The organism is Citrobacter freundii complex sp. 2024EL-00216, assembly GCF_043945515.1.
GTDB lineage: Bacteria > Pseudomonadota > Gammaproteobacteria > Enterobacterales > Enterobacteriaceae > Citrobacter > Citrobacter portucalensis.
This window is the reverse complement of the sequence record NZ_JBIMRA010000008.1, coordinates 1-113,244: the sequence shown is the minus strand read 5'-3', so window position 1 is coordinate 113,244 and position 113,244 is coordinate 1. Positions and strand designations below refer to the sequence as shown.

Annotated in this window: 115 protein-coding genes and 1 tRNA gene (1 of these 116 only partly in view); 48 read left to right on the top strand and 68 right to left on the bottom strand. The window is 51.2% G+C overall.

Annotation, left to right across the window (positions count from 1 at the left end; all coding sequences use genetic code 11):
- From ACHHZ7_RS12865 to ACHHZ7_RS12855, 3 genes are all read right to left on the bottom strand, one after another.
- Positions 1-1,179 carry the 5' portion of a C69 family dipeptidase gene (locus tag ACHHZ7_RS12865; RefSeq protein ID WP_060682984.1) on the bottom strand. Its footprint begins 318 nt before the window's first position, so 1,179 of the gene's 1,497 nt are visible here — the first part of the coding sequence; it begins with the start codon at positions 1,177-1,179; its stop codon lies off the left edge, out of view.
- Positions 1,180-1,521: 342 nt separating this feature from the next.
- Positions 1,522-1,986: a hypothetical protein gene (locus tag ACHHZ7_RS12860; protein ID WP_032945411.1), complete on the bottom strand. Its 465-nt coding sequence runs from the start codon at positions 1,984-1,986 to the stop codon at positions 1,522-1,524.
- Positions 1,983-2,756 carry a transcriptional regulator gene (locus ACHHZ7_RS12855; protein WP_060682983.1) on the bottom strand — a complete coding sequence of 258 codons (774 nt, stop codon included), beginning with the start codon at positions 2,754-2,756 and terminating at the stop codon, positions 1,983-1,985. The genes ACHHZ7_RS12860 and ACHHZ7_RS12855 overlap by 4 nt, the downstream gene beginning before the upstream one ends.
- Before the next feature lie 577 nt (positions 2,757-3,333).
- Between ACHHZ7_RS12855 and ACHHZ7_RS12850 the strand changes: the two genes are divergently transcribed.
- Both ACHHZ7_RS12850 and misL read left to right on the top strand, forming a co-directional pair.
- Positions 3,334-3,951: a helix-turn-helix transcriptional regulator gene (locus tag ACHHZ7_RS12850; RefSeq protein WP_032945410.1), complete on the top strand. Its 618-nt coding sequence runs from the start codon at positions 3,334-3,336 to the stop codon at positions 3,949-3,951.
- 74 nt (positions 3,952-4,025) lie between these two features.
- Positions 4,026-6,830, top strand: a complete 2,805-nt coding sequence (gene misL / locus ACHHZ7_RS12845; protein WP_060682982.1) for an intestinal colonization autotransporter adhesin MisL — start codon at positions 4,026-4,028, stop codon at positions 6,828-6,830.
- Positions 6,831-6,938: 108 nt separating this feature from the next.
- Here the strand turns inward: misL and ACHHZ7_RS12840 are convergent, their stop codons facing one another.
- The 3 genes from ACHHZ7_RS12840 to ACHHZ7_RS12830 form a co-directional block, all read right to left on the bottom strand.
- On the bottom strand, positions 6,939-7,241 hold the full coding sequence (locus tag ACHHZ7_RS12840) for a type II toxin-antitoxin system RelE/ParE family toxin (RefSeq protein ID WP_071845242.1): 303 nt from the start codon (positions 7,239-7,241) through the stop codon (positions 6,939-6,941).
- 3 nt (positions 7,242-7,244) lie between these two features.
- Positions 7,245-7,505 carry a type II toxin-antitoxin system Phd/YefM family antitoxin gene (locus ACHHZ7_RS12835; RefSeq protein WP_008786497.1) on the bottom strand — a complete coding sequence of 87 codons (261 nt, stop codon included), beginning with the start codon at positions 7,503-7,505 and terminating at the stop codon, positions 7,245-7,247.
- A gap of 338 nt (positions 7,506-7,843) precedes the next feature.
- Entirely contained in the window at positions 7,844-8,134 is a 291-nt protein-coding gene (locus tag ACHHZ7_RS12830; protein WP_060682981.1) for a SymE family type I addiction module toxin, read from the bottom strand.
- Positions 8,135-8,270: 136 nt separating this feature from the next.
- Between ACHHZ7_RS12830 and ACHHZ7_RS12825 the strand changes: the two genes are divergently transcribed.
- Positions 8,271-8,465 (top strand): toxin-antitoxin system HicB family antitoxin, encoded by a 195-nt coding sequence (locus ACHHZ7_RS12825; protein WP_008786495.1) that lies wholly within the window; start codon positions 8,271-8,273, stop codon positions 8,463-8,465.
- Positions 8,466-8,473: 8 nt separating this feature from the next.
- Here the strand turns inward: ACHHZ7_RS12825 and ACHHZ7_RS12820 are convergent, their stop codons facing one another.
- From ACHHZ7_RS12820 to ACHHZ7_RS12795, 6 genes are all read right to left on the bottom strand, one after another.
- Positions 8,474-9,040, bottom strand: coding sequence for a DUF6680 family protein (locus ACHHZ7_RS12820; RefSeq protein ID WP_060682980.1), 567 nt, complete (start codon positions 9,038-9,040; stop codon positions 8,474-8,476).
- A gap of 425 nt (positions 9,041-9,465) precedes the next feature.
- Entirely contained in the window at positions 9,466-11,799 is a 2,334-nt protein-coding gene (locus tag ACHHZ7_RS12815) for a primase-helicase zinc-binding domain-containing protein (RefSeq protein WP_060682979.1), read from the bottom strand.
- Positions 11,800-11,813: 14 nt separating this feature from the next.
- On the bottom strand, positions 11,814-12,134 hold the full coding sequence (locus tag ACHHZ7_RS12810; RefSeq protein ID WP_021563885.1) for a DUF5375 domain-containing protein: 321 nt from the start codon (positions 12,132-12,134) through the stop codon (positions 11,814-11,816).
- Positions 12,131-12,358: a hypothetical protein gene (locus tag ACHHZ7_RS12805; RefSeq protein ID WP_003827205.1), complete on the bottom strand. Its 228-nt coding sequence runs from the start codon at positions 12,356-12,358 to the stop codon at positions 12,131-12,133. Before ACHHZ7_RS12805 ends, ACHHZ7_RS12810 begins: the two co-directional genes overlap by 4 nt.
- Complete coding sequence (locus tag ACHHZ7_RS12800; protein ID WP_024228213.1) at positions 12,355-12,906, bottom strand: host cell division inhibitor Icd-like protein; 552 nt, start codon at positions 12,904-12,906, stop codon at positions 12,355-12,357. Before ACHHZ7_RS12800 ends, ACHHZ7_RS12805 begins: the two co-directional genes overlap by 4 nt.
- Positions 12,903-13,169 (bottom strand): AlpA family transcriptional regulator, encoded by a 267-nt coding sequence (locus ACHHZ7_RS12795; protein ID WP_003827209.1) that lies wholly within the window; start codon positions 13,167-13,169, stop codon positions 12,903-12,905. The genes ACHHZ7_RS12800 and ACHHZ7_RS12795 overlap by 4 nt, the downstream gene beginning before the upstream one ends.
- Positions 13,170-13,709: 540 nt before the next feature.
- Here ACHHZ7_RS12795 and ACHHZ7_RS12790 point away from each other — a divergent pair.
- Genes ACHHZ7_RS12790 through ACHHZ7_RS12780 form a run of 3 tightly spaced genes read left to right on the top strand, consistent with a single transcriptional unit; the run spans position 13,710 to position 15,272 of the window.
- A complete protein-coding gene (locus ACHHZ7_RS12790; protein ID WP_060682977.1) occupies positions 13,710-14,447 on the top strand; it encodes a hypothetical protein in 738 nt (245 codons plus the stop codon).
- Complete coding sequence (locus ACHHZ7_RS12785) at positions 14,444-14,689, top strand: ogr/Delta-like zinc finger family protein (protein WP_003827212.1); 246 nt, start codon at positions 14,444-14,446, stop codon at positions 14,687-14,689. Before ACHHZ7_RS12790 ends, ACHHZ7_RS12785 begins: the two co-directional genes overlap by 4 nt.
- 16 nt (positions 14,690-14,705) lie before the next feature.
- The gene (locus ACHHZ7_RS12780; RefSeq protein WP_003827213.1) at positions 14,706-15,272 is read left to right on the top strand and encodes a phage polarity suppression protein; all 567 of its coding nucleotides are present in this window, start codon (positions 14,706-14,708) and stop codon (positions 15,270-15,272) included.
- Between the two features lie 530 nt (positions 15,273-15,802).
- Here the strand turns inward: ACHHZ7_RS12780 and ACHHZ7_RS12775 are convergent.
- From ACHHZ7_RS12775 to ACHHZ7_RS12765, 3 genes are all read right to left on the bottom strand, one after another.
- Positions 15,803-17,806 (bottom strand): AAA-like domain-containing protein, encoded by a 2,004-nt coding sequence (locus ACHHZ7_RS12775; RefSeq protein WP_060682976.1) that lies wholly within the window; start codon positions 17,804-17,806, stop codon positions 15,803-15,805.
- A gap of 14 nt (positions 17,807-17,820) precedes the next feature.
- Entirely contained in the window at positions 17,821-18,984 is a 1,164-nt protein-coding gene (locus ACHHZ7_RS12770; RefSeq protein ID WP_060682975.1) for an integrase arm-type DNA-binding domain-containing protein, read from the bottom strand.
- 162 nt (positions 18,985-19,146) lie between these two features.
- Positions 19,147-19,241 (bottom strand) — tRNA-Sec (locus ACHHZ7_RS12765).
- Between the two features lie 290 nt (positions 19,242-19,531).
- On the opposite strand from ACHHZ7_RS12765, the gene ACHHZ7_RS12760 reads away from it, so the two are divergent.
- From ACHHZ7_RS12760 to ACHHZ7_RS12720, 9 genes are all read left to right on the top strand, one after another.
- Positions 19,532-20,914, top strand: a complete 1,383-nt coding sequence (locus ACHHZ7_RS12760) for a glycoside-pentoside-hexuronide family transporter (protein ID WP_060682974.1) — start codon at positions 19,532-19,534, stop codon at positions 20,912-20,914.
- Positions 20,915-20,924: 10 nt separating this feature from the next.
- The gene (gene yicI / locus ACHHZ7_RS12755; protein WP_060682973.1) at positions 20,925-23,243 is read left to right on the top strand and encodes an alpha-xylosidase; all 2,319 of its coding nucleotides are present in this window, start codon (positions 20,925-20,927) and stop codon (positions 23,241-23,243) included.
- A gap of 456 nt (positions 23,244-23,699) precedes the next feature.
- Entirely contained in the window at positions 23,700-25,253 is a 1,554-nt protein-coding gene (locus ACHHZ7_RS12750) for a transcription antiterminator (RefSeq protein WP_060682972.1), read from the top strand.
- Positions 25,254-25,279: 26 nt separating this feature from the next.
- Complete coding sequence (locus tag ACHHZ7_RS12745) at positions 25,280-25,750, top strand: PTS sugar transporter subunit IIA (RefSeq protein ID WP_008786490.1); 471 nt, start codon at positions 25,280-25,282, stop codon at positions 25,748-25,750.
- A 19-nt stretch (positions 25,751-25,769) separates the two neighbouring features.
- Complete coding sequence (locus tag ACHHZ7_RS12740; protein ID WP_003827230.1) at positions 25,770-26,090, top strand: PTS fructose transporter subunit IIB; 321 nt, start codon at positions 25,770-25,772, stop codon at positions 26,088-26,090.
- 26 nt (positions 26,091-26,116) lie between these two features.
- Positions 26,117-27,208 (top strand): PTS fructose transporter subunit IIC, encoded by a 1,092-nt coding sequence (locus ACHHZ7_RS12735; RefSeq protein WP_003827232.1) that lies wholly within the window; start codon positions 26,117-26,119, stop codon positions 27,206-27,208.
- An 11-nt stretch (positions 27,209-27,219) separates the two neighbouring features.
- Entirely contained in the window at positions 27,220-28,071 is an 852-nt protein-coding gene (locus ACHHZ7_RS12730) for a class II fructose-bisphosphate aldolase (protein ID WP_032945395.1), read from the top strand.
- Between the two features lie 80 nt (positions 28,072-28,151).
- Positions 28,152-29,012, top strand: a complete 861-nt coding sequence (locus ACHHZ7_RS12725; RefSeq protein ID WP_003024018.1) for a ketose-bisphosphate aldolase — start codon at positions 28,152-28,154, stop codon at positions 29,010-29,012.
- Between the two features lie 49 nt (positions 29,013-29,061).
- On the top strand, positions 29,062-29,739 hold the full coding sequence (locus ACHHZ7_RS12720) for a D-lyxose/D-mannose family sugar isomerase (RefSeq protein ID WP_060682971.1): 678 nt from the start codon (positions 29,062-29,064) through the stop codon (positions 29,737-29,739).
- Positions 29,740-29,781: 42 nt separating this feature from the next.
- Here ACHHZ7_RS12720 and ACHHZ7_RS12715 read toward each other — a convergent pair whose 3' ends face one another.
- Together ACHHZ7_RS12715 and xanP are read right to left on the bottom strand one after the other, a co-directional pair.
- The gene (locus ACHHZ7_RS12715) at positions 29,782-31,491 is read right to left on the bottom strand and encodes an AsmA family protein (RefSeq protein WP_048237020.1); all 1,710 of its coding nucleotides are present in this window, start codon (positions 31,489-31,491) and stop codon (positions 29,782-29,784) included.
- Between the two features lie 121 nt (positions 31,492-31,612).
- Complete coding sequence (gene xanP / locus ACHHZ7_RS12710) at positions 31,613-33,004, bottom strand: xanthine/proton symporter XanP (RefSeq protein WP_003024026.1); 1,392 nt, start codon at positions 33,002-33,004, stop codon at positions 31,613-31,615.
- Positions 33,005-33,229: 225 nt separating this feature from the next.
- On the opposite strand from xanP, the gene gltS reads away from it, so the two are divergent.
- A complete protein-coding gene (gltS, locus tag ACHHZ7_RS12705; protein ID WP_003024029.1) occupies positions 33,230-34,435 on the top strand; it encodes a sodium/glutamate symporter in 1,206 nt (401 codons plus the stop codon).
- Positions 34,436-34,477: 42 nt separating this feature from the next.
- On the opposite strand, the gene recG is transcribed toward gltS, so the two are convergent.
- From recG to gmk, 5 genes are read right to left on the bottom strand one after another with little or no spacing between them, the layout of a single operon-like run.
- The gene (recG, locus tag ACHHZ7_RS12700) at positions 34,478-36,559 is read right to left on the bottom strand and encodes an ATP-dependent DNA helicase RecG (protein WP_060682970.1); all 2,082 of its coding nucleotides are present in this window, start codon (positions 36,557-36,559) and stop codon (positions 34,478-34,480) included.
- A gap of 5 nt (positions 36,560-36,564) precedes the next feature.
- Entirely contained in the window at positions 36,565-37,254 is a 690-nt protein-coding gene (trmH, locus tag ACHHZ7_RS12695) for a tRNA (guanosine(18)-2'-O)-methyltransferase TrmH (RefSeq protein WP_048237018.1), read from the bottom strand.
- 4 nt (positions 37,255-37,258) lie between these two features.
- The gene (gene spoT / locus ACHHZ7_RS12690) at positions 37,259-39,373 is read right to left on the bottom strand and encodes a bifunctional GTP diphosphokinase/guanosine-3',5'-bis pyrophosphate 3'-pyrophosphohydrolase (protein WP_003024038.1); all 2,115 of its coding nucleotides are present in this window, start codon (positions 39,371-39,373) and stop codon (positions 37,259-37,261) included.
- 18 nt (positions 39,374-39,391) lie between these two features.
- A complete protein-coding gene (gene rpoZ, locus ACHHZ7_RS12685) occupies positions 39,392-39,667 on the bottom strand; it encodes a DNA-directed RNA polymerase subunit omega (protein ID WP_000135058.1) in 276 nt (91 codons plus the stop codon).
- A gap of 54 nt (positions 39,668-39,721) precedes the next feature.
- Complete coding sequence (gene gmk / locus ACHHZ7_RS12680; RefSeq protein ID WP_003024042.1) at positions 39,722-40,345, bottom strand: guanylate kinase; 624 nt, start codon at positions 40,343-40,345, stop codon at positions 39,722-39,724.
- Between the two features lie 261 nt (positions 40,346-40,606).
- Here gmk and ligB point away from each other — a divergent pair, with 261 nt between their 5' ends.
- Entirely contained in the window at positions 40,607-42,286 is a 1,680-nt protein-coding gene (gene ligB, locus ACHHZ7_RS12675) for an NAD-dependent DNA ligase LigB (RefSeq protein WP_057066882.1), read from the top strand.
- Here ligB and ACHHZ7_RS12670 read toward each other — a convergent pair.
- From ACHHZ7_RS12670 to ACHHZ7_RS12635, 8 genes are all read right to left on the bottom strand, one after another.
- Positions 42,283-42,900, bottom strand: a complete 618-nt coding sequence (locus tag ACHHZ7_RS12670) for a trimeric intracellular cation channel family protein (protein ID WP_003024049.1) — start codon at positions 42,898-42,900, stop codon at positions 42,283-42,285. The two genes, ligB and ACHHZ7_RS12670, sit on opposite strands and share 4 nt — an antisense overlap.
- Before the next feature lie 570 nt (positions 42,901-43,470).
- Complete coding sequence (locus ACHHZ7_RS12665; protein WP_112924558.1) at positions 43,471-44,328, bottom strand: KilA-N domain-containing protein; 858 nt, start codon at positions 44,326-44,328, stop codon at positions 43,471-43,473.
- Between the two features lie 143 nt (positions 44,329-44,471).
- Positions 44,472-44,660, bottom strand: a complete 189-nt coding sequence (locus tag ACHHZ7_RS12660) for a hypothetical protein (protein WP_220402560.1) — start codon at positions 44,658-44,660, stop codon at positions 44,472-44,474.
- A gap of 106 nt (positions 44,661-44,766) precedes the next feature.
- Positions 44,767-45,351, bottom strand: coding sequence for a hypothetical protein (locus ACHHZ7_RS12655; protein WP_126855302.1), 585 nt, complete (start codon positions 45,349-45,351; stop codon positions 44,767-44,769).
- Between the two features lie 254 nt (positions 45,352-45,605).
- Positions 45,606-45,785, bottom strand: a complete 180-nt coding sequence (locus ACHHZ7_RS12650) for a hypothetical protein (RefSeq protein ID WP_136391349.1) — start codon at positions 45,783-45,785, stop codon at positions 45,606-45,608.
- Positions 45,782-46,264, bottom strand: coding sequence for a hypothetical protein (locus ACHHZ7_RS12645; RefSeq protein ID WP_395149117.1), 483 nt, complete (start codon positions 46,262-46,264; stop codon positions 45,782-45,784). Before ACHHZ7_RS12645 ends, ACHHZ7_RS12650 begins: the two co-directional genes overlap by 4 nt.
- A 20-nt stretch (positions 46,265-46,284) precedes the next feature.
- Entirely contained in the window at positions 46,285-47,061 is a 777-nt protein-coding gene (locus ACHHZ7_RS12640; protein ID WP_225383613.1) for a hypothetical protein, read from the bottom strand.
- Positions 47,062-47,087: 26 nt separating this feature from the next.
- A complete protein-coding gene (locus ACHHZ7_RS12635) occupies positions 47,088-47,264 on the bottom strand; it encodes a hypothetical protein (protein ID WP_164881501.1) in 177 nt (58 codons plus the stop codon).
- Positions 47,265-47,489: 225 nt separating this feature from the next.
- On the opposite strand from ACHHZ7_RS12635, the gene ACHHZ7_RS12630 reads away from it, so the two are divergent.
- On the top strand, positions 47,490-47,849 hold the full coding sequence (locus tag ACHHZ7_RS12630) for a hypothetical protein (RefSeq protein ID WP_136391351.1): 360 nt from the start codon (positions 47,490-47,492) through the stop codon (positions 47,847-47,849).
- Here the strand turns inward: ACHHZ7_RS12630 and ACHHZ7_RS12625 are convergent.
- The 15 genes from ACHHZ7_RS12625 to ACHHZ7_RS12555 form a co-directional block, all read right to left on the bottom strand.
- Positions 47,842-48,384, bottom strand: a complete 543-nt coding sequence (locus tag ACHHZ7_RS12625) for a plasmid pRiA4b ORF-3 family protein (protein WP_136391352.1) — start codon at positions 48,382-48,384, stop codon at positions 47,842-47,844. The genes ACHHZ7_RS12630 and ACHHZ7_RS12625 overlap by 8 nt on opposite strands.
- A 568-nt stretch (positions 48,385-48,952) precedes the next feature.
- Entirely contained in the window at positions 48,953-49,330 is a 378-nt protein-coding gene (locus ACHHZ7_RS12620; protein WP_060682968.1) for a hypothetical protein, read from the bottom strand.
- Positions 49,331-49,747: 417 nt separating this feature from the next.
- The gene (locus tag ACHHZ7_RS12615) at positions 49,748-50,059 is read right to left on the bottom strand and encodes a PerC family transcriptional regulator (RefSeq protein WP_060682967.1); all 312 of its coding nucleotides are present in this window, start codon (positions 50,057-50,059) and stop codon (positions 49,748-49,750) included.
- Positions 50,060-50,070: 11 nt separating this feature from the next.
- The gene (locus ACHHZ7_RS12610; RefSeq protein ID WP_060682966.1) at positions 50,071-50,532 is read right to left on the bottom strand and encodes a single-stranded DNA-binding protein; all 462 of its coding nucleotides are present in this window, start codon (positions 50,530-50,532) and stop codon (positions 50,071-50,073) included.
- 379 nt (positions 50,533-50,911) lie between these two features.
- Positions 50,912-53,671, bottom strand: coding sequence for a DUF927 domain-containing protein (locus tag ACHHZ7_RS12605; RefSeq protein WP_196531169.1), 2,760 nt, complete (start codon positions 53,669-53,671; stop codon positions 50,912-50,914).
- Positions 53,664-54,011 carry a hypothetical protein gene (locus ACHHZ7_RS12600; protein ID WP_395149116.1) on the bottom strand — a complete coding sequence of 116 codons (348 nt, stop codon included), beginning with the start codon at positions 54,009-54,011 and terminating at the stop codon, positions 53,664-53,666. The genes ACHHZ7_RS12605 and ACHHZ7_RS12600 overlap by 8 nt, the downstream gene beginning before the upstream one ends.
- Positions 54,008-54,217, bottom strand: coding sequence for a hypothetical protein (locus ACHHZ7_RS12595; RefSeq protein WP_112924549.1), 210 nt, complete (start codon positions 54,215-54,217; stop codon positions 54,008-54,010). The genes ACHHZ7_RS12600 and ACHHZ7_RS12595 overlap by 4 nt, the downstream gene beginning before the upstream one ends.
- Complete coding sequence (locus ACHHZ7_RS12590) at positions 54,214-54,396, bottom strand: hypothetical protein (RefSeq protein WP_112924548.1); 183 nt, start codon at positions 54,394-54,396, stop codon at positions 54,214-54,216. Before ACHHZ7_RS12590 ends, ACHHZ7_RS12595 begins: the two co-directional genes overlap by 4 nt.
- The gene (locus ACHHZ7_RS12585; protein WP_225383624.1) at positions 54,393-55,187 is read right to left on the bottom strand and encodes a host cell division inhibitor Icd-like protein; all 795 of its coding nucleotides are present in this window, start codon (positions 55,185-55,187) and stop codon (positions 54,393-54,395) included. Before ACHHZ7_RS12585 ends, ACHHZ7_RS12590 begins: the two co-directional genes overlap by 4 nt.
- Positions 55,180-56,022: an antA/AntB antirepressor family protein gene (locus tag ACHHZ7_RS12580; RefSeq protein ID WP_063158239.1), complete on the bottom strand. Its 843-nt coding sequence runs from the start codon at positions 56,020-56,022 to the stop codon at positions 55,180-55,182. The genes ACHHZ7_RS12585 and ACHHZ7_RS12580 overlap by 8 nt, the downstream gene beginning before the upstream one ends.
- Positions 56,023-56,035: 13 nt before the next feature.
- On the bottom strand, positions 56,036-56,473 hold the full coding sequence (locus tag ACHHZ7_RS12575; protein ID WP_395149115.1) for a hypothetical protein: 438 nt from the start codon (positions 56,471-56,473) through the stop codon (positions 56,036-56,038).
- Positions 56,473-56,691 carry an AlpA family transcriptional regulator gene (locus tag ACHHZ7_RS12570; protein WP_252991533.1) on the bottom strand — a complete coding sequence of 73 codons (219 nt, stop codon included), beginning with the start codon at positions 56,689-56,691 and terminating at the stop codon, positions 56,473-56,475. Before ACHHZ7_RS12570 ends, ACHHZ7_RS12575 begins: the two co-directional genes overlap by 1 nt.
- Before the next feature lie 552 nt (positions 56,692-57,243).
- Positions 57,244-57,894 (bottom strand): hypothetical protein, encoded by a 651-nt coding sequence (locus ACHHZ7_RS12565; RefSeq protein ID WP_032421644.1) that lies wholly within the window; start codon positions 57,892-57,894, stop codon positions 57,244-57,246.
- Positions 57,891-59,159 carry a tyrosine-type recombinase/integrase gene (locus ACHHZ7_RS12560; protein ID WP_395149114.1) on the bottom strand — a complete coding sequence of 423 codons (1,269 nt, stop codon included), beginning with the start codon at positions 59,157-59,159 and terminating at the stop codon, positions 57,891-57,893. The genes ACHHZ7_RS12565 and ACHHZ7_RS12560 overlap by 4 nt, the downstream gene beginning before the upstream one ends.
- Before the next feature lie 188 nt (positions 59,160-59,347).
- Positions 59,348-60,211, bottom strand: coding sequence for a YicC/YloC family endoribonuclease (locus ACHHZ7_RS12555; protein WP_003024052.1), 864 nt, complete (start codon positions 60,209-60,211; stop codon positions 59,348-59,350).
- A gap of 125 nt (positions 60,212-60,336) precedes the next feature.
- Here ACHHZ7_RS12555 and rph point away from each other — a divergent pair, with 125 nt between their 5' ends.
- Complete coding sequence (gene rph / locus ACHHZ7_RS12550) at positions 60,337-61,053, top strand: ribonuclease PH (RefSeq protein WP_003024054.1); 717 nt, start codon at positions 60,337-60,339, stop codon at positions 61,051-61,053.
- A 65-nt stretch (positions 61,054-61,118) separates the two neighbouring features.
- On the top strand, positions 61,119-61,760 hold the full coding sequence (gene pyrE, locus ACHHZ7_RS12545) for an orotate phosphoribosyltransferase (protein WP_020996052.1): 642 nt from the start codon (positions 61,119-61,121) through the stop codon (positions 61,758-61,760).
- A 66-nt stretch (positions 61,761-61,826) separates the two neighbouring features.
- Here pyrE and slmA read toward each other — a convergent pair whose 3' ends face one another.
- The 3 genes from slmA to coaBC form a co-directional block, all read right to left on the bottom strand.
- Positions 61,827-62,423 carry a nucleoid occlusion factor SlmA gene (slmA, locus tag ACHHZ7_RS12540; RefSeq protein ID WP_003827257.1) on the bottom strand — a complete coding sequence of 199 codons (597 nt, stop codon included), beginning with the start codon at positions 62,421-62,423 and terminating at the stop codon, positions 61,827-61,829.
- 116 nt (positions 62,424-62,539) lie between these two features.
- Positions 62,540-62,998 (bottom strand): dUTP diphosphatase, encoded by a 459-nt coding sequence (gene dut / locus ACHHZ7_RS12535; RefSeq protein ID WP_003827259.1) that lies wholly within the window; start codon positions 62,996-62,998, stop codon positions 62,540-62,542.
- Entirely contained in the window at positions 62,976-64,196 is a 1,221-nt protein-coding gene (gene coaBC / locus ACHHZ7_RS12530) for a bifunctional phosphopantothenoylcysteine decarboxylase/phosphopantothenate--cysteine ligase CoaBC (protein ID WP_123969814.1), read from the bottom strand. The genes dut and coaBC overlap by 23 nt, the downstream gene beginning before the upstream one ends.
- A gap of 171 nt (positions 64,197-64,367) precedes the next feature.
- Here coaBC and radC point away from each other — a divergent pair, with 171 nt between their 5' ends.
- The 4 genes from radC to mutM all read left to right on the top strand — a co-directional run bounded on the left by radC (position 64,368) and on the right by mutM (position 66,642).
- Complete coding sequence (radC, locus tag ACHHZ7_RS12525) at positions 64,368-65,033, top strand: DNA repair protein RadC (protein ID WP_048227329.1); 666 nt, start codon at positions 64,368-64,370, stop codon at positions 65,031-65,033.
- A gap of 276 nt (positions 65,034-65,309) precedes the next feature.
- Positions 65,310-65,546: a 50S ribosomal protein L28 gene (gene rpmB / locus ACHHZ7_RS12520; protein WP_003024071.1), complete on the top strand. Its 237-nt coding sequence runs from the start codon at positions 65,310-65,312 to the stop codon at positions 65,544-65,546.
- Between the two features lie 20 nt (positions 65,547-65,566).
- Complete coding sequence (gene rpmG, locus ACHHZ7_RS12515) at positions 65,567-65,734, top strand: 50S ribosomal protein L33 (protein WP_003024094.1); 168 nt, start codon at positions 65,567-65,569, stop codon at positions 65,732-65,734.
- Between the two features lie 98 nt (positions 65,735-65,832).
- A complete protein-coding gene (gene mutM / locus ACHHZ7_RS12510; protein ID WP_060682956.1) occupies positions 65,833-66,642 on the top strand; it encodes a bifunctional DNA-formamidopyrimidine glycosylase/DNA-(apurinic or apyrimidinic site) lyase in 810 nt (269 codons plus the stop codon).
- A 38-nt stretch (positions 66,643-66,680) separates the two neighbouring features.
- On the opposite strand, the gene coaD is transcribed toward mutM, so the two are convergent.
- Both coaD and waaA read right to left on the bottom strand, forming a co-directional pair.
- Entirely contained in the window at positions 66,681-67,160 is a 480-nt protein-coding gene (gene coaD, locus ACHHZ7_RS12505) for a pantetheine-phosphate adenylyltransferase (protein ID WP_003024099.1), read from the bottom strand.
- Between the two features lie 8 nt (positions 67,161-67,168).
- Positions 67,169-68,446: a lipid IV(A) 3-deoxy-D-manno-octulosonic acid transferase gene (gene waaA, locus ACHHZ7_RS12500; protein ID WP_008786476.1), complete on the bottom strand. Its 1,278-nt coding sequence runs from the start codon at positions 68,444-68,446 to the stop codon at positions 67,169-67,171.
- 409 nt (positions 68,447-68,855) lie between these two features.
- On the opposite strand from waaA, the gene rfaQ reads away from it, so the two are divergent.
- The 6 genes from rfaQ to ACHHZ7_RS12470 all read left to right on the top strand — a co-directional run bounded on the left by rfaQ (position 68,856) and on the right by ACHHZ7_RS12470 (position 75,556).
- A complete protein-coding gene (gene rfaQ / locus ACHHZ7_RS12495; protein WP_071845238.1) occupies positions 68,856-69,923 on the top strand; it encodes a lipopolysaccharide core heptosyltransferase RfaQ in 1,068 nt (355 codons plus the stop codon).
- Positions 69,920-71,044 carry a glycosyltransferase family 4 protein gene (locus tag ACHHZ7_RS12490; protein ID WP_060682954.1) on the top strand — a complete coding sequence of 375 codons (1,125 nt, stop codon included), beginning with the start codon at positions 69,920-69,922 and terminating at the stop codon, positions 71,042-71,044. Before rfaQ ends, ACHHZ7_RS12490 begins: the two co-directional genes overlap by 4 nt.
- Positions 71,037-71,837, top strand: a complete 801-nt coding sequence (rfaP, locus tag ACHHZ7_RS12485) for a lipopolysaccharide core heptose(I) kinase RfaP (protein WP_008786473.1) — start codon at positions 71,037-71,039, stop codon at positions 71,835-71,837. Before ACHHZ7_RS12490 ends, rfaP begins: the two co-directional genes overlap by 8 nt.
- Before the next feature lie 121 nt (positions 71,838-71,958).
- Positions 71,959-73,344, top strand: a complete 1,386-nt coding sequence (locus ACHHZ7_RS12480; RefSeq protein ID WP_100271761.1) for an O-antigen ligase family protein — start codon at positions 71,959-71,961, stop codon at positions 73,342-73,344.
- A complete protein-coding gene (locus ACHHZ7_RS12475) occupies positions 73,341-74,378 on the top strand; it encodes a glycosyltransferase family 9 protein (protein WP_060683762.1) in 1,038 nt (345 codons plus the stop codon). Before ACHHZ7_RS12480 ends, ACHHZ7_RS12475 begins: the two co-directional genes overlap by 4 nt.
- A 71-nt stretch (positions 74,379-74,449) precedes the next feature.
- Positions 74,450-75,556 carry a glycosyltransferase family 9 protein gene (locus ACHHZ7_RS12470; protein WP_060682953.1) on the top strand — a complete coding sequence of 369 codons (1,107 nt, stop codon included), beginning with the start codon at positions 74,450-74,452 and terminating at the stop codon, positions 75,554-75,556.
- A gap of 60 nt (positions 75,557-75,616) precedes the next feature.
- Here the strand turns inward: ACHHZ7_RS12470 and rfaC are convergent, their stop codons facing one another.
- Genes rfaC through rfaD form a run of 3 tightly spaced genes read right to left on the bottom strand, consistent with a single transcriptional unit; the run spans position 75,617 to position 78,564 of the window.
- Positions 75,617-76,579: a lipopolysaccharide heptosyltransferase RfaC gene (gene rfaC / locus ACHHZ7_RS12465; protein WP_060682952.1), complete on the bottom strand. Its 963-nt coding sequence runs from the start codon at positions 76,577-76,579 to the stop codon at positions 75,617-75,619.
- 3 nt (positions 76,580-76,582) lie between these two features.
- On the bottom strand, positions 76,583-77,629 hold the full coding sequence (gene rfaF, locus ACHHZ7_RS12460; protein ID WP_060682951.1) for an ADP-heptose--LPS heptosyltransferase RfaF: 1,047 nt from the start codon (positions 77,627-77,629) through the stop codon (positions 76,583-76,585).
- Positions 77,630-77,631: 2 nt separating this feature from the next.
- Complete coding sequence (gene rfaD, locus ACHHZ7_RS12455) at positions 77,632-78,564, bottom strand: ADP-glyceromanno-heptose 6-epimerase (protein ID WP_060682950.1); 933 nt, start codon at positions 78,562-78,564, stop codon at positions 77,632-77,634.
- Positions 78,565-78,778: 214 nt separating this feature from the next.
- On the opposite strand from rfaD, the gene kbl reads away from it, so the two are divergent.
- Together kbl and tdh are read left to right on the top strand one after the other, a co-directional pair.
- Complete coding sequence (gene kbl, locus ACHHZ7_RS12450) at positions 78,779-79,975, top strand: glycine C-acetyltransferase (protein ID WP_060682949.1); 1,197 nt, start codon at positions 78,779-78,781, stop codon at positions 79,973-79,975.
- A 9-nt stretch (positions 79,976-79,984) separates the two neighbouring features.
- A complete protein-coding gene (gene tdh, locus ACHHZ7_RS12445) occupies positions 79,985-81,010 on the top strand; it encodes an L-threonine 3-dehydrogenase (RefSeq protein WP_003024132.1) in 1,026 nt (341 codons plus the stop codon).
- Positions 81,011-81,062: 52 nt separating this feature from the next.
- On the opposite strand, the gene ACHHZ7_RS12440 is transcribed toward tdh, so the two are convergent.
- Positions 81,063-81,749: a lipopolysaccharide core heptose(II) kinase RfaY gene (locus tag ACHHZ7_RS12440; RefSeq protein ID WP_008786466.1), complete on the bottom strand. Its 687-nt coding sequence runs from the start codon at positions 81,747-81,749 to the stop codon at positions 81,063-81,065.
- A 484-nt stretch (positions 81,750-82,233) separates the two neighbouring features.
- Here ACHHZ7_RS12440 and ACHHZ7_RS12435 point away from each other — a divergent pair, with 484 nt between their 5' ends.
- Positions 82,234-83,268 carry a glycosyltransferase gene (locus ACHHZ7_RS12435; RefSeq protein ID WP_060682948.1) on the top strand — a complete coding sequence of 345 codons (1,035 nt, stop codon included), beginning with the start codon at positions 82,234-82,236 and terminating at the stop codon, positions 83,266-83,268.
- Here ACHHZ7_RS12435 and ACHHZ7_RS12430 read toward each other — a convergent pair whose 3' ends face one another.
- Genes ACHHZ7_RS12430 through gpmM form a run of 3 tightly spaced genes read right to left on the bottom strand, consistent with a single transcriptional unit; the run spans position 83,269 to position 87,045 of the window.
- Entirely contained in the window at positions 83,269-84,204 is a 936-nt protein-coding gene (locus ACHHZ7_RS12430; protein ID WP_060682947.1) for a divergent polysaccharide deacetylase family protein, read from the bottom strand.
- A 3-nt stretch (positions 84,205-84,207) separates the two neighbouring features.
- A complete protein-coding gene (envC, locus tag ACHHZ7_RS12425; RefSeq protein ID WP_238937817.1) occupies positions 84,208-85,467 on the bottom strand; it encodes a murein hydrolase activator EnvC in 1,260 nt (419 codons plus the stop codon).
- A gap of 33 nt (positions 85,468-85,500) precedes the next feature.
- Positions 85,501-87,045: a 2,3-bisphosphoglycerate-independent phosphoglycerate mutase gene (gene gpmM / locus ACHHZ7_RS12420; RefSeq protein WP_003827325.1), complete on the bottom strand. Its 1,545-nt coding sequence runs from the start codon at positions 87,043-87,045 to the stop codon at positions 85,501-85,503.
- A 249-nt stretch (positions 87,046-87,294) separates the two neighbouring features.
- Between gpmM and ACHHZ7_RS12415 the strand changes: the two genes are divergently transcribed.
- The 5 genes from ACHHZ7_RS12415 (at position 87,295) to cysE (ending at position 90,462) form a co-directional block, all read left to right on the top strand.
- Complete coding sequence (locus ACHHZ7_RS12415; protein ID WP_003024148.1) at positions 87,295-87,726, top strand: rhodanese-like domain-containing protein; 432 nt, start codon at positions 87,295-87,297, stop codon at positions 87,724-87,726.
- Between the two features lie 52 nt (positions 87,727-87,778).
- Positions 87,779-88,030, top strand: a complete 252-nt coding sequence (gene grxC / locus ACHHZ7_RS12410) for a glutaredoxin 3 (RefSeq protein ID WP_003024152.1) — start codon at positions 87,779-87,781, stop codon at positions 88,028-88,030.
- A 46-nt stretch (positions 88,031-88,076) separates the two neighbouring features.
- A complete protein-coding gene (gene secB, locus ACHHZ7_RS12405; RefSeq protein WP_003024155.1) occupies positions 88,077-88,544 on the top strand; it encodes a protein-export chaperone SecB in 468 nt (155 codons plus the stop codon).
- Entirely contained in the window at positions 88,544-89,563 is a 1,020-nt protein-coding gene (gene gpsA / locus ACHHZ7_RS12400; RefSeq protein ID WP_008786462.1) for an NAD(P)H-dependent glycerol-3-phosphate dehydrogenase, read from the top strand. Before secB ends, gpsA begins: the two co-directional genes overlap by 1 nt.
- Before the next feature lie 77 nt (positions 89,564-89,640).
- The gene (gene cysE / locus ACHHZ7_RS12395; protein WP_003024160.1) at positions 89,641-90,462 is read left to right on the top strand and encodes a serine O-acetyltransferase; all 822 of its coding nucleotides are present in this window, start codon (positions 89,641-89,643) and stop codon (positions 90,460-90,462) included.
- 181 nt (positions 90,463-90,643) lie between these two features.
- On the opposite strand, the gene trmL is transcribed toward cysE, so the two are convergent.
- The 6 genes from trmL to ACHHZ7_RS12365 all read right to left on the bottom strand — a co-directional run bounded on the left by trmL (position 90,644) and on the right by ACHHZ7_RS12365 (position 96,942).
- Positions 90,644-91,117 (bottom strand): tRNA (uridine(34)/cytosine(34)/5-carboxymethylaminomethyluridine(34)-2'-O)-methyltransferase TrmL, encoded by a 474-nt coding sequence (gene trmL / locus ACHHZ7_RS12390; protein WP_003827329.1) that lies wholly within the window; start codon positions 91,115-91,117, stop codon positions 90,644-90,646.
- Between the two features lie 46 nt (positions 91,118-91,163).
- Complete coding sequence (locus ACHHZ7_RS12385) at positions 91,164-92,504, bottom strand: aromatic acid/H+ symport family MFS transporter (protein WP_060682945.1); 1,341 nt, start codon at positions 92,502-92,504, stop codon at positions 91,164-91,166.
- Positions 92,505-92,701: 197 nt separating this feature from the next.
- Complete coding sequence (gene lldD / locus ACHHZ7_RS12380; RefSeq protein WP_032945351.1) at positions 92,702-93,892, bottom strand: FMN-dependent L-lactate dehydrogenase LldD; 1,191 nt, start codon at positions 93,890-93,892, stop codon at positions 92,702-92,704.
- Positions 93,889-94,665 carry a transcriptional regulator LldR gene (lldR, locus tag ACHHZ7_RS12375; protein ID WP_003024170.1) on the bottom strand — a complete coding sequence of 259 codons (777 nt, stop codon included), beginning with the start codon at positions 94,663-94,665 and terminating at the stop codon, positions 93,889-93,891. Before lldR ends, lldD begins: the two co-directional genes overlap by 4 nt.
- Complete coding sequence (gene lldP / locus ACHHZ7_RS12370) at positions 94,662-96,317, bottom strand: L-lactate permease (protein ID WP_003827332.1); 1,656 nt, start codon at positions 96,315-96,317, stop codon at positions 94,662-94,664. The genes lldR and lldP overlap by 4 nt, the downstream gene beginning before the upstream one ends.
- Before the next feature lie 262 nt (positions 96,318-96,579).
- A complete protein-coding gene (locus ACHHZ7_RS12365; RefSeq protein ID WP_008786458.1) occupies positions 96,580-96,942 on the bottom strand; it encodes a YibL family ribosome-associated protein in 363 nt (120 codons plus the stop codon).
- A 292-nt stretch (positions 96,943-97,234) separates the two neighbouring features.
- On the opposite strand from ACHHZ7_RS12365, the gene ACHHZ7_RS12360 reads away from it, so the two are divergent.
- The gene (locus ACHHZ7_RS12360; protein ID WP_032945348.1) at positions 97,235-97,441 is read left to right on the top strand and encodes a hypothetical protein; all 207 of its coding nucleotides are present in this window, start codon (positions 97,235-97,237) and stop codon (positions 97,439-97,441) included.
- A 12-nt stretch (positions 97,442-97,453) separates the two neighbouring features.
- On the opposite strand, the gene mtlR is transcribed toward ACHHZ7_RS12360, so the two are convergent.
- The 3 genes from mtlR to mtlA form a co-directional block, all read right to left on the bottom strand.
- Positions 97,454-98,041 carry a mannitol operon repressor MtlR gene (mtlR, locus tag ACHHZ7_RS12355; RefSeq protein ID WP_003024179.1) on the bottom strand — a complete coding sequence of 196 codons (588 nt, stop codon included), beginning with the start codon at positions 98,039-98,041 and terminating at the stop codon, positions 97,454-97,456.
- Positions 98,041-99,189, bottom strand: a complete 1,149-nt coding sequence (gene mtlD / locus ACHHZ7_RS12350; RefSeq protein WP_020996057.1) for a mannitol-1-phosphate 5-dehydrogenase — start codon at positions 99,187-99,189, stop codon at positions 98,041-98,043. The genes mtlR and mtlD overlap by 1 nt, the downstream gene beginning before the upstream one ends.
- Positions 99,190-99,317: 128 nt before the next feature.
- Positions 99,318-101,231 (bottom strand): PTS mannitol transporter subunit IICBA, encoded by a 1,914-nt coding sequence (mtlA, locus tag ACHHZ7_RS12345; protein WP_060682944.1) that lies wholly within the window; start codon positions 101,229-101,231, stop codon positions 99,318-99,320.
- Positions 101,232-101,762: 531 nt separating this feature from the next.
- Between mtlA and ACHHZ7_RS12340 the strand changes: the two genes are divergently transcribed.
- From ACHHZ7_RS12340 to ACHHZ7_RS12300, 9 genes are all read left to right on the top strand, one after another.
- On the top strand, positions 101,763-102,125 hold the full coding sequence (locus ACHHZ7_RS12340; protein ID WP_003827338.1) for a DUF3302 domain-containing protein: 363 nt from the start codon (positions 101,763-101,765) through the stop codon (positions 102,123-102,125).
- A 2-nt stretch (positions 102,126-102,127) separates the two neighbouring features.
- Entirely contained in the window at positions 102,128-103,264 is a 1,137-nt protein-coding gene (locus ACHHZ7_RS12335) for an HlyD family secretion protein (RefSeq protein ID WP_003827339.1), read from the top strand.
- A 97-nt stretch (positions 103,265-103,361) separates the two neighbouring features.
- Positions 103,362-103,970: a glutathione S-transferase gene (locus ACHHZ7_RS12330; RefSeq protein WP_008786453.1), complete on the top strand. Its 609-nt coding sequence runs from the start codon at positions 103,362-103,364 to the stop codon at positions 103,968-103,970.
- 98 nt (positions 103,971-104,068) lie between these two features.
- Positions 104,069-105,460, top strand: a complete 1,392-nt coding sequence (gene selA / locus ACHHZ7_RS12325) for an L-seryl-tRNA(Sec) selenium transferase (RefSeq protein ID WP_060682943.1) — start codon at positions 104,069-104,071, stop codon at positions 105,458-105,460.
- Complete coding sequence (gene selB / locus ACHHZ7_RS12320; RefSeq protein ID WP_060682942.1) at positions 105,457-107,301, top strand: selenocysteine-specific translation elongation factor; 1,845 nt, start codon at positions 105,457-105,459, stop codon at positions 107,299-107,301. The genes selA and selB overlap by 4 nt, the downstream gene beginning before the upstream one ends.
- 188 nt (positions 107,302-107,489) lie before the next feature.
- Complete coding sequence (gene yiaY, locus ACHHZ7_RS12315) at positions 107,490-108,641, top strand: L-threonine dehydrogenase (RefSeq protein WP_057066864.1); 1,152 nt, start codon at positions 107,490-107,492, stop codon at positions 108,639-108,641.
- Positions 108,642-108,733: 92 nt separating this feature from the next.
- Positions 108,734-110,272 carry an aldehyde dehydrogenase AldB gene (aldB, locus tag ACHHZ7_RS12310; protein WP_048215318.1) on the top strand — a complete coding sequence of 513 codons (1,539 nt, stop codon included), beginning with the start codon at positions 108,734-108,736 and terminating at the stop codon, positions 110,270-110,272.
- A gap of 250 nt (positions 110,273-110,522) precedes the next feature.
- Positions 110,523-110,846, top strand: a complete 324-nt coding sequence (locus ACHHZ7_RS12305; RefSeq protein ID WP_060682941.1) for a DUF3302 domain-containing protein — start codon at positions 110,523-110,525, stop codon at positions 110,844-110,846.
- A 5-nt stretch (positions 110,847-110,851) separates the two neighbouring features.
- Positions 110,852-111,988 carry an HlyD family secretion protein gene (locus ACHHZ7_RS12300; RefSeq protein WP_003827345.1) on the top strand — a complete coding sequence of 379 codons (1,137 nt, stop codon included), beginning with the start codon at positions 110,852-110,854 and terminating at the stop codon, positions 111,986-111,988.
- Between the two features lie 16 nt (positions 111,989-112,004).
- Here ACHHZ7_RS12300 and ACHHZ7_RS12295 read toward each other — a convergent pair whose 3' ends face one another.
- Both ACHHZ7_RS12295 and ACHHZ7_RS12290 read right to left on the bottom strand, forming a co-directional pair.
- Entirely contained in the window at positions 112,005-112,955 is a 951-nt protein-coding gene (locus tag ACHHZ7_RS12295) for a LysR family transcriptional regulator (RefSeq protein WP_192464012.1), read from the bottom strand.
- A 178-nt stretch (positions 112,956-113,133) separates the two neighbouring features.
- Positions 113,134-113,244 (bottom strand): IS1 family transposase (locus tag ACHHZ7_RS12290; RefSeq protein WP_001691633.1); only part of this gene is annotated, 111 nt, incomplete at its 5' end.

Here is a 113,244-nt window from a genome sequence, read left to right as displayed (position 1 = left end):
ATCGTCCGCTTTATCGGTACCCATCGTGTAGTTAGCCGGATACGCTTTCAGGCCGCTGTAGTACGGAACGAAGGCGGTGAGGTCAGCCATGCCCAGGCCAATGTAGGTCGTTTCACCAATCTCTTTTGGCAACCACGGACGGACCTGCATAACGTGTGCTTCATAGGTACGGAAAACGCTGACCGGGCGCCATGGCTCTTTGCCGTTCAGACCGTTGGTGTACGGGTCATGGCTGGTCCCTTCATAGTGACTACGCAACACGGCCTTCACATCGTCCAGCGTCATTTTCTTCTCTGGCGTCATGAAGACCGGGAATTCGCGCCCTTTGGCCATATCCTGATTTACGGAAGGATTGAACTCTTTCTGGATGGTCCATACACGAGGGTCGTTATACGTGCGGTCACGCTCGTCATCACGGGTATAGGCTTTGGAGAAGTTGAATTTACCGTCTTTCGCAGGATCGTACAGTCCTTTTTCAGTCGCAAATTGAATCAGGTTTTTTGACGCCATCATGTCCGGATTTTTAGGATCGTAATCCTGTAAGCGGCCCTGATTACCGGTGGCAAAATACTGGTTATTCGGCAGACGCTGCGCCATCCACTGGTGGCCGCTACCGGTTTCCAGGTACCAGATCTCGTTATCGTCGATGACGGCAACGCCAAAACCTTCGCCTGCGCCGACGGTCTCAACGATATGGCCCAACAGCGCCACAGCTTCACGTGCGGTTTTACTTTGTGACAGCAGAATATCCGGGATATCGTCTTCGGTGATCCCTTTATCCTCAACGTACGGGTCGGCGGCCAGTGCTTTCGGTGAGGCAAAAATGGATTCTGTACCGCTCACACCGACACCCAGCTCGTTAAATCCGGTCGCGCCGTGCAGTTGGGTTTTCCAGTTTGGGACAGTGGTATAACGCAGAGAGTTTTTCGGCAGTGGCCAGGTAAAATCATTCGCACCATTATGTGCTTTGGTGCTGTATACCCCGGTCTGATTTTGCTTTGCCGGATGAATGACAAAATGCTGTGCTTTCAGAGCATCGCTGTCTGCGCTACGGGCGACCAGCATGGAGCCGTCCGCTGATGCTTCGTTGCCGACCAGCAGGGTCGTACAAGCAAAACCTGATGAAACAACGGCCAAATTTATAGAAAGTGCAATCAGGCACTTTTTAAAAGTAAACATTACGTATCCCTCATATGTACGCCAAAAATACACCGGAAACACACCGTTTCCTGAAATGCGATAACGCCTGAACGCTCAGACATTGCTCGCGAGAGAGATAAACGCCCCTGCCCACGTCTTCTCCAAATATCCATCCGTAGGTTGAAGTCTTCTGGGCAAAATATAACGCCCATTTCGCTTAATTATTACGCAACGGATATTATGATATTCAGGATGTTTCCTGATTCGCGATGAAGAATAGCAATGGGTTATGTGTGGATTCAGTGACCCATGTCGCGTAAGTCAATGATGACAAATGTGAATTTCATTGAGGGGCCGTGCTTTTTGTTTCCGGATATGACGTTACCTTTTGCGGCAATACAGCGAGGGCACATTGGAGCTGGCAAAAATCCATGCACCTTTATACTCCTCCATGACCAGGCTCAGGCTTCGTCCGCTTTGGCGGTAAAATCCAGGTAATGTGTCGTTAATATCCGCTTCATCAGCGGTGTCAGCGAAGGTTTTGACGACCTGCATCGCCTGTAGCACTCGGGCATCGCGCTTTTGGGTGTAGTTAAAATAGATGTTCCTGCTAATGTCTGAGGTATTACGCCCGTACAGTTTGCCGGTAATAGTGGCCAGGCCTTCACTGTTGTACATCCGAAACGATAACGTACCCGTAAAGCGGTTGCTGCCAATATTCCATTCAATGTTACCGATGCAATTCAGCGGTTTGTCGGCATAGCGTGAATGCCATAACCATCCGCCTGAACCGAGCACAGTAACCAGCCCGGCCACGAGCACTATAAGGTGGCGTGTTTTTTTCATTGCCCGCGCATCCAGTAATAATGAGTAGTACAAAATGCGTTAGCATCCACCCGTGCATCTTTATCACAGACAAATGCCACGATCCTTTCCGCTTTGCTGTAACCGGTAAGAAACACGTGCTTGTTGTTTTCACAGAGATAGGGATGTAACTGCATCAGATTGAAATAGCCTTGCTGGTCGTGTTCATTTGGTGAGTAATAGATTTTGCAATTTTGCCGCGATGGCGTCTGCATGGAAGCCTGGACAAATTTACTAAACGGCATAACAGGGCGCGTTTGATACCACACCAGCCAGATGATCAACGTGGCAATCACGACACTGGCGCTAAATAAAACCTCAAACCAGGGTATCTGCGTCGTTTGTTGTGGTGTCGAAGGAATTATCTTTGCGGGGGGGATTTCTTCAATAACCGGCGGCGGGGAAACTTCACTCAGTTGAAGCGTTATTGTCTCTACTTGCGTATTCTCATTTAATCTGAGCCCGCGTCGGGAAATAGTTTTCACCGTATCACGAGGCAACCCCACGTCCGCCAGCGCGTTTCGTAGCGTCAGAATAGCCTGGTAAAATGTGTTGGTGGTGGTCACATTATTTCTTTCACCCCAACCAATTGTCATCAACGTGTTCTGGGAAACAATGTCACTTGCGTGAGTAATTAAATAGAGAAAACAGAGCGAGGCAGGGAGCTGGAGCTGAATTGCTCGCCCGGTATGACGATTGACCAGACTTTTGCTATCAGGATTAAATTCGACCAACTGATTGATAAGGTACAATTGCCCAGCCCTCAGTAACCAAAACGAATCACAGCGTGTGCTAACGCATCCTTTAAATTTTACATCCAAATCGAAAATGCGCCTCACTCTTTGTTCATGAACGAAGATAAGAATTTCACCAATTCATTAAAACCTCTTTAAATACAATATGTTAGCGATCTTATTTCTTAGGTGAGAATTAACTAAGGTTAAATAATGAGAATTCATTACAGTTTTATCTGAATTATCTTTATATTTGTCCACAACATGACAAGGGTGATTGAGTTATCAGAATTACGTAATTAGTAAGTAACTTTTACGCAGGTTATTTTTTAGCAAATAGTGCTTTTTTACTGTTTATCCTGGAATCTGAATTTATGCATAAAATTCCTAATGCATAGGTTGTTATTCTGAGATAAAGCGTAAATAAGCTTAGCGCAATCGTATTACTCACAGACCATACATATTAGTGCATCAGGAGTTTATTACATTTTATTAGCGCCACTGTTATTAGCTGACAAGGAACGTACTACGTGTTGGATTGACACATTTATTTACCAATGAAATATTTATGGAAAAATAACAGGAGTCATTTTTGATGAAGAGATCACCGTCACAGACTGTTCGTTGCATAAGCTGTGAATTATCCTGTCAATTATTTCCGGATACTGCGGTTCGCGCCAGTTACTGCCACCGTGCCGCTTTTGCGATCTGGCCTGAGGGGAATGGTTTTCTGCAAAAAGGAATTATTGAAAAGCTTCTGCTTAATAATCAAAACCATTTGTCGCGTGGGTTTATTTTTGTGGACTTTTCTTTCCCGAATCTGCGCCTGTTTGCCGACCCGCAATGGGTTGACCGGCTTGCCTACAGCGGTATGCATATTGTGTTGATAGCAGACAGGAACCTGGCGCCGTTAGCCAACTACTGGCTGTCCAAAAGCAATAAAATCCAAGGGATTATATATTCTGATGATGATGACGAAGTTCAACATCAGAAAATTAGGCGACTCTTTACGGGTCATCTCGCTAACAGCAAACGTGGACGCTCACTTAACTATACTGAAATGATATTACTGAAGCGTTTTGTGTCAGGGAAAAGTATTCAGCAAATTACCAAAATAGATAATATCGATATTAAGAAAATATATGTCTACAAGCTCAGGCTTGAAGATAAGTTAGGCCATAGTATTCATCAAATATTGTCGAATATTTTATAACGTATTTTTGAATTTTATTATTTCACATCCTTGCGATGTGGTGGACGCTCTACGCCTGAAAGCAGGAGGCTAATATGCCAAATCCCAAATCTTATTCTCGTATTGCCATAGCGGTTTCAGCCGCATTAACCTCTATGGTATTTTCAGCTCAAGCGGCATGGGTTGACGTTGATAGTCTACCCTCCACCGGACTGGTTAGCAGTCTGCCCCCGGAATTGCAGGCAATAATTCCAGCGCAGGCAAATGCCAGTTTCGCTAAAACCAGCGCCATGCCGAATTATGTTTATCAATGGAGTGCGGGCACTATTCCCGTTTATGGCAATGGATTAACGATTAATGGACCCGGCGCTGAAGCTTTTGAGCACTCTGTTACCGTTATTCAGAACAGTACAACGGGTAGTCCGGGCGTTATTTTTGGGGACGACCTGACGATTCGCACGCAGTCGAAGAATGCCGCCAATAATGGTAAAGATGTTGACGGTATCCGCACGCACGGGGCCAATACGCCGGATAACCCGGTCTTTATCATCACCGGGGATCGCACCAGTATTTATGTGGACGGTCAGGATGGTGACGGTATTAACGCCGGTTACAACTCCTATAGCCAGGGTTGGAAGGGCTCGGCCAGCATTTACGTCGGTGACGATCTGTATATTCAGACCACCGGTTCCCAGGGACGTGGTATCACAGCAAACGCGATGAAAGACGCCACGCAGGCCAAAAATACAATTGTCGTTGGCGACCGGGCACACATTGTGACGACAGGTGACAGTTCAGAGGGTCTTCGCACCGGGCAGAACGGTTCCTCGATACTGCTTGGCAATGACGCCACCATTGAGACTTCGGGTGCTTCTTCAACGGGGATTTATGCCGCCTCATCGTCCAAAACGGAACTGGGCAACAACGCGACGATTACGGTCAACGGCGTCAGCGCTCATGCGGTTTATTCCACCAACGCGACCGTGAATCTCGGTGAAAACGCAACGATCAACGTGAACAGTTCGGCGAAAGCGGCGTCATACAGCAAAGCGCCACGCGGCCTGTATGCGACTTCACGCGGGGCGATAAACCTGGCAGGCGGTGCCGCCATTACCATGGCGGGCGATCACAGCAACGAAAGTTATGCCATCAGTACTGAAACGGGCGGCATCGTAGACGGTTCTACTGGCGGGCGTTTTCTTATCGACGGCGATCTTCATGCCGCTGGCGCGACTGCTGCAACCAGCAGCCTGCCGCAGCAAAACAGTACCATTAAGCTCAACATGACCGACAACTCGTTGTGGAGCGGGGCGTCATACATCACCAGCGCCACTGCCGGGACGGGCGTTATCTCGCTGCAAATGAGCGACGCGACCTGGAACATGACTAACAGCTCAACGCTCACCGACCTGACGCTGAACGGCGGGTCAGTGGTGAACTTTGGGCATGCTGACGGCGAACCGTGGCAGACGCTTACCATCAATGAAGATTTTACCGGGAACGGCGGCAAACTGGTTTTCAATACTGTCCTGAATGACGATACCTCCGAAACCGACAAGCTGAAAGTGCTCGGCAACACCGCGGGTAATGCGTTTGTGGCGGTGAATAACATTGGCGGAACTGGGGCGCAGACCATTGAAGGTATTGAGATCATCGAAGTGGCCGGTAATTCTGACGGTACTTTTGAGAAAGCGGGCCGTATTGTTGCCGGAGCGTACGACTATAACGTGGTGCAGAAAGGCAGTAACTGGTATCTGACCAGCTTTATTCCTGCTCCGCCGGATCCGGAAGACCCGGACCCCGTCGATCCGCATGACCCGGACCCTGTTGATCCGGACCCGGTTGACCCTATTGATCCAGACCCGGTCGATCCTGTAGACCCGATTATCCCTGAGCCGGAAGAACCTGTTGCGCCTCCTGTCACTGAGCAGCAATACCGTCCGGAAGCAGGCAGTTATCTGGCGAACAACTATGCGGCTAACACGCTGTTTATGACCCGACTGCACGATCGTCTGGGTGAAACGCAGTACGTCGATATGCTGACAGGCGAGAAGAAAGTTACCAGCCTGTGGATGCGTAACGTTGGGGCGCATACCCGCTTCAAAGACGGTAGCGGGCAGTTGAAAACCCAAAGCAACAGCTATGTAATGCAGCTAGGCGGCGACCTGGCGCAGTGGAGTAGCGACGGTCTTGACCGCTGGCACCTTGGCGCGATGGCAGGTTATGCCAACAGCCAGAACCGCACGCAGTCCAGCCTGACCGGCTACCATTCACGTGGTCAGGTCACCGGTTACAGCGTGGGGCTGTATGGCACATGGTATGCCAATGACGCCGACAAGACCGGCACCTACGTGGATACCTGGGCGCTGTACAACTGGTTTGATAACAAAGTGATGGGCCAGGAGCAGGCAGCAGAGAAATACAAATCCAGCGGGATAACCGCTTCGGTTGAAGCCGGTTACAGCTTCAAACTGGGTGAAAGCGAACGCAACAGCTACTGGCTGCAACCGAAAGCGCAGGTGGTGTGGATGGACGTGCAGGCCGACAGCCATCGCGAAGCGAACGGGACCCGCGTGAAGGATGACAACGATGGCAACCTGATGACTCGCCTGGGCGTGAAAGCCTTTATCAACGGCCATAACGCCATCGATGACGGTAAATCTCGCGAGTTCCAGCCGTTTGTTGAAGCCAACTGGATCCACAACACGCAGACGACCAGTGTGAAGATGGACGATGTGAGCAATGACATGCGCGGCACCAAAAACATCGGCGAGCTGAAAGTCGGCGTTGAAGGTCAAATCACTCCGCGCCTCAATGTGTGGAGCAACGTGGCCCAACAGGTCGGCGATAAAGGTTACAGCGATACCCGCGGTATGCTCGGCGTAAAATATAACTTCTGATGTAATACAGTAATGTAAAAGCCGCTGATTAACCGATCGGCGGCTTTATTTTTTCTGGGAATCGTAGGCCGGATAAGCATAAGCGCCATCCGGCATTAAGGTAGCGGGCTACAAACGTTGTCCCAGAAGTTTTGTTGGTACTCGGCTTTGGTGTAAGACTGCCAGTACAACAATATTTGTGTCTTGTGCACTGTAGTAAATCATATGGCTAACATAAGGAAAGCTGTAAATATCTTCACCAAAATCATCAATTCGATGATGCCCCATGTCTGGCATTTCAGCTAACTGAGAGAGAACGCCCCGTAATTTTCTAAGATAATCCCTGGACTGTTTAGCGCCCCAATTTCTTGATGTGTAATCACGGATTTCAATAATATCGCGCTGTGCTTCTCCAGTAAGTTTGTAACTCACTTTTTATCCTTTGTGTTGATCCATCAACTCATCAAAAAAAGCATCACCATCAACAATATTGCCCAAATGAATATCGTTTTGAGCACGCTGAATTTTGGCCTTCAGTAACTGGAGCTTCATGGCTTCCATTTGTTCATAGTCCTCAATGGAAACGACGACTGCAACAGGTTTACCGTTACGGTTAATTTGCACAGGTTCTCGCTGCGCTTTAAGTAGCATATCGCCAAACTGGGTTTTGGCTTCATTTGCCGTAAGAGTATGCATATTGCCACCATTTCGCATGAATCGTTCGATTCGTTCATTATAGTCGATATCTTTCTGGGGGTCACTATGAGGTGGGTGGTCAGACAAAGGGTATTGTGAAAGTAGGCCGGATAAGCGCAAGTGCCATCCGGCACCAGGTGAGCATGTAAGTGTCACTTACATGATTCTAGAGAGCTATTGATCCGGAAATCTAATCTTTCCCTTCCCAATGAACTATCCGGAATTTCCGGATAGTTCATTTTCTATCAAATCCAGTTCAGTTGAGTAGGCCGGATAAGCGCAAGCGCCATCCGGCACCAAGTAAACCTGTAAGTACCGCTTGCAGGTTCAGCCGTGCTTCACTGGAGAGTCGCCAATGTGCTCTCGATTCTGTTCAGCTTCTGATGTGCCTCATTCAACTCATCCTGCAACCGTTGCTCCTGCTCGCCATAGACCATCAGGACGATACAGCCATTCATCACTTTTACGGTAATCTGTTGCCCGGTATCAAACCCCGCTTCGCGTAGCCACTTGCCGGAAAGAATAATTTTGGGTGTGGATTTGTCGAAAACATTCGGGCGGTATCCCACAATTACCGAACGCTCGGTTCCGGATTGGTCGGTGTCTGGGGTAGAATGCGAATCAGCCATAATCAACTCCTTGATAGTTGATGAGGTTAGCTCTCGTCGGGTACTGCGAATACCAGGCGAGGGCGTTATAAATCAGGTCGTCAGATATAAAAGGTACGTACCTGGTTGGTGGTATACTGCTCTTATAGGTACGTGCATGTCAACAGCTAAACGCGATCCAAATCAGTCTAAATCCGGAAAAGCACCAACTTTCCAGATTCGCATCACACCCGAGTTAAAGGCGCAGTTCGAGGCTGCGGCAAAGGCCGAAGGGATGAGTTTGGGGAATTGGCTCAAAACTTTAGGGAGAAAGGAGTTGGAACGGTTAGGTATTGAGCCACAGGATAAATAGTGAATAGATTAATTGCCCTGTCTTGCGGGAATATTTATAATTTCCATTTTTAGGGCATTTTCTCCTGAGAATATTGCAGCCAATCCCTGTCTAATTTTTAATTTATCGTTTTCTATTGCCCCGTGGGCCATAGGTGAATATATGGCTGTTTGTAATTGAACTCGCTCAAAATCATAGCCAATATCTTTAGCTATCTCTGATAGCAAGTCTAGAAAAAGATTGTTGCTTGTTTGGTTCCATATGGTGCCAGATGCATTATCATTATCAGGGTAAGATGTATTTAAATGTGCAAAGTAAAGTTTCCACGAAGATAATACCTTACTTTCAGAATCGCTTCTCTTGGTTCTTCCTCTTTTTATTTTTCCGTAAAATGCTAAGTCGATCATATTTAATGCGCGAACATGTTCATTAGACAGTCGAGAGTTCTGAGATCGAGTAGCCATAAGTTGTTTGAATATATCAATTTTTAATGATTTTTTCTGAGAATATCTTTCTATAAATTTCTGTGTCTGAATGGCTAATAATGGGCTAATTACAGTAGCAGCAATGGCCATGATCGTAAGGGCTGTGCTCATATGGGATTCTCGTTAATCATAAATGAAAATAGATATTGTGGGCGAGAATTATAAAAGCATGCATATGCTGAGAATATATGGCAAATGGCTGGGATGATATGAGAATTTTGGCGGAAGATCACAGGAGTTCGATATGTAGTTTAATTTCATGTATTTATTGGGATTTTAATATTTACATTCTATTTTTTATACACATCTCTATACACATTTGCTGGACTGACAAACTATCTATTGATAAGTCACCAGTGACAGACCTCAGAAAAAAACTTTTTTTTAGAAAAACTGTTCACACTGTTCACTGTGTATTTTTGTTCGTTGAAATCATTATGTTACACGGTGAATGGTTGGTGAACAGTGAACACTTTACTGTTCACTTTTGCCGTTTTGCAGGTAAAAAAAGACCGGCGATTGCCGGTCAGGGTAGGTTATTTCGTTATGGGGTTATCACATTTCGGCAACCAGTCGGCGTTGCTTTCCTCTCTTAGCGTGAGATTGGTTTGTATGCCCTGATTTTTTCGGCGCTTCTCATAATTTAGCCCGTACTCTTTCAGCATGGCTGGCAACCCCTTACCGAACATAGTCAGGCTCAGGGTATTCCTGTAGCCGTGGGCTTCCATATACGCCAGATAGGCATGATACAGATACAGGCGCGGCTGACGCGGAATGATGTTTGCATTGCCAATATACATACCCTCAGGCTCCGGCAGTGCTTCAAGGTAACCACAAAAATCAAATGTCGGGTCGGCATCACGTTTAATACTGAGCGCCTCGTCGGAGTTCTGCTGTGACTGGAGCAGTGCGCGGGCGGTCATCGGGTCGCTGAACCTCTGCATTAGCTGGCGCACAATCACGGCCAGCTCGCGGGCGATTTTGTTCTTGAGCTGCGGGTCGCGCTCTTCCGGGGCAATCTGCTCCGGGAAATGCAGGATCACCCGGCGACGGGAAACGCCGCCGCTGCGGTCGGTAAAGCGCATCGGGTTATTGTTCACGGCCAGAATCACCGCCGGAATATGAGTGGAATACGCATCCTTGTATTTCGGGTCGACCGATACAGCATCACCGCCAGTGATGGCCTTAAGTCCTGCCCCGTCACCGCTCCATTTTTCCTGGTCAGGCAGACGGATAAGCGAGAAACCAATCAGTGCGGCACGTTCACGCGGTGATTCCAGCGTTTCGATGGTCGCCGACGTGGCGTTATCTTCCCCGGCGAGCATCGTTGCAATTTCGGCCAGAATACTTTTCCCGCTCCCTCCCGGCCCGGTCACCTCAAGAAAGAGCTGCCAGTCGTAGCGGTTCGCCAGCACCATAAACAGCGCGGCCAGAATCACGTCGCGTTTTTCCGGTCTGCCACCGGCGGCGCGGTCGAGCCAGCGCCAGAAATCCGGGGCGTGAGTTTCCAGCGTTTCACCCTCGACCGGCGGGGTAAAATCGACATCACAGAGCGTGCGCAGCCAGTGTGATTTATGGTGAGGGTTGAATGTGCCGGTGGCGGTATCGAGTACGCCGTTGCGAAAGCCAATCAGACGCCGTGCCGGGGCGTCCTGCTGCGGAATAATCAGTTTCAGGGTCTCCACCACTGAGGCAATTTTCCCCGACGAGAACGGGGCGCGCAGTCGCTGGAACAACCCGGCCACGTCGCGGGCAAAATCCGATGGCGGAATGATTTTCCATATCCCGGCCTCATAGCGGGACAGGAGCTGGCCGTTCGCATCCACGGCCAGCGCTTCACCGTAATGTTCATGCACCCGCATTGCCTTTTCACTGGTGCTCATGGCGGTAAATTCCGCCTCACTCATGGTAGTGAAAGGACTGTCAGCCGGTGGCTGGATGGCGTCATAAATCGCTTTCCGCGTGGCCTCCTCTCCTTTCTCTATAAACGCATCATTCCAGTCACCGAACACCGGCGGCAGGGCGACAATGCCTTCACAGGCTTCTGCGGCCGCCGCGGCTTTGTTCTGGCCGTCACCGTTAAGGTCACGGTCGGCGGCGAGCACAATCTGACAGGCCGGGTGTTTCTGACGGGCAAGGCTCGCCAGAGAAAGGAGGTTCACGGACGACAGCGCCACCATAACGGTTTCGCCGGTCAGGTGATGCACGGTGAGCGCGGTCGCATAACCCTCCGCTATCCACAGGCGTTTTCCGGCCTGTTTTTTCCCTTCGATGGTATGGCTCGCTCCTTTTACCGCCCCGCCTTTCAGGGTGCGTTTGAGACCGTCAGAATTAATAAGCTGAACGTTAACCAGTGCCCCGGCATCGTCATACAGCGGGACAACCATATCACCGGCGCGGAACGTCACGCCGCCGGTTTTGTGTGTGGCCGTCAGCATGACACACTCATGACCGGGGAATCCCTTGCGGGTGAGGTAGGCGTTGCCGCTGGCCGTGCGGGTTTTCTCCATGAGCTTAACGGCCAGCCCGGCCGCCGCTTTGCGGTCAGCATCGGTTTCAGCTTCTGCGGCCGCAATCACTTCCGGGGCGACCGGCGACAGATTTCCGGTGACGGCATTCACCTTTTGGGCGGCCTCGGAGGCAGATACATCGAATACCTTCTCAATCAGTTTCAGTCCGTCACCCGCGCCGCACTGGTTACAGAACCACGTCCCGCGCCCCTCTTTGTCATCGAAGCGGAAGCGGTCAGAGCCGCCGCACACCGGGCAGGACTGATGGCGGTTTTTAATCACCTTCACACCCAGCGCCGGGAGGATACGCGGCCAGTGGCCGCACGCCTGTTTTACGGTTTCCGTTACGTTCATTTTCATGGTTATTTTCTCCCTCAGTGCAATACAGGCGATGTGATATGACGGGCGCAAAGTTCATCCATCACCGCGAGCCCGAGAAAGGACAGTGAGGGCGCGGCCTTGAGTGGTCCGGCTTCCATTAAATCTTCCAGCAGTGCGCAGGCAATCTGACGGCCTTTTTCCTCACCGTGCTGACGCAGATAGAAACCCTCCAGCTCGGCGGCAATGGCGCTTTCCAGTGCATCGAGGGTGAGGTAGGGATAGCGGTGCTGACGCTCGCATACCGTCAGCCATGCACAGGCCACGGCGCGACGATACAGCGCGGCGCGTAATACGGGTGGTAATGGCTTTTTCATACGTTACCCTCCCCGGTCAGCCACTGCTGATTGCAGCGTTCGACAACGCCGTCGAGCTGGGCGGTCATGAGGTAAATCACGGAGGTGAGCTGTAAGTGCTGCGCCGGGTCACGACGAACGGTGGCGCAGTCCTGTACCTGCATCAGGTCGCCGACGAGCTGGCCGATGTTGCGCATGTGCTCAAGGCATTCGAGGTCACGGGCGGTAATGGTGGTGTGTTTCATGCGCACACCTCCGCAACCGGCAGACGGCCAGCAAACGAGAGGACGTAATCGCGAACGAGGGAAAGACGTGCGGCGTGTTCATCACCGGCAACGGTGCGAAGCATACAGATACGGGGTTTACGGTCTGCACGACGAACGCCGGCAAACACAAAGACAAACTGCGGGTGTGACGGGGTGAGGGTCGTAGCCATAGCGGCAATCTCCAATAAGTAGCGGTTATCGCCACCACCAGAGCTGCAAATCTCATGGGTGGTAGCCCGGACGGGGTTTGCAGTACCGGCCTTATTGGAAACCGGCCAGCCCGAGGGCTGCCCCGCCCGGACCACCATTATCTGACAGGAGCCACGGTGTAAGCACCACAGCCCGAAAAATAGGTGTGTCTGAGCAACGACATAAAAAAACACGCTCGGCGCGTGTTGTGTCGCCAATAAGTTACACGGGCTGCAAATCCCGGCTGCCGATTTTGCGACAGCGGGAAAACTATACCTGGAAACGACGAAAAGAAGCAAGCCAGAAAAAGGGGCTGTTTGCTGAACGGTCATCATCATGCGTCATAGCCCCGGTTGCGTTCGGCAATGCGGTCAGTCATCCATGCGGTGATTTCAGACTGCGCCCACGCCACGTTTTTTCCGCCCAGGCTGATTTGTTTCGGGAAAGCCTCGCGGCTGATGAGGTCGTAAATGGTTGACCGGGACAGGCCGCACAGATGCATCACTTCAGGCAGGCGGATAAAGCGCTCCTGAACGGCATCAGAGACCGGCATCAGCGGCGCGGCAGGGGCAGAAGACGGGGAAGAAAAAGCAGTGTGCATCGGGCTACCTCACAAAGTCCATACAGTGCCGGTCGTGTCCGTCCGGCTTCGGGTAGCTCTCTATTTTGTGAATATTTTCCTTCAGAGCAACAAGTCATTTTGTAGTGCTTCACCACACAACAGAGCGATTTTTGAACAATGGCAAATGCTGGCAAACAGATGCAAATCAATGCATTACATTGCAGCAACTTTAATTACTTTCACTTATATATTTCCTCATAATTAATCGGAAAAAAGACTAAATCCGACAACCCAGGCAAAAAGCAAAAGGTGAATAGTAGTGAACAGTCGGTGAACAGTTATACCCCCAACTATTCACCCTTTATCTTGCTGTATTACTTATCTTTTTCTTTTCAGTGAACAGTAGTGAATAGTTATAAGTAAAAAAACAAACGGTGAGTAGGGTTTTCCTGAGACCTTTCTCTGGCCAGCCGGGTTTTAAGGTTTGTTTGTACCATTTTTGCCACAACGGCAATGAATCGTGTTGTTGTGTCCGGCGCGGCAGAATCTCCTCAGATTGAAACGAAGAGGAGACCCGACATGACTCATACCGATGTTATTCCCGACTACCTTAAACCTGCAATGGAACGGCTTGAGACGGCCAGAGAGGAACATCTCATTAATGCCCGACACATGGATGAAACCACGGCGGCCATCAGCCAGGTGAAAGCACAAAAAAAGGAACTGGAGCAGGAAAACGGCAATGATTCCGGCGCATGGCGCGCCGCCTTTCGTGCCGGTGGTGCTGTCATTACCGATGAGCTGAAACAACGCCATCTGGCGCGCGTGGCACGGCGGGAACTGGCGCAGGAATGTGACAGCATGAACGAGGTACTATCTTTTGAGCTGGACAGACTCAAAGGAGCCTGTGACCGCACGGCCAGAGCATACCGTCAGGCACATCACGGCGTCCTCAGTCAGTATGCAGAGCATGAACTTGATGCAGCCCTGCGTGAAAGCTGCGGTGCCCTCATCAGAGCAATGAAACTCAACATACTGGTTCTGAATAATCCGCTTGCTAATACGACCGGGCATCAGGGATATATCGAACCGGAAAAAGTTGTGATGCAGCAGGTGAAAGCATGGCTTGAACAGGCCGTAAAGGACTGCAATATCCGTCTGACCGATGAACCGGTGCTGTTTAAAACAGGGCTGTCGGCTTCCACACTGCCGCATATGGAACATGACGTTGCGACCACGCCCGGTCAGCGAAAAGTCTGGCAGGAAAAAATGTGGGAACGTGAAGCTGACCTGAAAGCACGGGGGTTATTGTCATGATGCGCTGCCCTTTCTGCCGCACAGCGGCACACGTTCGCACCAGCCGCTATATGTCTGAGAGCGTCAAAGAGAGTTACCTGCAGTGCCAGAATGTGCACTGCTCGGCGACATTCAAAACGCATGAGTCCATCTTTGAAGTGATACGTTCGCCGGTCGTCGATGAGAAACCCGCGCCGGTGCCGACAGCCCCCATGGCACCCCGTCGGGTAAAAGGCTGCTACAGCTCGCCGTTCCGCCATTAATCAGGAGAGACAACCCGTGACCACTCTGACCTTACAGCAGGCCTATGACGCCTGTCAGACGAACAAAACCGCGTGGCTGAACCGTAAAACCGAACTGGCCGCCGCAATGCAGGAATATCAGGAATTATTGCTGGATGACAATGTATCAGGCTCCCGCAGATTACAGATGCTGCGTGACCTGATTGACGTAAAAAAATGGGAAGTTAATCAGGCCGCCGGTCGCTACATCTTCTCGCATGAGGAGGTGCAGCGCATCAGCATCCGTAACCGGCTGCATGATTTTATGCAGCAGAACGGCGCAGAGCTGGCCGCCGCACTGGCACCGGAGCTGATGGGGATTAAAAACCAGCCCGCGATGATAAAAAATCGCGCGCTTGACCGTTCAGTCTCTTACCTGAGAGAAGCTCTTTCCGTCTGGCTGACCGTTGAAAATGAAATTAATTATTCTGCACAGGATAAAGATATTTTAACGGCCATCGGATACAGGCCTGACGCGCCTTCGCGGGATGATAATCGTGAAAAATTCACCCCTGCACAGAACATGATTTACACCCGTCGACGCGCCGAACTGGCCGCGCAGTAGCCTGTCAAAAAATCCCCGTAAATCCCGCTATTTTTAACGAAATAAGCCATGCATCCATAAGGTGCATGGTTTTGCATGCGTTTTTTCGTTCCGGCATGACAGACCAGCGCCAGTCGTGGCGCGGCCTGAGACCACCTTTGCACCTGCATTAAAAGCGGCCCATTAAGCGGGCAGGCGTGGCGGGGAGAGCATTGCGCGCGAGCACGCTGATTAATTTTTTAATTATCGAAGCACACCACATCGACAGTATATGCTTAAAACAAAAATGTAGGATAAATGGTTTTAGAAAATAAATATTAGATTTTATGGGGGGTAAAAAAAGAGTCTGTTCAATTCTTAATTAATAATCAAGAGGCAAAACTAATTATTTAGTGTTCAACCGATTTAGATTGCTATGTGTTTTTATAAGTAATAATAGGTTCAGCATTTACATGCTAAGATTTGGTTTTGCAAAGTTGTTTTCGTGAAAAAAAACCGCTGTTAAGCGGCTTTCATGGTGTAACTAGTCATGACCTTTATTATAACTGCTCTTACTCTAAATATTTATCAACCTTCTTCTGTAACCAATCAATAGTTATCTCAAACAAACCCATATCGTCATCACTGACATCATTGGCATGAGCGTCACCTCTTGTTGAGTTTATAATGGTCATATATTGAGAGAATTTACTTTTTTCATTGTTGAAAACTTTTTCAAAATCAGACCAGTTTTTTTCAATTACTTTCCTTAAATCCTCGAAATATAGTTTGGATTTGAATATTTCACTGAATTTTAACAATGAAAGGCTCTTTTGCCTATCGGGTGGAGATATAATGGCTAAAAATATCTCTTTGGCCTTCTCGGGGCTGTGTTTATATTTTAATGAATGACTTATAAGCTGCCTTAAGTCAGTTTCAAGTTTATTTCTTCCTTCACAAAGACGATGCCATTTTTCTTCTCTGGTTGTTGGCATCAGTCGGATGCGACTCTGAGTGTTTATATATGACGCAATGGTTTTAATTGTGAAGTGAAAATTTTCAGCATCACGTTTTACAAGGCCATAACCAATTAAATGCTCTACTAGTTTTTCTGACATGCCGAAAAATTCGGTAAATGTTTTTTGGTCTCCTGCTGCCAGATATTCAATGAGTTGGTATTCATCAGGATATCGTTCACGTAAAACAGTTATGATAAGGTCTAGATAATCAACAATGCTATTATTTATCTCTTCTCTTTTTCTCTCATATTCATATTTGGTTATAGAAATGCTTTTTAACCCTTTCTTTTCTTTGAATAAATGGCTGCAAACTTGTCTTATTATAAATGGGTGCCCTCCGAAATCATCTGTTAGATAGGTATAAATTTCGTCATCAAAACTCATCCCCATATAATTTCCGATTGTACTCACCATTTCCTTTACCTCATTTGCGTCAAAAAAAGGAAGATACGAAGGGGAGATAAATCTATATATAGGATTGTCGTAGGTGTTGACTATCGGAGTTTCAATTGAAATCGGATTGACACCTGAAATCATAACGGAAAAAAGATCTTGTCTTTTTTGAAATAATGATCGTAAAGCTTGCCAGAAATAGATAAAATCTAAACTCTCTTTCCAATGAATAGTTGGGGATAATGTGAATGTTATGTTTTCAATTTCATCTAAAGCAATTAACAAACGCTTGCCTTTAAAATGGTTATATATTGATTCAATGTCTCTTTCGAAGCATATAGAGGCATTTTTTTCTGTGTAGTCGTCTTCGCTTGAAAGTTTAAGATGTTTCGGTAGTGAGTATTTTTTTGAAATATCGTTTACGATGAAGAATAAGCATTCATTCCATCTGCGCATGTGAAATGATGTTTCAGAACAATCCAAATAAACATTTGGCTCGTTCCTTACATCCATCATTCTCAATATTGCATAAATAACAGATGTTTTGCCAATTCGCCTTAATCCAAATAAGGAGCTACATTGGCCTGTTTGATATTTTCCGTATAAAGATTGTATTGCTTCATGACGCCCAAAGAAATACGTGTCTGTTTTTAGAGGGGTTTCATAAGAGAAAAGGTCTCGTTCATAAAAACTTTTCTTTAGTCGGTTTACTTGTAATTCACTTGAGTCTGGATTATTAATGAGTTCATCGTAAGTAAAGGGTACTATTATTCTTGACTCTTTGTCCTGTAAAATAATACCTTGTACTTTTTCTGAAACTTGATCATCTTTACTAACGATAAAAACACATAATTTATCTAATCTATTTTGATAATCACCCATTAATTTATCAACAAAATCAAGGCATCTCGGCATAAAATGTGACGAAGGAGTTATTAAAACCAATACCTCACGAGAGAAGTGAAATTGTTCTGAAATTTCCCGGGTAGGTTTTGCAAAGAAAAAATGATACTCACTGTTTTTGAAGTTTGCTGACTTGAAAAAAGTCACAAACCAAATTTGTGAAACAGCTTCAATTATTTTTTTCTCATTCTGGCTTCTAGTTTCAATATTTAGTGTTGATAAAATACCCGGTTTATCGAAACTTTGAGTGCTGTGTTGCATTATTACCCCTTTTATTAATACAAGTAATTAGAGTACCATTCTAACATTTGTCTTCTGCTTTCAAGATACGAGGCATGGTTATATACACCTCTTATGATATTTTTATCAGCATGAGCTAGCTGCATTTCTATCCAGTTACTATCAAAACCTTGTTCATGCAATATTGTCGACATCGTGTGTCGAAAACCGTGACCTGTCGCACGTCCTTTATAGCCCAGCAGTTCAATTACTTGTGACACACTTTCTTTAGAGATCGGTTTGCTACGGTTGTTCCTGCCAATAAAAATATAAGGGTAGTGACCAGTAATAGGCTTGAGTTGCTTGAAGAGGTCGATTACCTGAGTAGACAAAGGAACGATATGAGGCCTACGCATTTTCATCCGTTCAGCAGGGATTTCCCATATACCTTTCTCAAGATCAACCTCATCCCACGTGGCAAAGCGCATCTCCTGCGTTCTTACACCAGTCAGCATGACTATCTTCGTAGCATTTTTGGTGATGATGCTACCGGTATACGCTTCGAGATCTCGAATAAAATGAGGCAATTCTTCGGCAGATAGAAATGGATGATGTTTTTGCTTAGGAACGGCCAGAGCGATGGCTAAATCAGGAGCAGGATTGTATTCAGCGCGACCAGTTATGATTGCGTAGCGATAAACCTCACCGCACCTCTGACGCACCTTACGTGTTTTCTCTAGCGCTCCACGCTTCTCTATCCTCCGTAGCACCTCAAGCAGTTCCAGCGGTTTAATCTCATTTATAGGGCGCTTACCAATGAACGGGAAAACATCTTGCTCAAATGTTTTGATGATTTCTTCGCGGTAGGCCACTGTCCAGCGATCGGCTTTGTTAGTGTGCCATTCTCGACATATGGCTTCGAATGAATTCTCTGTTGAGAGTTGCTGTGCCAGCTTTTGGGCTTTACGTTCTTCTACTGGGTCTATGCCGCTTGCTACCTGCTTACGAGCTGTATCGCGTTTCTCACGTGCTTCTGCGAGGCTCACAAGGTCGTAGCGGCCAAATGACATTAGCCGTGCTTTACCGGCAAAACGAAAGCGGAAGCGCCAGCCCTTTGAGCCGTCTGGATTGATGAGTAATGACAGGCCTTGTCCATCGTTCAATGTGTAGGGCTTGTCTTGGGGCTTTGCTCGTTTGATTTGTATGTCTGTAAGTGCCATGTGTATAAGTCAAAAATGTGTATAAAAAATCTATACATATCACTATACATATTTTTCATGGATTCAGGGAGAAGTTGTCGGACTGTTACGGATGAGTAATTTGATATGTCTATTGAAAATAAAGGATTTTTTAGATGTTCTCGGATGGGTATGGAGGAACTTTGGCGGAAGATCACAGGAGTCGAACCTGCCCGGGACCGCTGGCGGCCCCAACTGGATTTGAAGTCCAGCCACCTCACCGGAGATGACGATCTTCCGCGCCTCGATTGCTACATGGAGGCGGGGCGCATTATAGCTACTTCCAAACGTTTCCACACCCCCTCACTCACTTTTTTAACTTCCGTTTCTCCATACCATGACCAGTTTCAAATAAATCCCCGCAAAATCCATTACTTACACTTAGACACATTTTTTGACGCTACTCTGATCACAGAAAACAAGAATCGTAATTTGATAACGAGATATCGGAATACCCGCGCTCACAGGGATGGTTTACAAGAACTGTAACCGGTATCAGTGCGTGTGAAAGTGCTAACAAGGATGCGTAATGAAAAGTGAGATTTTGTCCGTTAAAGAGAAGATTGGCTACGGCATGGGCGATGCCGCCAGCCACATCATCTTTGATAACGTTATGTTATATATGATGTTCTTCTATACCGATATTTTTGGTATCCCGGCCGGTTTTGTCGGCACGATGTTCTTACTGGCTCGCGCGCTGGATGCTATCTCAGACCCTTGCATGGGACTGCTCGCCGACCGCACCCGTTCACGCTGGGGAAAATTCCGCCCATGGGTGCTGTTTGGCGCTCTGCCATTTGGTCTGGTCTGTGTGCTCGCCTACAGCACGCCGGATCTCAGCCTGCACGGCAAAATGATTTATGCCGCAATCACTTACACGCTGCTGACCCTGCTTTATACCGTGGTAAATATTCCCTACTGCGCGTTGGGCGGAGTGATAACCAATGACCCAACGCAGCGTATCTCCCTGCAGTCATGGCGCTTTGTGCTGGCGACGGCGGGCGGCATGCTCTCCACCGTGCTGATGATGCCGCTAGTGAATCTGATTGGCGGTGAAAATAAAGCGCTGGGCTTCCAGGGCGGGATTGCCGTGCTCTCGGTTGTGGCGTTCCTGATGCTGGCGTTTTGCTTCTTTACTACCAAAGAACGTGTGGAAGCGCCGCCGAGCAGCAACTCAATGCGTGAAGACCTGCGCGACATCTGGCAGAACGACCAATGGCGTATCGTCGGCCTGCTGACCATCCTCAACATCCTTGCCGTCTGCGTTCGCGGCGGGGCGATGATGTATTACGTCACCTGGATTCTGGGTACCCCGGAAGTGTTTGTCGCCTTCCTCACCACCTATTGCGTCGGCAATCTTATCGGCTCTGCGCTGGCAAAACCGCTGACTGACTGGAAATGCAAAGTCAGCATCTTCTGGTGGACGAACGCCCTGCTGGCGGTCGTCAGTCTGGCAATGTTCTTTGTTCCGATGCACGCAAATCTCACCATGTTCGCCTTCATCTTCGTGATTGGCGTACTGCATCAGCTCGTGACGCCAATCCAGTGGGTGATGATGTCTGACACCGTTGATTACGGCGAGTGGTGTAACGGAAAACGTCTGACGGGGATCAGCTTCGCGGGCACGCTGTTCGTGCTCAAGCTGGGTCTGGCGCTCGGCGGGGCGATGATCGGCTGGATGCTGGCGGGCGGCGGTTACGATGCCGCAGCGAAAACCCAGAACAGCGCCACCATTAGCATCATTATCGCATTGTTCACGATTGTCCCGGCTATTTGTTACCTGTTGAGTGCCGTGATTGCCAAACGCTTCTATACCCTGGAAACGCCGTATCTGACGGAAATCATGAGTCAGCTGGCTCAGGGTGCGCACCGCAATCAGCAGGATTTTTCGACGAAAGAATTACAGAACTAAGGAACCAACGATGAAAATTAGCGACGGAAACTGGCTGACGCAGCCTGGCCTGAATTTAACTCACCCGATTCAGGTATTCGAGGTTGAGCAACAGGGTAACGAGATGATTGTCTACGTTGCGCCGCGCGATGTGCGTGAACGTACCTGGCAACTGGATACTCCACTCTTCACCCTGCGCTTTTTCTCGCCGCAGGAAGGCGTGGTGGGCGTGCGTATGGAACATTTCCAGGGCGCGTTGAATAACGGTCCGCACTATTCGCTGAACGTGCTGCAGGACGTCAACGTAGAGATACAAAACACCGCTGAATTTGCCGAACTGAAAAGCGGAAATTTGAGCGTGCGGGTCACTAAAGGTGAGTTCTGGTCGCTGGATTTCCTGCGTAACGGCGAACGTATTACCGGCAGCCAGCTGAAAAATAACGGCTACGTGCAGGACACCAACAGCGGGAAAAACTATATGTTTGAACGCCTGGATCTGGGCGTTGGCGAAACGGTGTACGGTCTGGGCGAGCGCTTTACTGCGCTGGTACGTAACGGCCAGACGGTGGAAACATGGAACCGCGATGGCGGCACCAGTACCGAGCAGTCTTACAAGAACATCCCGTTTTATCTCACCAACCGTGGTTACGGCGTGCTGGTAAACCATCCGCAGTGCGTGTCGTTTGAAATCGGCTCTGAGAAAGTGTCAAAAGTGCAGTTCAGCGTTGAAAGCGAGTATCTGGAATATTTCGTCATCGACGGCCCTACGCCGAAAGCGGTGCTGGATCGCTATACCCGCTTTACCGGCCGTCCGGCACTGCCGCCAGCCTGGTCATTCGGTTTGTGGCTGACTACATCGTTCACCACTAATTACGATGAAGCGACGGTGAACAGTTTTATCGACGGGATGGCCGAGCGCAATCTGCCGCTGCACGTCTTCCATTTCGACTGCTTCTGGATGAAAGCCTTCCAGTGGTGCGACTTTGAGTGGGATCCGGTGACCTTCCCTGACCCGGAAGGTATGATCCGCCGCCTGAAAGAGAAAGGGCTGAAGGTCTGCGTATGGATAAACCCCTATATCGGCCAGAAATCCCCGCTGTTCAATGAACTGAAAGATAAAGGTTATCTGCTCAAGCGCCCGGACGGCTCCCTGTGGCAATGGGATAAATGGCAGCCGGGCCTGGCGATTTATGACTTTACCAATCCTGAAGCCTGCGAGTGGTATGCCAACAAGCTGAAAGGTCTGGTGGATATCGGCGTTGACTGCTTCAAAACTGACTTTGGCGAACGCATTCCTACTGACGTTAAGTGGTTTGACGGTGCCGATCCGCAGAAAATGCACAACCATTATGCGTACATCTACAACGAACTGGTATGGAACGTGCTGAAAGAGACCGTCGGTGAAGAAGAGGCAGTGCTGTTCGCCCGTTCGGCCTCGGTCGGCGCGCAGCAGTTTCCGGTGCACTGGGGCGGCGACTGCTACGCCAACTATGAATCGATGGCCGAAAGCCTGCGTGGTGGGTTGTCCATCGGCCTGTCCGGCTTTGGCTTCTGGAGTCACGATATTGGCGGCTTTGAGAATACCGCCCCGGCGCACGTCTACAAGCGCTGGTGTGCGTTCGGGTTGCTCTCCAGCCACAGCCGCCTGCACGGTAGTAAATCCTACCGTGTGCCATGGGCGTACGATGATGAATCCTGCGACGTGGTACGCTACTTCACTGAGCAGAAATGCCGCATGATGCCATACCTGTATCGCGAAGCGGCGCGCGCCAATGAACTCGGAACGCCGATGATGCGCGCAATGATGCTGGAGTTCCCGGACGATCCGGCATGTGATTATCTCGACCGCCAGTACATGCTGGGCGATAGCGTGATGGTTGCGCCGGTGTTTAGCGAGGCGGGTGATGTGCAGTTCTATCTGCCGGAAGGACGCTGGACGCATCTGTGGCGTAACGACGAGGTGGTGGGCAGCCGTTGGCATAAGCAGCAGCATGACTTCCTGAGTCTGCCGGTTTATGTGCGCGACAATACACTGCTGGCGCTGGGCTGCAATAACCAGAAGCCGGACTACGCCTGGCACGAAGGGACGGCGTTCCAGCTGTTCCATCTGCAGGAGGGTCGGGAGGCGATTTGTGAAGTCCCGGCGGCTGACGGTTCGGTTATCTTCACGCTGAAGGCGACGCGCACGGGTAATACCATCACCGTGCAAGGAAGTGGCGAAGCGCGTAACTGGACGCTGTGTCTGCGTAATATTACGCAGGTTAGCGGCGTGAAGGGCGGCTCATCTGTGGGCAGTGAGTGGGGAACGGTAGTCACGCCGGATGCGGATGTGCTGACGATTATCCTGTAAGTAAATCTCAACGTGGGCTGGATGGCGATGCAATGCGTTTTATCCGGCCCACGCTGCGAGCAGCATTCCAGATCTGAAAATCCAAAACATCCTGAATTAAATTTTTATCTCCCCATATTTGCGAGCGATATCACTCTGAATCCCACGAAAAATGTGATCTGCGCCGTAAATATCTCACTATTTCCCGTTTTTGTCTTATTTCTGTCCGGAATACAGGACACGATTTAGTATTGTTGGCGCATCGTAGTCCTCTTATATTTATCATCACGGATTACACGTGGAGCATCAATGCTTCTTTATAACCTAAATAATTCGAGTTGCAGGAAGGCGGCGACGCAGCGAATCCCCTGAACGTACATAAGTACGTGACTGGGGTGAGCGAGGAAAGCCAACGCACATGCAGCTTGAAGTATGACGGGTATAGATATTTAATCTGGTATGTAATAAGGGTAAATAATGCAAATGATTACCTCGCGACAAAACAGATTATTAAAATTTCTTCTGCCTAAGAAGGAATATGTCACGCTGCTGAAAATTGCCGAGTATTTATCTGTTTCAGAGAAAACTGTGCAGCGCGATCTGCGCTTACTGGAACCATGGTTATCAGAATGGAAAATAGCCATCGATAAACGTGCTGGTGCTGGGGTGATATTAAGTGCCGATAATATTACCGACCTTTTATATATGGACCAGTTATTAGGAACTGAGGGTGATGATGTTGACGGCATGATGAATAATTCACGGCGAGTCAAGATAGCTTCACAATTATTAAGCGAAACGCCGCATGAAACGTCGATCAGTAAATTATCCGAACGTTATTTCATTAGTAGCGCATCGATTGTTAACGATCTGAAAGTAATTGAATCCTGGATTACCCCGTTGGGCCTGTTGTTGATTCGTAGTCAGAGCGGCACGCACATTGAAGGCAGCGAGAGCGGTGTGCGCCAGGCGATGGCATCGCTGATTAACGGTGTGATTAACCATAATGAACCCGGCAGCGTGATTTATTCACGCCTGGATCCGGGCAGTTATAAAGCGTTAGTGCATTACTTTGGCGAAGAAGACGTTTTATTTGTCCAGACGTTATTGCAGGAAATGGAGAACGACCTGTGCTGGTCGCTCGGCGAGCCTTATTACGTCAATATCTTTACCCATATTCTGATCATGATGTACCGCATCACGCGGGGCAATGCGCTTCCGAGAAAAGAAGAGAGCATCACTACCTGTGATGAGAACATATTTTCCATTGCCAGTCGCATGATTCAGCATATCGAAAAACGCATTGCCCACCCGCTGCCGGAAGACGAAGTCTGGTTTATATATCAATACATTATCTCCTCGGGTGTGGTGATTGAAGAGCATAATGACGTGAGTGTGATTGGCCATATGCACTCCAGCGACGAAGCGCGTTTGATTACCCATCGGTTGATTGCCACCTTCGCCGAGATGGTCGACAGCGATCTTAGCCAGGACACGGCGCTGTATGACGGATTGCTGATCCACATTAAGCCGCTGATTAACCGACTGAACTACCAGATCCGCATTCGTAATCCGCTGCTGGAGGATATCAAAGGCGAGTTGCAGGACGTGTGGCGTCTGACCCAGTGTGCGGTGAATCGGGTGTTTAGCGGTTGGGGCGAGCGGGCCGTGTCGGAAGATGAAGTGGGATATTTAACCGTGCATTTTCAGGCCGCAATGGAGCGTCAGATAGCGCGTAAACGCGTACTACTGGTCTGTTCAACGGGTATCGGCACTTCTCACTTACTCAAAAGCCGTATTCTGCGCGCCTTTCCGGACTGGACTATCGTCGGCGTGGTGTCGGCAGGCAGCCTGCCCTCTGTACTGACGGACGATATTGAACTGGTGGTATCGACGATTAATTTACCCGCGGTTGCCATGCCGGTCGTGTATGTCACTGCCTTCTTCAATGATGCGGATATTAAGCGGGTAACAGAAATGGTTATTACGGAAAAATTACATCGGGCGACGTCGCTTGTCGTTGAAAATTAATGTCTGAACTCCATGAGGTATGATTGATGGACATCACGAAAATACTCAATACAAATCGCGTTATTTTGGACATGAAGGCTACAAGCAAAACGGAGGCTATTGAGGAACTGACGGATATTCTGCAAAAAGATGGAGCAATTAGCTGTCGTGAAACGTTTATTCAGGATGTCTGGCAACGTGAGTCAGAAGGTTCGACCGGCTTCGAAAACCATATTGCGATCCCGCACGGGAAATCCTCGGCGGTGGTCAATACCACGCTGGCGATTGGGCGTACCCGCCAGGATATTCCCTGGGAAACCCTGGATGGCAGTAACGTGCGCTGCATTATTCTGTTTGCCGTACGTCTTGAAGATCAAAACACCACCCATATTCGTCTGCTTTCGCAGGTTGCTGGCGCGTTGGCAGATGACGACATTATTGAACAACTATTAGTTGAAAGTAGTCCACAGAAAATTATTGAGCTTTTTAGCCAATATGCTGAATCCAATGTCTGCTAAATAAAATGTGGAGCATGTTATGAATATTGTTTGTGTTGCCGCCTGTACGGCGGGTATTGCGCACACCTATATTGCCCGTGAGAAGTTAATTAAAGGTGCTAAAGCGCTTGGTCATAATATAAAGGTTGAAACCCAGGGCACCATTGGCACAGAAAACGAACTGCTGACAGAGGATATTTCTGCGGCTGATGTCGTGATTCTTGCCGTCGATGTAAAAATAAAAGGGGAGGAGCGATTTTCAAACAAACGCATTGTGCGAGTAAAAACTGAAATCGTCATAAAATCGCCCATTCAGTTTCTTGAAAAGGTCGAAAAATCATTAGTTAATAATAACCAGTAGCGATCCTCATTCTGGAGGGGTTTCACATGAGTGAAAATAAAATTCCGCTATCTCAGGAAATAAAAAAACATTTATTAACGGGAATTTCGTGGATGATCCCGTTAATTGTCGCCGCCGGGATCTGTATTGCTCTCGGGCAAATACTTGGCGGCACTAACGTCGGTGAAAAAACAGGAACCATTCCCTGGATGCTCAACCAGATTGGCGGCTGGGGGATGGGGTTAATCGTACCGCTGATTAGTGCGGCGATTGCGTACTCCATTGCTGACCGTCCGGGATTCGCGCCGGGCCTGATTGTCGGCTTCGTCTGCGGAGAAATTCATACCGGTTTTATCGGTGGGATGCTGGGCGGATTTCTGGTCGGTTATACCGTCCTGTTGCTCAAGCGCTATATCCGTTTGCCGCAGTCGATGCAGGGGTTGATGCCCATTATGGTGCTGCCGGTACTGAGTACCGTCATTGGCGGCCTGTTGATGATGACGCTGATTGGCAAGCCGATTGCCTGGCTGCAGGACGCGTTGATTCATCTGCTGGAGTCCATGCAGGGCGGATCCCGCTTTCTGATGGGCGCTATCCTCGGTGCGATGGCGACATTCGACTTCGGTGGGCCGGTGAATAAAACCATGTCGCTGTTTGCTGACGGCATGCTGGTCAGCGGCGTGTACGGTCCGGAAGCGGTGAAGTTTGTTGGTTCGATGATCCCTCCATTTGGCATTACGCTCTCTTTCCTGCTGACGCGTCACAAGTACACCCGTGCGGAACGTGAGGCGCTGAAGGCCGCATTCCCGATGGGGATCTGCATGATTACCGAAGGGGTTATTCCGATTGCGGCGCGCGACCTGCTGCGCGTGGTGGGCTCCTGCGTGGTGGCCTCGGCGATTGCGGGTGGCCTGATTATGGTGTGGGGTGTCGAAAGCCCGGTACCGCACGGCGGCATGTTTGTGGTTCCGCTCTTTACGCATCCGCTGCTGTTTTGCCTGGCGCTGGGGATCGGTACGGTGATTTGTGGCGTCATGCTGTCGCTGTGGAAGAAACCGGTAACCGAGCGTGATGAAGAGTTTGACGAACTCAGCGATCAAAAGCTGAAAGACGAAGAAATCACCTTCACCCTGGAATAACCGGAGGCCGTATGTTTGCCGATATGAAAAGCATGGTGACCAAAGCCTGGCGCGAGCAGTACGCGCTGCTGGCCATCAACTGTATGAACCTGGAAAGCGCCCGCGCAGCGGTGCGAGTGGCGGAGAAACACCGTGCGCCCATCATTCTGAATTTGTATCAGGGGCATCTGGAGCATTTTCCGGCCCCGATAGCGGCAGCGGTGGTCAAAACGCTGGCAGAGGAAGCCTCGGTTCCGGTCGCGCTGGCGCTGGATCATGGAAAGGATCCTGTACGCATTCGCCAGGCTTTTCGCGCCGGATTCAGCGGCTTAATGATCGACGCCTCCGCCTTTGCGCTGGAGGAGAACATTCGCCAGACCCGGGCGGTGGTTGAGCTTGCCGCCAGCGTTTCTCTGTGCGTGGAAGGCGAGCTGGGCCATCTGGCCGATGCTCCGTGCTATGACCACGCCGCTAACGCTGATTTGATGACCCAGGCCGCCGACGTGGAACCCTTTATCCAACAGACCGGGATCGATTTGCTGGCGGTGTCGGTGGGTACGGCACACGGCATGTACGCGCCGGGTATCACTCCTGCTATTGATTTCCAGCGGCTGGAGGAAATAGCCCGGTTATCAACGGTGCCGCTGGCGCTGCATGGCGGCAGCGGGACGCCGTTTGACCAGCTACAGCGCTGTCCGACGTTTGGTGTCGCCAAGATAAACGTTGGTGCGGCGGTTTTCGAAGCCGGAAAGGCTGCGCTATTGCATACCCTGTGTCGCGACACATCCGGTGAACTCGTTGATGCCCTGGCCCTGATGGAACAGGCCTGCGAGGAAGCCATTATTCCGTACCTGCAGGCCAGCGGCGCTATCGGCAAAGCCTGATTCATTTTCTGTAACGCCTTCTATGCCTCTGCGATGACGCACTGGCAGGGCTTTCTACACCCTGAAACTGGAGAATTAACATGTTAGTTTCGATGAAAGAATTACTGCAACCTACCCGTCAGCACGGTTTTGCCATCGGCGCATTCAACGTGGCGGACAGCTGCTTTGTACGCGCAGTAGTGGAAGAAGCGGAGGCGACCAACACCCCGGCGATTATCTCCATTCACCCCAGCGAACATGATTTTGTCGGCGATGCGTTTTTTAGCTACGTCCGTGATATCACCCTGCGTAGCCCGGTTCCCTTTACTCTGCATCTGGACCATGGCGCTTCGGTTGAGCATGTCCTGCGGGCGATTCAGTGTGGGTTTACCTCGGTGATGATTGATGGCTCGCTGCTACCATATGAAGAGAACGTGGCGCTGACCCGCGAAGTGGTCAAACTGGCGCATGCGGTAGGTGTTTCGGTGGAAGGGGAGTTGGGAACGATTGGCCAGACCGGGACGTCAGTGGAAGGCGGCGTGTCGAAAGTTACTTATACCGATCCTGCTCAGGCAGAGGATTTTATCGCCCGAACGGGTGCAGACACGCTGGCGGTGGCGATTGGAACCGCGCACGGGATCTACCCGAAAGGGATGCAGCCAGAGCTGCAAATGAACATCCTGCGCGATATCGCCGGACGTGTGGATATTCCGCTGGTGCTGCACGGTGGTTCCGCGAACCCGGATGCGGAAATTGCCGAATCCGTGACGCTGGGCGTTGGCAAAATCAACATTTCCAGCGATATGAAATACGCCTACTTCCAGAAAGTCCGCGAAATCCTGGCGAAAGAAACCTGGTGGGACCCGAACGTAATCTATCCGGAAGCCATTAGCGCCGCGCGGGACGTGATCCGCCACAAAATGAAACTGTTCGGTTCAACCGGCAAAGCATCACTTTACTAACGGCATGCAGGCGGGGCGACCCGCCTCTTTCGCAACAAGGAAAAGTGGAATGAAGCGTTCACACATTAATTATGCCGTCGATAAAGCGCATGCCATCGCTGAGACTTTTCGGGTCTGTCTGCCTGATTTCGCGTATTTTACGGTCGATGCCTGGCGGCAACAGGATCAAACTCTGTGGCGTGAAGTGCGCGATCTCCAGTTGGGCTGGGATATTACCGACTTCGGGCACGGAGATTTTGCGCAAACGGGGCTGACGTTACTAACGTTGCGCAATGGTCTGATGGGGTCAGCGGATTACCCCAAACCGTATGCCGAAAAGATGCTGCAAATTCAGCAGGATCAGCAAACGCCATGGCATTTTCATCGCCATAAAATGGAAGATATCGTTAATCGCGGCGGCGGTGATTTATGTATGCAGCTGGCGTGGGCCACGCCTGATGATGAGTATGATGCCCGACGCGTTGTTGAGGTTAGCGTGGATGGTCAGCGGCGTACAATTAACGCTGGCGAGACGCTGGTATTGAAACCGGGACAAGGAGTGTGTCTGCCGCCGCGCTTGTATCATCGCTTTTGGGCGGAGAAGGCGTTTGTGCTGGGCTGGGAAATCTCGATGGTCAATGACGACCAGCATGACAACCACTTTCTGGAACCTGGCGGTCGCTTCCCGGTGATTGAAGAAGACGAGCCGGTGAAATGGCTGCTGTGCAGTGAATATATTCGCTTATGAGCGTGAGTAGGCCCGGTAAGCGAAGCGCCACCGGGCAATAAATCATTGTGCAGGTGGTGGTGCAGTGACTTCACTCCCCGAAACCACGCCCGCCTGCATGGTTTGCGTTACCTGCTGTTTCTCCACGTTCACCGCATGCAACTGACCGTTGACCGTTGGCTTGAGAGGCGCATCGGCCTGAATATTGCCGCTGGCGGTAAGCTGGATGTTGCCATCGCCGGAAAGCGGCAGTGCGGGCCAGCCCCACTGCTGCAGGATCGTCATTGGCACGCCGCGCCCGTTCAGGCTGACCTGCGTCTGGCGCTGAGGTAGCTGCGAAATGCTGGCAGTGGCCTCCAGCAGTCCTTTTTCCGTATAGGCGCTCAGTTCGCTGATATTGATGGTGCTGCTGTTTGCCGTTAGCGCCAGAGAAGGACGACGCACATCCGTACGGTTAAAGGTGGCTGCGGCAGCGTTGAGGGTGGCGCTCCCGCTCCAGATCCCCCACTGATTGTTCTGTACCAGCCCGAGGTTAGCGCCGTAGCCGTCCAGCGCGGTGAGCTGCCACGGGAAATTGGGGTCGATATCTATCACCAGATTGCGGCTGGCGCTGAATTTCTTCAGCGTCAGGCTGTTTAGCCACGCTGGCAGGGGTTTCATCCACAGCTGCTTCCAGTTTTCCGGCAGCGTGTATTCCAGACCAGCAATAGCGGCATCGTCAAGGACCAGCGCTTTGTTGCTGCGCATCCAGTTTCCGGATGTTCTGACCATACCGCCTTCCCAGCGGGTGGTGAACTGGCGCAGCGCAATGCCCTGCGGTGAGAACTCGGCGTTCAGAATCGGATCGAAGAAGTGCAGAGAGCCGTAAATAAACTCGCTGGCATTCATCGACAGTTTGCCTTCCTGAGTTTGCCAGTCGTCCTTACTGAAGGTCATGTTGCGCAAGCTCAGATCGAGATCCGTCACCGCCCAGTCGGGGCCTTGCAGACGGGCATCCGTCACTTCCAGACGACCAATTTGCAGGGAAGGAATAGTGCTTAACGGGGCAAAAAAGTCGGCCAGCGATTTGTCGCTTTGCAGCCGGATATCGTTCAGGCGCAGATTCTCCACAACCCAGCTCCCGTCGGCATTGCGTTGCGCTACGCCGGTTAATGCCCCACGCGCCACGTCAGCGCCAATATTGCTTAGCGTCACCCGGTCATGGTCGATGCTGCCTTCAATCAAGACGTTGGTAGTTGGAACATCGTTGAGCGTCAACGAACTGGCGCTGAGCTGAATTTGCGCTTTGCTCCCGAGAATTTTACCTGCCTCAGGGCTCCAGGGAATGACGCCGCCGTTAACGCGCTGGGCGCTGAGATTCCACTCGCTGCCGGGGCTGTTAAGCGCCATATCCTGCAATTGCAGGCGATCGGCCTGGAACGGTAGCGGCGCGGTTTGCTGGGAAAGATTCAGTGTGCCGTTTTGCAACAAAATGGTGTCTACGTGCAGCGGGTCGGTGATTTGGCGGCTACTCAGCCCAATATCGACCGTTTTAGCGACCAGCGTTGCGGGCTGACCATCCCGGCCAAAGGTGACGTTTTCCAGCAGAATATGGGAAGGGGAGGAAAACCGGTGATCGATGGCATCAAACGCCAGATGGTAGCTGCTGTTCTCCGAAACCCAGGCGCTGACGTGCTCTGCCCCCCAGCGGGTTTGCAGTAGAAAATAAAGGCCGAGAATCGCCACTGCAAGGGCGATCAGCACGTAAAGAAGCAGCTTTCCAATAAATTTCATGGTCTTCCATCCCGCGAAGTGCACATAGTCAAGTTATGCACGATTTAGGCGCAATGCTCAAGGCGGGAATGGTGAAAGAGCGTTACAGCGGCGTTGATTCAGAACCAACGCCGCATTTTGCTTATTGCTTTTCTGGCGGGAATACCAGATTCAGAACGATTGCGGTAATACCGCCAGCGGCGATACCGGAAGAGAGCAGGTTTTTCACCCAATCCGGGGCGAACTGGAGAATCAGCGGCTGCTGGGAAACACCCAGACCAACGGCCAGCGACAGCGCGATAATCAGAATCGCGCGGCGGTTCAACGGCTCGCGGGACACGATACGCACACCGGATGCTGCGATAGTACCGAACATCACCAGCGTTGCGCCGCCCAGTACCGGCTCAGGAATATGCTGTACAAAACCGCTGACTGCCGGGAACAGGCCCAGCGCGATCAACATCAGCGCCACCACAAAACCAACGTAGCGGCTGGCAACGCCTGTTAACTGAATAACCCCATTGTTCTGGCCAAAACAGGAGTTCGGGAAGGTGTTGAACACGGCGGAAACAAACGAGTTCAGACCGTTCGCCAGCACGCCGCCTTTCAGGCGCTTCATATACAGCGGACCAGAAACCGGCTGCTCGGAGACATCAGAGGTGGCCGTAATATCGCCGATGGTTTCCAGTGACGTGATCATAAAGACCAGCATCAGCGGCAGTAGTAAACTCCAGTCGATGCCCAAGCCATAATACAGCGGCGTTGGCACCATCAGCAGGTCCTGACTTACCGGTGCGGTATTTTGCGGCAGCATGTCCATAAACCAGGCCAGCAGATAGCCTGCCGCCATCGCAATCACCAATGACGCAACGCGCAGGTACGGGTTGCGTTGACGGTTAAGCAGGATGATTAGCGCCAGCACCACGCCTGCCAACAGTAAATTCTTCGGCGCACCAAAGGTGTTGTCGCTCATTGCGGCATAGCCACCGCCAATCGATGTCAGACCTACCTGAATCAGCGACAGGCCGATAATCATCACCACCACCCCTGAGACCAGCGGAGTAATAATACGACGCGCCAGGTGCAGGACACGCGAGATAACCATCTCGGTGCAGCTTGCCAGCATCAGCGTACCGAACAGCGCCGCCATCATGGTTGGGACATCTGCGCCACCGGTTTTTAGCGCCGTACCGCCCATAATCAGTGGCGCAACAAAGTTAAAGCTGGTGCCCTGAATGGATAGCAGCCCTGAGCCGACCGGCCCCCAGGCTTTGATCTGAATGATAGAAGCCACGCCGGAGGCGAACAGCGACATACTGATAATGTGTTGAGTATCCTGAGCCGGTAAACCAAGCGCCTGGCAAATTAACAGAGCAGGGGTGATCACCGCGACGAACATGGCCAGCAGATGCTGGCAGGCGGCAAACAGGGTCTGGGCTAACGGGGGGCGATCTTCAAGACGGTAAATCAGTTCACTGTTGTGAGTCTGCGCAACCGGTTGCGCATTTGTTGACTCTACGGCGTTAACGGACATCAGAGGCAATCCCATGGTGGAAAAGCGGTGATTTTATCTGACCAGGGCAGAAAAGCAAACGTTTGCTAGCAGGTATTCTTAATATTTAAAACGGATAAACAAACATTTTTATATAACTTTTCATCATTTTCTGCTTAAAATCCACTCCGAAAACTCAATAAGAGCTAAAAATCGGTCTGGAATGCATCGTGCGTGATTGTGCTAAACGCACTAATGGAGCTGTAAATGTTTTATCTCGATACGTTATCAACGCTGGTTGCGGCAACCCTTGTGTTGCTGCTGGGACGTAAGCTCGTCCAGTCTGTTTCCTTTCTGAAAAAATACACCATTCCCGAACCTGTTGCAGGCGGATTGCTGGTGGCGATTGCGCTGCTGGTGCTGAAAAAAAGCATGGGTTGGGAAGTGAACTTCGATATGACCCTGCGCGATCCGCTGATGCTGGCCTTTTTCGCCACTATCGGTCTGAACGCCAATATCGCCAGTCTGCGTGCTGGTGGCCGCGTGGTGGGTATCTTTCTGATTGTGGTTGTTGGCTTGTTGCTGATGCAAAACGCCATCGGTATTGGTATGGCGACCCTGCTGGGTCTGGACCCGCTGATGGGTCTGATCGCTGGCTCGATCACCCTCTCTGGTGGACACGGAACCGGGGCCGCGTGGAGCAAGCTGTTTATTGAACGTTATGGCTTCACCAATGCAACTGAAGTGGCAATGGCTTGCGCAACGTTTGGTCTGGTGCTGGGCGGGCTGATTGGCGGCCCGGTGGCACGCTATCTGGTCAAACACTCCACCACACCAGACGGTATGCCGGACGATCAGGCCGTGCCGACCGCATTTGAAAAGCCGGACGTTGGGCGCATGATCACCTCGCTGGTGCTGATTGAAACCATTGCTCTGATCGCTATCTGTCTGACGGTGGGTAAAATCGTTGCGCAAATGCTGGTTGGAACAGTGCTGGAATTGCCGACCTTCGTCTGCGTGCTGTTTGTTGGGGTGATCCTCAGTAACGGTCTGGCGCTACTGGGCTTTTATCGGGTGTTCGAACGTGCAGTTTCGGTGCTGGGTAACGTAAGTCTGTCGCTGTTCCTGGCGATGGCGCTGATGAGTCTGAAGCTGTGGGAACTGGCTTCACTGGCCTTGCCGATGCTGGCAATCCTGGTTGTGCAGACTATTTTCATGGCGCTGTACGCGATATTCGTCACCTGGCGCATGATGGGTAAGAACTACGATGCCGCCGTGCTGGCTGCCGGACACTGCGGTTTTGGCCTCGGCGCGACGCCGACGGCGATTGCCAACATGCAGGCGATTACCGAACGTTTTGGACCATCCCATATGGCGTTTCTGGTGGTGCCGATGGTGGGGGCGTTCTTTATCGATATCGTCAACGCGCTGGTGATTAAGCTGTATCTGCTGTTACCGATTTTTGCGCAATAACGGCTGTGCGGCGGGGTAACGTCCGCCGCCGCTATGAATTAACTACGCGTTGGAGTAGCGTTCGGTTTCCGGCATCCAGCGCTCTATCAGTGCCACGGCCTGTTGCGGATAACGTTCGTGAATATGGCGGGCAATGCGCTGAACTTCCGGGATAATCGCCTGATCGCGCAGTAAATCTGCGACCTTGAATTCTGCCGTTCCGGTCTGGCGAGTACCTAACAGCTCGCCGGGGCCGCGAATCTCTAAATCTTTTTGCGCAATTACGAACCCGTCGTTGCTGTCTCGCAGAACCTGCAGGCGTTTCTGCGCGGTTTTAGACAGCGGTGATTTGTAGAGCAGAACGCAGTGGGAGGCCACCGCGCCACGGCCTACGCGACCACGCAACTGGTGCAACTGGGCCAGACCTAAGCGTTCCGGGTTTTCAATAATCATCAGACTGGCGTTTGGCACGTCCACGCCCACTTCAATCACCGTGGTGGCAACCAGCAGATGCAGTTCACCCTGCTTAAAGGCCGCCATTACCGACTGCTTCTCGGTGGGCTTCATGCGCCCGTGTACCAGGCCAATATTGAGTTCTGGCAGCGCCAGTTTAAGCTCTTCCCACGTCGCTTCTGCCGCCTGAGCTTCCAACAAGTCAGACTCTTCAATCAGCGTACAGACCCAGTATGCCTGACGTCCTTCGTGGGTACAGGCGTTGCGCACGCGATCAATAATATCGCTGCGGCGGGTATCCGGAATGGCGACCGTAGTGACCGGCGTACGCCCCGGAGGCAGTTCGTCAATGACCGACGTGTCGAGGTCAGCATAGGCTGTCATCGCCAGGGTACGTGGAATCGGCGTGGCGGTCATGATTAGCTGGTGTGGGTGGAAACCCTGCTGCTGACCTTTTTCCCACAGTGCCAGGCGCTGATGAACGCCGAAGCGGTGCTGTTCGTCGATGATAACCAGCGCCAGCCCGTTGAACTGCACCTGTTCCTGGAAAATCGCGTGCGTGCCGACAATCATCTGCACCTGACCGCTGGCGATGGCTTCTTGTTGCGCCAGACGCGCTTTACCTTTCTGCTTGCCCGCCAGCCAGCCCACTTCAACGCCCAGTGGCGCGAACCAGTTGCGGAAGTTATTTGCATGTTGTTCAGCCAATAGTTCGGTAGGAGCCATTAGCGCAACCTGCTTACCATGTGCGATAGCCCGCAGCGCGGCCAGCGCGGCAACCAGCGTTTTACCGGAGCCGACATCACCCTGCACCAGGCGCATCATCGGCACATCCAGTGCCATATCGCGTTCAATCTCAGCGGTAACGCGGGCCTGTGCGCCAGTAGGTTTGAACGGCAATGCTGCCAGCAGCTTATCTTTTAGCGCGTTGTTAGCACTTAACGGCTGGGCGTGAAAACGCTGTGCCCCGGCGCGTAGTGCCAGCATGCTGAGATTATGCGCCAGTAGTTCTTCGAGAATCAGACGTCGCTGCGCCGGATGTTGTCCGGTTTCCAGATCGCTGAGTTGCAGCGACGGTGGGGGGCGGTGCAATGTGCGCAGTGCTTCGGGTAGGCTCATCATGCCCTGTAACAGCTCTGGCGGCAGCAGTTCGGCAATGGCGCAGGTATCGAGCAGATCCAGTGCCTGATCGGTCAGCTTGCGCAGCGTGGCCTGCTTCACACCTTCGGTGGTTGGATATACTGGTGTGAGTGTTTCCTGCAATTCTGGCGTGCTGAGATCGCCTTGTACGCGGTATTCCGGGTGAATCATCTCTGCGCCGTATTTCCCGCGTTTGGCTTCGCCGTAGGCCAGTACCCTACGCCCGGTAGCAAGGCTGTTTTTCATCGCTGCGCTGAAGTTGAAAAAGCGCATGGTGAGAATCCCCGAGCCATCGCTGATTTGACAGGTCATCATCCGGCGGCCGCCGAAGGTGATATTGCAGTTCAGCACTTCGCCTTCAACGGTGGCATAGACACCCGGCAGCAGTTCGCCAATTGGGTATAGATGGGTACGGTCTTCGTAACGCAAAGGGAGGTGGAGCAGGAGGTCCTGCACGGTGTGCAGGCCAATTTTCGCCAGTTTACTGCTTTGCGCTGCGCCAACGCCGGTCAGAGAGTTGAGTGGGATGGCATCCAGTAAACGGCCTTTCATCGCGTTTATCTCGCAGATTGCATAGTGGCCCACCACGTTGCATCGGCTTCAATTTCGCCCTGCGTGTTTACGTGAGGGTAGGGAAGACCTTTGCGCTTAGCGACATTCGCCAGCACCGGATAACCGCCTTCAAACAGTAAGCGCTGCTGCTCTTCTTGTGGCAGCATGCTGTTTTCTCGTCGGTACATCCCCGCGTTTTGCCGCTGGCGCTGTGCTTCGTACAGAATCAGCGCGGAGGCGACAGAAACGTTCAGTGACTGCACCATGCCAGTCATGGGAATGATGATGTCCTGATCAGCCAGATTCAACGCTTCCTGAGTGATGCCGGTTTTCTCCTGGCCCATCAGGATGCAGGTGGGGCGCGTGTAATCAATCTCGCGAAAATCCACAGCTTTATCTGACAGATGGGTTGCCAGGACCTGCATGCCCCGGCTTTTTAAATGTGTGACCGCATCGCCAATGGTAAGGTGAGTTTTCACCTGCACCCAACTGTTGCTGCCTGCGGCAGAAGAGGCCATGGTGCGCATACGGCTACCCGGCCAGACGGCGTGGACTTCATGCACGCCAACCGCATCTGCAGTACGAATAATCGCAGAAACGTTATGAGGTTTGTGAACCTGCTCCATGCAGACGGTCAGATCGGGCTGACGACGTGCGAGCATCTCGCGGATACGTGCATAGCGCTGTTCATTCATAAGACTAGTTTCGGTTACGGGTGACTTTTATCACGTCCGGCATGACGCGGATTTTGCGCATGATATTCGCCAGGTGCACACGATCGCGAGCGGTCAGGCGAATAAAGGCGCTATAAACGCGGCCATCTTTCTCTTCCGTATTCAGACTTTGAATATTGGAGGTGGTCGTGTTGATTGCCGCCGTCAGGTTCGCCAGAGCACCCTGGTGGTTAAACATATCCACCTTAATCTCGGTGATGAATTCCTGCTCCGTCTCTTTATCCCATTCCACCGCCATAAACTTCTCTGGCTCTTTCTGGTAGCCACGAATATTACGGCAGGACTCATGGTGGATCACCAGACCTTTACCCGGACTGACGTGGGCAATGATTGGATCGCCTGGAATTGGACGACAGCATTTCGCGAAGGTGATCAGCACGCCGTCAGCGCCTTTGATCGGCAGATGACCATGGCCAGATTGTGCTGGTACGTTCGCTGTTGCTTCGCCCTGCTGGAGGTTTTTCGCTACCACCACGCTCATGGCGTTACCCAGACCGATTTCTGCGAGCAGATCGTCAAGCGTGGCGAGCTTCATACGCTCAAGCTCACGCTGGATGCTCTCTGGGGGGATCTCAGCCAGTTTACGGCTACCGCCCAGGGCATGGTTGAGCAGTCGACGACCCAGACTGACGGAATCATCGCGCTTGAGGTTTTTCAACAGTTGGCGAATCTTGGCGCGCGCTTTCGAACTGACGACGAAGTTTAGCCACGCGGCATTCGGACGTGCGCCCGGCGCGGTGATAATCTCAACGGTCTGGCCGCTAAAGAGCGGTTGTGAAAGCGGGTAAGGCTGTCTGTCGACGCGCGCGCCGACGCAGGCGTGACCGATATCGGTATGCACGGCGTAGGCGAAGTCGACAGGCGTTGCACCGGCGGGCAGTTCGACAATGCGCCCTTCCGGTGTGAAAACATAAATCTCATCCGGGAAGAGATCAGATTTGACGCTTTCAATAAATTCAAACGAGCTACCGGCGCTCTGCTGCAGTTCCAGCAAGCTTTGCATCCAGCGCTGAGCGCGGATTTGCGCAGTGGTGCTGCTTTCGCCGCCGTGCTCTTTGTAAGCCCAGTGCGCTGCGACACCCATCTCTGCCATCTGGTCCATGTCTTCAGTACGAATCTGTACTTCAACCGGGACGCCATGAGGGCCGATCATTGAGGTGTGCAAAGACTGATATCCGTTCGCTTTCGGAATGGCGATATAGTCTTTCACGCGACCAGGGCGTGGTTTGTACAGGCTGTGCATCTGGCCGAGTACGCGATAGCAGGTATCGGAATCATGAACGATGACGCGAAATGCGTAGATATCCATGATAGAGTGAAAACGCTGCTCTTTGAGCACCATTTTGCAGTAAATAGAGTACAGGTGCTTCTCACGCCCGCTTACGCGACACGGAATACCTGCCTCCTGCAAACGCCCTTCGATTTCCGAGAGGATTTTTTGGATCATCTCTTTGCGGTTGCCGCGAGCGGCTTTAACCACTTCTTTAATCACGCGATAGCGGTTTGGGTACAGCGCTTCAAAACCCAGCTCTTCCAGCTCGGTTTTAATGTGATGAATACCTAAACGGTGTGCCAGCGGACTATAGATTTCGAGAGTTTCACGGGCGATGCGGCGACGTTTGTCCGGGCGTAATGAGCCCAGCGTGCGCATGTTGTGGGTGCGGTCGGCAAGTTTGATGAGAATGACGCGGATATCCTGCACCATCGCCATAATCATCTTGCGAAAGTTTTCAGCTTGCGCCTCTTTCTTATCGCGAAACTTAAGCTTATCAAGTTTCGATACCCCTTCTACCAGCTCTGCAACGCTTTTACCAAAAAGCTGTTCCATGTCCTGATAGGTGGCTGGGGTATCTTCAATCACGTCATGCAGCAGCGCAGCCATCAGCGTTTCGTAGTCGAGTTTCATCTCGGCCAGAATGCAGGCTACCGCTACCGGGTGCGTGATATAGGGTTCACCGCTTGAACGTGTCTGGCCCTCGTGAGCGTCACGTGCAACGAGATACGCCTGCCGAAGACGCTTAATCTGGTCTTCCGGCAGGTAGTTTTGAATCAGTTGATTCAGGCTTTCAAACAGATACAAGGGCGACCCGCTTTGTGATTAACGACGACCTTCAGCAATAGCGGTAACGGCTTGTAATTCAGCGGCTTCCTGCTCTTGCTGTTCCTGGCGCTCACGCACGTCGAGGATCTGGTTGTTGATCAGACCTTCTTCGATTTCGCGCAGCGCGATAACGGTAGTTTTATCGTTTTCTTCCGGTACGAGCGGATCCTTTCCGCCTACCTGCATCTGACGAGCGCGACGCGCGGCGACCAGTACCAGGTCAAAACGGTTACCAATTTTCTCTACAGCGTCCTGAACAGTTACGCGTGCCATACTTAAAATGCTCCACAGGTGAAGAAATGACTGGGCATGATACTGAATGTGGGTTCAGTCTGCCAACAGTTTGCTGATTAAAGCGTCATGACGCTGCTTTTGGCGGCTCATGCGCAGACGTTCGGCGCGAATGATGGTTTTCAAATCGCCCAGGGCGGTGTCGAAATCATCATTCACAATAAGATAATCATATTCGGCGTAATGGCTCATTTCTGCAACAGCTTGCGCCATACGTTTCGCGATCACGTCTTCGCTATCCTGACCGCGGCCACGCAGGCGGCGGTCCAGCTCAATCTTAGACGGTGGCAAAATAAAAATACTGCGCGCATGCGGCATTTTTTCACGAATTTGCTGCGCACCTTGCCAGTCGATATCTAAAAAGACGTCTACGCCGGATGCTAATACTTGCTCAATGGTTTCACGCGAGGTGCCGTAGTAATTACCGAAAACCTCCGCGTGTTCCAGGAACGCGTCTCTGCCAATCATGGTTCTGAATTCATCATGGTTCACAAAGAAATAGTGTTCACCGTGCACTTCCCCCGGGCGCGGTGCGCGCGTGGTGTGCGAAACAGAAACCTGGGTGTCATACAACGGTTGGGTCTTTAATAAAGCCTGAATCAGGCTGGATTTACCCGCGCCACTGGGGGCAGAAACAATATAAAGCGTGCCTTGAGCCATGAGTATCTTAATGTATGTGATTGTCGAAAGAGAGCCTACATACGGGCTTATTATACACGTAGCCGCTATGTGACGTAGCCCTTGTCACACTTTTTGCGCATGTTTATTGCGTTTTGCGTACCAGTTTCCTGTTTTATCGGTGATTTGCAGCAATACATGCAAATGTCCGGAAAGCTGTTCGCAGGATGAATTTTTGCCGCTCTGTTTCTATTTCACTTCGCGCTATACCTGCCGGGAAACGTATCGTTCAGCGGAGATAGCATGGGATTATGGAAATGCATAGGGCTGGTTTTACTGGTGTGGCATTTACCTGCGTGGGCGGTATGCCCCGTCTGGTCGCCTGCCAGGGCAAACGAGGAAATTTCACGACTACAGCAGCAGATTACACAGTGGAATGACAGTTACTGGAAGCAAGGGGAAAGTGCCGTAGACGACGGCGTTTATGACCAGCTCAATGCGCAACTAATTCAATGGCAGCGCTGTTTTGGCGATGAAGTCCCACCAGATCTGTCTGTGCCCCCAATAAGTGGCACCGTCTCGCATCCAGTTCCCCACACGGGCGTTCGAAAACTTGCTGATAAGCAAGCGCTACAGCAATGGATGCTCGCTCGCAGCGATCTCTGGGTGCAACCGAAGGTGGATGGTGTGGCGGTGACGTTAGTCTATCGCAATGGCAATCTGGTACGGGCGATTAGCCGTGGTAATGGCCTGAAAGGCGAAGACTGGACGCAAAAGGTTCTGCAGATCCCTTCCGTACCACATTCCACCAAGGGGAAACTCGCTAACAGTACGTTGCAGGGTGAGATATTTTTGCAGCAAGAGGGGCATATTCAGAAGCAGAGAGGGGGAATGAACGCCCGCTCGAAGGTTGCTGGATTAATGATGCGCCAGGGCAATCCGGAAATGTTACGCTCGCTGGCAATTTTTATCTGGGCCTGGCCTGATGGTCCGGCGGTCATGCCTGAAAGACTGGAGCAGCTCACGGCTGCCGGGTTCAGTTACACGCAACGTTATACTCACGCCGTGAAGAATGCGGATGAAGTCGAAAAGTTGCGCGCCAGGTGGTGGAGTTCAGCATTACCTTTTGTGACAGATGGTGTCGTGGTGCGAACGGCAAAAGAGCCACGGGCAAAGTATTGGCTACCCGGGCAGGGTGAGTGGCTGGCGGCGTGGAAATATCCTCCCGTGACGAGGGTATCTGAGGTTACTGGTATTCAGTTCTCCGTTGGTAAAAGCGGGAAAATTGCGGTGGTTGCATTGCTGACTCCCGTCATGCTGGATGATAAACGCGTACAGCGCGTCAATATTGGCTCCGTCCGACGCTGGAATGAATGGGATATCGCGCCTGGCGATCAGATTCTGGTGCGCCTGGCTGGACAAGGGATACCCCGTATAGACGAGGTGGTCTGGCGCAGCACTCAGCGTACTAAGCCAATACCCCCCGAGGGGCGCTTCAATTCATTAACCTGTTTTTATGCTACAGCGGAGTGCCAGGAACAGTTTGTTGCCAGACTGGTCTGGCTGGGCGGCAAAGAGGTGCTGGGGCTGGAGGGGATCGGCGAGGCGGGATGGCGAGAGCTCAACCAGGTGTATCGCTTTGAACATATCTTTTCCTGGCTTGGGTTAACTCAGGAACAGTTAGAGTCTGCACTTGGTGTAATCAAAGGGGAGAAGCTGTGGCATCAGTTCAACCTGTCGCGCGATCTCCCGTTCACACGTTGGGTTATTGCCATGGGAATACCGTTAACACAGGCAACCCTGAATGCCAGTCGGGATGCTTCGTGGCAACAATTGCAGGACCGTGATGAGCAAAGCTGGCGGCAGCTCCCTTTCATGGGGGAACGGCGGGCACGACAGATCATTCAGTGGCTGGAGACCAGGGAGGTCATAGCGCTGAGCAACTGGCTGGCTGCCCAGCGTATTACGGGCTTTATGCCTTAATGACCTTCATGGCGATAATAAAATACTGGCAGGCCTAACTTCAGGCGCAGCGCCAGTAATCGGGCGGTAAAGCCGAAGAGCAGAGTAGAGATAACCACTACATCATGACTGGAGACATAATGCTGTAGCACGATGTACAACACAGCAGCGGCGAATGATACGCCAGCATACAACTCTTTCTGGAACACTAACGGGATGCGTTTGCAGAACATATCGCGTAATACGCCACCGAAGACGCCGGTCGTGACCGCAGCGACCACGGCGATAATCGGTCCATGACCCATATCCAGTGCCACCTGAGCACCGATAATAGAAAAGACCACCAGGCCCAGCGCATCCAGTACGAGGAATATTTTGCGCAGATAGGGCATGACGGGAGCAATAATGGTGGTGAGTACCGCAGCGGTCGCTACGATAATGACGTATTCAGGGTGCTTTACCCAGCCAAGCGGATAGTGGCCGAGAAGAATATCGCGTACCGATCCGCCGCCAATGGCCGTCGCGGTGGCAATGATAATGACGCCAAATGTATCCATACGACGACGCCCAGCAGCAAGCGCACCGGTCATGGCTTCGGCAGTAATACCAATTAGATATAAAACGTGTAACAGCATGCATTCCCCCTGATTTGCTGGGGGCTAAGGTTAACGATTTGTGCGCCTTGTCACGATTGAGATTTTCTAAGGTGAAGTGATTTTAATAACTACAGCTAATGCGGGTTCGCCGAGAATGCGTGGTGATATGCGCTTTGTGTTATGAGCTTTAATAAAGAATGATGAGAAAATATAATTCGAATTGAACAAGGGAGTACCAAAGAGTCGGGAATAATACGTAGCCTCGCCATTTATTGGCGGGCTACGTAGAATGGTTGCTTACTCGATGTTGAATCTGTTTGTTGAGTGGGTGGGTTTATGCCTTATATTTACTGGGTTTCATGCAATACTTTTTTTCATTGTGTACACCCTTGTGTACACGGCTTTTTAAGGTGCTATTCTTTTTTGCTTGTTTTTTAAACTACGAAAAATTCGTAGTCTCCGCAGCCGGCTTTCCTTCACCCCAGCCCCGGTTCCTTATTGTCATTGCTTAATGAGGTCGGTTATCAGACGAAAGCGGGCAAAGTGTGGGTATAACGTATGGAAATGCCAGAGGAGAACCGCTACGAAAATAGCGGCGACCTCAAAACACTAATCGTCTTTTTTATTGTTTAATAGAGGGGAGTTTGCTTGCTTTTCCAATCGCATCATAGCAGGGGTCTTGCTCATAGTTGCTCTGAACGAGCGCTCCAGCTCAATTAAAAGCTTAGCTCTCTCTGTTGGAGAAACCCCTTGTTTTATAAGTATGGAGTTTTGAGCTTCTAAGTTTGCGACTAAAGCGTTATCAATCGGGCTGCCGTGGTCGCGCTGATTGCCACTAGCATTAGGGTTTTTTGACTTCCACTCTTGGTTGGTGTTGCCAAAAATAATTTTGTTGATTAAATCAGCTTCGCTAGCATAAACCCAGCCTTGCTTATCTTTCGGTATGTTACCTAATAGGTGGCTTTGTACAGCATCAGTTTGTAATCTGTAGTTAACTTTTGCCAACTCTCTGTTTATTTGCCACTCAATAGATCCGGCCTGAGACTCCCTCTCCTTTAAGTCCTGGAACTCTTTAATAAGATACAGTTTAAACTCAGGGCTGAGCCAGGAGCCAAACTCAAAAGCTATATCCTTATGGGCATATGTTCCACCATAGCGACCAGCCTTAGCTACCAGTCCTATGGCGTTTGTGGAGTCTATCCACTTTTTAGCAGACATGATGAACCGGTTCGAACCTAGCTCATTTCTAATCTGGTGTAATTCCACCAAATTAAAACTCGGGTTATTGATTTTCTCCCAAACAGTCAAAAATTCTATGGTGTTCTTGTTCTGAAGCCAATTTTTAATCAGTTGATCGCCATCTTCAAACCCTTTGGTCATGTCAGTCAAGCTTATGTAGTCTTGATCGTTAACTGAAGATATTGATATGCCTATATTATTTACTTGAATAACTCTGTTCTTAGCCATTCCCCACCCCAGTTGCTTACATCCGTCATGTATGGATTGAACGATATTGGTCATAGTTATACAGGCCATTTATAAGCAAAGAAAGGGGGGGAAGCCGCACGGAAATCACCGTGACGGTGGAGGGGGCAGCTTCTATTCTGCACTTATCTTCGCGGCGCTGGCTTCTTCCACTGGTAGGCTGGTGCCGTCATCCTCCGGCGGTGCCGTTCTTTAGCTGCGAGCGTTCCCGCAACCCTGCAACGTAACTCCAGCATATCGGCGGCATTCAGCTCATTCCCCTGCAGGCGGGCCAGCTCTTCAATTACCGCCTCGATTTTCTTCTGTTTTAACACGCTATATCTTCCTGCTCTATAGGCTCACCGGCTACGCCCTGAGCATCGTTATAAAAAGCCAGCCCCGGAGGGCTGGAATAACAGGAGCCCGCTGGCACACTTTGGTTTAGTCGGTATCGTCGGCCAGGGCGTACAGTAACGAAGGGATAACCCTCCGCATGGCTGTTTCTTCGGTTTCATCACTCATGAGAGTCAGGGTGTAATCCCGGCACTCGTAAACCACATCATCAGCAGACAGGCCAAACGCGCCACCGGCGATGATCTGCCCGATTTCATCATCAGGCGTTTCAACAATCGACAGCCGGTAGCCGCCGAACGTTACAGGCGGGTTATAGGGGCCTTCGCTTACAAACAGCTCTACGGCCTTAGCGGCCAGTTGAGCGCGTTCGTCCGGGTCCATCCCGGCCACCTTTTCGGCACCCAATGCCATAATGCACTTAATCTCTGCAACGCTCATCTCTACCAGAGCGTTACTCACAACAGTACGACCACCGGATGCCACTACTTTGCTTTTCGCATTCTGAGCACGCGGATCATGGCTGTCACGGTAACGGGCCAGATAAACGTCGCAAGCCTCCTGGTCAATCTTCCCGTCAACCCGCGCAGGGAATCCCTGCTTACTTTCCCAGTTGTAAAATGACCGGCGACTCATGCCGCTGTGCTCGGCGTACTGACTTACTGACATTAACATAACAACCTACCTCGCTGACGGAGTGTGAACCCTTCACACCGACTGTGCACACAAAGTGTGAAGGGTTCACACTTTTTAGACTGAATGTGTAAATCAAACTGTGAATCAAAAATACCGAAACTTCCCGCTATCCCTTGCCACCACTCACAATTAACAAACCAATAACAAAAAGTGATAAGTGTGAAAGTGCGCAAGTGTGAATCAAATTCAAAACCTGTAGCTACAAAAACACTGCGGCGCGCAATGCCCGTGCCTTACAAAAGTCTCAGGAAGGACCCATTTTTGTAAGGCGACGGCGGAAGGCCGCCCAGCCTGAGGCTTTCCCGCGTCTTCTCCAGATGCGGTCCAAGATTGCGAATAGCCTCATTAATGTCGTCAATGGCAGCACTGGCCCTGTCATCAGCAACCAGCTCAAAATCGAATGAATTACTCATACTTCCTCCACCAGCGAATTAACGCTATTCACGATATCGTCAAACGTAACTGGCTCTACAAACTTCTCCAGCGCCGACAGAGCAGCGTTAAAACCAGCCCGATAGCCGTTGGTGTCGCCGTTAATCATGCTGTGCTGGAATGCCGCCATGTTCTGGTCTTCGGCATCAAGGAGCTCCCAGCCAGGATAGGCTTTCTCCATGGCCCGACGGGTAAAACGACTGAGCTGCCGAACGCTGCCCTGCAGTAAGGCGATGGCACGCTGGTGTGGTATCCCTTCAGCGATAAGATGAAGTGCCTGTATCGGGTTTTGTTTGGCCTCTTTTCTCACCGCGATCAGATGTGCATCAGAATGGCGACGTTCAGGGGGTTGCTCGTCTTCAACAGACTGCTGAAGTCGATGCATGTGCTGCATACGGCGCCCGGAAAAGCCATATGCCTGCGCATCGGGCTGCGGCGGATTGAGATGCTGAAAGTTCATAATGCTCACCACCGCACCTCTCAGAGAGAAACCTGTGATTTAAGGTGCTCAGCTTCACGTGCCGGCCCTTCAATCTTGCCATTAACGCGACGGGTATCTCCCGGCAGGCTCACACCAGATGCCCGGATACGATCATTGCGGCGTGCTGTGGCCTGTGCCACTTCCTCCCGGTACTCCTCATCCGCTATGCGGCGAGCATTGACATTGTCAGGCGACATCGGGTCGTACTCGTTTTGCATCTTCAATGTCATGTTGGCTAATGCCTTGACCTCATCCTCTGTCAGAGGCTCTTCCATTTTTTTCAATGCCTTGATAGCGCTACTCTGGGCAGCGCTGTAACCATTTGCGTCACGGTTCTGCGTTGAAAACATCAGCGCCGTTCGGGCTTTCTCTTCGTCGTCCTGAAACTCCCAGGTCGGATCGTTCTCTTCCATAAATTTCTGGGTAAACACAGAAAGCGCCATCGGCGACGATGCCAGTTGCTGCTTTATTTTCTTCGATGAAAGCTTTGTTTCTTTCAGCAAACGAACAGCCAGAACCGGGTTGTTCTTAGCCTCAGTAGACACCGCGACATTGTGACCACGACTGTGCTGGTTTGGGCGATATACCTGAATATCGTCACTATCCTGTTTCAGTGGCTCATTACCGTTATCGGACTCGCCTTTCGTTTTGGTTTTGCCTGACAGATGCGAGAAATCAAACATGGATGGGTTTTCCTCAGAGAGTTGGGGCTGTTTTTTCTTACCTTTCATACCGAACGCTGTTTGCGCCCATGCAGGTAGTTTCATTAGCGGCATTGCTTTCTCCTTTCCGGGCAGCAGAGTTACTTCTTGCCCGCCTCATGCCGGTGGATACCCTGGCGCAAAAGGTGACGCGCCAGCTCCTGAATGCTTGGGGCTGCGCCTACGGTAGAACGTCGGCATTCATCATCCCGGAGGCGCTGTAACCCTTCGAGAATCGGCTGATCAACAAGAATCGGCTTTTTGTTAGTGACTGCCATTTCCTGACCTCCTGATACTGGTTAAACGTACATACTTCTTCTGTATGGGGTTAACTTATGATCAATAAAATAAATCGTCAAGATAAAATATTTTAATTAAAAGGGTTGCGGACTACATGAGGGGGTACTGATTGCGTTACAAAATGGAGGGGAAAGTTAAGTAGCCATTCCTCACCGCTTCTTATTGTATGATACCTCTACCCCACAATAAGGAACCTGCCAGCCATGGGAATGACCAGCCGCAAAAAAGAGATACTCAGCTACTTTGAACCGGATAACCGCGATTGGGTAACAGGTGAGATTGGTGCGCCGCCGTTCGATGTGTCGGGTGTGGCCTACCTGCTTCATGGCATGGTGTCGTTCGATAAACGCCACCAGCTCGAATCCACCCGGCGAACTCTTGAAAGCATGGTTGCCGGGGGGCTACTGGAACGTGTGACAGTGTATGAATCGCGGCAGGTAAAGCATGGCGGTGAAACCAGCGCAACGGTCGTGCGCTACGGTTTACCCGGTCACTGCGCTGTTATGCGCGATACTGGCGGCGCTGATAACGCAATATCAGGCGAATACATGCGGGTCAGTTAAGAACCTGCAATCTGTCGTTAATGTTGTTCAGGTCGTAAACCCGGCGTTCAATATCCAGCATCAGGAAATCGTGGATCTCGGCCTGTTCAGGATTATCAGACTCTCTGGCCTGTAAGAGCAATTCATTGTAACCATGCAATCCCCCCGAATTTTCCGCCGGGGTAGTCCCCCTCCCACGCAAACAGCTAACAGGCTGGATACTGGTATCATGGGTTTGCTTCTCCAGCACAATAAGACAATCCCACCAGTCGCCAAAGTCATACGTGTAAACCAGCTTGTCACCCTCATTCTGGATCGCCGCCCATAGCGGCGTGATTGCCGCATTACCCATGCTTTCACCCTCACCCCATACGCGATACTCGCTACCTAGATCACCTTTACGGCCTTTCTCGAACATATACAGATGTTCGTCATTCCAGCCAAAAGCCAACTGGATCACCGCGTGAAGTTCACTAAAGGGGATTTGCTCTGGAACCAGCACACGCCGCCATATTGGTGGTTTGCTGTCTCGGATGGTTATCTTTAGCTGGTACATGCAAATCCTGAATAAATGCGAATCGGAAGGATAACGATACTGACGCACTCACAATTCTGTAAAGGTGAATAAAGGTAATTTGCTTAATCCGCATAAGTTACATGCGGAATAATCCCGTATCTACCTGCGCGGCGCTGGCTTCCTCCACTGGTAGGCGGGTGATCGCATCATTTCGCGGAACCTGTCGCGCCGCGCTGTATCGGCCTTAATCATGCGCTCCATCTCCCGAACCTCTACCGGAGTAAGCTGGTGGCCTTCATGCTCCAGCTTTGCGGCTGTCAGTGCGGCTATCTGCTGTGGTGTCATGGTTAGCCCTGTTGCGTGGTTTTGAATGGTTGCTACACTACCGGAAAACGGAAATGCGCAGGGGTCTTGCTCGTGTTCACAAACGCCCCTTTGCGGGCGTTTTTCTTCTACGGAATCAGGCCAATGCCTCTGGCTGCGTTTCTCGTTTTACGCTCAATCACGCCCGTGATTCTGTCCACTACCGGCGCGGGTCTCGCCTCATATGGGCTTTGGTTCTGTCCTGAACAGTCCAGTATTTCAACATCGGTGACTATACGGATTGCTAACATGCGCCGCTTTTTTTAACCCTTCGCAGATCCCGCCTTGCTTGCATTGAAACGGATCTCGCTAAACTCAGCTCAAGCCGTGCGATTCTGTCGGCATGTAGCCCCATGAATCCGTTAATCAATGTCATCTCGCGCCATTCTTCTGTTCCCGGCGTCGGATTATTCGCCAGTAATAGCCCGTATCTCTCAGCCAGCATGAGGTTTCTTGCACGATTTCGCACCAGCGGAGAAAGCGCCTCGCCCCCCTCAAATGGGAAGAATGCCCGCCGACTGCGTTCGCCATGCTTGACGGCATTATTATTGCCCAATGGTGCGCCTGCGCCTTTCCGCTTGCCACCCCATCCCGATCTTGATTGTTGGCTATTTTTTTTCATTTAACGGCTCACTGTGCGCATTTTTGTGCGCAAAAACCTTAACAAACCCTAACAATACCTTAATAAAACTGTATATCTAACTTCCGCCATCTACTGCGAACGGATAGCGCCCAAGCCAGAAATATCAAGCCTCTCCACCATTTTGCGAATGCGCAATTCGCGCTTACAAATTACTGCGAATTCGCAATTTCTGTACGCAATGCCACCGTTAGCATTCGTCAGGTAGTGCGCACGTTGAATACGCAGTTTTGCCGCGTACCTGACTGCGTACTGCGAACCAGTGGCGCGAACCAGAATATTTTGGACAATCTAAATCACATTCTGGCTTCCAGCCCGCAACTGGCGCGGGTTTAGCGCTACGAGGGTTTAAGATCCGTCCAGGACAGTCCAGGATTTACATCCGTTCTGGTGCGAACGTTACTGCGAACCATCGCCCCCGCTGGTGGGCTGTCGTTGCTTCTTGCCGCCATTTAACCGGAAGGCATTACCGTTCGGTTGCGCTATCCCCATGCGGTGTTGTGTCTCAGTGACTGCTTTATGCAGATCGTCGTAATCATCGGTTTTCACTGGCGGGCGCTTCACGTTCGTCAGACACGTATCACGTCGCTGCTTTACCCATTCCCGATCATCGTCCTCAGCACAAAGCATCATGACTTCCTGCCAGCGCGTCGCAGCCCTACGATACAGCCCCTTTGCCTCCAAAGCCTCGGCTTTGCTGTCGTTTACCATGTTTATCTCCCTCAGAATGGCGCTTCATCGTCGAATGGTGGGCGCTGGTCAAAATCATCAGGGGTGCTGTATATTTCCCATCCCGGCGCGGGTTGCGTGGTATGGCCTTTGTTGACTTCATTTGTTCTAGCTGCCGCGCCACGCTTTCCGCCCGGCCTTGCTGTCCTCGCACTGATCACGCTGTCGGCTACTACCTGATACCCCTGCTGCGTTCCTCCATCCTTGCCCGTCCACTGATTGACCTGCATTGTTCCGGCAACACTGACTAAATCGCCTTTAACGTGTTCTGCCAGTGCGTCGGCCTGTTTGCCGAATGCCACCACGCCCAGCCAGAAAGTAACCTCTCCGCCCTCTACTGCATGGCAGGGGAGTGCCACCGCTAAACGCCCCATTGCCATGCTGGTTCCGCTGTTCGTCGTTCTGGTCTGGGGATCTGCCACCAGCCGCCCGTAGGCTGAAATTTGTGCTGTCATTGTTACCTCGATTATTAGTTTTGCTAATGAAGATTACCCGGCACTGTCTTATTGTGGGACACCTGCTGATTTTTTTCATAGTAAGCAAAAATAGTGTTGTCTCTGTTGTCTTTGTTGTCTCACGGCTCTACAGGCCGCGCCACGTCTGGGTTTTGCTGAGACAACATTTGCAATTTCGTGTTGTCTCACCCGGCATAAATGTTGTCTCACTGCCTGCCAGACTAAAAACACACTTTCGCCCTGTTGTCTCAAAATGGCTAAATGTTGTCTCGGTGTTGTCTCAGAAATTAAAATAAAATCCTTATAAATCAATGTAACTTACAAATTGAGACAACAAAGACAACTGAGACAACACTAAAACTACGCATGTGAAGAAATATTATTCTTCTGGCTGGCTGCTTTCCTCCGCCATGAAGTTGAGTACATAGACGCGAATCTGTCGCCCATCCTCCCTTACTCGCCCCTGATAGCCTCGCCCGCTCGTTGGTGGTGTTAGCATTCCTGCATTCTTGAGAACTTCGGCAAACTGCCTGACATTAAAACCCCGTGCGATCTCCTGCTCAAATGTTGCCGGGAAGGTGTAGAAAATTATCGGGTCGCCGTCGTGGTTCCCCTTCTTCCTGTACCCGGCTAAATCACGGATGGGTAAATCGCGCGGGTCATAACCCAGCGGCGCGAATCGACTCAGGCCATAGGCATTTAAAAATGCCTCCGCCTGCTCGATGATCTGCTGGTGCTCTTTGTTCCCCGTGCCGAACTCTTTTAGCCATGCGTTATAGGCGTGCTGTATCGCATCCCGGCACGTTTGAGCATCCCAGCCAGTAACCACGCCACCCATCAGTAAAGCGGCCTCCAGAATGGCGAACCTCGCCCCTACACGGTGAACCTGTTCCCCATAGTCGGCAGGGATTAGACTGCGCCAGCGGGCCTCACACTCACGAACGGCATCAATCGCCTGCTGCTGGTGGTCTGAAAGCCATCTGATCCACTCCCTCCCGGCAGCGCCATGATGGTGCTGATAAGCATCTTTCAGCGCGTCGGCGTGTTCTTTCCCTGTCTGGTGCTCATGAAAGCGCACCGCCTTACTTAACGGGATATTCAGCAAGCGCACCAGTTGCCCCGCTTTTGTCTTGCGTCCTGCGGTGGCTATGAAGGTTTCTAAGTCCATTTCCCCGGTGCTGATTGCCACGGTGCGCCAGCGTTTCAGATCCCGGTTGCCGCCTTCCTTTGCTCCCTGCAATTTCCCCACGCCGTTAAAAAGAGCATAGGCAGACTGTGAAACGCTTACCGGGTCTGCGCCCTGTCCGACTTCATCCAGTGGCATCAGCCCGTCATTGTGGGCGGCGGCCTCGTTTATCAGCCCCAGCGCCGTGCCGTACCACGTCAGGCGCAAGGCATCAGGGTTGCCGTATAGACTGCTCGCCACGTTCTGCGTGGTTGTTTTCCCGGCGCTCGATTGCTCATAAAAATGAATCCCGAATCCGTCACGATCTGCCAGCCCGATTAACGGTGCTGCCAGTGCGGCGGCAATGCCTGTCATCATCGCGTAGTTACCGTATGCCAGCCGCGCAACACTATTGCGCCAGCTTTCCGACGTTCCTGCTACGGTATACCCGGCAGCGGCTGAACTGCGCCCGCTGAACAAAACAGGCCGCTCAGGTGTGCCGATGATTTCCCCGTCCGGCATGATGTATGCCCCGCACTGCCAGCCTGTAGCATGAGCAACGCGCCACAATTCACGCGAGCCGCTCCGCTGTAGCCAGTCTGCAAGAATCGCCCGTAGGCTGTTTTTCGTGGTGACGTTGACGCCCCCAGCTTTCAGAGTGCGCCAGCCTTCACGCTCGCCAATATCAGCCAGCGGAATAGCTGCGGTCGTTGCGGTATCTGCGCCAAATGCCGCCCATCTGATTATCAAATACTGATCTTTATCGTCGCGCCCGGTTCCGATAACGTCCATCGGTGAGGCCAGCCAGCTTTCATTGTTGATAATCTCCCCGCTTTCCTTGTCCGCCTTCGGCGTTACCCAGAAAACGCCATCTTTGCGGCTCTCAATGTGGGGTTTTAGTGGGTCTTTCTCTGGATGGTCAGTTTTACCGCCCTCAATGGCCTGCAATCGTGGTTTCACGGCTTCCCCCTGAATCTGGTACATCGAATCGTTAAACGCAGCCGTAGCGACTTCCAGCCCGTTTTGCTGGTGGTGGTCGTTCCAGTCGGCTTTGTAGTCTGTCGGTGGCATTGATACCCAGCCAGCCACGGATAAGGCGGCTTTCTCTGCGGCATCTTTGCCCGTGTTCGCCTGTTCGTCCTGCTGGTGGTCGTTATCTGCGGCAATGATAATTTGCGACTGCGGGTGTTTCCGGCGCATTACTCCGGCAACGTGGATCAGGTTCCCGGCGTCAATTGCCGCCACTGTAAGCGCGTCCGGGCGCATCAGGTGAACGGACAGGGCCGTCGCCAGCCCCTCGGCAATTAAAACGCTCTGCGGCGATTCTGGCGCGTTTACGGCGTGATATGCCCCGCGCTTTGCTGAACCTGTCAGGAGTCGCTTCTCTCCCTGCGGTGTAATGGTTTGCGCTGCTGCCACTGCGCCGGATTCGTCCACCAGCTCCAGCAATAACGAACCATCCGGCATTACCGGATATTTAAACCCGGTCAGCCCTTTTGATTGCAGGTAATCAGATTCGCCCTGTGTGGCACTCTGGCGCATTCCGGCATACAGACGGGCAAACGTAGCCCTTCGCTGCTCTGCATCCTCTGCTGCCTGTTTCTGGCGCTCCTGCTCACGCTGCTGGCGGTCAGCTTCCAGTTGCTCTCTTCTATGGCTCGCTGCCACCGGGTCGGTTTGCGCTGCCCGGTAATCAATACCCAGCACATCAGCGGCAAGCCTCGCCGCCTCCGTAGTGTCGCAGTTGTTAACCCGCTTGATTAAATCCAGCCCGTCACCAGCGCCACACTGGTTGCAGATAAAGCTACCGCGCCCGTTGTCGTCGAATCTGAAACGGTCTTTTCCACCACATGCAGGGCATGGAGAATGGCGGCGCGATGAATCAGGCACGTCGATAGACAATCCAGCCAGCACATAAGGCCAGCGCCCGGCGGCGGCACTGGTCACTTCGCGGATAAGGTCGATATTACGCATGGTTGCCCCCTGCCACGGTCGCGCCCATGTCTTTAACCATGCTTTGCCATATCTCGCGCCCGACGTCAGTCAATCCGTCCTTAGTGACGCAACGCTCAAGAAGCGCGATCCCCACGGTTTCCCACTGCGGGTAGGACACTTTCATGGCTGCCAGTGTGTAGCTATCGATCAGCAGCAGAATCCCGCTTTCACCGTCAGTTACCGCCACGTGGACGATCTGCCCGTTCACTGGTAGGGAAAACCACTCACCGCCATTCTCCTGGCGCAAACGCAGAAGAACAGCAGCAGCAAACTCGTTAACCAGCATGGTCAGGCGCGCATTATGGGCTGTACGCTTCACTTGGTTTCCTCCGGCGGGGTGACGGTATATCCGCAGCGTCTGAGGAACTGGACCATACCTGCAGGAGTGATCAGCACTTCCTCTTCAGAAAGTGGGCGAGTGGACGCTAGGCCGTTACTGGTATAGAGCTGCCAGCGGCCACCAGCCGGGAAGCTGGCAACGGTCGCAGCATCAGCGCGACGCACGAGATCGTAAATGTGGTTCATTCGCCGAACCCCGCATTGTTCAGGTTATCCCAGACGGTATTGGCCAGCCGGCGGCTGAGAGAAAGCAGCGTTTTGAGGTCGGTTTCATCCACTTGGTCACAAACCATTTCAGTGGCAACAAGCAGCGCGCAAAGCTCCGTGGTGGTTTCAATCGTGTTCTGTCGTTCGGTTCTGTTCACGCTGCCACCTCCAGACGGATACGGCCTGCAAAGAAACAGACGTGATCCCGCGCCAGAGTGCGGCGGGCTTCGTGTTCGCTTTCGGCAGCAATGTGATAGATTTTGGCGGTAATTGTCGGCATATCGCGGCGAACGGCTGCGATTAACCAGATAAATTGTGGATTTTGGGTATGGGTAGTAGCCAGCATAGCGGCAGCCTCTGTGGAATGATGTATATAATCACCACCAAAGACGCCAATCGCTGGTGGTGAACTGAACGAGGTTGGCGTACCGGCTTCCACAGATACCGGCGCATCTTTCGATGCCCTCGCCCAGCCCACCATTGAAGGATGTAGCCGTGCGACGCACACAAAAAAACCGCATTTAGCGCGGTTGTGCGCTGTGGATAATTGCAGGACGCCAATCCCGGCACCAGATTTTGCTGGTGCGCTATAACCATAAACCGGGTTGGCGATAATCAGCAAGCCCTTTTTTATGGACTCCAGAAACTCACCTTCGCGTGCGCGCGTACTGTTGCATAAATTTCCTGCATCTAGTGGTGATGTCAGAAAAATATTCCCGCCTCGTGTAGTGATGATGGAAAAATCTTCCTCGCGTAGTGACCCCCAATAAATCTTCGTGCGCGTACTGGTCTCGAAACTCTCCTCGTCACCACGACGAGAAAATGAGGAGCTGGCATTAGCTGGCACTGTTATGCCAGCTTTACCCTCATGCGTGTGCGCGATCCCGCGCAAGGTACACATCAGGCCAGCCAGGGGAAAGGCTTTATTCTGGACGGCGGCATTAAGCATGATTAGCCCCCAGATGTTTAGCTAACCAGCGCTGAGAGAGGCGGATTAGCTCGGCTTTACGCAGGTCATATCCCATACCCATATCAATCAGCGTAATGTTGGTACTCTCCAGGTAGGTGAGGTGTTCCAGTTGCCAGGCGTTCATGCTGTCGCGTGGTTCGCCAGTAATGCTATTCGCCTGCGCCCACTGCTTCGCCGTCATGCCACCCAAAACAATGCGGGCGATCATGTTGCTCTCGTTGCTGTAGTGGCGAGCCTGCGTCTGTTTACCCTGTTCTGCGCGGGCGCTTTCCAGTGCTACGCACATCGGTTTAAACAGGTTGGCGGCACCGATGCGGGCTTTGAGCTGGCGGCGATACTGAGCGGCAATCTCTGGCACGCTGCGCTGTAGGGCTTCTTCACACTGAATAAAGTAACGGCGAACGGCGCGACCTTGTTCGTTTCGCTCAACCATTGCCAGTTCTTTAGCCATTCCCAGAGAAAGGCCATAATCTTTACTGCGACGGTCGCCGCCACGCTTTGTCACCCATCCGGGGCTACCCTGTTCAAAATTTGAACTTTGATTCCTGAAATCTGAGGAATCAAAAACCACGTAATCAGCACTCAGGCTAAAGCCATATTCATCAATGCGTAGTTTTATCCAGGTTGAAAAGTCGTTACCTACTCCAAGCGCTGTATGCAGTGCCTTAGCACTAACAATACTGGCCTCACGCCCGCCAATTTGACCGGAAATAACGGGAACAATAGCGGCAAAGTCATTAGTGCTATATTCGCCCTGGTTAACGCTGGATTGTGGGGCGGCCTCCGAATTGAATCGGCTTTTTTCGATAGTCATGTTTTCGGCTCCGTTATGCGGCGTTAAATGCGTCCGGGTAGAGGTTCAGAATGTCGGCAATATCCTGCTGAGATAGCCCGTGATGTTCATTAATGGCGGCATTATGGTTCACAAGTTGGATCACCTTGAGAACGTCGCCACGGCAGGAAAAGCGGTAGCGCAGGTGTGCGCCGATACCATCCGGGTTTTTCTCGTCGATACGCTCTAGTTGAATATCAAGCTGGCGCTCCAGTTCAGACGCATAATTACGCCAGGATGAAAGACGGCAGTAGCGCAGAATATCATTTTCTGTCCATCCCTCTACGCCAGTGCGCAGCATGTAGACGCGGTCGCGGTGCTTCTTCGGTGTGCGGCGTGGCGCTTGTGTGGTGGGCGCTGGTGGCGTAACATCAGATCCGCGAATATCTATGTTGTTAGCCGCCTGCTGTCCGGGGCGGTTTTCTTTTTTCATCAGGCCACCTTTCCCCGACGCTCTGCCAGCCAGTTGTTAATCTCTACCGCATCAAAAGCGGTCACGTTATTGGTGAGTTTCACCGGGCGTGGCAACGTGCCGTTTTTAACCCATCGATCAATGGTTGGCATTGATACCCCTAACAACGCCGGCATGCGAAAGCGGCGGATATACCCAGTGGTAGGAATGGCTGATTGTGTCGTTTGACTTGGCATCATATGCTCATTAACTCCCTTGATAGCTGCTGAAGTTATGCGCAGTTTAGTGGCTATTTATCCAGCTATTCCAGTGAAAATGGATTCTTTTGAAAGATCTACCATTTCCATTAAAAAACAGCATTTCCATTGAAAAAAACACATTCCGATAATCTCTCGCATTCCTCCGAATAAACAGCACCTTGAGTTAACGCATAACCCCGTGATTTATCAACTTTTTACATCTTTTCGCATGCGTTACTCTGTTTTGGTATGTTTTGTTATGTATTGATTTACATGTCTTTATTTGGCTTCAAATGACTCACTATGACGACTTATGGAGAGCACAGGACAACACGAAACGACACAGAACGACGCGCGTTGACACGAAATAAAGAATTGCGAACTGGCACGGGCTGGCACGGAAGGTAACAGCGGGAAACGACACGCTCTATAGCGATCTATATCGATTTTATCTCATGGTGGTTATAGTCAGGTGTAGCAGGGGAGGTAGTTGATAACTGGCGCCACGCCATTAATGATCCCTTGAATCTGTTTAATGGCGTGGTTGATTTCTTAATCGAGGTTATGGATTGCTAACAAAGCCTGCTTTGCTTTTGCCGCAAAAGCAGCTCTGCTTATCCCTTTTTTTGAAATACCTTCACACTCTAATAAATCAAGCACATCCTTATAGATGGCCGTCACATTAGGCTTGCCTGAGTTAATATAGGAGGATGCTCCAGATTTTTTTACCAGCAACTGGATGATCACGCCCATCATCTTCATTGTTCCGTCTTCCTCATCCTGTTTGCGGTGCTGGCCTCGCCCGCTGCGATTCGTGTCTTTGATGTAGTTCACAAGATGCAAGCCACCCAAATTGCGGGCTTTTTCCTCCCAGCCTTTTGTTCCACGCAAATCGTCGATAGCCTCTGTAACTTTTTGCGTAATTATCTCGGGCGTACTTTCTTCAATAAATGGGAAAGCAGCTAAGAGAATATCCAGAGCGTTACAGGCCTCGTCAGTAGATATTTTTTTATCCCTGTGTACCTTTAGTGCTCTAGCTATTGCCCTTCTGGTGTGATCAACGTAATCAAAATGCTCTTCGGGAACGTCACTTATTCGAGTTAAAGGGTTCAACCCAGCAAGAGCCAGCGCCATCTCTTGCGGGGTTATTGAGACAGACACACAAAGCCTTTCGATAGGTGATTTTCTAAGGATATCTTTCATACTTTCCTTCGCTCTAAATCAAACGGCATTACGTTATAATCTCCCCCACTTTCCAGAGCCACCAGCAGATTCGCCCACCGTGCCAGCGCCGCTTTCCGCTCATCAAAGTATTGATGCCGGTTATAGATGCCCTCTATCCCCGGTATTTTGTGGTTAAGGCATCTTTCAGCCACTACGGGATCAACGCCCAGCGCGGCTAAATGGGTGCGGGCTGTGCGCCGGAAGTCGTGAATAGTAAAATTCGGCACGTCCGGCATTTCAGCGCGAACCTTAGCCAGTGCTACGGGTAAAGTGCTTTCCTGAATATGTGGGATCATGCGGTTTTGCATCTTTCTGGCTGGCAGTACCCATGCGCTGTTGCATGAGAACGTTTTAAGCTCTCTCAGCCATTCGACGGCTGGCGGTGCTAATGGAATGTCTATAGCGTCGCCGTTTTTGCTGCGTTCCTCTGGTAAATGCCATACGGCTTTATCAAAATCGAACTCCTCCCAGCGGGCGGCGCATAACTCCATTTTGCGGACGCATAACGCTAACAGTAATTTGAACGTGATTTCGTTCTGACGGCTGAATCCCTTAGCCATACGCATAGCCTGAAACAGTCGGATTAGTTCGCCACGTGTTAACCAGCGGTCGCGGGAAACTTCTTTCCCTCCAGCGTCGGCAACCTCAAAGGCTGAACACGGGTTAATCTCCAGTGCGTGCCGCTTAATGCCGTAGTCAAATATGCGGCGTGTCCAGCGCAGAACGTCCGTTGCTATGGTCGGCGCTCCACGGTCAACAATACCTTTCAGCATGTCATCGATATGGCGCGGCTTCACGTCCTCCACCTTCATGCTGCCAATGCAGGGGTTTATATCTTTGTCGATACGGCGGCGGAGTATATCGGGGTGCTTCCAGCGCGGGAGGATCTGACGCTCAAAGTATTCAGCGGCAAGCTCTGAAACGCGCATAGCGTTCTTCTCTGCTTCCATCTTCGCCAGTGCTTCTGCTTTCCGTTCCTGCTTCTCTCCTGCAACGTCATAGCCCAACGCAACGCGAGCCGATAGCTCTTTGGCTGTCTCTCTGGCCTTTGATAGTGATAGCTCGGCATATGAGCCGATAACCATTGCTCGCTGCTTACCTGCGAATTTATAGCGAAAGCGCCAGAAAGGGACTGTGTAGTTTTTGGGGTAGCAAATATAAAGGCCGTTGCCATCGGCCCTTCCTTCAAATCTATCTCCGGCCTTTATCCATGCGCGGATCTGCATGTCTGTAATCTTTGGCATTGCGAATACCTGAACATTGAATGGGGGTGTGTACATAAACCGATGTACATAAAACCCATTATGTACACCACTATGTACACGGCAATCGTGCGCTTTGTTGCTTCCTCATGATAGCCCATGATAACAAAAAAGCCCGCTGGGTGCGGGCTTGGTGTGATTTATGCGTCGTCCTGAATGTTGCTGATAGCTTACTCGATATTCTGAATCTGCTCGCGCATTTGCTCGATCAGTACCTTCAGTTCAATCGCGGAATTCGTCACTTCGGCATTGATAGACTTCGATGCCAGAGTGTTCGACTCACGGTTGAATTCCTGCATCATAAAGTCCAGACGACGGCCAACCGCCTCTTTTTTCTTCAGAATGTTGTAGGTTTCTTTGACGTGGGCTTCCAGGCGATCTAATTCTTCCGCCACATCGATACGTTGCGCCATCAGCACCAACTCTTGCTCAAGGCGGTTATTTTCCAACTGCACCTGGGCGTCTTCCAGTTTGGCTACCAGACGCTCGCGCTGCCATTGCAGGATTTCCGGCATATGAGCACGCACTTTTGTGACTTCAGCACTGACGCCTTCCAGACGCTGCTCGATCAGCGCCTTCAGCGCCTGACCTTCGGTTTCACGCGCAACGATGAAGTCATCCAGCGTACCGTCAAGCGCGGCGAGGATTTCGGCGGCAATGGCGTCCAGATCCTGCTCCTGGGCAGCCATTACGCCTGGCCAGCGCAGGATATCAACCGGGTTGATTTCACCTTCATCGCTCTGCATTTTGACCCAGTTAGCAGCGCTAACGAGCTGTTTAGCGAGTTTTTCATTCAGAATCAGCTCGCCTTGCGCGCTGGCATCAGGCTCAAAACGCAGGGTACATTCGACTTTACCGCGCGTCAGACGCGTGCGAATACGTTCGCGAACAACGGGTTCGAGACTACGGAACTGCTCCGGCAGGCGAAAATAGGTTTCCAGATAACGCTGGTTTACCGAGCGCATTTCCCAGGTGGCGCTACCCCATTCACCCTTGATTTCACGCCGGGCGTAGGCGGTCATGCTGCGGATCATAGACGTTCCTGTTTTTAAAGATGAGATGGGAGGATTATAGCCATCCGCGTCTTGTCAGGATAGGAATAACAGTCGGAAGTCCGTATAATGCGCAGCCACATTCGTTTCAAGCCGGAGATTTTATCATGCGTCCAGCAGGTCGTAGTGCCAATCAGGTGCGTCCCGTCACCCTGACCCGTAATTATACAAAACACGCTGAAGGCTCCGTGCTGGTCGAATTTGGTGATACCAAAGTGCTGTGTACCGCCTCTATTGATGAAGGCGTACCGCGTTTTCTGAAAGGTCAGGGCCAGGGCTGGATCACCGCAGAATATGGCATGCTGCCACGCGCCACGCACACCCGTAACGCCCGTGAAGCGGCGAAAGGTAAGCAGGGCGGCCGTACCATGGAAATCCAGCGCCTGATCGCTCGTGCGCTGCGCGCCGCCGTTGACCTGAAGACGCTCGGTGAATTCACTATTACGCTGGACTGTGATGTTATTCAGGCAGATGGCGGTACGCGTACTGCATCGATTACTGGCGCATGCGTTGCGTTGGCGGATGCGCTGAACAAGCTGGTGGCGAGCGGTAAGCTGAAAACTAACCCGATGAAAGGGATGGTTGCCGCGGTTTCCGTGGGCATTGTGAACGGTGAAGCACTCTGTGACCTTGAGTACGTTGAGGACTCTGCTGCTGAAACCGACATGAACGTAGTGATGACTGAGGACGGTCGCATTATAGAGGTTCAGGGTACGGCGGAAGGCGAACCGTTCAGCCATGAAGAACTTCTCACCCTACTGGCATTGGCCCGAGGGGGAATCGAATCCATTGTAGCGACGCAGAAGGCGGCGTTAGAAAATTGATTTTAAAGGCGACTGATGAGTCGCCTTTTTTTTGTCTGTAATAAAGTGAGATGAGGAGCGAATCCATGAAACCGTATCAGCGCCAGTTTATTGAGTTTGCGCTTAGCAAGCAGGTACTAAAGTTTGGCGAATTTACGCTGAAATCCGGGCGCAAAAGCCCCTATTTCTTCAACGCCGGGCTGTTTAATACCGGGCGCGACCTGGCACTGTTAGGCCGTTTTTATGCCGAAGCGCTGGTGGATTCCGGTATTGAGTTCGATTTGCTGTTTGGCCCTGCCTACAAAGGTATTCCGATTGCGACTACTACGGCTGTAGCACTTGCGGAACATCACGATAAAGATATGCCGTACTGCTTTAACCGCAAAGAGGCGAAGACCCATGGCGAAGGCGGTAATCTGGTAGGTAGCGCACTTGAGGGGCGTGTCATGCTGGTAGATGATGTTATCACCGCAGGTACGGCTATTCGTGAGTCGATGGAGATTATTCAGGCGAATGGCGCCACTCTGGCGGGGGTACTGATTTCTCTCGATCGTCAGGAACGCGGTCGCGGCGAGATTTCCGCGATTCAGGAAGTGGAACGCGATTATGGCTGCAAGGTGATTTCTATCATTACCCTGAAAGATCTGATTGCGTATCTGGAAGAGAAACCAGAGATGGCGGAGCATCTGGTGGCAGTACGGGCCTATCGCGAAGCGTACGGCGTTTAAGAACTGCCGGATGGCGCTGCGCCTATCCGGCCTACGTAACCCCGTAGGCCGGACAAGACGAAATCGCTACTGCAATTGAGCGGCAACCAACGGCCAGCGGGTGTCAAAATCATCCGTTGGGCGGTATTTAAATTCGCTACGTACAAACCGGGACAGCATACCTTCGCAGAAAGCCAGTAACTGGCTGGCCAGCAGCGTTTCATCCACGGTGTAGCCTTCACCTTCACGCATTCTTTTTTCTCGCAGAACCTGGCGCAACTGCGCTTCAATGCGCTCAAAAAGTTGGTTAATGCGACCTTGCAGACGGTCTTGCTCGAACATCAACGCGTGTCCGGTCAGAATTCGTGTCAGGCCTGGATTACGCTCACCAAACCCTAAAATCAGCAGAACGATCAGACGCAGACGCGCGTTGGTGTCTTTTTCATCTTTCAAAATCAGATTGATACGCGTAATCAGACTATCTTCGATAAACTCAATCAGGCTATCGAACATACGGGTCTTGCTGGGGAAATGGCGATACAATGCCGCTTCGGATACGCCAACTGAGGCTGCCAGCTTTGCTGTGGTGATGCGTTGGCTACCATCGCTGGACTCAAGCATCAGTGCCAGAGACTGAAGTATTTCTTCGCGACGATTCCTTTTCGCAGTTTGCTTTTCTACCATGTTACAAAATACCCCTGAAAATAAGCTCTTGCCAGGCAGGCATCCACACAGCGACCGCAAACTGTTGTTTGCGGTGTGTTATTGCGTTATTACGCTATGGGATGCTTTTCTGCGGGTTACTTGCGCCCGGAATGGCCGAAGCCACCTTCGCCACGATCGGTGGCTTCAAACTCTTCCACCAGATTAAATTCAGCCTGCACGACCGGTACAAATACCATCTGCGCGATACGTTCGCCCGGCTCAATAGTGAAGCTGTCCTGACCACGGTTCCAGACGGACACCATCAGTTGGCCCTGGTAGTCGGAATCAATCAAACCAACCAGATTGCCCAACACGATACCGTGCTTATGGCCCAGCCCGGAGCGCGGGAGCATTACCGCTGCCAGAGAAGGATCGGCAATGTGGATAGCTAACCCGGTTGGCACCAGCGTTGTTGCGCCCGGCGCCAGCTCTACGGCGTCATCAAGACAAGCACGCAGGTCAAGTCCGGCAGAACCAGAAGTGGCGTACGTCGGGAGCGGAAATTGTTGCCCTACGCGCGGGTCCAGAATCTTAACGTCGATTTTTTTCATCATAACGGGTCACGATCTCGTCGAGTAATAATTGGCCCAGGAGTTCTTTACGCTCAAGCGGTAAGACTTTGTCTCCATCCTGCCAAAAAAGGTGTAATGCGTTGCTATCGCTGTTAAACCCTTGAGTTGACAGCGAAACGTCGTTCGCACAGATCACATCAAGGTTTTTGCGGATGCGTTTTTGCCGGGCATATTCTTCCACATTATTTGTTTCGGCGGCAAACCCAACGACAAAAGGACGGTTAACATCCAGTGCGGCAACACCGGCGATAATGTCCGGATTTTTGACCATTTTTACTGTTAATTCATCGCCCTGCGTCGCTTGTTTTTTTATTTTTTCGTGGGCGACAGTTTCAGCGCGATAATCAGCGACTGCAGCGCAGCCGATAAAAATATGCTGTTGTTGCACCGTAGACTGCACAGCGGCTTCCATTTCCAGCGCGGTCATCACATTAACCCGTTGAACAAATGGTGGTGTGGATAACGAAACCGGACCCGATACCAGTGTGACGTTTGCCCCGCGCTTTGCGGCAGCGGCCGCGATCGCAAACCCCATCTTCCCGGAACTGTGGTTGGAAATATAACGCACGGGATCAAGCGGTTCACGCGTCGGACCCGCCGTAATCATGATGTTGAGATGTTGCAGATCGTTGACAGGTGAAAAATGTTCTGCCGCCATATCCACAATCGTTAACGGATCCAGCATGCGCCCAGGGCCGATATCACCACATGCCTGACTACCGCTGTCAGGACCCCAAATGAGTAAACCGCGTGAGGCAAGAATACCCAGGTTGTGCTGGGTCGCGGCAGCGCGGTACATCTGCTGGTTCATGGCTGGCAGTACAGCAACAGGAGCAGGCGTTGCCAGACAAATCGTTGACACCAGGTCGTTGGCCATACCTGCGGCGACACGAGCAATCAGGTCTGCAGTAGCGGGTGCCAGGATGACCAAATCGGCCCATTTCCCCAGCTCGATGTGGCCCATCGCGGCTTCGGCTGCGGGGTCAAGCAGGCTGTCGGAAACGGGATAACCTGAAACCGCCTGTAAACTCAGGGGAGTAATAAATGCTTTTGCCGCTTCGGTCATCGCCACGCGGACGTCAGCGCCGCGTTCCCGTAAACGACGCACCAACTCAGGGGTCTTGTACGCAGCAATACCGCCACTGACGCCAAGTACGATTTTTTTACCGGCCAGGCTCATCATGATCTTTCCTGTTGGGTTTCACCAGAAGGCGGATATTTTATCACAATCCGCAATTTGTCGTGCTTTTGACCGTACTCCACTTTGCGAGGCGCTACGAAGAAGTGAAAACAACGCGTCGAATCAACTTCGGTGTTATGCCACTATGCGGACGCGAGAGGAGGGAGAAGCATGGAAAATACAGGAAGTATGATGCCCCGGGAAAAGCTGTTGGCGCAGGGGGCCAGTTCTCTGACCGATGTTGAGCTTTTGGCTCTTTTTTTACGTACCGGCATGCAGGGTAAAGATGTGCTTACGCTGGCGAAAGAGATGCTTCAGCATTTTGAGTCGCTGTATGGCCTGTTGTCTGCTGATTACATGGATTTTAGCTATGTTCAGGGAATCGGTATCGCGAAGTACGCACAGTTGAAGGGGATTGCGGAGCTGGCAAGACGCTACTACAACGTGCGAATGATAGAGGAGCGGGCTCTACTTAGTCCGGAAATGGCGCGTGAATTTCTGCAAAGCCAGCTTTCGCAAGAGGAACGCGAGATCTTTTTGGTGATCTTTATGGATTCTCAACATCGCGTGATTAAACACAGCAAACTTTTTTCCGGTACGCTTAGCCATGTCGAGGTGCATCCGAGAGAAATTGTCCGTGAAGCGATAAAAATGAATGCTTCTGCGGTGATCCTTGCGCATAATCACCCTTCGGGGTGTGCAGAGCCGAGTAAAGCAGATAAACTCATCACCGAGCGTGTTGTGAAATGCTGTCAGTTCATGGATATCCGGGTGCTTGATCATCTGGTCATTGGGCGCGGAGAGTACGTTTCTTTTGCGGAACGCGGTTGGATTTAACGCACTTTACGCGATCCATCGGGATCTTTGTCTGTTCGGGACTTGAGCACATCGCTGACTCAGCGTATACTACGCCACCTTTGAGAATCTCGGGTTTGGCATTTGGGCCTGGCAATCGAGAGTTCGCAAATACGCAAAATCATTCTTGTTGCGTCCAATGACGAGGCAACATTGAAAGATTAAGTGTATTGAACTGCGATAACCGGGCTGAGAAGCCTGACGAGGCGCCAATACCCCATACGAAGCTCGAGCTAATTTGATTTTTGGAGAATAGACATGTCCCGAGTCTGCCAAGTTACTGGCAAGCGTCCGGTGACCGGTAACAACCGTTCCCACGCACTGAACGCGACTAAACGCCGTTTCCTGCCTAACCTGCACTCTCACCGTTTTTGGGTTGAGAGCGAGAAGCGTTTTGTCACCCTGCGTGTATCTGCTAAAGGTATGCGTGTTATTGATAAGAAAGGCATCGAAACAGTTCTGTCTGAACTGCGTGCCCGTGGCGAAAAGTACTAAGTACTAAGAGGAAATAAATCATGGCTAAAGGTATTCGTGAGAAAATCAAGCTGGTTTCTTCTGCTGGTACTGGTCACTTCTATACCACTACGAAGAACAAACGTACTAAGCCGGAAAAACTGGAACTGAAAAAGTTCGATCCAGTTGTTCGTCAGCACGTTTTATACAAAGAAGCGAAAATCAAATAATTTTCGTTTTGATGTAAAGAAAAACCCTGCCTCGGCGGGGTTTTTTGTTTTCTGGCCGTCCCCATATTAATGAGACCTGACATACCGCCGGAGATACTATGCCTGAATTACCTGAAGTCGAAACCAGCCGCCGTGGTATTGAGCCGCATCTGGTGGGGGCAACGATTATGCACGCGACGGTGCGTAACGGTCGTTTGCGTTGGCCAGTATCTGAGGAAATCTATCGTCTGAGTGATCAACCTGTCCTCAGCGTACAGCGGCGCGCGAAATACCTGCTGCTAGAACTGGCGGATGGCTGGATAATCATTCATCTGGGGATGTCGGGTAGCTTACGTATCCTTCCTGAAGAGCTTCCGGCAGACAAGCACGACCACGTTGACTTAGTGATGAGCAACGGCAAAGTTCTGCGTTATACCGATCCCCGCCGCTTTGGCGCCTGGCTGTGGACTAAAGTACTGGATGGACATAATGTCCTCGCTCATCTTGGCCCTGAGCCGCTGAGCGACGATTTCAACGCCAATTATCTACAGCAGAAATGTTCGAAGAAGAAAACGGCGATTAAACCCTGGCTGATGGATAACAAGCTGGTGGTGGGTGTGGGTAATATCTACGCCAGCGAGTCGCTATTTGCGGCTGGGATTCATCCTGACCGTCTTGCGTCATCGCTGTCGAAAGATGAGTGTGAATTGCTGGTACGCGTTATCAAGGCGGTGTTGCTGCGTTCTATCGAGCAGGGTGGGACGACGCTGAAGGACTTTCTGCAAAGTGACGGTAAGCCTGGCTATTTTGCCCAGGAGCTGCAGGTCTATGGGAGAGAAGGTGAACCGTGTCGTGCATGCGGCGCACCGATTGTTGCGACAAAACACGCCCAGCGTACAACGTTCTATTGCCGTCGCTGTCAGAAATAGTGTCATTGCAGGCCGGATGCTGCATCCGGCCTGGTGCATTACTTCAGTTTACTCATTAATGCCTGATGGACGTTTTCCGGCAAAAAGTGCGTCACGTCACCCTGGTGGCGGGCAACTTCTTTCACTAGTGACGATGAGATAAATGACCACTCTTTAGATGGCATCAGAAAAACGCTTTCCAGCTGTGGCATGAGGTGGCGGTTCATATGGGCCAGCTGCATTTCATACTCAAAATCGGCTACCGCGCGCAGGCCACGGATCAGAATGTTCGCCTGATTATCACGGGCAAAGTTTGCCATCAGATCGCTGAATCCCAGCACTTCCACATTGCCAAGATGCGCCGTTGCCTGTTGTGCCAGCTCAACGCGCTCTTCCAGAGTAAACATCGGCTTTTTACTGGGGCTTGCGGCAATCGCCAGAATCACGTGATCAAACATGCTTGTCGCACGCGTCACGATATCGAGGTGGCCGTTAGTAATAGGATCAAAGGTTCCTGGATAAATCGCCCGTTTTTGCATGACTTGCCTCAATGCGTTTTGGGTGGCAGGTAAGGTTCCAGCAGTTGCAGCAGACGCTGTAGAGCGCCCTGATTTTGATACAGAACTTCAACTGCGTGACGGCCATAAAAATTACGATAATCTGCATCGGTCAGTAAGGAAGAGACCTCTTTCACCAGCGTAGCTGCGTCGGTGACGGTGATCAATCCGCTTGCCTGTTCCAGACGGGCGCAAATATCTTTAAAATTAAACGTATGTGGTCCCATCAACACCGGAATAGCATGTGCTGCCGCTTCCAGCGGGTTGTGTCCACCACGTTCAACCAGTGAACCGCCGACAAAAGCAAGGTCGGCAATGCCATACAGCAACATCAGCTCACCCATGGTATCGCCGATCACAACCTGAGTACCTGATGACGGAACTTCACCCGAAGAACGAGTGGTATAGCTTAGTCCAGCCTGGCGTACGAGGTTAATGGCATCCGGGAACCGTTCTGGATGTCTGGGAACCAGAATCAATAAAAGATTCGGGAACTGATTTAATAACGCCTGATGAGCGGCAATGATGATGCTTTCTTCACCGTCGTGGGTGCTGGTTGCAATCCATACCGGGCGGTGAGGCGCCCATTGACGACGTAATGTCACCGCTTTTGCGGCCAGTTGCGGTGTGACGGATATATCAAACTTCAGGCTGCCAGTAACGGTGACTTGATTGCTTCTGGCGCCAAGCGTAATAAAACGTGCGCCATCTTCTTCGTTTTGTGCGGCAATCAACGTAATTCGACGCAGTAGTCTGCCAACAAATTTACCTAATTTCGCATAACCAGCGGCTGAACGAGCAGAAAGACGTGCGTTGGCAATGACCAGAGGAATGTGGCGCTTATGGAGTGCCGCGATCAGATTTGGCCACAGCTCGGTTTCCATAATTAACACCAGTTTGGGGTCAACTTTATTCAGAAAACGGTTCAGGGCATCCGGTAAATCGTATGGCAAATAAATGTGCTGAACGTCAGTACCAAAAGCAGATTGTACGCGCTCGGAACCGGTTGGCGTCATGGTGGTTACCGTGATCGGCAAGTCGGGATAACGATGTCGCAGAGCGCGAACTAATGGGATTGCAGCCAGCGTTTCGCCCACAGAAACCGAATGAAGCATGATGCCGCCAGGTTTTAGCGGGCGGCGATAAAAGCCGTAGCGTTCGCCCCAGCGTTTACGGTAGGCCGGAGCCTTACGTCCGCGCACCCAAAGCCGTATCCAGATCAAAGGCTGAATAAGATAGAGCAATGTGGTGTAAAGCAACTCAAGCATGGGCGTTAGCTGGCTAATGGATGTGCTGTGGATTCTATGTATTTACCCGGTGCTTTGCTATTACTTTTGCCATTCAGGGACCAATTAGACGCTAAAGTGGTCAATCTGACGTGTGATAGACCATTAAGTTACATTCTGGTGTAACTCTTTGAAATTAAAGTCAGGGGCTAGAGAAGGTAACAAAATTGGTTTTAAAGTTGGCATCAATCTGCGCTAATGAATTGATTGGAAAGACGAAAAGAAAAATGTGCTTAACTTTTATTCGTATCGGATTGCCACTAAAGAAGTGGTACACTAGCGCGCAAAATTTTAGTGCGATATCAGTAATCAGGCAACTGTTGAGCTTGGGGCGGTAGCGTGCTTTTTTTTTGCTTAACGGTATCGGACACTCTCAACAAAAGAGCCGCTTGTGGAAAAGTTATTCAGAAATATCCTAGTCATTAAAATGCGTTTTCATGGCGATATGCTGCTGACAACCCCCGTCATAAGTACATTAAAACGTAACTATCCTGATGCCAAAATCGATGTGCTCCTTTACGAAGACACAAAGCCGATTTTATCTGAAAATCCGGAAATTAATGCGCTATATGGAATCAGTAAGAAAAACGCCACGACAAAAAAGAAAATCGCTAATTTCATTTCATTAATAAAAAAGTTACGCCAAAACCAATATGATTTAGTAATCAACTTGACCGATCAGTGGCTGGTTGCACTATTGGTCCGCTTTTTGTCCGCGGATACAAAACTTTCCCCTGATTTCCCGCACCGTCAGAAGCCTTTCTGGCAGAAGAGCTTTACGCATCTTGTGCCGATTACTGGCGACCATATCGTCGAGCGTAACCTGTCGATTCTGAATCCACTTGGGCTTAAAACACTCAATCACGAACTGTCCATGCACTACGCTCCTTCCCATTGGAAAAATATCCATGAACAGCTAAAACAGCTCAACGTGGGTGAGCGCTATGTGGTTATTCAGCCAACCGCACGTCAGATCTTTAAATGTTGGGATAACGAGAAATTTTGTGAGGTTATTGATGCCTTACAGGAACAAGGTTATCCGGTTGTGCTGACCTCTGGACCTGGGATAGAAGACCAGGAATGTATCCATGATATTGCTGAGGGATGCAAATTATCTCCCGTCACCGCGCTTGCGGGTAAAACGACGTTTCCTGAATTGGCTGCTCTCATTGATCATGCGGCGTTGTTTATCGGTGTTGACTCCGCGCCTATGCATATTTCCGCAGCGGTGAAGACCCCTATCATTTGTTTGTTTGGCGCGACGGATCATATCGCGTGGCGGCCATGGGCGGAAAATGTCACGCTGCTATGGGCTGGAAACTATCAGCCAGTACCGCCAAGAGAGCGACTGGACCGCAGTTATAAATATCCGTCAGTGATCCCTGCGGAAGATGTTATTAACGCCGCCTGGCAAGTGCTCAATGGCGCCGCGCCAGAAATTGAGGTGAATGCACAATGATTGTTGCCCTCTGTCTGTACAAATATTTTCCCTATGGTGGGCTACAGCGTGACTTTATGCGTATCGCTAAAACGATCGCGGCGCGCGGGCATCATGTCCGAGTCTATACACGAGCCTGGCAAGGGGAGCGCCCGGCGGAATTTGAGTGCGTTGATGTCCCGGTTACCGCACATTCCAACCATGGACGAGATAAACAGTATCAGACGTGGGTTCAGCAGCATTTAACTCAGTACCCGGCAGACCGTGTCCTGGGTTTTAATAAAATGCCGGGTCTGGATTATTACTACGCAGCGGATGTGTGTTATGCGGCGAAGGTAGCGAAAGAAAAGGGGTTCTTGTATCGTTTAACGGCGCGATACCGTCACTACGTAGCCTTTGAGCAAGCTGTGTTTAAACCAGGGATGAAGACAAAGTTGCTGATGCTGACTACAAAACAAATCCTTGATTTTAAAATGTATTACCATACGGAAGACGAGCGCTTTCAGCTTCTTCCGCCCGGCATCTATCCCGATAGAAAATACAGTAGCCAGGCCCCCGGTAGCCGTGAACGCTACCGTGAAGCCAACGGCATCACTCCGGATCACTTCTTATTGTTGCAGGTTGGTTCTGATTTTTCACGAAAAGGAGTCGGCCGCTCAATTGCCGCTGTCGCCGCACTGCCTGAGGCTATCCGTCGTCAAACCCAGCTCTTTGTTGTTGGTCAGGATAAACCTCGCGCATTCGCTGCGCAGGCAGAAAGAATGGGTGTGAAAGAGAACGTCCATTTCTTTGCTGGGCGTGATGATGTTGCACATCTGATGGCGGCTGCGGACGTGTTATTACATCCGGCGAAGCAGGAAGCTGCGGGAATTGTACTGGTTGAAGCTATCGCGGCGGGTTTGCCTGTGCTCGTGACGGAGGTCTGCGGGTACGCACCTCACGTAGCGGCGGCAGGATGCGGTGTTGTATTGAGTGAACCTTTTGAGCAACATGCGCTTGATGACGATTTGCATAAGGTCCTGGCGGATAGTTCTCTTCGTGAAAAGTGGGCGAAAAATGCGCGGCATTATGCGGATACGCAGGATCTTTATAGTTTGCCAGAACATGTAGCGGATATTATTACAGGTGAATTGCATGGTTGAGTTAAATGAACCCTTTGCCACATTGTGGAAGGGAAAAGACCCATTCATCGAGGTTAGAAAGCTTCAGGGTGAGGTCTTTCGGGAACTAGAAACCCGTCGCACACTTCGTTTTAGCGTTGCTAATAAGAGCTATTTTTTGAAGTGGCACCGAGGTACCACTTATAAAGAAGTCATTAAAAATCTACTGTCACTTCGTATGCCGGTACTGGGTGCCGACCGTGAGTGGAATGCCATACACCGTTTAGCCTCCTTAGGCGTTGATACGATGCATGGCGTTGCATTTGGCGAAACGGGTTGGAATCCGGTAAAGAAAACCTCTTTTATCATTACCGAAGATTTAACGCCAACTATTAGCCTGGAAGATTATTGTGCGAATTGGTGTGTTGAACCCCCGCATCCGCACGTAAAAAGAATGCTGATTCAACGTGTAGCCGATATGGTTCGCGCGATGCATCTTGGCGGTGTTAACCATCGTGATTGTTATATTTGCCATTTCTTACTTCATCTTCCATTTGATGATAAAAATGAAGATAGTCTAAAAATTTCGGTGATCGATCTGCATCGGGCACAAATTAGAAATAAAGTGCCTTTACGTTGGCGTAATAAGGATCTTATCGGGCTTTATTTTTCGTCCGACAATATTGGATTGACGGCCCGAGATTATTATAGATTTTTAAAAATATACTTCAATCGTAGCCTGAAAGATATTATTAAGAATGAGGGTGTGTTCATTGAACAGGTTGAAGGAAAAGCCAGATCTATTCGCGAAAGAACAATTCGCAAATCATTGTAATATTAACTGAAAAAATATGTTGTAAATGGAATTTGTATTTCATGGAATGAACTCATACTATGTCTCTTCTTGCATTTTTTATTTATAAATATGTGTCAGGTTTTGTTTCAATAGGGTTTATATGAATTCAAATACACAAACGCAAGCCTCATGTAAAGGTATTGCAGTTTATTTGTTGTTAATTTCATTTTGTGTTCTATGTTTTGTTTGGCCTATACAGAATTCTATCTTGCCAGCCAATAGGAATTTCTCCATATATTTAAGTGCAGCTCTAACTTTATACTTTTGCGTTTGTAGAAAATATGTATCTATTGAGCTTAGTCAACTGGCGAAATATGCTGTCGCTTTAATTCTTATTTTTCTCGTGTTTACACTGATCAATGGATTATTTGTTGCAGTTGATGTGGGGAAAATGCTGCGCAGCTGGCAGGGACAGTACCTGCGTGCGGGGCTATTATTCTTTGTTGGACTCTTTTTGTATCCAATCTGTAAGTATCATTTTAAATATATAACAGCCAATAAGGTATTGTCTTTAGTTGTTCTGTGTTCGCTAGGGGTGATATTTATTCATCTGCTGCAGAATATCTATTTTTATATCAAGACGGGAACGATACTCTGGGGTGAGACGTGGATTGTACCAACTCGCACCGAGATGAGCTTTCAGATAAACATGGTTTCGGGAATTTTACTGGCAGAACTTGCCTGTCGACTGTTCCTGGGCCGTAAGTATCTAATTTTCAGCAACAAATTGATGGCTGCCTTTATTTTGCTGTGCTTCATCTGTTCAGCATTAGCGAAGACCCGCTGGGGAACTATTGGTCTGATTGGTAGTACGATTTCTATCTGCGTATTTATTGCCTTAAAAGCGATTAGCCGAAAGAACTTGCCGAAGCTCTGTCTGGCTGCACTGGTCGTTGCGATGGTAGTAGGCATTATAGGCTACACTTCCTGGCATCAGGACTCCCGTTGGAAAAGCCTAAGCATGGATATGGTTGCTGGCTGGGATCTGGGTATGCACAGTCGTTGTTATAACGGTTTTGATGGCCCGTTGATGCAGGACAGCACTGGCCGCATAATGGATGACTCGAATAGTTGCCGGGCATCGTTTTTCCGTCAGGGGAACGAACTGATCGCTGAATATCCGTTTGGTGCGGGTCCGCGAAAAGATGCATTCTTAGTGCTTCTGCAGGAAAAATATCACGACCCTATTATTCAGCAATCTAACAGCCATTACGGGTTGATTGATGTCGCGCTTCAGAACGGTATCCTTGGGCTTATCAACTGGGTGGCATTCGTCATGTTGATGATCCTTATTGGCTGGCGCGCATTCTCTCGTGATTTAATAATTCCGGGTCTGTACTTGTCTCTTTTCACGGTGAGCTTCTTGTTCCGTAGTGGTGTAGATAACATGATGCGCGATCACTATCTTGAGCAAAACCTTGCGTTATCAGGTTTAATGCTGGGACTGATCTTTACGAGTAATAAAATATCACGGGCTAAAAAATGAAAGTTTTAATTATTCGTAGAGATAATATTGGCGACTTGATACTGACAACGCCGCTGATCTCGACTATTGCAAAAGACATGAATTGTAAAGTTGATTTGTTGGTTAACACCTACAATCAATCGATTATCGAAAATAATCCTCATGTAGGTAAAGTTTTCTTATACAGCAAGCTGCACCACCGTTCTAAAGGTACATCTAGCCTTAAGGTATTGTTTCAGCGCCTGAAGACGATTATCGATCTGCGTCGTGCTAAATATGATGTCGCGATTATTGCCAAAGAGCATTGGGATAAACGACCTTTACAGTGGGCAAAATTAGCGGGTGCTAAAAGAATTATCGCTATTGGTAATGACTGCCCGGACATTGTCACCGATGCCATTCCTGAAACTCAGGAGCAGCTTCATCTGGTCAATTTATTGAATAGATTAACGGGACCGCTAGGCTGTACTTCTAAACCAGGTCCGCTGGAGCTGTATGTCACACCCCAAGAACTGGCTGATATAAAAGCAAATATAGAATTTCCACAGGATAATTTACCTGTTTATGGGTTGCAGATAAGTTCCCGAAGAGAAGAACAACAATGGCAAAAAGAAAAGTTTGTTGAGCTTGCGCATAAACTTGCAGCCATACAGGCGTGCCATATTATGTTATTCTGGTCTCCAGGGAAATCAGATAATAAATTACATCCCGGTGATGATGATAAGGCTGATTTTATCAGCGCGCAATGTGCCGATCTGCCGATTATTCCAGTAAGAACGAATAGCGTTCGTGAGCTGATGGCCGGTATGTCACTATGCGATCAGATTGTGACCAGTGACGGCGGTGCCTTGCATATTGCTGCTGGGGTGCGCAAACCAGTGGTGGCGCTGTTCGGCAACAAGGCTGCATGGCTATGGACGCCATGGGGTGTGCCGTACGAAATGCTGCAAGGAAAAGATTATGATGCTCGCAATATTAGCGTCGATGATGTATTTACGCGGTTTGTAAGTCTGCAGGAGCAAGTGCGTAAAAATACCGCAATGGATGAAGCATAAGTTTACTTATTGCTATAGATAAGTTGATATATTGATCCCTATCTGGCGATAGATTAAATAGGTTTTATTTAATGATTAGAGCATTGAGAAAAAAAATTCAGCTATTACTGGTTAATCTTTTTTTAATGATATACACCCGTAAGAAAGATTTTTCTTTTAGTCAGCAAGAATTTGAAAATCAGGATAAAAATCAGCTGAAGAATATCCTGATTTATTCTTCAACGGCGCTGGGTGATTTCATGATGAACTCTCCAGCAATTCATGCGCTCCGCCAGACATATCCTTCTGCGACAATCACCCTGATTTGCCACAAAAAGATGTATGACTTCCTCAAAGGGGGGAGTGACTGGGACGATCTTATCTCATGGGATAATAAACTCACCACCCTCCCGGCATTGGTTAAAGAGATCAAGAAACGTGGAACGCCAGACCTGACGGTAATTCTTCACTCACATACACCTTACGATTTCCTTAGCGCCATTATTGCTGGCACAAAGTATGTCTTTGTGGATAACGATAAGCAGGACATCCTACTCGTAAGTAAATGGGCAACCAACAGAATCAGTAAATTCGTTGGGCATACTATTCAGCGAAAGCTGGAGCTCATCATGCCGTTGCTGAATGAAAAGCCAGACAACAGTATGCACCTGCCGTTTCCTGTCGAACGTACGGTGAGCGAGGAAGATTCAAAGCTGCGCTGGATTGGTTTTCAAATGGGAGCATCATCCTTTAAGAAATGCTGGCCTGTTGAGCGATTTGTCACTTTCGCAAACCAACTTTTTGCCCATGATGATGTGCGTGTCGTCCTGATTGGCGCGCCGAATGAAGTGCCTCTGCAGGACGAATTTTTGCAAAAGCTGGATAGCCGCTTTCATGACCGCGTAAAGCCACTTATCGGTAAAACGACGCTTAAAGGGTTGATTCAGGAAGTGAAGAATATGGACCTGCTGGTAACATCAGATACAGGACCTATGCACCTTGCCGTGGCAATGCGGGTACCGACGGTGAGTATGTATGTGATCACCTCACCCTATCTTTATGGCCCCTATCAGGACCCTCAATTGCACAAGGTGGTTTACAAAGCCTATACGACGCTGGATGAAATTAAGTATCGTTCAGCGCTAGAGAAGGTGAGTTGCGAAGAGATCATGGCGCATGTAAAACCATTCCTGCAGTAAGCTTACCGATGCTCTGCATGTTCTGATAAGCGTGCAGAGCACCCGTCCCGAGTCGGGGGATTATACGTCGGACGGTAGGTGTGTTAGTACTTGCTGAGCGGTGAGTAACGACAGTTTTCCTTCCGGAGCAATGCACGTTAACTGATTCTTACCGTAGCCACCAATGAGCCCTGGGTCGGTGGGACCATACAGCGTAACGTTTGGGCGATTGAGCGCGGCGGTCAGATGACTAAGGCCTGTATCAACCGAAACTACAAATTTAGCACCGGCGAGGATACGCGCAATTTCCTCAAGACTCATCCTTGGCAATACATCGACATTATCAAATCCTTCCGCAATTCTTCTTGCTCTTTCCTCTTCATGCGCTGCTCCCCAGGGAAGTTTAATGCGAATCCCTGTCTTCGGTATCAGCGTAATAAGGTCCCGCCAGTGCGCTTCTGTCCAATGCTTATCATCTCGCGTGGTCGCATGTAAAAATACAGCGTAGGGCTGCGAATTAGACGTTTGCTGTTTTACAAAATGCTGCGCAATCGCGTAATCACCCTGCAACTGCGGTTTAGCATACCCCAGGCTTTTGGCGAACAATTCACGCGTACGTTCTACCGCGTGCTGCTGTTTGGCTATGTGATGTTTGCGATTATAAAACAGACTTGCCAGCGGTTCGCGGGCTGTGCTCCAGTCCATACCATGCTTGATGCCACGTGCCAGACGTGTCACCAACGCCGCGCTTTTAACCAAACCCTGCGCATCGATTATTGCGTCATAATGCTGTAAACGCACCGCATCACGAAACGCTTTACGCTCGGCTTTTATCGGCGCTGAAAACCAGGCTTTACGCCAGCGACGGATCGCCACTGGAATAACCCGGTCAACGGCTGAATGCCAGGAGGGGATTTGAGCGAACCCTTCTTCCACCACCCAATCAAATTGAATACCTGGAATAGCCTGCTGCGCATCGGTTAATGCGGGCAACGTATGCAGTACATCGCCCATAGACGACGTTTTAACGATCAGAACCCGCATCCGTCAGGCTTCCTCTTGTAACAACAGGTCGTTGAGTTCTTCCAGCACGCGCTGTGGCGTGATGTCCATCAGACTCTGGTGATAGCCTTCTGCCGCATCGCCCTTACGCACTTTGTGATACCCCGTAATCAGGCGAATGACACGTGCCTTGTGGGAAAGCGGAGGCGTAAAATCCGGGCTGCTTGGACCATACAATGCGACCAGTGGACGGTTCAGTGCTGCGGCCACGTGCATTAATCCAGAATCGTTGGTGACGACCGCTTTGCAGGCGGCGAGCAGAATGACGGCCTGTTCCAGCTGTGTTTCGCCCGCCAGATTACGGCACCAGGCTTGCTGTTCAGTGCTCAGCGTTGCCAGGATCTCATTGCCAGCTTCATGGTCTTTTGCTGAGCCAAACAGCACAATCTGATGGCCTTCATCGATCAACTGCTTCGCCAACGCTGCGTAGTGGTAATGTGGCCAGCGTTTTGCTGGACCAAATTCCGCACCTGGGCAAAAGCCGATGATGGGGCGTTCGGCAGAGAGGGAAAACTGACTACAGGTCAGTGATTTCTCGCCTTCGCTGACCTGCAACTGCGGCCATAGCAGAGGCTGCGGCAAATCTTTGGCCGTCAGCATCACGCCTTTATCATAAGCCAGAGCCACATAGCGCTCGACCATCAGTGGCCATGCGTCTTTATCCAGTACGCGCGCATCGTTCAGCAGACCGTAGCGCATCTCGCCACGCCAACCGGTACGATGGGGAATACCCGCAAAGAACGGCACCAGAGCGGATTTAAACGAGTTAGGCAGCACATAAGCGCGGTCATAGCGCTTCTCACGCAGACTGTGGCCGAGTTTACGGCGCTCGCCGATCTCCAGCGCGCCGTGCCCCAACGGCATGGCGATAGCTTCGTTGACTTCTGGCATGCGCGACAATAACGGACGGCACCATGCAGGTGCCATCACGTCGATTATCGCCTGGGGATAGCGCGCCTTGAGCGTGCGATAGAGACTTTGCGACATCATCATGTCGCCCACCCAAGATGGGCCAACCACCAAAATTTTCATACTTACGCGTCGCGGTTCAGCCAGGCCATATATTCCGTGACGCCTTCGGCGACGGTTTTAAACGGCTTGTCATAGCCCGCTGCGCGCAGGTTCGTCAGATCTGCCTGGGTAAATGCCTGGTAGCGGCCTTTCAGTTTTTCCGGGAATGGAATGTACTCAATGCTGCCTTTTTTGTGGTACGCCAGCGTAGCATCGGCAACGGCCTGGAAAGATTCCGCACGACCTGTACCGAGGTTAAAGATGCCGGAAACCCCATTTTCCAGGAACCACAGGTTTACCGCAGCCACGTCGCCTACATAAACGAAATCACGTTTGAAGTTTTCACTGCCTTCAAACAGTTTTGGCGTTTCGCCATTGTTAAGCTGGGTGTTGAGGTGGAAAGCAACGCTTGCCATGCTGCCTTTGTGGCCTTCACGCGGTCCGTAAACGTTGAAATAGCGGAAGCCAACAATCTGAGAATTGGCTTCTGGCAGGATCTGACGCACGTACTCGTCGAACAGGAATTTTGAGTAGCCGTAGACGTTCAGCGGATTCTCATATTCACGAGATTCGATGAAATCAGAAGTGCGACCGCCGTAGGTGGCGGCAGAGGATGCGTACAGGAACGGGATTTCACGCTCCAGGCAGTAGTGCAGTAGCTCTTTGGAGTATTGATAGTTGTTGTCCATCATATACTTGCCGTCCCACTCGGTGGTGGAAGAGCATGCGCCTTCGTGGAAAATCGCTTCGATATCGCCGAAATCTTCCCCGGCCATAATCTGGATCAGGAAGTCTTCCTTGTCCATGTAGTCAGCAATATTCAGATCCACCAGGTTAACAAACTTGGTGCCGTCTTTCAGGTTGTCCACCACCAGGATGTCGGTGATGCCTTTATCATTCAGGGACTTAACGATGTTGCTGCCGATAAAGCCCGCGCCGCCGGTAACGATGATCATAAATGTAACCTTTGAATTATGGAGTCAGAGACAATCTCAGACACGAATACTTCTATCATATCACTACATGGCTTAGGCTTCAGCCATTCACCGATAAGCCGTGCGGGTACACGTGATTTATGCTTCATTTTGAAGAAGTGATGATGCGTCATCTCGTATCAACGTATAGCTTTGGGTAATATGTGCTGAAATTTGCCCAGTCTGGAGAATTGAAATGCGTGGGGATTTTTACAAACAGTTAACGAACGATCTCGAAACCGCACGTGCGGAAGGATTGTTTAAAGAAGAACGCATTATTACATCTGCCCAGCAGGCGGATATCACCGTGGCGGATGGAAGCCACGTTATTAACTTTTGTGCGAACAACTATCTGGGACTGGCTAACCATCCGGAACTGATTGCAGCGGCAAAAGCGGGTATGGATTCTCACGGATTTGGTATGGCTTCGGTTCGCTTTATTTGCGGTACCCAGGACAGCCATAAGCAACTGGAGCAAAAACTGGCGGCATTCCTCGGTATGGAAGATGCCATCCTTTACTCTTCCTGCTTCGACGCCAACGGCGGCCTGTTTGAAACGCTGCTGGGTGCAGAAGACGCAATTATTTCCGATGCCCTGAACCACGCTTCTATCATTGATGGCGTGCGTCTGTGTAAAGCAAAACGTTTCCGTTACGCCAACAACGATATGGTGGAACTGGAAGCTCGCCTGAAAGAAGCGCGTGAAGCGGGCGCTCGTCATATCCTGATCGCCACTGATGGCGTGTTCTCTATGGATGGGGTAATCGCTAACCTGAAAGGCGTTTGCGATTTGGCGGATAAATACGACGCGCTGGTCATGGTTGATGATTCCCATGCCGTCGGTTTTGTCGGCGAAAATGGTCGTGGCTCCCATGAATACTGTGACGTGATGGGGCGCGTGGACATCATCACCGGTACGCTGGGTAAAGCACTCGGCGGCGCATCCGGTGGTTACACCGCAGCGCGCAAAGAAGTTGTTGAGTGGCTGCGTCAGCGTTCCCGCCCTTATTTGTTCTCCAACTCACTGGCACCGGCGATTGTTGCGGCTTCCATTAAAGTGCTGGAAATGGTTGAAGTTGGCAGCGATCTGCGCGATCGCCTGTGGGCGAATGCACGTCAGTTCCGCGAGCAAATGTCTGCCGCAGGCTTTACGTTAGCCGGTGCGGATCACGCGATCATCCCGGTTATGCTGGGTGATGCAGTAGTGGCGCAGGCATTCGCCCGCGAGCTGCAAAAAGAGGGGATTTACGTTACCGGATTCTTCTATCCGGTGGTTCCAAAAGGCCAGGCGCGTATCCGTACCCAGATGTCTGCGGCGCATACCCCTGAGCAGATTACGCGTGCTGTTGAGGCGTTCACACGCATTGGTAAACAACTGGGCGTTATTGCCTGAGGATGTGAAATGAAAGCGTTATCCAAACTGAAAGCGGAAGAGGGCATTTGGATGACCGACGTTCCTGAACCGGAAGTCGGTCATAACGATTTGCTGATTAAAATCCGTAAAACAGCCATCTGCGGGACTGACGTTCACATTTATAACTGGGATGAATGGTCGCAAAAAACCATCCCGGTACCGATGGTCGTTGGGCATGAATATGTCGGCGAAGTTGTTGGCATCGGCCAGGAAGTTAAAGGCTTTAAAATCGGCGATCGCGTTTCAGGCGAAGGTCATATCACCTGCGGGCATTGCCGTAACTGCCGCGGTGGACGTACTCACCTGTGCCGCAATACGACCGGTGTCGGTGTAAACCGCCCTGGCTGCTTTGCGGAGTACCTGGTGATCCCGGCATTTAACGCATTTAAAATCCCGGACAATATCTCCGACGACCTGGCGTCTATCTTCGATCCGTTTGGTAATGCAGTGCACACGGCGCTGTCGTTCGATCTGGTTGGGGAAGATGTGCTGGTTTCCGGTGCGGGTCCAATCGGTATTATGGCGGCGGCGGTCGCGAAGCACGTTGGCGCACGCCACGTGGTGATCACCGACGTTAATGAGTATCGCCTTGAGCTGGCGCGCAAAATGGGTATCACCCGCGCGGTCAACGTGTCGAAAGAGAATCTGACCGACGTGATGGCTGAACTGGGTATGACCGAAGGGTTTGATGTGGGCCTGGAGATGTCCGGGGCGCCGCCAGCGTTTCGCGCCATGCTGGACACCATGAACCACGGTGGCCGTATTGCTATGCTGGGTATTCCGCCATCTGATATGTCAATCGATTGGACCAAAGTTATCTTTAAAGGACTGTTTATTAAAGGTATCTACGGTCGTGAGATGTTTGAAACCTGGTATAAAATGGCTGCACTGATCCAGTCTGGTCTGGATTTGTCGCCGATCATCACCCATCGATTCTCCATCGATGAATTCCAGCAGGGCTTTGACGCGATGCGTTCAGGCCAGTCAGGGAAAGTGATCCTGAGCTGGGATTAGTATTAAGCCGGTAAGAATGAATAGCCAGATATGATTAATATCTGGCTATTTTTTACTTGCCGCGAATTTTTCGTGAAAGTCGGCGAAGCTTTTCTTTCAATAAAATCAGGTTATAAACGAAGCCATGACCCTGAATATCGATATTGTATTTATTCCGGAGCGTGAGGATATCGTTCGCCTGGCATATTTTCATAATGCCTTTGCATGAAAGATCGATAATTTTAAGTTCACCTGATGACGTTCTAATAAAATTCCCAGGGTGAATATCATTCGATGCAAGACCTGCATTGTGAAGCTTAATAATACAGTCTTTCACCTCTTCGGCATTACTTTCATTGATATCGGCAAGGGGTTTACCATCAATGTATTCATGCACGGTTGACACTTCAACACATTGACGAAAGTGACATTTTTCGGCAACGTAGTACAGGTCTGCAGTACAGGCGCGTTGCTCTGGAGTTAAGCGTGCCAGTCGTTTAATCATATGTGAATAAAAGGGCCCGGAAATAAAGTTTAGCGCTTTTTTTTCAAAGCGATTGTCTATTTCACGGTCGTTCTTGACAATAAACTTTTTATTTTCATATTCGACAAGATGGACGCTGCGAAAGCCATTTTCAGCATTCAGTTGTTTCCCTTTTATTTCATTATTTGATACTTTTTCCATCAACAAAGGGAAATTAATTTTTTCTTTCTTGAAATAAACATTAAAGTCATTTAATTCAGCCTTACTAATGTTCATTAAATTCGCCTTCGTATATTAATCTGTTGTGGATAGTTATGCTCTGTATTATACAAAATTGTATCGACGGTGGTTAGTTAATACATGCTTTTATGTAAAAGGCACACAAAAAACAGTGTTATGTTCTATCTAATTGAAAGTAATTGATTAATTGCTTTACGTTATGAAAATTTCATGAATTAAAGCATCAATGTAGTAAGAGTGCTTTGGTCATCATTACATTTGCACTGTTCATTTTGTGATAGAGATCAAGTTAGTATAACAAAATCCTTTGTCATACACAGGTAACAACTAAGTTAGCTATTTGTGCTGTTTTTTGTTTCTCGGACGTGTAAGTAAATAGGTTATCAATCTAGCTAATATAAATTTATAGGAATGCTGGCCTATTTCTCTGGAAATTGTACCTCTTGCTAAGCCTTAATAATATCTTAATAATCGGGTGATAGAGTAACGACAATCCCATAGATTAGATGATTACCCTACGATGAAAAGTAAATATAAATTAAGCGTTATTATCCCGTTATATAATGCCGGTAGTTACTTTCGTGACTGTATGGAGTCGTTAATTGCGCAGACCTGGAAAGATCTTGAAATCATTATTGTAAATGATGGTTCTACGGACTGTTCAGTCGATATTGCGCAATACTATGCGGAAAAATATCCCCATGTTCGGCTGCTGCATCAGGCCAACCAGGGTGTCTCTGTCGCGCGAAACCTTGGCCTGGATGTCGCTGTGGGGGATTACATCGCATTCGTTGATGCCGATGATGAAGTCTATCCGGAGATGTATGAGACATTGATGGGAATGGCCTTGCATGACAACCTTGACGTTGTACAAAGCAACGCAGACTGGAGTTCGCGGGAAACATCCCGAGTCTGGGTATCCATTCCAACAGATCGTCTGCGCTCTACCGGTATTCTCTCCGGCCCAGACTGGTTGCGTATGGGGCTTGCTTCGCGCCGCTGGACGCATGTTCTCTGGATGGGGGTATATAGAAATGACCTCATTAAAGAACACAATATAAGATTTATCCCTGGGTTACATCATCAGGATATCATGTGGAGTACGGTGTTTATGTTTAATGCCACTCGTGTGAAATATACGGAAAAACCATTATATAAATACTACCAACACGATGGCTCAATTAGCCACATGAAGCGGCAGGGTGAAGCGAATTTAAACTATCAACGGCACTATATAAAGATCACTCGCCTGCTGGACGAACTTAATCATAGCTATGCTAACCGCATCACTATCCATCCTGAGTTTAAGCAACAAGTGATTTATGAGGGACTGCGAGTATGTCATTGTATTCGTAAAGAACCCGATCCACAGATCCGCCAGCGCATGATTGCTGAAGTATTTGTATCGGGTATGTTCAAGCGTATGGTGAGTAATATCTGCAGCGTTAAGCTGGGTTATCAGGTACTGTTGTGGGCTATCCGTTTTAGCCAGTGGCGCGATAAATCATTGACGCCGCGCCGCCTGGCCCATTTAACGCTGGATAGTAAAGACTGATTATTGCCAGCCCTGCCACTGCAGGCGCATATACTGCACCAGCGTGCTTTGGGTGATGCTTTCGCCGAGCACGCTGAAGAAGCGGCTGGCGTACACCGGCTCTAACGGCTGTTTCGGTTTGCATAATTTCACCCCGCGGAAAGGATTACGTGGTGCATCAGGCGTACCGTTCTTCGGTGGTGTGAGGCTTGGTCTGGAGGTATCCACCTGTGGTTCATTGAGCAAGCTGCTTGGGCGAACCAGCGTGATGTCGGCTGGCAGGCTATACAGCATCTGCTGCAGAACGCGAACCGTAGACGGGTGAGGGTGGCCAATGGCGATTGCGGAACCGTTGCGGCGCGCAAGCTCGACGGCACGATTAAACTGACGGCGAATATCGGCTTCATTTTGCGTGTCATCCAGGAAGACTTTGCGTTTGATGACCTTCACACCGGTGCCTGACGCTGCGCGCATTGCCTGGCTGTTACCGATGGTCATGCTGTCCAGGAAGTAGAGGTCGTAGCGTTCCAGCGCCTGCATCACCTTCTGCATGCCGAAAAGACTGGAGGTCATCGCGCTGCCCATATGGTTGTTCAGTCCGACCGCATTCGGCACTTTGCTTACCGCGTCGCGAATGATCCGCTCAATCTCTTCGCTGCTCATTTCAGGGCGTAACGTGTTTTTCTCTAACGGCTGCTTGCTCAGCGGCGCCATTGGCAGATGGATCAAGACTTCATGCCCGCTGTTATGCGCTTTGATTGCCATTTCACGCGCATGTGGGGCGTTAGGCAGAACGGCAACGGAGATGGTAGAAGGCATCGCCAGTACCTGGTTTTCAGTGTGTGGGCGATAGCCGAAATCATCAATGACGATGGCGAGTTTGCCAGCAAATACAGGTGTTGCGAAGGCCAGCAGACTGGCGAGAGAGAGTAGTAGACGACGAAATTGTTGTGGCAAAACTTATCTTCCCAACCACGGCTGTGGATTGACCGCCTGACCCTGGCGACGAATTTCGAAATAGAGTGCCGGCCTGCCCTGACCGCCGCTGCTACCCACAAGTGCTATAGGCTGCCCGGCGCGAACCTGCGTACCGACGCTGACCAGTGCGCTCTGGTTATAACCGTACAGGCTCATATCGCCTTTACCGTGTTCAACGACGACCACCAGGCCATAGCCCTGCAGCCAGTCCGCCAGAATGACGCGACCATCGGCAATGGCTTTAACTTCGGTGCCCTCGGATGCACCAATAACCATACCCTTCCAACGTAGCTCACCCTGCAGCTGTTCGCCATAACGATGTAGAGTTGGACCACGAACGGGCCAGAATGCCTGACCGCGTGGCGAACCTAAACCGCCGGTACGCGACATCAGTGATTTTTCACTTTCGGTCGGTTTATAGGTTGAGCCTTTTCGTGACGCATCCTTCTGCTTATCACGTACGGCCTGCGCCTCGCGCGCTTCACGTTCCGCGCGCGCTTTGGCCGCGGCTTCGGCGCGAGCAATGCTGTTGCGCAGACGGGATTCGTTGGCGCGCATTTCGCCCAGTTGCTGTTGACCCTGTTGAATCGATGATTCCAGACTCGAAAGTGTTTTCTGGCGTTCGTTACGTGCCTGTTCCAGCTTAGCCTGCTGAGCGCGCTGTTCGTACAGTAGCGTCTGCTGTTCGCTCTGCTTATCTTCCAGCTCGGCTTTTTGCGAGTCGACCTCTTCGCGGGTTTGTTTCAGCTGCGCGATGGTTTCCTGTCGCGCCTGGTTCAGGTAGCCGAAATAGGCCTGCAGGCGTTGCCCACGCTGGCTTTCTTCACCGCTAAGAATGAGCTGAATGCCTGTGTGTTCGCCCTGGCGAAAAGCTGCGTCGAGTTGGGCTGCCAGGCTGCGTTCTTGCGCGGCCCGCTGTTTTTCCAGCTTCGCGAGTGCTGCGTTCATCTCTGCGATTTGCGTATTCAGCTGCGCCAGTGAGTTTTGCGTTTCGCGCAACTGCCTTGCGGCAACGGCGATGGCCTGTTCCTGCGCTTTAAGCTGAGCGAGGAGGGTGGCGCGTTGTTGTTGCTGTTGGCGTACCGCGCGTTCTTTTGCCGCGATATCGGCCTGAATAGATTTGAGCTGGTCGCGTTCGTCCGCGTGGGCGGAAAAGGCGCACAGCAATACGCCAGCGCTAAGCGCGCTGGCGTAGAACAAGGGCCTGACTGAAAACTTACGCGGTTTCACGGCCCGAGTGATGGTATTAATCGCCTTTCCCCTCATGGGGAGGGATTATTCCACGATGAACAGCGGCTTACCAGTCATCTCTTGCGGGATTTCCATACCCATCAGCGTCAGCATCGTCGGGGCGATATCAGAAAGTTTACCGCCTTCGACTGCTTTAACGTTCTTACCACCGACATAAATCAGCGGAACGGGCAGGTTGGTGTGCGCAGTGTGCGCCTGACCGGTGGACGGATCGCGCATCTGCTCTGCGTTACCGTGGTCCGCGGTGATCAGCAACTGGCCGCCAACGGATTCAACCGCTTTCGCGACCTGTTCAACGCAGTGATCCAGCGCTTCAACCGCTTTAACCGCTGCTTCCATCACTCCGGTATGACCAACCATGTCGCCGTTCGGGTAGTTACAAATGATGGTGTCGTATTTTCCGCTCTCAATCGCCGCAACCAGTTTTTCGGTCAGCTCAGCAGAGCTCATCTCCGGCTGCAGATCGTAGGTCGCAACTTTCGGTGAGTTGATCAGGATGCGGTCTTCGCCTTTGAACGGCTCTTCTACGCCGCCGTTGAAGAAGAAGGTCACGTGCGCATATTTTTCGGTTTCGGAAATACGCAACTGCGTTTTGTCGTGCTTCGCCATCCACTCGCCAAGGGTGTTAGCCAGAGATGCTGGTGGGTAAGCAACCGCAGTTTTGATGTCGGCCGCGTATTCGGTCAGCATCACAAAGTTGAGGTTAACGACTTTCTTACGGGCGAAGCCGTCGAAGTCAGCGTTAACAAACGCACGAGTGATTTCACGCGCACGGTCAGCACGGAAGTTCATGAAAATCAGCGTATCGCCGTCTTCCATGGCGGCTTCAGCCTGGCCTTCAGCACGGATCACGGTCGCTTTCACGAATTCGTCGTTTTCGTCGCGGGCATAAGCAGCCTGCAGGCCTTCAACCGCCGTAGCGAACTGGAACTCGCCTTTGGCCAACGTCATCAGGTCATAAGCCTGTTCAACGCGATCCCAACGGTTGTCGCGGTCCATCGCGTAGTAACGACCGATGATGGACGCTACGCGGCCTTTGCCCAGTGCGGCAAATTTCTCTTCGAATTTCTGCAGTGAATGTTCAGCGCTGCGCGGCGGGGTATCGCGGCCATCAAGGAAAGCGTGCAGATAGATTTTTTCCGCGCCGCGTTCAGCAGCCATTTCTACCATCGCCATGATGTGATCTTCGTGGCTGTGAACACCGCCCGCAGAGAGCAGACCCATGATGTGAACCGCTTTGCCGCTATTTTTTGCCTGGTCGACCGCATTGGTCAGTACCGGGTTAGCGAAGAAAGTACGCTCTTTAATTTCTACATCCAGACGGGTCAGGTCCTGATACACGATGCGGCCCGCGCCCAGGTTGACGTGACCGACTTCGGAGTTGCCCATCTGGCGATCGGGCAGGCCAACTTCCAGGCCAGATGCATCAATCAGGGTATGCGGACGTTTTGCCCACAGGGCATCCATTACCGGGGTTTTGGCATTAAAGATGGCGTTATCCTGGCTGTCTTCGCGATAGCCATAGCCATCCAGAATCACCAGTACCATAGGTTTTTTAGAAACCGACATTGCGACAACCTCACACTTAATAGATAAAAAATAATTGCGTAATTTTACTACAGCTGAATCGATAAAGTAGCCCCGGAAGATCAAATAATCGACCAGAGCGCGCCACAGAGGGCGTGGTTTTAGGTTTTTTTTTCCGTAGCGCCCCGCAAAAATGCAATCCAATGCACGCTCTGGCTGTATTTGCGCCAACGCGCAGGTATACTCCTTTCCTGGTTTTTTTAATCACTGAGTCGGGAGTTGTTACCCCCCATGCAAGAAATTATGCAATTTGTTAGTCGCCACCCTGTATTGAGTATCGCCTGGATTGCGTTACTGGCGGCTGTATTATTTACCACGTTTAAGAGCCTGACTTCCAAAGTGAAGGTGATTACGCGCGGAGAAGCCACACGTCTCATCAATAAAGAAGACGCCGTTGTCGTGGATTTACGTCAGCGCGACGACTTCCGCAAAGGCCATATCGCAGGCTCCACTAACCTGCTGCCGAGCGAAATCAAAGCCAACAACTTTGGCGAACTGGAAAAACACAAAAACAAACCTGTGATTGTGGTTGATGGTTCAGGCATGCAGTGCCAGGATTCAGCAACTGCGCTGATCAAAGCCGGTTTTGAGCAGGTGTCTGTACTGAAAGATGGCGTAGCGGGCTGGAGTGGTGAGAATCTGCCACTGGTTCGCGGCAAATAATTTACCCGTCTTCTTTCATGCCGCAGGGTAAAAAGAACACTGGAGATAAGTCATGGCCAATATTGAGATCTATACCAAAGCAACCTGCCCGTTTTGCCATCGCGCAAAGGCGCTCCTGAACAGCAAGGGTGTGAGTTTCCAGGAGCTTCCGATTGACGGCGATGCCGTGAAGCGTGAAGAAATGATCAAGCGCAGTGGCCGTACTACGGTTCCGCAGATTTTTATTGATGCACAGCACATTGGTGGTTGTGACGACTTGTATGCGTTGGATGCGCGTGGTGGACTGGATCCACTGCTGCGTTAAGGCGTACCGAAGTATTTAAAGGACAACACTAAAGGGTTTTCTCAACATGTCAGAACAAAATAACACTGAAATGGCTTTCCAGATCCAACGTATTTATACCAAGGATGTGTCTTTCGAAGCGCCAAATGCACCGCATGTTTTCCAGAAAGATTGGCAGCCAGAGGTTAAACTGGATCTTGATACCGCATCTACCCAACTGGCAGATGACGTGTATGAAGTAGTGCTGCGTGTCACCGTAACGGCTTCCCTGGGTGAAGAAACTGCGTTCCTGTGCGAAGTTCAGCAGGGCGGTATTTTCTCCATCAGTGGTATCGAAGGGACTCAGATGGCGCATTGCCTGGGCGCATACTGCCCGAACATTCTGTTCCCGTATGCCCGCGAATGCATCACCAGCCTGGTTTCACGCGGTACGTTCCCGCAACTGAACCTTGCGCCGGTCAACTTTGATGCGCTGTTCATGAACTATTTACAGCAGCAGGCTGGCGAAGGTACTGAAGAACATCAGGATGCCTGATGAACCAAAGTAATGCTTCAATGACTGTGATTGGTGCCGGCTCGTACGGCACCGCTCTTGCCATCACCCTGGCAAGAAATGGCCATCAGGTTGTCCTGTGGGGCCATGATCCTAAACATATCGCGACTCTCGAGCACGATCGCTGCAACGTCGCGTTCCTTCCTGATGTGCCTTTTCCCGACACGCTGCGCCTGGAAAGTGATTTAGCCACTGCACTGGCCGCCAGTCGTAATATTCTGGTGGTGGTGCCGAGCCACGTCTTTGGCGAAGTGCTGCGTAACATCAAACCATTGATGCGTCCTGACGCACGACTGGTCTGGGCGACAAAAGGTCTGGAAGCGGAAACAGGACGTCTGCTGCAGGACGTCGCGCGTGAAGCGCTGGGGGACTCAATTCCACTGGCGGTTATTTCCGGCCCGACGTTCGCCAAAGAGCTGGCTGCGGGCATGCCGACGGCGATTTCTCTGGCCTCGACGGACGACACTTTTGCTGACGATCTCCAGCAGTTGCTGCACTGCGGCAAAAGCTTCCGCGTTTATAGCAACCCGGATTTCATTGGCGTGCAGCTTGGCGGCGCGGTGAAAAACGTCATTGCCATTGGTGCGGGGATGTCTGACGGCATCGGTTTTGGCGCGAATGCACGAACCGCATTGATCACCCGTGGGCTGACCGAAATGTCTCGTCTTGGTGCGGCGCTGGGGGCCGATCCTGCCACCTTTATGGGGATGGCGGGTTTAGGCGATCTGGTGCTGACCTGTACCGACAACCAGTCGCGCAACCGTCGTTTTGGCATGATGCTCGGCCAGGGGATGGACGTGCAGGGTGCGCAGGACAAGATTGGCCAAGTGGTTGAAGGCTATCGCAATACGAAAGAAGTTCGTGAATTGGCGCACCGTTTTGGTGTTGAGATGCCAATAACCGAGGAAATTTATCAAGTATTGTATTGCGGAAAAAACGCGCGCGAGGCAGCATTGACGTTATTAGGCCGTGCACGCAAGGACGAGCTGAGTCGCCACTAGCTGTAAGGAACTGTTGAATATAACGACCCGATCCGCGAAGAACGGATCGGTCGTTTTGCTACCTTCTGGAGTACGCAATGCCGTGTGAAGAACTGGATATCGTCTGGAAAAACATTAAAGCGGAAGCCCGGGCACTGGCGGAATGTGAGCCAATGCTGGCCAGTTTTTACCACGCAACGCTGCTCAAGCATGAAAATCTCGGCAGTGCGCTAAGCTATATGCTGGCGAATAAACTCGCTTCTCCAATCATGCCCGCCATTGCGATTCGCGAAGTCGTAGAAGAGGCCTACGCGGCCGATCCTGAAATGATTGCCTCAGCGGCCTGCGATATTCAGGCAGTACGCACGCGTGACCCGGCTGTCGATAAATATTCCACTCCACTGCTGTATCTGAAGGGCTTTCATGCGCTTCAGGCCTACCGTATCGGTCACTGGCTGTGGCATCAGGGGCGTCAGGCACTGGCGATCTTCCTGCAAAATCAGGTGTCCGTTACCTTCCAGGTAGATATTCATCCGGCGGCAAAAATTGGCCGTGGGATTATGCTCGATCACGCCACCGGCATTGTGGTTGGTGAAACCGCGGTGATTGAAAACGACGTCTCTATTCTGCAATCCGTCACGCTGGGCGGGACCGGTAAAGCCGGCGGTGACCGCCACCCGAAAATTCGTGAAGGCGTGATGATCGGCGCGGGAGCAAAAATTCTCGGCAACATTGAAGTCGGACGCGGCGCGAAGATTGGCGCAGGTTCGGTCGTGCTACAGCCCGTACCGCCGCATACCACCGCCGCAGGCGTACCGGCGCGCATCGTCGGTAAGCCAGACAGCGATAAGCCGTCTATGGATATGGATCAGCATTTCAACGGGATTCATCATACTTTCGAATACGGCGATGGAATCTGATTTCGAGCTATCTTACTTGTCATCTTGAACCCGGGCTGTGCTCGCCATCCTCACGTACTACGTGTACGCGCAGGTCGGCAAGCGCAGTCCGTGTCCAACCTGACTGCGCCGATAACGCTCGAAAAATAACGGTAAATTCTTTCGTAGGTCGGATAAGGCGTCAGCCGCCATCCGACAAAAATCAACTACGCAATACCGCGCCGGGATAACCTAACTGGCGCCAGGCCTCATACACCACCACCGACACCGCATTCGACAGGTTCATGCTGCGACTGTCCGGCATCATCGGAATACGAATTTTTTGTTCGGCAGGCAGCGCGTCGAGGATGCTGGCTGGCAGACCGCGAGTTTCCGGGCCAAACATCAGATAATCCCCATCCTGATAGCTTACCGCGCTATGCGCTGGCGTACCTTTGGTGGTCAGGGCAAACAGACGTTGCGGATTTTCTGCGGCGACGAAGGCGGCGTAATCAGGGTGGCGTAGCACAGCGGTAAATTCATGGTAATCCAGCCCCGCGCGACGCAGGCGCTTGTCGTCCCAGGTAAAGCCCATTGGCTCAATAATATGCAGACGAAAGCCGGTGTTGGCGCAAAGGCGAATAATATTGCCGGTATTTGGCGGGATTTCTGGTTCGAATAAAACGATGTTTAGCATACTGCCCCCTTAAGTACGGGGGGCAGAATAGCAGAAAGAGCCGGTACTATGCGACGGTCAGCGCGTGCGGTTTATAGCGTTGCAGCTTGTAAATCGTCGCGGCAGCGGCGACCAAAGCCGGAAGGCTGAGGAACATTAAGATACTGTCTGCCTGCCATTGCAGGGAAAGCAACTGGGCGCTCATCATCGTTCCGGCTACGCCGCCGAAGCGGCCCACGCCCTGCATCCAGGCAATGCCCGTTGCGCGGCAGTGGGTTGGATAAAACGTTGCAGCCAGCGTCTGTAGCCCGGACTGCGCGCCGTTCATGGTAATCCCCATCAGGAAGATCAGTGCGCCGAACAGGATGATATGGTTGTGTTCAAACCCGAGAGCGAGGTCAAACAGCATCGTCAGCATAAAGCCGAGTGATACCACTTTATGCGCTTCCCAACGGTCCATTAACCAACCGGCCAGCAGGATCCCTGCGGTACCGCCGAAGGTAAACAGTGACGTCAGCCAGGCGGATTCAGCCAGCGGATAGCCCATGCCCAGCATCAGCGTTGGCATCCAGCTCAGCAGCACGTAATAGATAACCAGCCCCATAAAGTAGGTCGTCCAGAGCATCAGCGTGCCCGGCAGCCAGGGCATACTGAATAGCTGCGCCACGCTGCCTTTTTTGATCGTGACGCGGTCTTCATCCAGATAAAACTGAGTAACCTGTTCCAGATTTCCCGACATAAAACGTTGAGCAATGCGTTTAACCTGTGCCACCCCTTTACCGCGGTGAACCAGATACTTCACCGACTCCGGCAGGAACAGCACCAACAGTACGGTGAGGGCCAGCGGGGCGATCGCACCGGCAAGCAGAACACTGTGCCAGCCGTAATTGGGAATAAGCCAGGAGGAGATTACGCCGCCGCCCGCAGCGCCTAACGGAAAGCCGCAGTACATGGTGTTAATCGCCATTGAACGACAACGTTTCGGGGCGAATTCTGACACCAGGGTGATGGCGTTGGGCATTGCCGCGCCAAGTCCAAGTCCAGTGAGAAAACGCCAAAATGTGAGCATATTCAGGGTCTGGGCATAGGCGGTTCCCAGACTGGCGAGGCCAAAGAACAGACAGGAAAATACCAGGACACGCTTACGGCCCATACGATCGGAAATGGGTCCGGCGAGCAGGGCGCCAAATGACAGGCCTAATAGCGCGGCGCTTAACACCGGTCCGAGATCTTGCTTCTTGATGCCCCAGTCGGCTGAGAGCGTGGGAGCAATATAACCCATCGCCGCGGTATCGAAGCCGTCAATGGCTAAAACCAGAAATCCCAGGACAATAATGACCCAATGGAAGCGCGAAAAAGGACTGTCATCTATCGCCTGCTGGATATTCACTTTACCGGAATAAGCCATGTCACCCTCGCCCGTTATGATGGTTGTTATCTGTATAAATCGCTCTTGTATTAGCTTGTATATACATTTGGCAGGTGGATAAAAAGTTGTCAAATATATTGGTTGTAAATGTTAACTGGTCGTTATTTTTGCATAAAAAATGGCCGGGCTGAGAACAGGCCGACCATGCAGAAAACGCGATTTTACGGGGGAGAGTGTTACGCAGCGCTACCCTGGGCCAGAGGCGCTAATGCAGCAGGCAGGTTCTGACCCAGTTCCTGTACCAGCGAATCACGGCTGATTTCGCTAATCGATTTCGCCCCGGTCAGGGTCATTGCCACCTTCATCTCTTTCTCGATCAGATTCAGCAGATTCGCCACCCCGGCCTGACCGTGGGTGGCCAGCGCGTACAGATAAGCACGTCCCAGCAGAACACTATCCGCGCCCAGCGCAATCATACGTACGACATCCAGACCGTTGCGGATCCCACTGTCTGCCAGAATGGTGATATCGCCTTTTACTGCATCGGCAATGGCGGGCAGCGCGCGAGCAGAAGACAGCACGCCGTCTAACTGGCGGCCACCGTGGTTAGAGACAACAATACCATCCGCGCCAAAGCGTACGGCGTCTCGGGCATCTTCGGGATCGAGGATCCCTTTGATCACCATCGGGCCATCCCAGAATTCGCGGATCCACTCGAGGTCTTTCCAGGAAATCGACGGATCGAAGTTATTCGCCAGCCAGCCGATGTAATCCTCAAGACCGGTAGGTTTACCAAGATAAGTCGAGATATTACCTAAATCATGTGGGCGACCGTTCAGGCCAACGTCCCATGCCCACTGTGGATGGGTGACTGCCTGCCAGTAGCGGCGCAGTGCGGCATTTGGGCCGCTCATCCCGGAATGGGCGTCACGGTAGCGTGCACCCGGTGTTGGCATATCGACGGTAAAGACCAGCGTGGAGCAACCCGCCGCTTTGGCGCGCTCCAGCGCGTTGCGCATAAAGCCGCGATCGCGCAGAACATATAGCTGAAACCACATTGGACGCTTGATGGTTGGGGCGACTTCTTCAATCGGACATACGGATACCGTGGAAAGCGTAAATGGAATGCCTTTGGCATCAGCGGCGGCGGCGGCCTGAACTTCGCCCCGGCGCGCGTACATGCCGCACAGACCGACAGGTGCAAGGGCCACCGGCATGGAGAGCGTTTCGTTGAACAGCTTTGTCTCCAGGCTCAGGTCGGACATATTCTTCAGCACGCGCTGGCGCAGCGCCACCTCCGACAGGTCTGCCACGTTACGGCGCAGAGTGTGCTCTGCATACGCCCCACCGTCTATATAGTGGAACAAGAAGGGGGGTAGGATGCGCTGGGCTGCGGCGCGATAGTCGCTGGCTGCTGAAATAATCATGTGTTGTTCTCCCTGCTATTCTCACCAGGGTCACCGGGCAGGCGGGTGATTCGCGCCTGGCGGGCCTGATCTTCATCAAATCGTTTAATCGTGGTGTGGACAAAACTGAGGTGCGCCATCATTGCTTTACGCGCTCCGTCGGCATCTCCGGCAACAATCGCATCCAGGACGGCCTGATGCTGCGCCGTCAGTTGCGAAAATACGGGCGGCACAAGGTACATTCGCTGGCGGCTCTGTTTCACCGAAGACTGCAATACGTCGAAGAAACCGCGCATGGTCTGTAACAGCACCACGTTGTGCGAGGCCTCCGCAATGGCGAGATGAAAGCGAACGTCTGCCTGCGAGGCGAGATCTGGATCTTCGCTTTGTGTGGCCTCGAAACAGAGTCTGATCTTCTCTTTGTCGGCAGCAGTGGCACGCATAGCTGCATGCCAGGCGGTGCTGGCTTCGATGGCGTGGCGGGCTTCCAGAATATCGAAACTGTAATCAGGGTCGTCTGCCAGTAGAGTTTTCAGCGGCTGAACGATGTTTTGTTCAGACCATGCCTCATGCTGCCAGCGGATAAACGTCCCGCCGCCACGACGGCTAATCAACACGCCTTCGCTCACCAGTTTCGCCAGCGCCTCGCGCAGCGAGTTGCGCGATACGCCGAGCTGTACGGCCAGCTGGCGCTCAGCGGGCAACTTCATGCCCGCCTCCAGCTGTTGTTCTTCAATCAGCGCCCGCACACGAGATGCGACTTCGTCTGACAGGCGTCTGGGCATCACTATCATGGAATCATCCAGGTTAAGACATAGGCCTGCAGCGTGGTAATCACACCCACCATGCAGGTGAAAATCAGGCTGTGCTTCACGGTAAAGCGGAACAGATCAGACTCTTTCCCCACTAATCCCACTGCCGCACAGGCGATAGCGATAGATTGTGGAGAGATCATTTTGCCGGTCACGCCGCCGGTGGTATTTGCGGCCACCATCAGCACATCAGAAACGCCGATTTGCTGAGCGGCCGTGGCCTGCAGGGCGGCGAACAATGCGTTTGATGAGGTGTCGGACCCGGTCAGGAATACCCCCAGCCAGCCAAGGAACGGCGAGAAGAAGGTAAATGCGCTGCCGGTATGTGCCAGGGCCAGTGCCAGGGTGGATGAAAGCCCGGAGTAGTTAGAGATAAACGCGAACGCCAGCACCATCCCGATGGAGTAGATAGGCAGCGCCAGATCTTTCAGCGTGCTACCAAAGGTCTGCAGCGCAGCAGATGGCTTCATCTTCAGCCAGACGATAGACAGCAGGGCGGCAAACAGAATCGCAGTACCGGTCGCGGAGAACCAGTCAAATTTGTACACCGCCGCGTAGGCTGTGGCTTCGTGTACGACCGGCGGCATACGGGCAACCAGCTTGTCGAGGAACGGAACCGGAATATTGACCACCCAGTGGTACATCGCGCCGCCTGGCGCAAACAGCGCTTTAAACGGCGGTATGCTCCACAGTGTGACGGTAGCTGTCAGGAACAGGAACGGTGACCAGGCGCGTACCACCTGCCCAGCGGTGTAGCGGGTGCGCGACAGATCCATATCGACCTGCGAAGCGCCCATATCGCCAAAACGGAAGATACGTACCGGCTGCCAGCGTTTCAGGAACAGCGTCAGACACACCAGTGAGACCAGAGAAGAGATAATGTCCGGCAGTTCCGGCCCGATAAAGTTAGAGCTGAGGTACTGTGCGATAGCAAACGAGCCGCCAGCGACCATCACCGCAGGCCAGGTTTCTTTGACACCACGCCAGCCATCCATAATCGCCATAATCCAGAACAGCACGATAATGGTCAGGAACGGCAGCTGACGACCTACCATCTGGCCAATCTCGAAGCTGTCCAGTCCGGTAACCTGACCGGCGACCAGAATCGGAATGCCCATTGCGCCAAAAGCGACCGGCGCGGTATTTACGATCAGGCACAAACCTGCCGCATACAGCGGGTTAAAGCCAAGACCAACCAGCAGTGCGGCGGTAATCGCTACCGGAGCGCCAAAGCCTGCCGCTCCTTCGAGGAATGCCCCAAAGGAGAAACCAACAATCAGCATTTGCAGACGCTGGTCTGGGGTAATCGAGAGTATTGATGAGCGGATGATGTCGAACTGCCCGGTCTTCACCGAGATTTTATAGACGAATACCGCGGCGATAATGATCCAGGCAATTGGCCACAGACCGTAGAAGAAACCGTACACTACGGATGCCAGTGCGTGATCGACCGGCATTTTGTAGAACAGCAGGGCGACCGACAAAGCGATCACCACCGTCCATGACGCCGCAACATAGCCTTTCAGCTTGAGCTTAATCAGGGCGAAGAAAAAGAACAGGATAGGGAGCGATGCGATCAGGCTGGAAAGCCAGATATTACCGGCCGGGTCGTAGTTCTGTTGCCAGAGATTCATTGCAGGTCTCCTGGGGGCCGCTGACATAATGGAATGAGTCTTTGCTCAAATCTTCGTCACATTATGTGTAAAAGTGGCCCTGCCAATATTGTTGTGTAGGGGTAATGACAATGAATGGTTAATCAAATGTTATTTATTGGCAACGGTATTGTACGCACATTTTAATGAAATGTGAGGTGCTGGTAGGATCTGGCTAAAATTGGTAGGGCCAATTGCGAGGGGAAATGAAGGACCGGGCAAGCGGATGTTGCCCGGTGGGAGATTAGAACTCGCTCTTCGCGAAGCCCGTCATCTCTTTCAGGCCCATTTCACGGCCAAGCTCGGTCATCGGGTGGACGACGATCAGGCCGCGCACGCTTTTCTTCAGTTTGCCCATGTCAGCCTGCTCTTTTTTGGTGATGGCCCGACGGAATGGAAGTTTTGTCAGCTTTTGCGCTTCTTTGCTCAGCTTCTGGCCGTGAACTTCACGCAGGCGTGCGATCTCGGCTTCCAGAGTTTCTTTCTCTTTTTCCAGCTCGGCGTATTTGTCGGCGGCTTCAACCAGGGACAGGTCTGCCTGCTGGTGGCGAATAGCGTCCAGACGATCGCTCAGGCGTTTAATTTCGTTTTTTTCGACTTCTTTCATAGGATAGCTTCTGATAAAAATAGGATGAATATCCTATAGTATGCGCGCAGAGCGGGATTATTCACAACTGCTCGAAGATAAATAATCAAATACCGTAAGTATTAATTAGCTAATGATAATGTTACTGCATTGATTAACAAGGAAATTTAAGCGATAAGATCGGCCGTGGTGCTTTTTATTGGCGTGTTCGTGGTGAAGCACGTTTTCCTCAATATAAACACCCAACTGATCCTAAACTTAAATGATCAACCGCACAGGCTGAGCGCGGTTAATACATGGAGGAGGGAAGATTATGGCGAAAATAGGTGAGAACGTTTCAATCCTGATTGATAAAACTGTCGATTTTATGGCTTCAAGCCAGGCTTTTCGCGAATATTTGAATAAAACACCGCCGCGCAACGTTGTCCCTTCAGAAATACCGCAGGAAAACGCGCAGCTGTATCTGCAACGTCTGGCGTACTATCGGCAGCTGTATCGACCGCAGCAGGAAGAGAAATAAGCAAACATCGTCTTATTTTTGAAAGGCTTTTTTTAAGCTGATTTTAGAAATCAGCTCGGTCAGGGAAAGGACCATGGTGGATCGTACCATCTGCTGGTAACGCTGGATCTGCATGGCATGCAAACCAGAGTCTGAGGTATCAAACTGGGGTGGCGGCGGGAGTGCCGTCACGCAGTGAAGTTCACCAAACGGTCCAAGAATTTCGTCGTCGGTGAATGCGTATTCGTTGCCGTCGTGATTCAGCTCCTCCCGCAGCGCCATCAGCAGCTCCGCATCTTCGTACTCCGGGCGACTGAGTACGCCCAGGCCGTAGATTAACTTCAGACGAACAGAAAGATCGCCCAACGGACCATCGCCGTCGAGCAGCGGTTCTACGGCGTATTTCACCGCATAGTCGTCTTTGCGAAATACCTGAAGCACAAGGATATTCACCGCCTCGGTGAGCAGTTCTACGGCGGTGATGAGGAAGCTGCGTACGGTTTTGCCAGCATTCAGACGCTCAAGCACACGATTTTCAAAGGCCTGCGTTTGTTCCATTATTGCCTGCATATCTGACAATCTATTATTCAGGCGCAGGATATCCTGCGCCAGGTCCTGCATCATTTCTTTGCGTTATACGCGTTAACAGCCTCAAGCACGACATCACTATTGGCATCCAGCCCGGAAACTTGCGCCAGCGCGGCCTGTGGACCTTTTTCGTCAATCAGCGCGGCCAGTTCCTGTGCCTGCGGATCTTCTTCGCTGCGATAGTGCATCGCTGCCGCAATACCGGTAACCAGATTCGCATGCGGCAAACCATATTCCAGCGTACCCAGCAGTGGTTTAATCAGGCGGTCACCTGCGCTCAGCTTACGCAGCGGCTGACGACCCACGCGCTCAACGTCATCTTTCAGATACGGGTTTTCAAAACGACCGAGGATTTTCTGAATGTATGCCGCATGTTTTGCTGCATCAAAGCCATAGCGTTTGATCAGTACCGCGCCGCTCTCTTCCATCGCACCTTTTACCACTGCGCGGATTTTCTCGTCGAGAATCGCGTCACGGATGGTCTGATGACCGGTCAATTTTCCGAGGTACGCGGTTATAGCATGCCCGGTGTTTAGCGTGAAGAGTTTACGTTCGACAAATGCCATCAGGTTATCAGTTAATTCCATTCCTGGGATATTTGGCAGTTCACCTTTGAACTGTGTTTTGTCGACAATCCACTCACTGAAGGTTTCGACGGTAACTTCCAGCGGATCGTTGGTTGCTGAAGCCGAAGGCGGAACAATGCGGTCCACGGCAGAATCGACAAAGCCAACATGTTCTTCAACCCAGGCTTTATCTTCATCTGCTAACGCGTTCATTACATGGCCTTTCAACTGGGTCGTTCCGCGCACCATGTTTTCACAAGCGATGATATTTAGTGGAGTAGCGATGCCCTGCGCCTTGCGTTTAACCAGTCCTTTGGCGATGGCTGGAGCGATACGCTCAAGTACAACCGGACCGACGGCGGTAGTGACTAAATCTACGTGGGCAATCAGTTCAACAACATCATCGCCGATGCTGCTTACAGCGTTGACGCCGGAGACGGTATCAACCTGCTCATTTTCACCCACGACATGAACCTGATAGCTATGACGGGCATTCAGGGCATCGAGCACGACCTGATTTACATCCGCGAACGTCAGCTGTATCCCCGCGTCCGCCAGCAGTTTGCCGATAAAGCCACGACCGATATTACCTGCGCCAAAATGTAATGCTTTCATAGTATTAACCTTCATTAATGTTTTTACCCAAGAGGGCTGGGGTGAGGCTTTTCCCTCAACCTAACCCTCTCCACAAGGGAGAGGATTTTGTAGGCCCGGTAAGCGTGAGCGCCTCCGGGCAATAACGCTTACTTACGACCTGCCAGCAGTTCCAGAACTTCATCCACGTTGGTGGTATGGGCCAGACGTTCGATCACGGATTCATCATCCAGAGCGTTGGTCAGGCTGGTAATCACCTGGATGTGCTCGTTGTTACGCGCTGCGATACCAATAACCAGACGGGCAATATCGTCTTCTTCTTCACCGAAGCGAACGCCTTCCGGGTACTGGCAGAACACCACACCGGTTTTCAGCACGCGGTCTTTGGCTTCAACCGTACCGTGCGGTACTGCGATGGACTCACCCAGGTAAGTCGGGGTCAGTTTTTCGCGGTCCAGCATCGCCTCGACGTATTCTGGCTCAACGTAACCACCTTTCACCAGTTGCTCACCAGCAAAGCGAATCGCTTCTTCTTTGTTAGCCGCTTTACGGCCAAGGAAGATGTTCTCCGCACCCAGTTTGAACAGGTGGGTATCACCCTCTTCAAAGCTGTCTTTCAGGTGGTCGCGAACTTTCTCCTCGTTCACGTTGTGGCGCTGCGCAGCGACCAGACGTTCGGTCAGGTTGGAGTACAGACCGCTGTCGAGGAAGTTGGTCAGCGAAATGTGCTGTGCCTGAGGCACCTGGCGCATCGCGCGTTCGGTCAGGTCACGGTGGGTAATGACCAGATCCACATCCGGCGGCAGATTATTAATCGCGCTGTTAGTGACGGAAATCTGAGACAGCCCTGCATCCTGTACTTTCTTACGCAGTACGCCCGCACCCATGGCACTGGAACCCATACCGGCATCGCAGGCAACGATGATTTTACGCACATGGCTCAGGTCGTTGGTGACGTCGCCAGCCGCCAGCGGAGATGCGCCTTTGGATTCCGCTTTCATGTCGTGCATACGACGGGTTGCGGCATCAATGTCATCATCTTCTTTCACTTTGCTGGTTTTCAGCAGAATGGCTGAGACCACAAAGGAGACTGCCATAGCCGCACAGATAGCAGCGATGTTAGCGAAGTAAGCTCCCTTCGGTGTCATTGCCAGCACGGCCAGGATAGAACCCGGAGACGCCGGAGAAACCAGACCGCCGTTCAGGATAGTCAGGGTAAATACGCCAGTCATACCGCCGAGAATAACGGCCAGGATCAGGCGCGGGTTCATCAGCACGTACGGGAAGTAAATTTCGTGGATACCACCCAGGAAGTGGATGATAGCCGCGCCGCCTGCAGACTGCTTAGCGCTGCCGCGACCGAAGAACATGTACGCCAGCAGGACGCCCATACCCGGACCCGGGTTAGCTTCAATCAGGAAGAAGATGGATTTGCCCATCTCATGGGACTGCTGAATACCCAGCGGTGAGAAAATACCGTGGTTAATGGCGTTGTTGAGGAACAGGATTTTCGCCGGTTCAACGAAGATAGACGCCAGCGGCAGCATGTCATGGACAACCATGAAGTTAACGCCTGCCGCCAGAATTTTGGACAGTGCTTCAACCAATGGACCAATGCCAAGGAATGCCAGAATGGCGAGGATCATACCGATGATGCCAGCGGAGAAGTTATTCACCAGCATCTCAAAACCGGATTTGATCTTACCGTCTACCCAGTTGTCGAAGTGTTTGATCGCCCAGCCGCCCAGTGGACCTGCAATCATCGCGCCGAGGAACATTGGCATGTCCGCGCCGACGATAACGCCCATGGTGGTGATTGCACCAACTACGCCGCCACGCTCGCCGCCAACCAGTTTACCACCGGTATAACCGATCAGTAGCGGCAGCAGATAGGTGATCATCGGGCCGACCAGCTTCGCCAGCGTTTCGTTCGGCAACCACCCTGTCGGAATGAATAATGCGGTGATAATACCCCACGCGATAAACGCGCCGATATTTGGCATCACCATGTTGCTGAGGAATCGACCAAAGCTTTGCACCTTGATCTTAATATCGGATGACATAAAAACACCCCTTCTTATGTTTGCTATCACGCAGGCTGAAAGCCCGAGGTTTGTTAATGTAGCGGCAGGAGGTAGCCGGACCCTGTAGATACTGCGAAATCTGGCACTGAATCGTTCAACTGTCCAGTCGACGGCCTTTTATGTGACATTCGTCACGTAAATATAGGGTGTATGGCGTTAGTTAATGTGATTTTCATCACAAAATACCGGTACAAAAAAACATCGCAGTGCAATAATTCGCTGAAAATGAGGATTAAATGTGAAGTGATTCACATTTTTGCTTTCCTTGTTTGTTGGATTTTTGTGATGTGAATCGCAAAGTATTTTCATCTGAAATTTATCAGATGTGATCTGCGGCAGGTTCTACCCCCGACATTTTTTATTGCAAAACAAAGCAATTTCTCACCAGAAAAAATATTTATTTTGTGGTATGGCAAAAACCCTTAACTCCAGTTATGTTCAAAACATCAGCCAGGGTGCATACGGCTGCCGGCATAAAAAAACTCTAATTAGCGTGAATTCGAGGCAGGTATGTTTCTAAATTATTTCGCGTTGGGCGTGCTGATTTTCGTATTTCTGGTTCTGTTTTATGGAATCATCGCCATCCACGATATCCCCTATAACATGGCTAAGAAGCGCAACCATCCCCATGCCGATGCCATCCATACTGCAGGATGGGTGAGCTTGTTCACTCTTCATGTTATTTGGCCGTTCCTGTGGATCTGGGCCACGCTCTACCAGCCTGAAAAGGGATGGGGAATGCAGTCACACATCACACCGACCGGAAAGGAGTCAGACCCTGAGATTGCCGCGCTGGCAGCGCGAATCACCCAGTTGGAAAAAAGACTGGATGGGGAGAAAAAAACCGATAACTCCACCTTTCCGGAGATTTAATCATGGATTTGTTGATAGTCCTGACCTATGTGGCCTTTGCCTGGGCCATCTTTAAAATATTCCGTATTCCGGTAAACCAATGGACGCTTGCTACCGCTGCATTAGGTGGGGTGTTCATTGTTGCGGGATTGATTTTATTAATGAACTATAACCACCCGTATACCTTTACGGCGCAAAAAGCGGTTATTTCAATTCCGGTCACTCCGCAAGTCACAGGAATTGTTAGTGAGGTAACGGATAAAAATAATCAGCTAATTAAAAAAGGCGATGTGCTGTTTAAGCTCGATCCGGTACGGTATCAGGCGCGTGTCGACAGGCTGCAGGCTGATCTGGTTACCGCTACGCACAACATCGACAACCTGAAAGCACAGTTGTCGGAAGCGGTCGCCAATACCACCCGCGTGTCTGCGGAACGTGACCGCCTGTATAAAGATTATCAACGCTATTTGAAAGGCAGTCAGGCGAAGGTTAACCCGTTCTCTGAAAGCGATATCGATAACGCCCGGCAAAACTATCTGGCACAGGATGCGCTGGTCAAAGGCTCAGTAGCGGAACAGACGCAGATTCAGAGCCAGTTAGACAGTATGGTCAACGGTGAGCAATCCCAGGTCGCCTCCCTGCGCGCCCAGCTTGCCGAGGCTAAATACAATCTTGAACAGACGGTCGTTCGTGCCCCCAGCAACGGTTATGCCACGCAGATTTTAATTCGTCCGGGGACTTACGCAGCAGCATTACCTTTGCGTCCGGTAATGGTGTTTATTCCTGAACAAAAACGGCAAATCGTGGCGCAATTCCGCCAGAACTCGCTGCTGCGCCTTAAGCCGGGCGATGAAGCGGAAGTGGTGTTTAATGCGCTGCCTGGCCAGGTTTTCACCGGCAAGCTGACCAGTATTCTTCCGGTCGTTCCGGGCGGTTCTTATCAGGCGCAGGGCGCATTACAGTCCTTAACGGTGGTGCCGGGTACCGATGGCGTGCTGGCCACGATTGAGCTGGATCCGAATGCCGATGTGGATGCGCTGCCGGACGGTATCTATGCTCAGGTTGCAGTCTATTCCGACCATTTCGCCCACGTGTCGGTAATGCGTAAAGTACTGCTGCGCATGACCAGTTGGATGCATTACCTTTATTTGGATCATTGAGACTGCCATCACCTGCCATTTTCAGTGACCTGAGCCATACTAAGCGGTGTCCCACTATCGTTGGGCACCGCTTTTTTGTTGGCAAAAAGGACCCGGCATGAAACTCATTGGCAGCTATACCAGCCCTTTTGTGCGTAAAATTTCTATTCTGTTACTGGAAAAGGGCATCACCTTCGAATTTGTGAATGAACTCCCCTATAACGCGGATAGCGGCGTGGCGCGCTATAACCCGTTAGGTAAAGTACCCGCGTTGGTCACCGATGCGGGCGAGTATTGGTTTGATTCTCCTATCATCGCGGAATATATAGAGCTACTGGATATTGCACCAGCCATGCTGCCGCGTGATCCGCTGGCTGCGCTGAAGGTACGCCAGTTGGAAGCGTTGGCAGACGGCATTATGGATGCCGGTTTAGTTTCGGTGCGCGAACAGGCTCGCCCTGCCGCGCAGCAGTCAGAAACTGAATTATTACGTCAGCGTGAGAAGATCACCCGTAGTCTGGATGTGCTGGAAGGCTATCTGGCGGATGGTACGCTGAAAACGGATACGGTTAACCTGGCAACCATTGCGATTGCCTGCGCCGTCGGTTATCTCAATTTCCGTCGGGTTGCGCCCGGCTGGTGTGTTGACCGACCCCGTCTGGTCAAACTGGTGGAAACGCTCTTTCAACGCGAGAGTTTTGCCCGCACGGAACCGCCAAAGGCTTGATGCGTATTATGTCCGCCTGAGCAAAGTCACGGTACAATCCTTCCTATATCGATATCCCTCTCCACGGTGGAGAGGGCCACCAACAGCCAGGCCCTTTCATGACAACCGACATGCGTTCACTCTACAGCCAGCTTCCTGCTATCGATCGTTTATTGCGCGATAGCGCCTTCCCAGCCTTACGTGAATCTCACGGCCATACCCGGGTGGTTGACCTGCTGCGTCACATGCTCGACGAAGCCAGAGAAGCTATTCGCGACACGCACGCGCTCCCGGCATGGTGTGAGGACTGGGCACAAGAAGCCAGCGCCCGGCTGGAACGAGAATCGCAAAGCGCGCTACGCCCGGTGATTAACCTGACCGGAACGGTGCTGCATACCAACCTTGGGCGCGCGTCGCAGGCCGAAGAAGCAATTGAAGCGGTGGTACAGGCGATGCGCACGCCGGTGACGCTGGAATACAGTCTGGATGATGCCGGGCGGGGACATCGGGATCGGGCCCTGGCGGATTTACTCTGCCGTCTGACGGGGGCGGAAGACGCCTGTATCGTCAATAACAATGCGGCAGCTGTTCTACTGATGCTGGCCGCCACGGCGAACGGCAAAGAGGTGGTTGTTTCTCGCGGCGAGCTGGTGGAAATTGGCGGCGCGTTTCGTATTCCGGACGTCATGTGTCAGGCCGGATGCATTTTACGCGAGGTGGGGACCACCAACCGGACCCATGCGAAAGATTACCGCCAGGCGGTGAATGAAAACACCGGTCTGCTGATGAAAGTGCATACCAGTAATTACAGCATTGAAGGCTTCACAAAGTCGGTGGATGAGGCGGAGCTGGCCGTAATTGGGCAGGAGCTGGATGTACCGGTGGTGGCGGATCTGGGCAGTGGTTCGCTGGTCGATCTCAGCCAGTATGGTTTGCCGCAGGAGCCGATGCCGCAGCAACTGATTGCCGCTGGCGTCAGTCTGGTGAGTTTTTCCGGCGATAAACTGCTGAGCGGGCCGCAGGCTGGGATAATTGTCGGTAAAAAAGAGATGATCGCTCGTTTGCAGAGCCATCCGCTGAAACGCGCATTACGGGCAGATAAAATGACACTGGCTGCGCTGGAAGCGACGCTACGGCTCTATCTGCACCCGGAAGCACTGGTGGAGAAGTTGCCGACATTGCGCCAGCTCACCCGCTCACAAGAAGCGATCCACGCGCAGGCACAGCAATTACAGGCACAGCTTGCAGAGCATTACGGCGATGAGTTCGCCCTGAATGTGATGCCTTGCCTGTCGCAGATTGGCAGCGGCTCACTACCTGTTGATAGGCTGCCCAGCGCGGCGCTAACCTTTACCCCACATGACGGGCGCGGGAGCCGCCTCGAAGCGTTGGCAGCCCGTTGGCGTACGCTGCCCGTGCCGGTTATTGGGCGAATTTATGATGGCCGCTTATGGCTGGATCTGCGCTGCCTTGAAGACGAGACCCGGTTTATGGAGATGATGCTGAAATGATTATTGCAACCGCCGGACACGTTGACCACGGAAAAACAACGTTATTACAGGCGATTACCGGTGTGAATGCCGACCGTCTGCCGGAAGAAAAAAAGCGCGGCATGACCATCGATCTCGGCTATGCCTACTGGCCGCAGCCGGATGGGCGGGTGCTGGGGTTTATCGACGTTCCCGGACACGAAAAGTTTCTGTCCAACATGCTGGCGGGGGTCGGCGGCATCGATCACGCGTTGCTGGTGGTGGCGTGTGATGATGGCGTAATGGCGCAAACCCGTGAGCATTTGCAAATTCTGCAGCTGACGGGCAATCCGCAGATCACCGTGGCACTCACGAAAGCCGACCGCGTAGACGAAGCAAGAATTGAAGAGGTGCGTGCGGAGATTCAGGCCACGCTGGGGAATTATGGTTTCGCGGAGTCGGTGCTTTTCGTCACAGCGGCCAGTGAAGGCCGTGGTATCGAGGAATTGCGTGACCATTTGTTGCAATTAACGTCGCGCGAGCATGCCCGCGATCACAGTTTCCGCCTGGCGATTGACCGTGCCTTTACGGTCAAAGGCGCAGGGCTGGTGGTGACCGGGACGGCGCTCAGCGGTGAAGTGAATGTCGGTGACACGCTGTGGCTCACGGGCGTCAACAAACCGATGCGCGTACGTAGCCTGCATGCACAAAATCAGGCCACCGACCGCGCGCAAGCGGGACAACGTATTGCGCTGAATATTGCCGGTGATGCGCAAAAAGAAGAACTAAACCGCGGCGACTGGCTGCTTTCCGATGCGCCGCCAGAGGCTTTTACCCGCGTGATTGTTTCTTTAGAACATGCCGCGCCGCTGATACAGTGGCAACCGTTGCATATTCACCACGCGGCTAGCCATGTTACCGGGCGTATCTCTCTGCTTGAAGGGACACTAGCTGAACTGGTGTTTGATACACCACTCTGGCTTGCCGATAACGACCGTCTGGTGCTGCGTGATATTTCTGCCCGTACAACGCTGGCAGGTGCACGTGTTGTGACGCTTAATCCGCCGCGACGCGGAAAGCGTAAGCCGGAATATTTGCAGTGGCTGTCGGCGCTGGAAAACGCGCAGACTGACGGTGACGCTCTGGCGCTGCACCTGACGCGTGGGGCGGTGAATATTCCTGACTTTGCCTGGGCGCGTCAGCTCAATGGCAATGGTATGCGTCCGTTGATTGAGCAACATGGTTTTATTCAGGCGGGATACAGCCTGTTGAATGCCCCCGTTGCCGCGCGCTGGCAGCGGAAAGTTCTCGATACGCTGGCGACCTACCATGAGCAGCACCGTGATGAACCAGGGCCCGGGCGCGAGCGCCTGCGCCGTATGGCTTTGCCGATGGAAGACGAAGCGCTGGTATTGCTGTTAATTGAAAAGATGCGCGAGAGTGGCGCTATCCATAGCCATCATGGCTGGTTGCATTTGCCGGAACATAAGGCGGGTTTCAGCGATGAGCAGTTGGCAATCTGGCAAAAAGTAGAACCGCTTTTTGGCGATGAGCCGTGGTGGGTGCGCGATTTGGCAAAACAGACGGGAACGGATGAACAGATGATGCGTGTGGCGTTACGACAAGCGGCACAGCAAGGCATCATTACCGCGATCGTGAAAGATCGTTATTACCGTAACGATCGGATTGTGGCCTTTGCCAATATGATCCGCGAACTGGATCAGGAAAGGGGATCGACATGTGCCGCCGATTTTCGCGACAGGCTTAACGTTGGGCGCAAATTGGCTATCCAAATTCTGGAATATTTTGACCGCATTGGTTTTACTCGCCGTCGGGGAAATGATCATTTATTACGCGATGCGTTGCTGTTCCCTGAAAAATAATGAAACAATTAATTCATGGATTAAATGAATTAATACAAAATAGATGTTGATTGAAATAAGCACATTAGATTATGAACCTAATGTGCTTTTTAATTGTAAGTGTTATTAAAATAACAACCACGATCATATTTTGTTGGAAATTTCACTCGTATGCTTCCTACCTCTTTAGAGTAATTAAGGATCGTACAATGGCTGCTTCAACATTTTTTATTCCTTCCGTGAATGTAATCGGCGCTGACGCATTAAAAGACGCAATGAATACAATGGCGGAATATGGTTTTCGCCGTACGCTGATTGTTACGGATGCCATGCTGACGAAATTAGGTATGGCTGGCGATATTCAAAAAGCGCTACAGGAACATGATATTTCCAGCGTAATTTACGATGGTACGCATCCTAACCCCACGACCAGTAACGTTGCCGCTGGCCTGAAAATGCTGAAAGAAAATGACTGTGATAGCGTTATTTCTCTCGGCGGCGGCTCTCCTCACGATTGTGCGAAGGGCATTGCGCTGGTGGCGGCTAACGGTGGCGATATTCGTGACTACGAAGGCGTAGACCGCTCTGCAAAACCGCAACTGCCGATGATCGCCATCAACACCACGGCGGGTACGGCATCTGAAATGACCCGTTTCTGCATCATCACTGATGAAGTACGCCACATTAAAATGGCGATTGTGGATAAGCATGTTACACCGCTGCTGTCCGTCAATGACTCCTCGCTGATGGTCGGTATGCCGAAGTCTCTGACGGCGGCTACCGGTATGGATGCGCTGACTCACGCTATCGAAGCCTATGTTTCTATTGCTGCGACCCCCATTACCGATGCGTGCGCGCTTAAAGCTGTCACCATGATTGCGGAAAACCTGCCGGTCGCCGTGGAAGAGGGCAGCAATGCTCAGGCGCGCGAAGCCATGGCCTATGCGCAGTTCCTCGCAGGCATGGCCTTTAACAATGCCTCTCTGGGATACGTGCATGCGATGGCGCACCAGCTGGGTGGCTTCTACGATCTGCCACACGGAGTATGTAATGCCGTACTGCTGCCGCATGTACAGGTATTTAATAGTAAAGTTGCTGCCGCCCGCCTGCGCGATTGCGCCTCGGCAATGGGTGTGAACGTTGCTGGTCTGAGCGAAGAGCAAGGGGCAGAAGCCTGCATCGCGGCGATCCGCGAACTGGCGCAGAAAGTGAATATTCCGGCTGGGCTGCGTGAGCTGAACGTGAAAGAAGAAGATTTTGCCGTTCTGGCGACTAATGCCCTGAAAGACGCCTGTGGTTTCACTAACCCGATTCAGGCGACACATGAAGAAATCATGGCGATTTATCGTGCTGCGATGTAATTCGTGATACCTGTCGTAAAGCAGTAAAAGGCTGGCGAATAATTCGCCAGTCCCGTCTACCCTTGTAGTACCCCTACAGCAAGGAGACGGTCATGACCAATAACCCCCCTTCAACACGTATTTATCCCGGCGAGTATGGTTACCCTCTGAAGTTAAAAGCCCGATACGATAACTTTATCGGCGGTGACTGGGTCGCACCGGTGGACGGTGAGTATTACCAAAACCTGACGCCGGTAACCGGGCAATTACTGTGCGAAGTGGCCTCTTCCGGCAAAAAGGACATCGATTTGGCACTGGATGCCGCGCACAAAGCAAAAGATAAATGGGCGCAGACTTCCGTGCAGGACAGGGCGGCGATTTTGTTCAAAATTGCCGATCGTATGGAGCAAAATCTGGAGCTGCTGGCGACGGCTGAAACCTGGGATAACGGTAAACCCATCCGTGAAACCAGCGCGGCAGATGTGCCGCTGGCGATTGACCATTTCCGCTATTTCGCGTCCTGTATTCGTGCACAGGAAGGGGGAATAAGCGAAGTTGATAGCGATACTGTGGCGTATCACTTCCATGAACCTCTTGGCGTGGTGGGGCAAATTATCCCGTGGAACTTCCCGCTGTTGATGGCCAGCTGGAAGATGGCGCCTGCCCTGGCTGCCGGTAACTGTGTCGTGCTTAAACCTGCGCGCCTGACGCCGCTGTCCGTGTTGTTGCTGATGGAAGTTGTCGGCGATCTGCTCCCGCCAGGCGTGGTGAACGTGGTAAACGGCGCGGGAGGGGAAATCGGTGAGTATCTGGCGACGTCAAAACGCATTGCAAAAGTGGCGTTTACCGGCTCAACGGAAGTTGGGCAGCAGATCATGCAGTACGCCACGCAGAACATTATCCCTGTCACGCTGGAGCTGGGCGGGAAATCCCCCAATATCTTCTTCGCGGACGTGATGGATGAAGAAGATGCGTTCTTTGACAAAGCGCTGGAAGGTTTTGCATTGTTTGCCTTCAACCAGGGCGAAGTATGTACCTGCCCGAGTCGGGCGCTGGTACAAGAATCCATTTACGAACGTTTTATGGAAAGAGCCATTCGTCGGGTGGAAAGTATCCGTAGCGGCAACCCGTTAGACAGCGTGACGCAAATGGGCGCACAGGTGTCGCATGGTCAACTGGAAACCATTCTGAATTACATCGACATTGGTAAAAAAGAAGGGGCAGATGTTCTCACCGGCGGGCGGCGCAAGCAGCTGGATGGCGAGTTAAAAGAGGGGTACTACCTCGAACCGACTATTCTGTTTGGTAAGAACAACATGCGGGTTTTCCAGGAGGAGATCTTCGGACCGGTGCTGGCTGTCACGACGTTTAAAACCATGGAGGAAGCGCTGGAAATCGCTAATGACACCCAATATGGGCTTGGCGCTGGTGTCTGGAGTCGAAACGGAAATCTGGCTTACAAAATGGGGCGTGGGATTCAGGCGGGGCGAGTTTGGACCAACTGTTACCATGCTTACCCGGCGCATGCGGCGTTCGGCGGCTACAAGCAGTCGGGTATCGGGCGCGAGACGCATAAGATGATGCTTGAGCATTATCAGCAAACCAAATGCCTGTTAGTGAGCTACTCTGATAAACCACTGGGGCTGTTTTAATTTCACGTCACCTACTGCCCGGTCGCGTTTAGCGTACCGGGCATCAAGTTATGTCCTCAGGTAAGTGGCTGGGGTGAACGAACGCAGCCAACAAAGAAGCAGCTCGAAAGACGACGGGTATATATAAACCCATATATCGTTATATAAATAAGATAATTGCATCCAATCTGGTCATTCCAATACTATTATCAACTCTATTGTTTAAATCAAATTGCATCCGAATTCCTTAATTTAAATCCCTGAGGCAAATATGTTCCTTAATTATTTTGCATTAGGAGTGCTTATTTTTGTATTCCTGGTCATTTTTTACGGGATTATTATTCTGCATGATATTCCCTATCTAATTGCAAAGAAACGTAACCATCCTCATGCCGACGCAATACATGTTGCGGGTTGGGTTAGTTTGTTTACCTTACATGTTATTTGGCCCTTTTTATGGATCTGGGCAACGCTTTATCGCCCGGAACGCGGGTGGGGCATGCAGAGCGCGGATTCTTCCCTGATCCAGCTTCAGGCAAGGGTTGCGGATCTGGAAAAGAAACAGGGTGAGGCCAAGACCTCTCCGGCGGAGTAATATCGATGGATTTACTGATTGTTCTGACCTATGTGGCGTGTGCATGGTCAATATTTAAAATTTTTAAAATTCCTGTAAATAAATGGACAGTTCCTACCGCGGCATTAGGCGGTATATTCATTGTTTGCGGACTTATATTACTGATGAATTATAACCATCCGTATACATTTAAGGCACAAAAAGCGGTAATTTCTATTCCCGTGGTGCCGCAGGTAACGGGTGTAGTGACAGAAGTGACGGATAAGAAGAATACGCTAATCAAAAAAGGCGAGGTTCTGTTTAAGCTTAATCCAGGGCGTTATCAGGCGCGGGTAGATCGCCTGAAGGCTGATATTGTTACCGCACAGCATAAAGAGCAGGCTCTGGTTGCGCAGTTAGACGAAATGAAAGCCAACACGCAGCGGGCAAAGGCCACGCGTGACAAACTGGCAAAAGATTACCAGCGCTATGCGCAGGGGAGTCAGGCGAAGGTGAATCCTTTTTCTGAACGCGATATCGATGCCGCGCGCCAAAACTACCTGGCGCAGGAAGCCTCGGTGAAATCCTCCGTTGCAGAACAACAGCAAATTCAGAGCCAGTTGGACAGTCTGGTACTGGGTGAGAATTCGCAAATTGCCAGCCTGAAAGCACAGCTAGCGGAAGCAGAGTTCAACCTGGACCAGACCGTGGTTCGCGCGCCCAGCGATGGTTACGTCACTCAGGTGCTGATGCGCCCAGGAACCTATGCCGCCGCGCTGCCGATGCGCCCGGTCATGGTATTCATCCCGGATCAGAAACGACAAATTATCGCCCAGTTCCGTCAAAACTCGTTGTTGCGACTGGAGCCAGGCGATGAAGCGGAAGTGGTGTTTAATGCCCTGCCGGGTAAGGTGTTTAGCGGTAAACTGGCAGCTATTAGTCCGGCAGTACCGGGTGGTACATACCAGTCGAACGGGGCACTGCAATCTTTAAACTCTACGCCTGGTTCGGAAGGGGTAATCGCCACGATTGAGCTGAACGATAATGCGGATGTGAACGCATTACCTGATGGGATCTACGCCCAGGTCGCCGTTTACTCTGACCACTTCGAACATGTGTCGGTCATGCGCAAGGTGTTGCTGCGGATGACCAGTTGGGTGCATTACCTGTATCTCGACCACTAAGCGCAGGCTATTTCGCTTACTCAGGCTGTCGTATCGCCTGAGCAAGCTGCTGACGTATCTCCGCGAGCATTGCATCGAGAATATACTGCACACGCCAGGGCTGGTATTCACGCTTGCGGAAAATCGCCACTAAATCCAGCCACCATTCATGTTGCTCCGAGAAACACGGGACCAGCATCTCGGAACGACAATCTCTTTGCACACTTTCATTTGGCGCAAAAACAATCCCCAAATGATTACGTGCCAGCGCTAGTGCGGATTGTGTATTGTCGCAGATGTAATTTCCCGTCACACGATAGTCACGCATCTTTTTGTCTTCAGCAGAATTGAATCGCCAAATGTTGGCATCATCAATCATCATAGAATCAATTAGAATGCAGGAATGGTTAACTAATTCATCAGGACTACTAATAGGATGCTTTGTGAGATATTCCCGACTGGCAAAAGCAATAACCGCATATTTAGTGATAAAACTGGCGACCAGTGATTCATCTTTAGGATGAGCATAGGAAAGTAAAATATCACAATCGTCAGGAAAGTCGACGCCTTCATAAAATGCTTTGCGATCCAGGTTATAGGTTTTTAGCACCAGACTGATATCGCCAATATCCATTATTTTTGCAATAACATGTTGCGATAAGTAAGCAATAATTCCGGTTGGTGCATATACCGTTACTTTGCCACGTTTCTCGTGCTTATAATCAGCAATGAAATTATTTAACTGCTCATTTCTGTCTAACATGTCATTGATGTAAGGAAGTAACGCAATACCAAACGGCGTGAGGGTCAGTTGTCGGGTGGTGCGGTCAAATACCTTTAGCCCCACTTTTGATTCAAAATCAGCAAGATACTTACTTACGTTGGCCTGAGCAATGCCGAGAACAGTAGCGGCATGGCTGATATTTTCACTGGCAGCAATTACCGAAATAATCTTCAGTTCCCGGTGTTTAAGTTGTAATTTATTCATCGCCAAGCCCAATATATATAATTTTATATATATTACTATATAAATAAGAATCTTGCACCGATGAAATTGTAAGCATTATTATGCACCCGCTTTGTAGCTTATTTTAAAATGGAATGTTGGCATGTTAATTAAACACAATATTGTGGCGCTGCTCGCCTTTTCTGGTAATGACTCCAACTTATTGATAGTGTTTTATGTTCAGATAATGCCCGATGACTTTGTCATGCAGCTCCACCGATTTTGAGAACGACAGCGACTTCCGTCCCAGCCGTGCCAGGTGCTGCCTCAG

Bases quoted from the DNA above. Each gene is read 5' to 3' on its own strand.
- ACHHZ7_RS12860 (WP_032945411.1), bottom strand. From the start codon at position 1,986: ATGAAAAAAACACGCCACCTTATAGTGCTCGTGGCCGGGCTGGTTACT.
- ACHHZ7_RS12850 (WP_032945410.1), top strand. From the start codon at position 3,334: ATGAAGAGATCACCGTCACAGACTGTTCGTTGCATAAGCTGTGAATTA.
- misL (WP_060682982.1), top strand. From the start codon at position 4,026: ATGCCAAATCCCAAATCTTATTCTCGTATTGCCATAGCGGTTTCAGCC.
- ACHHZ7_RS12835 (WP_008786497.1), bottom strand. From the start codon at position 7,505: ATGCATACTCTTACGGCAAATGAAGCCAAAACCCAGTTTGGCGATATG.
- ACHHZ7_RS12830 (WP_060682981.1), bottom strand. From the start codon at position 8,134: ATGGCTGATTCGCATTCTACCCCAGACACCGACCAATCCGGAACCGAG.
- ACHHZ7_RS12825 (WP_008786495.1), top strand. From the start codon at position 8,271: ATGTCAACAGCTAAACGCGATCCAAATCAGTCTAAATCCGGAAAAGCA.
- ACHHZ7_RS12820 (WP_060682980.1), bottom strand. From the start codon at position 9,040: ATGAGCACAGCCCTTACGATCATGGCCATTGCTGCTACTGTAATTAGC.
- ACHHZ7_RS12815 (WP_060682979.1), bottom strand. From the start codon at position 11,799: ATGAAAATGAACGTAACGGAAACCGTAAAACAGGCGTGCGGCCACTGG.
- ACHHZ7_RS12810 (WP_021563885.1), bottom strand. From the start codon at position 12,134: ATGAAAAAGCCATTACCACCCGTATTACGCGCCGCGCTGTATCGTCGC.
- ACHHZ7_RS12805 (WP_003827205.1), bottom strand. From the start codon at position 12,358: ATGAAACACACCACCATTACCGCCCGTGACCTCGAATGCCTTGAGCAC.
- ACHHZ7_RS12800 (WP_024228213.1), bottom strand. From the start codon at position 12,906: ATGATGATGACCGTTCAGCAAACAGCCCCTTTTTCTGGCTTGCTTCTT.
- ACHHZ7_RS12795 (WP_003827209.1), bottom strand. From the start codon at position 13,169: ATGCACACTGCTTTTTCTTCCCCGTCTTCTGCCCCTGCCGCGCCGCTG.
- ACHHZ7_RS12790 (WP_060682977.1), top strand. From the start codon at position 13,710: ATGACTCATACCGATGTTATTCCCGACTACCTTAAACCTGCAATGGAA.
- ACHHZ7_RS12785 (WP_003827212.1), top strand. From the start codon at position 14,444: ATGATGCGCTGCCCTTTCTGCCGCACAGCGGCACACGTTCGCACCAGC.
- ACHHZ7_RS12775 (WP_060682976.1), bottom strand. From the start codon at position 17,806: ATGCAACACAGCACTCAAAGTTTCGATAAACCGGGTATTTTATCAACA.
- ACHHZ7_RS12770 (WP_060682975.1), bottom strand. From the start codon at position 18,984: ATGGCACTTACAGACATACAAATCAAACGAGCAAAGCCCCAAGACAAG.
- ACHHZ7_RS12760 (WP_060682974.1), top strand. From the start codon at position 19,532: ATGAAAAGTGAGATTTTGTCCGTTAAAGAGAAGATTGGCTACGGCATG.
- yicI (WP_060682973.1), top strand. From the start codon at position 20,925: ATGAAAATTAGCGACGGAAACTGGCTGACGCAGCCTGGCCTGAATTTA.
- ACHHZ7_RS12750 (WP_060682972.1), top strand. From the start codon at position 23,700: ATGCAAATGATTACCTCGCGACAAAACAGATTATTAAAATTTCTTCTG.
- ACHHZ7_RS12745 (WP_008786490.1), top strand. From the start codon at position 25,280: ATGGACATCACGAAAATACTCAATACAAATCGCGTTATTTTGGACATG.
- ACHHZ7_RS12740 (WP_003827230.1), top strand. From the start codon at position 25,770: ATGAATATTGTTTGTGTTGCCGCCTGTACGGCGGGTATTGCGCACACC.
- ACHHZ7_RS12735 (WP_003827232.1), top strand. From the start codon at position 26,117: ATGAGTGAAAATAAAATTCCGCTATCTCAGGAAATAAAAAAACATTTA.
- ACHHZ7_RS12730 (WP_032945395.1), top strand. From the start codon at position 27,220: ATGTTTGCCGATATGAAAAGCATGGTGACCAAAGCCTGGCGCGAGCAG.
- ACHHZ7_RS12725 (WP_003024018.1), top strand. From the start codon at position 28,152: ATGTTAGTTTCGATGAAAGAATTACTGCAACCTACCCGTCAGCACGGT.
- ACHHZ7_RS12720 (WP_060682971.1), top strand. From the start codon at position 29,062: ATGAAGCGTTCACACATTAATTATGCCGTCGATAAAGCGCATGCCATC.
- ACHHZ7_RS12715 (WP_048237020.1), bottom strand. From the start codon at position 31,491: ATGAAATTTATTGGAAAGCTGCTTCTTTACGTGCTGATCGCCCTTGCA.
- xanP (WP_003024026.1), bottom strand. From the start codon at position 33,004: ATGTCCGTTAACGCCGTAGAGTCAACAAATGCGCAACCGGTTGCGCAG.
- gltS (WP_003024029.1), top strand. From the start codon at position 33,230: ATGTTTTATCTCGATACGTTATCAACGCTGGTTGCGGCAACCCTTGTG.
- recG (WP_060682970.1), bottom strand. From the start codon at position 36,559: ATGAAAGGCCGTTTACTGGATGCCATCCCACTCAACTCTCTGACCGGC.
- trmH (WP_048237018.1), bottom strand. From the start codon at position 37,254: ATGAATGAACAGCGCTATGCACGTATCCGCGAGATGCTCGCACGTCGT.
- rpoZ (WP_000135058.1), bottom strand. From the start codon at position 39,667: ATGGCACGCGTAACTGTTCAGGACGCTGTAGAGAAAATTGGTAACCGT.
- gmk (WP_003024042.1), bottom strand. From the start codon at position 40,345: ATGGCTCAAGGCACGCTTTATATTGTTTCTGCCCCCAGTGGCGCGGGT.
- ligB (WP_057066882.1), top strand. From the start codon at position 40,607: ATGGGATTATGGAAATGCATAGGGCTGGTTTTACTGGTGTGGCATTTA.
- ACHHZ7_RS12670 (WP_003024049.1), bottom strand. From the start codon at position 42,900: ATGCTGTTACACGTTTTATATCTAATTGGTATTACTGCCGAAGCCATG.
- ACHHZ7_RS12665 (WP_112924558.1), bottom strand. From the start codon at position 44,328: ATGGCTAAGAACAGAGTTATTCAAGTAAATAATATAGGCATATCAATA.
- ACHHZ7_RS12655 (WP_126855302.1), bottom strand. From the start codon at position 45,351: ATGTTAATGTCAGTAAGTCAGTACGCCGAGCACAGCGGCATGAGTCGC.
- ACHHZ7_RS12650 (WP_136391349.1), bottom strand. From the start codon at position 45,785: ATGAGTAATTCATTCGATTTTGAGCTGGTTGCTGATGACAGGGCCAGT.
- ACHHZ7_RS12645 (WP_395149117.1), bottom strand. From the start codon at position 46,264: ATGAACTTTCAGCATCTCAATCCGCCGCAGCCCGATGCGCAGGCATAT.
- ACHHZ7_RS12640 (WP_225383613.1), bottom strand. From the start codon at position 47,061: ATGCCGCTAATGAAACTACCTGCATGGGCGCAAACAGCGTTCGGTATG.
- ACHHZ7_RS12635 (WP_164881501.1), bottom strand. From the start codon at position 47,264: ATGGCAGTCACTAACAAAAAGCCGATTCTTGTTGATCAGCCGATTCTC.
- ACHHZ7_RS12630 (WP_136391351.1), top strand. From the start codon at position 47,490: ATGGGAATGACCAGCCGCAAAAAAGAGATACTCAGCTACTTTGAACCG.
- ACHHZ7_RS12625 (WP_136391352.1), bottom strand. From the start codon at position 48,384: ATGTACCAGCTAAAGATAACCATCCGAGACAGCAAACCACCAATATGG.
- ACHHZ7_RS12620 (WP_060682968.1), bottom strand. From the start codon at position 49,330: ATGAAAAAAAATAGCCAACAATCAAGATCGGGATGGGGTGGCAAGCGG.
- ACHHZ7_RS12615 (WP_060682967.1), bottom strand. From the start codon at position 50,059: ATGGTAAACGACAGCAAAGCCGAGGCTTTGGAGGCAAAGGGGCTGTAT.
- ACHHZ7_RS12610 (WP_060682966.1), bottom strand. From the start codon at position 50,532: ATGACAGCACAAATTTCAGCCTACGGGCGGCTGGTGGCAGATCCCCAG.
- ACHHZ7_RS12605 (WP_196531169.1), bottom strand. From the start codon at position 53,671: ATGCGTAATATCGACCTTATCCGCGAAGTGACCAGTGCCGCCGCCGGG.
- ACHHZ7_RS12595 (WP_112924549.1), bottom strand. From the start codon at position 54,217: ATGAACCACATTTACGATCTCGTGCGTCGCGCTGATGCTGCGACCGTT.
- ACHHZ7_RS12585 (WP_225383624.1), bottom strand. From the start codon at position 55,187: ATGCTTAATGCCGCCGTCCAGAATAAAGCCTTTCCCCTGGCTGGCCTG.
- ACHHZ7_RS12580 (WP_063158239.1), bottom strand. From the start codon at position 56,022: ATGACTATCGAAAAAAGCCGATTCAATTCGGAGGCCGCCCCACAATCC.
- ACHHZ7_RS12575 (WP_395149115.1), bottom strand. From the start codon at position 56,473: ATGAAAAAAGAAAACCGCCCCGGACAGCAGGCGGCTAACAACATAGAT.
- ACHHZ7_RS12570 (WP_252991533.1), bottom strand. From the start codon at position 56,691: ATGATGCCAAGTCAAACGACACAATCAGCCATTCCTACCACTGGGTAT.
- ACHHZ7_RS12565 (WP_032421644.1), bottom strand. From the start codon at position 57,894: ATGAAAGATATCCTTAGAAAATCACCTATCGAAAGGCTTTGTGTGTCT.
- ACHHZ7_RS12560 (WP_395149114.1), bottom strand. From the start codon at position 59,159: ATGCCAAAGATTACAGACATGCAGATCCGCGCATGGATAAAGGCCGGA.
- ACHHZ7_RS12555 (WP_003024052.1), bottom strand. From the start codon at position 60,211: ATGATCCGCAGCATGACCGCCTACGCCCGGCGTGAAATCAAGGGTGAA.
- rph (WP_003024054.1), top strand. From the start codon at position 60,337: ATGCGTCCAGCAGGTCGTAGTGCCAATCAGGTGCGTCCCGTCACCCTG.
- pyrE (WP_020996052.1), top strand. From the start codon at position 61,119: ATGAAACCGTATCAGCGCCAGTTTATTGAGTTTGCGCTTAGCAAGCAG.
- slmA (WP_003827257.1), bottom strand. From the start codon at position 62,423: ATGGTAGAAAAGCAAACTGCGAAAAGGAATCGTCGCGAAGAAATACTT.
- dut (WP_003827259.1), bottom strand. From the start codon at position 62,998: ATGATGAAAAAAATCGACGTTAAGATTCTGGACCCGCGCGTAGGGCAA.
- coaBC (WP_123969814.1), bottom strand. From the start codon at position 64,196: ATGAGCCTGGCCGGTAAAAAAATCGTACTTGGCGTCAGTGGCGGTATT.
- radC (WP_048227329.1), top strand. From the start codon at position 64,368: ATGGAAAATACAGGAAGTATGATGCCCCGGGAAAAGCTGTTGGCGCAG.
- rpmB (WP_003024071.1), top strand. From the start codon at position 65,310: ATGTCCCGAGTCTGCCAAGTTACTGGCAAGCGTCCGGTGACCGGTAAC.
- rpmG (WP_003024094.1), top strand. From the start codon at position 65,567: ATGGCTAAAGGTATTCGTGAGAAAATCAAGCTGGTTTCTTCTGCTGGT.
- mutM (WP_060682956.1), top strand. From the start codon at position 65,833: ATGCCTGAATTACCTGAAGTCGAAACCAGCCGCCGTGGTATTGAGCCG.
- coaD (WP_003024099.1), bottom strand. From the start codon at position 67,160: ATGCAAAAACGGGCGATTTATCCAGGAACCTTTGATCCTATTACTAAC.
- waaA (WP_008786476.1), bottom strand. From the start codon at position 68,446: ATGCTTGAGTTGCTTTACACCACATTGCTCTATCTTATTCAGCCTTTG.
- ACHHZ7_RS12490 (WP_060682954.1), top strand. From the start codon at position 69,920: ATGATTGTTGCCCTCTGTCTGTACAAATATTTTCCCTATGGTGGGCTA.
- rfaP (WP_008786473.1), top strand. From the start codon at position 71,037: ATGGTTGAGTTAAATGAACCCTTTGCCACATTGTGGAAGGGAAAAGAC.
- ACHHZ7_RS12480 (WP_100271761.1), top strand. From the start codon at position 71,959: ATGAATTCAAATACACAAACGCAAGCCTCATGTAAAGGTATTGCAGTT.
- ACHHZ7_RS12475 (WP_060683762.1), top strand. From the start codon at position 73,341: ATGAAAGTTTTAATTATTCGTAGAGATAATATTGGCGACTTGATACTG.
- ACHHZ7_RS12470 (WP_060682953.1), top strand. From the start codon at position 74,450: ATGATTAGAGCATTGAGAAAAAAAATTCAGCTATTACTGGTTAATCTT.
- rfaC (WP_060682952.1), bottom strand. From the start codon at position 76,579: ATGCGGGTTCTGATCGTTAAAACGTCGTCTATGGGCGATGTACTGCAT.
- rfaF (WP_060682951.1), bottom strand. From the start codon at position 77,629: ATGAAAATTTTGGTGGTTGGCCCATCTTGGGTGGGCGACATGATGATG.
- rfaD (WP_060682950.1), bottom strand. From the start codon at position 78,564: ATGATCATCGTTACCGGCGGCGCGGGCTTTATCGGCAGCAACATCGTT.
- kbl (WP_060682949.1), top strand. From the start codon at position 78,779: ATGCGTGGGGATTTTTACAAACAGTTAACGAACGATCTCGAAACCGCA.
- tdh (WP_003024132.1), top strand. From the start codon at position 79,985: ATGAAAGCGTTATCCAAACTGAAAGCGGAAGAGGGCATTTGGATGACC.
- ACHHZ7_RS12440 (WP_008786466.1), bottom strand. From the start codon at position 81,749: ATGAACATTAGTAAGGCTGAATTAAATGACTTTAATGTTTATTTCAAG.
- ACHHZ7_RS12435 (WP_060682948.1), top strand. From the start codon at position 82,234: ATGAAAAGTAAATATAAATTAAGCGTTATTATCCCGTTATATAATGCC.
- gpmM (WP_003827325.1), bottom strand. From the start codon at position 87,045: ATGTCGGTTTCTAAAAAACCTATGGTACTGGTGATTCTGGATGGCTAT.
- ACHHZ7_RS12415 (WP_003024148.1), top strand. From the start codon at position 87,295: ATGCAAGAAATTATGCAATTTGTTAGTCGCCACCCTGTATTGAGTATC.
- grxC (WP_003024152.1), top strand. From the start codon at position 87,779: ATGGCCAATATTGAGATCTATACCAAAGCAACCTGCCCGTTTTGCCAT.
- secB (WP_003024155.1), top strand. From the start codon at position 88,077: ATGTCAGAACAAAATAACACTGAAATGGCTTTCCAGATCCAACGTATT.
- gpsA (WP_008786462.1), top strand. From the start codon at position 88,544: ATGAACCAAAGTAATGCTTCAATGACTGTGATTGGTGCCGGCTCGTAC.
- cysE (WP_003024160.1), top strand. From the start codon at position 89,641: ATGCCGTGTGAAGAACTGGATATCGTCTGGAAAAACATTAAAGCGGAA.
- trmL (WP_003827329.1), bottom strand. From the start codon at position 91,117: ATGCTAAACATCGTTTTATTCGAACCAGAAATCCCGCCAAATACCGGC.
- ACHHZ7_RS12385 (WP_060682945.1), bottom strand. From the start codon at position 92,504: ATGGCTTATTCCGGTAAAGTGAATATCCAGCAGGCGATAGATGACAGT.
- lldD (WP_032945351.1), bottom strand. From the start codon at position 93,892: ATGATTATTTCAGCAGCCAGCGACTATCGCGCCGCAGCCCAGCGCATC.
- lldR (WP_003024170.1), bottom strand. From the start codon at position 94,665: ATGATAGTGATGCCCAGACGCCTGTCAGACGAAGTCGCATCTCGTGTG.
- lldP (WP_003827332.1), bottom strand. From the start codon at position 96,317: ATGAATCTCTGGCAACAGAACTACGACCCGGCCGGTAATATCTGGCTT.
- ACHHZ7_RS12365 (WP_008786458.1), bottom strand. From the start codon at position 96,942: ATGAAAGAAGTCGAAAAAAACGAAATTAAACGCCTGAGCGATCGTCTG.
- ACHHZ7_RS12360 (WP_032945348.1), top strand. From the start codon at position 97,235: ATGGCGAAAATAGGTGAGAACGTTTCAATCCTGATTGATAAAACTGTC.
- mtlR (WP_003024179.1), bottom strand. From the start codon at position 98,041: ATGCAGGACCTGGCGCAGGATATCCTGCGCCTGAATAATAGATTGTCA.
- mtlD (WP_020996057.1), bottom strand. From the start codon at position 99,189: ATGAAAGCATTACATTTTGGCGCAGGTAATATCGGTCGTGGCTTTATC.
- mtlA (WP_060682944.1), bottom strand. From the start codon at position 101,231: ATGTCATCCGATATTAAGATCAAGGTGCAAAGCTTTGGTCGATTCCTC.
- ACHHZ7_RS12340 (WP_003827338.1), top strand. From the start codon at position 101,763: ATGTTTCTAAATTATTTCGCGTTGGGCGTGCTGATTTTCGTATTTCTG.
- ACHHZ7_RS12335 (WP_003827339.1), top strand. From the start codon at position 102,128: ATGGATTTGTTGATAGTCCTGACCTATGTGGCCTTTGCCTGGGCCATC.
- ACHHZ7_RS12330 (WP_008786453.1), top strand. From the start codon at position 103,362: ATGAAACTCATTGGCAGCTATACCAGCCCTTTTGTGCGTAAAATTTCT.
- selA (WP_060682943.1), top strand. From the start codon at position 104,069: ATGACAACCGACATGCGTTCACTCTACAGCCAGCTTCCTGCTATCGAT.
- selB (WP_060682942.1), top strand. From the start codon at position 105,457: ATGATTATTGCAACCGCCGGACACGTTGACCACGGAAAAACAACGTTA.
- yiaY (WP_057066864.1), top strand. From the start codon at position 107,490: ATGGCTGCTTCAACATTTTTTATTCCTTCCGTGAATGTAATCGGCGCT.
- aldB (WP_048215318.1), top strand. From the start codon at position 108,734: ATGACCAATAACCCCCCTTCAACACGTATTTATCCCGGCGAGTATGGT.
- ACHHZ7_RS12305 (WP_060682941.1), top strand. From the start codon at position 110,523: ATGTTCCTTAATTATTTTGCATTAGGAGTGCTTATTTTTGTATTCCTG.
- ACHHZ7_RS12300 (WP_003827345.1), top strand. From the start codon at position 110,852: ATGGATTTACTGATTGTTCTGACCTATGTGGCGTGTGCATGGTCAATA.
- ACHHZ7_RS12295 (WP_192464012.1), bottom strand. From the start codon at position 112,955: ATGAATAAATTACAACTTAAACACCGGGAACTGAAGATTATTTCGGTA.